Annotated in this window: 106 protein-coding genes (2 of these 106 running past the window's edge); 48 read left to right on the top strand and 58 right to left on the bottom strand. The window is 68.5% G+C overall.

Going from position 1 to position 110,949, the window contains the following annotated elements; all coding sequences use genetic code 11:
• Positions 1-402, bottom strand: the 5' end (the start) of a protein-coding gene (locus FOC84_RS01280) for an ABCB family ABC transporter ATP-binding protein/permease (RefSeq protein WP_173142839.1). The gene continues 1,404 nt to the left of window position 1, outside the view; the window shows 402 of its 1,806 coding nt (coding positions 1-402); its start codon is at positions 400-402; its stop codon lies beyond the left edge, outside the window.
• Between the two features lie 336 nt (positions 403-738).
• On the opposite strand from FOC84_RS01280, the gene FOC84_RS01275 reads away from it, so the two are divergent.
• Positions 739-1,566, top strand: coding sequence for an aldo/keto reductase (locus tag FOC84_RS01275; protein ID WP_173142838.1), 828 nt, complete (start codon positions 739-741; stop codon positions 1,564-1,566).
• 34 nt (positions 1,567-1,600) lie between these two features.
• Here FOC84_RS01275 and FOC84_RS01270 read toward each other — a convergent pair whose 3' ends face one another.
• Together FOC84_RS01270 and FOC84_RS01265 are read right to left on the bottom strand one after the other, a co-directional pair.
• A complete protein-coding gene (locus tag FOC84_RS01270; protein ID WP_173142837.1) occupies positions 1,601-1,786 on the bottom strand; it encodes a hypothetical protein in 186 nt (61 codons plus the stop codon).
• Entirely contained in the window at positions 1,783-2,958 is a 1,176-nt protein-coding gene (locus FOC84_RS01265; protein ID WP_173142836.1) for a PepSY-associated TM helix domain-containing protein, read from the bottom strand. The genes FOC84_RS01270 and FOC84_RS01265 overlap by 4 nt, the downstream gene beginning before the upstream one ends.
• Positions 2,959-3,135: 177 nt before the next feature.
• On the opposite strand from FOC84_RS01265, the gene FOC84_RS01260 reads away from it, so the two are divergent.
• The gene (locus FOC84_RS01260; RefSeq protein WP_173142835.1) at positions 3,136-3,849 is read left to right on the top strand and encodes a metallophosphoesterase; all 714 of its coding nucleotides are present in this window, start codon (positions 3,136-3,138) and stop codon (positions 3,847-3,849) included.
• Between the two features lie 36 nt (positions 3,850-3,885).
• Here FOC84_RS01260 and FOC84_RS01255 read toward each other — a convergent pair whose 3' ends face one another.
• Both FOC84_RS01255 and FOC84_RS01250 read right to left on the bottom strand, forming a co-directional pair.
• A complete protein-coding gene (locus tag FOC84_RS01255; protein ID WP_173142834.1) occupies positions 3,886-6,477 on the bottom strand; it encodes a penicillin-binding protein 1A in 2,592 nt (863 codons plus the stop codon).
• 232 nt (positions 6,478-6,709) lie between these two features.
• Entirely contained in the window at positions 6,710-7,510 is an 801-nt protein-coding gene (locus tag FOC84_RS01250; RefSeq protein ID WP_173142833.1) for an AraC family transcriptional regulator, read from the bottom strand.
• Between the two features lie 183 nt (positions 7,511-7,693).
• On the opposite strand from FOC84_RS01250, the gene FOC84_RS01245 reads away from it, so the two are divergent.
• A complete protein-coding gene (locus FOC84_RS01245) occupies positions 7,694-8,938 on the top strand; it encodes an MFS transporter (protein WP_173142832.1) in 1,245 nt (414 codons plus the stop codon).
• A 61-nt stretch (positions 8,939-8,999) separates the two neighbouring features.
• On the opposite strand, the gene pgaD is transcribed toward FOC84_RS01245, so the two are convergent.
• From pgaD to pgaA, 4 genes are read right to left on the bottom strand one after another with little or no spacing between them, the layout of a single operon-like run.
• Entirely contained in the window at positions 9,000-9,446 is a 447-nt protein-coding gene (gene pgaD, locus FOC84_RS01240) for a poly-beta-1,6-N-acetyl-D-glucosamine biosynthesis protein PgaD (protein ID WP_173142831.1), read from the bottom strand.
• Complete coding sequence (gene pgaC / locus FOC84_RS01235; protein WP_173142830.1) at positions 9,443-10,783, bottom strand: poly-beta-1,6-N-acetyl-D-glucosamine synthase; 1,341 nt, start codon at positions 10,781-10,783, stop codon at positions 9,443-9,445. The genes pgaD and pgaC overlap by 4 nt, the downstream gene beginning before the upstream one ends.
• Entirely contained in the window at positions 10,780-12,813 is a 2,034-nt protein-coding gene (gene pgaB / locus FOC84_RS01230) for a poly-beta-1,6-N-acetyl-D-glucosamine N-deacetylase PgaB (RefSeq protein ID WP_173142829.1), read from the bottom strand. The genes pgaC and pgaB overlap by 4 nt, the downstream gene beginning before the upstream one ends.
• Positions 12,814-12,833: 20 nt before the next feature.
• A complete protein-coding gene (gene pgaA / locus FOC84_RS01225) occupies positions 12,834-15,305 on the bottom strand; it encodes a poly-beta-1,6 N-acetyl-D-glucosamine export porin PgaA (protein ID WP_173142828.1) in 2,472 nt (823 codons plus the stop codon).
• A 547-nt stretch (positions 15,306-15,852) separates the two neighbouring features.
• Between pgaA and FOC84_RS01220 the strand changes: the two genes are divergently transcribed.
• Positions 15,853-17,061 (top strand): GGDEF domain-containing protein, encoded by a 1,209-nt coding sequence (locus FOC84_RS01220; RefSeq protein WP_173142827.1) that lies wholly within the window; start codon positions 15,853-15,855, stop codon positions 17,059-17,061.
• Here the strand turns inward: FOC84_RS01220 and FOC84_RS01215 are convergent.
• From FOC84_RS01215 to FOC84_RS01205, 3 genes are all read right to left on the bottom strand, one after another.
• On the bottom strand, positions 17,051-18,967 hold the full coding sequence (locus tag FOC84_RS01215) for a S9 family peptidase (protein ID WP_173142826.1): 1,917 nt from the start codon (positions 18,965-18,967) through the stop codon (positions 17,051-17,053). The genes FOC84_RS01220 and FOC84_RS01215 overlap by 11 nt on opposite strands.
• A 123-nt stretch (positions 18,968-19,090) precedes the next feature.
• Positions 19,091-20,056 (bottom strand): Bug family tripartite tricarboxylate transporter substrate binding protein, encoded by a 966-nt coding sequence (locus FOC84_RS01210; protein ID WP_173142825.1) that lies wholly within the window; start codon positions 20,054-20,056, stop codon positions 19,091-19,093.
• Between the two features lie 28 nt (positions 20,057-20,084).
• Positions 20,085-22,157, bottom strand: coding sequence for a metallophosphoesterase (locus FOC84_RS01205; protein WP_173142824.1), 2,073 nt, complete (start codon positions 22,155-22,157; stop codon positions 20,085-20,087).
• Positions 22,158-22,266: 109 nt separating this feature from the next.
• Between FOC84_RS01205 and FOC84_RS01200 the strand changes: the two genes are divergently transcribed.
• Entirely contained in the window at positions 22,267-23,082 is an 816-nt protein-coding gene (locus FOC84_RS01200; RefSeq protein ID WP_173142823.1) for an IclR family transcriptional regulator, read from the top strand.
• Between the two features lie 67 nt (positions 23,083-23,149).
• A complete protein-coding gene (locus tag FOC84_RS01195) occupies positions 23,150-23,602 on the top strand; it encodes a BPTD_2524 family lipoprotein (protein WP_173142822.1) in 453 nt (150 codons plus the stop codon).
• A gap of 36 nt (positions 23,603-23,638) precedes the next feature.
• On the opposite strand, the gene FOC84_RS01190 is transcribed toward FOC84_RS01195, so the two are convergent.
• The gene (locus FOC84_RS01190; protein WP_173142821.1) at positions 23,639-24,061 is read right to left on the bottom strand and encodes a PaaI family thioesterase; all 423 of its coding nucleotides are present in this window, start codon (positions 24,059-24,061) and stop codon (positions 23,639-23,641) included.
• A 102-nt stretch (positions 24,062-24,163) separates the two neighbouring features.
• Here FOC84_RS01190 and dinB point away from each other — a divergent pair, with 102 nt between their 5' ends.
• Positions 24,164-25,243 carry a DNA polymerase IV gene (gene dinB, locus FOC84_RS01185; protein ID WP_088139760.1) on the top strand — a complete coding sequence of 360 codons (1,080 nt, stop codon included), beginning with the start codon at positions 24,164-24,166 and terminating at the stop codon, positions 25,241-25,243.
• 37 nt (positions 25,244-25,280) lie between these two features.
• Here the strand turns inward: dinB and FOC84_RS01180 are convergent, their stop codons facing one another.
• The 19 genes from FOC84_RS01180 to FOC84_RS01090 form a co-directional block, all read right to left on the bottom strand.
• A complete protein-coding gene (locus tag FOC84_RS01180; protein WP_173142820.1) occupies positions 25,281-25,742 on the bottom strand; it encodes a GatB/YqeY domain-containing protein in 462 nt (153 codons plus the stop codon).
• Between the two features lie 75 nt (positions 25,743-25,817).
• Positions 25,818-26,258 (bottom strand): excinuclease, encoded by a 441-nt coding sequence (locus tag FOC84_RS01175; RefSeq protein ID WP_173142819.1) that lies wholly within the window; start codon positions 26,256-26,258, stop codon positions 25,818-25,820.
• Between the two features lie 47 nt (positions 26,259-26,305).
• Positions 26,306-27,529, bottom strand: coding sequence for a beta-ketoacyl-ACP synthase (locus FOC84_RS01170; protein ID WP_173142818.1), 1,224 nt, complete (start codon positions 27,527-27,529; stop codon positions 26,306-26,308).
• Positions 27,529-28,260 carry a 3-oxoacyl-ACP reductase FabG gene (gene fabG / locus FOC84_RS01165; RefSeq protein ID WP_173142817.1) on the bottom strand — a complete coding sequence of 244 codons (732 nt, stop codon included), beginning with the start codon at positions 28,258-28,260 and terminating at the stop codon, positions 27,529-27,531. The genes FOC84_RS01170 and fabG overlap by 1 nt, the downstream gene beginning before the upstream one ends.
• Positions 28,257-28,712, bottom strand: a complete 456-nt coding sequence (locus FOC84_RS01160) for an ApeP family dehydratase (protein WP_173142816.1) — start codon at positions 28,710-28,712, stop codon at positions 28,257-28,259. The genes fabG and FOC84_RS01160 overlap by 4 nt, the downstream gene beginning before the upstream one ends.
• Positions 28,709-29,908, bottom strand: a complete 1,200-nt coding sequence (locus tag FOC84_RS01155; protein WP_173142815.1) for a beta-ketoacyl-ACP synthase — start codon at positions 29,906-29,908, stop codon at positions 28,709-28,711. The genes FOC84_RS01160 and FOC84_RS01155 overlap by 4 nt, the downstream gene beginning before the upstream one ends.
• Complete coding sequence (locus FOC84_RS01150; protein ID WP_173142814.1) at positions 29,905-30,462, bottom strand: hypothetical protein; 558 nt, start codon at positions 30,460-30,462, stop codon at positions 29,905-29,907. The genes FOC84_RS01155 and FOC84_RS01150 overlap by 4 nt, the downstream gene beginning before the upstream one ends.
• 8 nt (positions 30,463-30,470) lie before the next feature.
• Positions 30,471-31,721 (bottom strand): NAD(P)/FAD-dependent oxidoreductase, encoded by a 1,251-nt coding sequence (locus tag FOC84_RS01145; protein ID WP_173142813.1) that lies wholly within the window; start codon positions 31,719-31,721, stop codon positions 30,471-30,473.
• 14 nt (positions 31,722-31,735) lie between these two features.
• Positions 31,736-34,096 carry an MMPL family transporter gene (locus FOC84_RS01140; RefSeq protein WP_173142812.1) on the bottom strand — a complete coding sequence of 787 codons (2,361 nt, stop codon included), beginning with the start codon at positions 34,094-34,096 and terminating at the stop codon, positions 31,736-31,738.
• The gene (locus FOC84_RS01135; RefSeq protein ID WP_254241871.1) at positions 34,080-34,706 is read right to left on the bottom strand and encodes an outer membrane lipoprotein carrier protein LolA; all 627 of its coding nucleotides are present in this window, start codon (positions 34,704-34,706) and stop codon (positions 34,080-34,082) included. The genes FOC84_RS01140 and FOC84_RS01135 overlap by 17 nt, the downstream gene beginning before the upstream one ends.
• Positions 34,703-35,146 carry an acyl-CoA thioesterase gene (locus tag FOC84_RS01130; protein ID WP_173142811.1) on the bottom strand — a complete coding sequence of 148 codons (444 nt, stop codon included), beginning with the start codon at positions 35,144-35,146 and terminating at the stop codon, positions 34,703-34,705. Before FOC84_RS01130 ends, FOC84_RS01135 begins: the two co-directional genes overlap by 4 nt.
• A complete protein-coding gene (locus FOC84_RS01125) occupies positions 35,139-36,062 on the bottom strand; it encodes an LpxL/LpxP family acyltransferase (protein ID WP_173142810.1) in 924 nt (307 codons plus the stop codon). Before FOC84_RS01125 ends, FOC84_RS01130 begins: the two co-directional genes overlap by 8 nt.
• The gene (locus FOC84_RS01120) at positions 36,059-36,811 is read right to left on the bottom strand and encodes a glycosyltransferase family 2 protein (RefSeq protein ID WP_173142809.1); all 753 of its coding nucleotides are present in this window, start codon (positions 36,809-36,811) and stop codon (positions 36,059-36,061) included. The genes FOC84_RS01125 and FOC84_RS01120 overlap by 4 nt, the downstream gene beginning before the upstream one ends.
• On the bottom strand, positions 36,798-38,498 hold the full coding sequence (locus FOC84_RS01115) for an AMP-binding protein (RefSeq protein WP_173142808.1): 1,701 nt from the start codon (positions 38,496-38,498) through the stop codon (positions 36,798-36,800). Before FOC84_RS01115 ends, FOC84_RS01120 begins: the two co-directional genes overlap by 14 nt.
• 3 nt (positions 38,499-38,501) lie before the next feature.
• Positions 38,502-39,050: a hypothetical protein gene (locus FOC84_RS01110; RefSeq protein ID WP_173142807.1), complete on the bottom strand. Its 549-nt coding sequence runs from the start codon at positions 39,048-39,050 to the stop codon at positions 38,502-38,504.
• On the bottom strand, positions 39,047-39,301 hold the full coding sequence (locus FOC84_RS01105; protein WP_013392999.1) for an acyl carrier protein: 255 nt from the start codon (positions 39,299-39,301) through the stop codon (positions 39,047-39,049). Before FOC84_RS01105 ends, FOC84_RS01110 begins: the two co-directional genes overlap by 4 nt.
• 17 nt (positions 39,302-39,318) lie before the next feature.
• A complete protein-coding gene (locus FOC84_RS01100) occupies positions 39,319-39,579 on the bottom strand; it encodes a phosphopantetheine-binding protein (RefSeq protein WP_059380556.1) in 261 nt (86 codons plus the stop codon).
• Positions 39,580-39,621: 42 nt separating this feature from the next.
• Positions 39,622-40,422, bottom strand: coding sequence for a lysophospholipid acyltransferase family protein (locus FOC84_RS01095; RefSeq protein ID WP_254241869.1), 801 nt, complete (start codon positions 40,420-40,422; stop codon positions 39,622-39,624).
• The gene (locus FOC84_RS01090; RefSeq protein ID WP_173142805.1) at positions 40,419-41,144 is read right to left on the bottom strand and encodes a beta-ketoacyl synthase chain length factor; all 726 of its coding nucleotides are present in this window, start codon (positions 41,142-41,144) and stop codon (positions 40,419-40,421) included. Before FOC84_RS01090 ends, FOC84_RS01095 begins: the two co-directional genes overlap by 4 nt.
• Positions 41,145-41,325: 181 nt before the next feature.
• Here FOC84_RS01090 and FOC84_RS01085 point away from each other — a divergent pair, with 181 nt between their 5' ends.
• The 7 genes from FOC84_RS01085 to FOC84_RS01055 all read left to right on the top strand — a co-directional run bounded on the left by FOC84_RS01085 (position 41,326) and on the right by FOC84_RS01055 (position 48,026).
• Positions 41,326-41,916 carry a 4'-phosphopantetheinyl transferase family protein gene (locus tag FOC84_RS01085; RefSeq protein ID WP_254241868.1) on the top strand — a complete coding sequence of 197 codons (591 nt, stop codon included), beginning with the start codon at positions 41,326-41,328 and terminating at the stop codon, positions 41,914-41,916.
• Between the two features lie 88 nt (positions 41,917-42,004).
• On the top strand, positions 42,005-43,222 hold the full coding sequence (gene hmpA / locus FOC84_RS01080) for an NO-inducible flavohemoprotein (RefSeq protein WP_173142803.1): 1,218 nt from the start codon (positions 42,005-42,007) through the stop codon (positions 43,220-43,222).
• Between the two features lie 61 nt (positions 43,223-43,283).
• Positions 43,284-43,721, top strand: coding sequence for an Rrf2 family transcriptional regulator (locus FOC84_RS01075; protein ID WP_173142802.1), 438 nt, complete (start codon positions 43,284-43,286; stop codon positions 43,719-43,721).
• A gap of 108 nt (positions 43,722-43,829) precedes the next feature.
• A complete protein-coding gene (locus tag FOC84_RS01070; RefSeq protein ID WP_173142801.1) occupies positions 43,830-45,080 on the top strand; it encodes a D-amino acid dehydrogenase in 1,251 nt (416 codons plus the stop codon).
• Positions 45,081-45,235: 155 nt separating this feature from the next.
• Positions 45,236-46,138 carry a DMT family transporter gene (locus FOC84_RS01065; protein WP_173142800.1) on the top strand — a complete coding sequence of 301 codons (903 nt, stop codon included), beginning with the start codon at positions 45,236-45,238 and terminating at the stop codon, positions 46,136-46,138.
• A 73-nt stretch (positions 46,139-46,211) separates the two neighbouring features.
• Entirely contained in the window at positions 46,212-47,171 is a 960-nt protein-coding gene (locus tag FOC84_RS01060) for a proline dehydrogenase family protein (RefSeq protein WP_173142799.1), read from the top strand.
• Positions 47,172-47,192: 21 nt separating this feature from the next.
• Positions 47,193-48,026 (top strand): helix-turn-helix transcriptional regulator, encoded by an 834-nt coding sequence (locus tag FOC84_RS01055; RefSeq protein WP_173142798.1) that lies wholly within the window; start codon positions 47,193-47,195, stop codon positions 48,024-48,026.
• Here FOC84_RS01055 and FOC84_RS01050 read toward each other — a convergent pair.
• Positions 47,945-48,616 (bottom strand): flavodoxin family protein, encoded by a 672-nt coding sequence (locus FOC84_RS01050; RefSeq protein WP_173142797.1) that lies wholly within the window; start codon positions 48,614-48,616, stop codon positions 47,945-47,947. The two genes, FOC84_RS01055 and FOC84_RS01050, sit on opposite strands and share 82 nt — an antisense overlap.
• A 128-nt stretch (positions 48,617-48,744) precedes the next feature.
• Here FOC84_RS01050 and FOC84_RS01045 point away from each other — a divergent pair, with 128 nt between their 5' ends.
• From FOC84_RS01045 to FOC84_RS01015, 7 genes are all read left to right on the top strand, one after another.
• The gene (locus tag FOC84_RS01045; protein ID WP_173142796.1) at positions 48,745-49,635 is read left to right on the top strand and encodes a LysR substrate-binding domain-containing protein; all 891 of its coding nucleotides are present in this window, start codon (positions 48,745-48,747) and stop codon (positions 49,633-49,635) included.
• Positions 49,632-50,651 (top strand): AraC family transcriptional regulator, encoded by a 1,020-nt coding sequence (locus FOC84_RS01040; RefSeq protein ID WP_173142795.1) that lies wholly within the window; start codon positions 49,632-49,634, stop codon positions 50,649-50,651. Before FOC84_RS01045 ends, FOC84_RS01040 begins: the two co-directional genes overlap by 4 nt.
• Before the next feature lie 146 nt (positions 50,652-50,797).
• On the top strand, positions 50,798-51,766 hold the full coding sequence (locus FOC84_RS01035) for a Bug family tripartite tricarboxylate transporter substrate binding protein (protein ID WP_173142794.1): 969 nt from the start codon (positions 50,798-50,800) through the stop codon (positions 51,764-51,766).
• A 150-nt stretch (positions 51,767-51,916) separates the two neighbouring features.
• Positions 51,917-52,972, top strand: a complete 1,056-nt coding sequence (locus FOC84_RS01030) for a 3-keto-5-aminohexanoate cleavage protein (RefSeq protein ID WP_173142793.1) — start codon at positions 51,917-51,919, stop codon at positions 52,970-52,972.
• 101 nt (positions 52,973-53,073) lie between these two features.
• A complete protein-coding gene (locus FOC84_RS01025) occupies positions 53,074-54,066 on the top strand; it encodes a Bug family tripartite tricarboxylate transporter substrate binding protein (RefSeq protein ID WP_173142792.1) in 993 nt (330 codons plus the stop codon).
• A gap of 6 nt (positions 54,067-54,072) precedes the next feature.
• On the top strand, positions 54,073-54,531 hold the full coding sequence (locus tag FOC84_RS01020) for a hypothetical protein (RefSeq protein ID WP_173142791.1): 459 nt from the start codon (positions 54,073-54,075) through the stop codon (positions 54,529-54,531).
• Entirely contained in the window at positions 54,528-54,893 is a 366-nt protein-coding gene (locus FOC84_RS01015; protein ID WP_173142790.1) for a hypothetical protein, read from the top strand. The genes FOC84_RS01020 and FOC84_RS01015 overlap by 4 nt, the downstream gene beginning before the upstream one ends.
• Positions 54,894-54,905: 12 nt before the next feature.
• Here the strand turns inward: FOC84_RS01015 and FOC84_RS01010 are convergent, their stop codons facing one another.
• A complete protein-coding gene (locus tag FOC84_RS01010; RefSeq protein ID WP_173142789.1) occupies positions 54,906-56,150 on the bottom strand; it encodes an MFS transporter in 1,245 nt (414 codons plus the stop codon).
• Positions 56,151-56,263: 113 nt separating this feature from the next.
• Between FOC84_RS01010 and FOC84_RS01005 the strand changes: the two genes are divergently transcribed.
• From FOC84_RS01005 to FOC84_RS00990, 4 genes are all read left to right on the top strand, one after another.
• The gene (locus FOC84_RS01005; protein ID WP_173142788.1) at positions 56,264-57,214 is read left to right on the top strand and encodes a LysR substrate-binding domain-containing protein; all 951 of its coding nucleotides are present in this window, start codon (positions 56,264-56,266) and stop codon (positions 57,212-57,214) included.
• Complete coding sequence (locus FOC84_RS01000) at positions 57,211-58,116, top strand: LysR family transcriptional regulator (RefSeq protein WP_173142787.1); 906 nt, start codon at positions 57,211-57,213, stop codon at positions 58,114-58,116. Before FOC84_RS01005 ends, FOC84_RS01000 begins: the two co-directional genes overlap by 4 nt.
• A gap of 104 nt (positions 58,117-58,220) precedes the next feature.
• On the top strand, positions 58,221-58,859 hold the full coding sequence (locus FOC84_RS00995) for a glutathione S-transferase family protein (protein ID WP_173142786.1): 639 nt from the start codon (positions 58,221-58,223) through the stop codon (positions 58,857-58,859).
• Between the two features lie 27 nt (positions 58,860-58,886).
• Positions 58,887-59,861, top strand: a complete 975-nt coding sequence (locus FOC84_RS00990; RefSeq protein WP_173142785.1) for a pyridoxamine 5'-phosphate oxidase family protein — start codon at positions 58,887-58,889, stop codon at positions 59,859-59,861.
• Here FOC84_RS00990 and FOC84_RS00985 read toward each other — a convergent pair.
• Entirely contained in the window at positions 59,858-60,313 is a 456-nt protein-coding gene (locus FOC84_RS00985; RefSeq protein ID WP_173142784.1) for a winged helix-turn-helix transcriptional regulator, read from the bottom strand. The two genes, FOC84_RS00990 and FOC84_RS00985, sit on opposite strands and share 4 nt — an antisense overlap.
• Positions 60,314-60,442: 129 nt before the next feature.
• On the opposite strand from FOC84_RS00985, the gene FOC84_RS00980 reads away from it, so the two are divergent.
• Entirely contained in the window at positions 60,443-61,666 is a 1,224-nt protein-coding gene (locus tag FOC84_RS00980) for an MFS transporter (protein WP_173142783.1), read from the top strand.
• 987 nt (positions 61,667-62,653) lie between these two features.
• On the opposite strand, the gene FOC84_RS00975 is transcribed toward FOC84_RS00980, so the two are convergent.
• Together FOC84_RS00975 and FOC84_RS00970 are read right to left on the bottom strand one after the other, a co-directional pair.
• A complete protein-coding gene (locus tag FOC84_RS00975; protein WP_173142782.1) occupies positions 62,654-64,423 on the bottom strand; it encodes an acyl-CoA dehydrogenase in 1,770 nt (589 codons plus the stop codon).
• A gap of 37 nt (positions 64,424-64,460) precedes the next feature.
• Entirely contained in the window at positions 64,461-66,116 is a 1,656-nt protein-coding gene (locus FOC84_RS00970; protein WP_173142781.1) for an acyl-CoA synthetase, read from the bottom strand.
• 162 nt (positions 66,117-66,278) lie between these two features.
• Here FOC84_RS00970 and FOC84_RS00965 point away from each other — a divergent pair, with 162 nt between their 5' ends.
• Positions 66,279-66,989, top strand: a complete 711-nt coding sequence (locus tag FOC84_RS00965; RefSeq protein WP_173142780.1) for a Crp/Fnr family transcriptional regulator — start codon at positions 66,279-66,281, stop codon at positions 66,987-66,989.
• A gap of 10 nt (positions 66,990-66,999) precedes the next feature.
• Here FOC84_RS00965 and FOC84_RS00960 read toward each other — a convergent pair whose 3' ends face one another.
• Both FOC84_RS00960 and FOC84_RS00955 read right to left on the bottom strand, forming a co-directional pair.
• Complete coding sequence (locus FOC84_RS00960) at positions 67,000-67,704, bottom strand: aspartate/glutamate racemase family protein (protein ID WP_173142779.1); 705 nt, start codon at positions 67,702-67,704, stop codon at positions 67,000-67,002.
• The gene (locus FOC84_RS00955; protein WP_173142778.1) at positions 67,701-68,159 is read right to left on the bottom strand and encodes a MarR family winged helix-turn-helix transcriptional regulator; all 459 of its coding nucleotides are present in this window, start codon (positions 68,157-68,159) and stop codon (positions 67,701-67,703) included. The genes FOC84_RS00960 and FOC84_RS00955 overlap by 4 nt, the downstream gene beginning before the upstream one ends.
• Before the next feature lie 238 nt (positions 68,160-68,397).
• Between FOC84_RS00955 and FOC84_RS00950 the strand changes: the two genes are divergently transcribed.
• A complete protein-coding gene (locus tag FOC84_RS00950) occupies positions 68,398-70,683 on the top strand; it encodes a nitric-oxide reductase large subunit (protein ID WP_173149896.1) in 2,286 nt (761 codons plus the stop codon).
• Between the two features lie 127 nt (positions 70,684-70,810).
• Positions 70,811-71,686, top strand: a complete 876-nt coding sequence (locus FOC84_RS00945) for a formylglycine-generating enzyme family protein (RefSeq protein ID WP_254241867.1) — start codon at positions 70,811-70,813, stop codon at positions 71,684-71,686.
• Positions 71,687-71,702: 16 nt separating this feature from the next.
• Here FOC84_RS00945 and FOC84_RS00940 read toward each other — a convergent pair whose 3' ends face one another.
• Positions 71,703-72,530, bottom strand: a complete 828-nt coding sequence (locus FOC84_RS00940) for a Crp/Fnr family transcriptional regulator (RefSeq protein WP_173142777.1) — start codon at positions 72,528-72,530, stop codon at positions 71,703-71,705.
• A gap of 156 nt (positions 72,531-72,686) precedes the next feature.
• Here FOC84_RS00940 and nirK point away from each other — a divergent pair, with 156 nt between their 5' ends.
• From nirK to aceE, 3 genes are all read left to right on the top strand, one after another.
• The gene (nirK, locus tag FOC84_RS00935) at positions 72,687-73,769 is read left to right on the top strand and encodes a copper-containing nitrite reductase (protein WP_173142776.1); all 1,083 of its coding nucleotides are present in this window, start codon (positions 72,687-72,689) and stop codon (positions 73,767-73,769) included.
• Positions 73,770-73,851: 82 nt separating this feature from the next.
• On the top strand, positions 73,852-74,178 hold the full coding sequence (locus FOC84_RS00930) for a c-type cytochrome (RefSeq protein WP_173142775.1): 327 nt from the start codon (positions 73,852-73,854) through the stop codon (positions 74,176-74,178).
• A 160-nt stretch (positions 74,179-74,338) separates the two neighbouring features.
• Positions 74,339-77,002 (top strand): pyruvate dehydrogenase (acetyl-transferring), homodimeric type, encoded by a 2,664-nt coding sequence (gene aceE, locus FOC84_RS00925; RefSeq protein ID WP_173142774.1) that lies wholly within the window; start codon positions 74,339-74,341, stop codon positions 77,000-77,002.
• 7 nt (positions 77,003-77,009) lie between these two features.
• On the opposite strand, the gene FOC84_RS00920 is transcribed toward aceE, so the two are convergent.
• Complete coding sequence (locus FOC84_RS00920) at positions 77,010-77,633, bottom strand: LysE family translocator (protein ID WP_173142773.1); 624 nt, start codon at positions 77,631-77,633, stop codon at positions 77,010-77,012.
• A gap of 171 nt (positions 77,634-77,804) precedes the next feature.
• Between FOC84_RS00920 and gorA the strand changes: the two genes are divergently transcribed.
• Entirely contained in the window at positions 77,805-79,163 is a 1,359-nt protein-coding gene (gene gorA, locus FOC84_RS00915; protein ID WP_173142772.1) for a glutathione-disulfide reductase, read from the top strand.
• A gap of 12 nt (positions 79,164-79,175) precedes the next feature.
• Here gorA and FOC84_RS00910 read toward each other — a convergent pair whose 3' ends face one another.
• Positions 79,176-79,991, bottom strand: a complete 816-nt coding sequence (locus tag FOC84_RS00910; RefSeq protein ID WP_173142771.1) for a DUF72 domain-containing protein — start codon at positions 79,989-79,991, stop codon at positions 79,176-79,178.
• A gap of 151 nt (positions 79,992-80,142) precedes the next feature.
• On the opposite strand from FOC84_RS00910, the gene FOC84_RS00905 reads away from it, so the two are divergent.
• Entirely contained in the window at positions 80,143-80,775 is a 633-nt protein-coding gene (locus FOC84_RS00905; RefSeq protein ID WP_173142770.1) for a LysE family translocator, read from the top strand.
• Entirely contained in the window at positions 80,775-81,071 is a 297-nt protein-coding gene (locus FOC84_RS00900; RefSeq protein WP_173142769.1) for a hypothetical protein, read from the top strand. The genes FOC84_RS00905 and FOC84_RS00900 overlap by 1 nt, the downstream gene beginning before the upstream one ends.
• A 768-nt stretch (positions 81,072-81,839) precedes the next feature.
• Here the strand turns inward: FOC84_RS00900 and FOC84_RS00895 are convergent.
• Positions 81,840-83,309, bottom strand: a complete 1,470-nt coding sequence (locus FOC84_RS00895) for a PLP-dependent aminotransferase family protein (RefSeq protein ID WP_173142768.1) — start codon at positions 83,307-83,309, stop codon at positions 81,840-81,842.
• Between the two features lie 123 nt (positions 83,310-83,432).
• On the opposite strand from FOC84_RS00895, the gene FOC84_RS00890 reads away from it, so the two are divergent.
• Complete coding sequence (locus FOC84_RS00890) at positions 83,433-84,161, top strand: GNAT family N-acetyltransferase (RefSeq protein WP_173142767.1); 729 nt, start codon at positions 83,433-83,435, stop codon at positions 84,159-84,161.
• On the top strand, positions 84,152-85,051 hold the full coding sequence (locus FOC84_RS00885; protein ID WP_173142766.1) for a DMT family transporter: 900 nt from the start codon (positions 84,152-84,154) through the stop codon (positions 85,049-85,051). Before FOC84_RS00890 ends, FOC84_RS00885 begins: the two co-directional genes overlap by 10 nt.
• Positions 85,052-85,062: 11 nt before the next feature.
• Here the strand turns inward: FOC84_RS00885 and FOC84_RS00880 are convergent, their stop codons facing one another.
• The 4 genes from FOC84_RS00880 to FOC84_RS00865 form a co-directional block, all read right to left on the bottom strand.
• Entirely contained in the window at positions 85,063-86,001 is a 939-nt protein-coding gene (locus tag FOC84_RS00880; RefSeq protein WP_173142765.1) for a DMT family transporter, read from the bottom strand.
• A complete protein-coding gene (locus FOC84_RS00875; protein WP_173142764.1) occupies positions 85,998-86,333 on the bottom strand; it encodes a thioredoxin family protein in 336 nt (111 codons plus the stop codon). The genes FOC84_RS00880 and FOC84_RS00875 overlap by 4 nt, the downstream gene beginning before the upstream one ends.
• Positions 86,334-86,443: 110 nt before the next feature.
• Positions 86,444-87,721 carry a Zn-dependent hydrolase gene (locus FOC84_RS00870; RefSeq protein ID WP_173142763.1) on the bottom strand — a complete coding sequence of 426 codons (1,278 nt, stop codon included), beginning with the start codon at positions 87,719-87,721 and terminating at the stop codon, positions 86,444-86,446.
• A 102-nt stretch (positions 87,722-87,823) separates the two neighbouring features.
• Positions 87,824-88,618, bottom strand: coding sequence for an enoyl-CoA hydratase/isomerase family protein (locus tag FOC84_RS00865; protein WP_173142762.1), 795 nt, complete (start codon positions 88,616-88,618; stop codon positions 87,824-87,826).
• Between the two features lie 138 nt (positions 88,619-88,756).
• Here FOC84_RS00865 and FOC84_RS00860 point away from each other — a divergent pair, with 138 nt between their 5' ends.
• Positions 88,757-89,668 (top strand): SDR family oxidoreductase, encoded by a 912-nt coding sequence (locus FOC84_RS00860; protein ID WP_173142761.1) that lies wholly within the window; start codon positions 88,757-88,759, stop codon positions 89,666-89,668.
• On the opposite strand, the gene FOC84_RS00855 is transcribed toward FOC84_RS00860, so the two are convergent.
• On the bottom strand, positions 89,632-90,357 hold the full coding sequence (locus tag FOC84_RS00855; RefSeq protein WP_173142760.1) for a TetR/AcrR family transcriptional regulator: 726 nt from the start codon (positions 90,355-90,357) through the stop codon (positions 89,632-89,634). The genes FOC84_RS00860 and FOC84_RS00855 overlap by 37 nt on opposite strands.
• Before the next feature lie 123 nt (positions 90,358-90,480).
• Between FOC84_RS00855 and FOC84_RS00850 the strand changes: the two genes are divergently transcribed.
• The 3 genes from FOC84_RS00850 to FOC84_RS00840 all read left to right on the top strand — a co-directional run bounded on the left by FOC84_RS00850 (position 90,481) and on the right by FOC84_RS00840 (position 94,818).
• Positions 90,481-92,103: an acyl-CoA synthetase gene (locus FOC84_RS00850; protein ID WP_173142759.1), complete on the top strand. Its 1,623-nt coding sequence runs from the start codon at positions 90,481-90,483 to the stop codon at positions 92,101-92,103.
• Positions 92,104-92,248: 145 nt separating this feature from the next.
• Positions 92,249-94,105: a phosphoenolpyruvate carboxykinase (GTP) gene (locus FOC84_RS00845; protein WP_173142758.1), complete on the top strand. Its 1,857-nt coding sequence runs from the start codon at positions 92,249-92,251 to the stop codon at positions 94,103-94,105.
• An 83-nt stretch (positions 94,106-94,188) separates the two neighbouring features.
• Positions 94,189-94,818 (top strand): class I SAM-dependent methyltransferase, encoded by a 630-nt coding sequence (locus FOC84_RS00840; protein WP_173142757.1) that lies wholly within the window; start codon positions 94,189-94,191, stop codon positions 94,816-94,818.
• Positions 94,819-94,821: 3 nt separating this feature from the next.
• Here the strand turns inward: FOC84_RS00840 and FOC84_RS00835 are convergent, their stop codons facing one another.
• From FOC84_RS00835 to FOC84_RS00805, 7 genes are all read right to left on the bottom strand, one after another.
• Entirely contained in the window at positions 94,822-95,340 is a 519-nt protein-coding gene (locus FOC84_RS00835) for an ureidoglycolate lyase (protein ID WP_254241865.1), read from the bottom strand.
• Complete coding sequence (locus FOC84_RS00830; protein ID WP_173142756.1) at positions 95,319-96,053, bottom strand: ABC transporter ATP-binding protein; 735 nt, start codon at positions 96,051-96,053, stop codon at positions 95,319-95,321. Before FOC84_RS00830 ends, FOC84_RS00835 begins: the two co-directional genes overlap by 22 nt.
• Positions 96,046-96,783 (bottom strand): ABC transporter ATP-binding protein, encoded by a 738-nt coding sequence (locus FOC84_RS00825; protein WP_173142755.1) that lies wholly within the window; start codon positions 96,781-96,783, stop codon positions 96,046-96,048. Before FOC84_RS00825 ends, FOC84_RS00830 begins: the two co-directional genes overlap by 8 nt.
• The gene (locus FOC84_RS00820) at positions 96,783-97,763 is read right to left on the bottom strand and encodes a branched-chain amino acid ABC transporter permease (protein ID WP_173142754.1); all 981 of its coding nucleotides are present in this window, start codon (positions 97,761-97,763) and stop codon (positions 96,783-96,785) included. The genes FOC84_RS00825 and FOC84_RS00820 overlap by 1 nt, the downstream gene beginning before the upstream one ends.
• A 2-nt stretch (positions 97,764-97,765) precedes the next feature.
• Positions 97,766-98,656 carry a branched-chain amino acid ABC transporter permease gene (locus FOC84_RS00815; protein WP_054459153.1) on the bottom strand — a complete coding sequence of 297 codons (891 nt, stop codon included), beginning with the start codon at positions 98,654-98,656 and terminating at the stop codon, positions 97,766-97,768.
• 94 nt (positions 98,657-98,750) lie between these two features.
• Positions 98,751-99,959, bottom strand: coding sequence for an ABC transporter substrate-binding protein (locus tag FOC84_RS00810; RefSeq protein ID WP_173142753.1), 1,209 nt, complete (start codon positions 99,957-99,959; stop codon positions 98,751-98,753).
• Positions 99,960-100,127: 168 nt separating this feature from the next.
• Positions 100,128-101,699 carry an amidase gene (locus FOC84_RS00805; protein WP_173142752.1) on the bottom strand — a complete coding sequence of 524 codons (1,572 nt, stop codon included), beginning with the start codon at positions 101,697-101,699 and terminating at the stop codon, positions 100,128-100,130.
• 175 nt (positions 101,700-101,874) lie between these two features.
• On the opposite strand from FOC84_RS00805, the gene FOC84_RS00800 reads away from it, so the two are divergent.
• Entirely contained in the window at positions 101,875-102,564 is a 690-nt protein-coding gene (locus FOC84_RS00800) for a FadR/GntR family transcriptional regulator (protein WP_173142751.1), read from the top strand.
• 7 nt (positions 102,565-102,571) lie between these two features.
• On the opposite strand, the gene FOC84_RS00795 is transcribed toward FOC84_RS00800, so the two are convergent.
• The 3 genes from FOC84_RS00795 to FOC84_RS00785 are packed head-to-tail and all read right to left on the bottom strand — an operon-like array spanning position 102,572 to position 105,100.
• Positions 102,572-103,153, bottom strand: a complete 582-nt coding sequence (locus tag FOC84_RS00795) for an amino acid synthesis family protein (protein ID WP_173142750.1) — start codon at positions 103,151-103,153, stop codon at positions 102,572-102,574.
• 36 nt (positions 103,154-103,189) lie between these two features.
• The gene (locus tag FOC84_RS00790; protein WP_173142749.1) at positions 103,190-104,149 is read right to left on the bottom strand and encodes a Bug family tripartite tricarboxylate transporter substrate binding protein; all 960 of its coding nucleotides are present in this window, start codon (positions 104,147-104,149) and stop codon (positions 103,190-103,192) included.
• A gap of 42 nt (positions 104,150-104,191) precedes the next feature.
• Positions 104,192-105,100 (bottom strand): NAD(P)-dependent oxidoreductase, encoded by a 909-nt coding sequence (locus FOC84_RS00785; protein ID WP_173142748.1) that lies wholly within the window; start codon positions 105,098-105,100, stop codon positions 104,192-104,194.
• A gap of 125 nt (positions 105,101-105,225) precedes the next feature.
• On the opposite strand from FOC84_RS00785, the gene FOC84_RS00780 reads away from it, so the two are divergent.
• The 6 genes from FOC84_RS00780 to FOC84_RS00755 all read left to right on the top strand — a co-directional run.
• Positions 105,226-106,146: a LysR family transcriptional regulator gene (locus tag FOC84_RS00780; RefSeq protein ID WP_173142747.1), complete on the top strand. Its 921-nt coding sequence runs from the start codon at positions 105,226-105,228 to the stop codon at positions 106,144-106,146.
• Between the two features lie 179 nt (positions 106,147-106,325).
• Entirely contained in the window at positions 106,326-107,114 is a 789-nt protein-coding gene (locus tag FOC84_RS00775) for an SDR family oxidoreductase (protein WP_173142746.1), read from the top strand.
• Positions 107,115-107,136: 22 nt separating this feature from the next.
• Positions 107,137-108,378 (top strand): styrene monooxygenase/indole monooxygenase family protein, encoded by a 1,242-nt coding sequence (locus FOC84_RS00770; protein ID WP_173142745.1) that lies wholly within the window; start codon positions 107,137-107,139, stop codon positions 108,376-108,378.
• Positions 108,375-108,902: a flavin reductase family protein gene (locus FOC84_RS00765; protein ID WP_173142744.1), complete on the top strand. Its 528-nt coding sequence runs from the start codon at positions 108,375-108,377 to the stop codon at positions 108,900-108,902. The genes FOC84_RS00770 and FOC84_RS00765 overlap by 4 nt, the downstream gene beginning before the upstream one ends.
• Positions 108,903-108,928: 26 nt before the next feature.
• Positions 108,929-110,539: a phytoene desaturase family protein gene (locus tag FOC84_RS00760; RefSeq protein WP_173142743.1), complete on the top strand. Its 1,611-nt coding sequence runs from the start codon at positions 108,929-108,931 to the stop codon at positions 110,537-110,539.
• Positions 110,536-110,949 carry the 5' portion of a SphA family protein gene (locus FOC84_RS00755; RefSeq protein ID WP_173142742.1) on the top strand. 483 nt of this gene lie beyond the right edge of the window, so the window shows 414 of its 897 coding nt (coding positions 1-414); its start codon is at positions 110,536-110,538; its stop codon lies off the right edge, out of view. The genes FOC84_RS00760 and FOC84_RS00755 overlap by 4 nt, the downstream gene beginning before the upstream one ends.

Here is a 110,949-nt window from a genome sequence, read left to right as displayed (position 1 = left end):
GCCACCGGTCTGGCGCGTCAGGTGAAAGCGCAGCGACAGCGCATGCAGATGGCGAAAGACCTGCAGGCCGACTGCGCGGATCGCGTGCTGCCCGACCCGCGCGAAGATCGCATCGCGCAGCTCCGAGAACAGCAGGGAAAGCACCCGGGCCGTGCCATAGGCCAGGATCAGGCCCAGCGGCACGGTAACGGCGCCTGGGGCGCCCTGGCCCAGCTCGTCGATGGCGTGCTTGTACAGCAAGGGGACATAGACCGTGGCCACCTTGGCCGTGAGCAGGCACAGCAGGGCCGCGACCACCCGTGTTTTCAGGCCCGTCTCGCCGGGCGGCCAGAGATAGGGAAAGAGGGTGCGCAGGGTGGAAAAACCGCCGCGGCGCTCGGGCCGCGTGTCAGGAGCGTTCATGGTCTGGGGGGGATGCATGGGCCGGCGGGCCGTCGGAAGCGCATTATCGGCCACGGGCGGAATTTCTGCCGCTGGGCCGCGCCCAGGGGCGCAAACGCCTGCTTTACCGGGGGAGATTCAGGGAATTTGCGGGTCTGGGGGTATTATCGGCCTCACGACCCCTGGGATGTGTAGACCTCTCCCGGGGGTTTTCAATCCGGCATGGTGACTCGGGCGCAGCCTGGCGGGCCCGTTCTTTACTGTCTCAACCAAGGATGACGCCTGGCTGCCCCTTGGTTGCGCGACCCGGCGCATATTCGCCGCGCGGACGTCGCGTCGCAAGCTACGGAGGGTCTTATGGCGAAAGTACCGGCAATGAAATTGAACGACGGTGGCAAGATTCCCCGGCTGGGCCTGGGCGTCTGGCAGGTGCCGAACGATCAGGCGGCCGCAAGCGTGAAGGAGGCGCTGGCGGCGGGCTACCGCTCGGTGGACACTGCGGCCATCTATGGCAACGAGGCGGGCGTGGGCGAGGGCTTGCGCGCGGCGGGCGTGGCGCGCAAGGACCTGTACATCACGACCAAGCTCTGGAACGACAGGCACGGCTACGACGAGGCCCATAAGGCCATGGACGAGAGCCTTGAAAAGCTGGGCCTGGCTTACGTGGACCTGTACCTGATCCATTGGCCCGTGGCCGGCAGCACGAAGTTCGTGGACGCCTGGAAGGCCATGACCGAAATGAAGGAAGACGGCCGCGCGCGCTCGATCGGCGTGTCCAACTTTACCCAGGCCAACCTGGAACGGCTGCTCGACGCGTCCGGCGTGACGCCGGCGGTGAACCAGGTCGAGCTGCATCCCGGCTTCACCCAGCAGGCGCTGCGGGCCTTCCATGCCAAGCACGGCATCGCGACGGAGTCGTGGAGCCCCTTGGCCCAGGGCGGCGTGGCCAAGGACAAGGTCATCCTGGATTTGGCCAGGAAGCACGGCAAATCGCCCGCCCAGGTGACGCTGCGCTGGCACCTGCAGAACGATCTGATCGTGATTCCGAAGTCGGTGACGCCGGCCCGCATCCGCGAGAACATCGACGTCTTCGACTTCGAGCTGTCGGCGGCTGACATGGCCGCCATCGACGGCATCAAGGAAGGCGTGCGCCTGGGCCCGGACCCCGAGACCTTCGGCAAGTAATGCCGAGCGCCGGCACGGGGCCTGGCGCGCGCGCCTAACGCTGCAGCGGGAACACCCAGTAGCGCGCGATGACCGCCAGCAGGATGGCCAGGGCGATCCAGGACGCCCAGTGCCAGCCCCCCGTGCCCAGCAGCGCGGCCAGGAGGCCGAATACGCTGAGCACGCCCAGCAGGATCGGGACGCCCCAGACAAACATGAAACCTCGGGCCGTCTTGCTCATGCGGGAGTCCTTTTCGGGATGGCGGCGGCCTGGTGCTTGCGCACGAGTTCGGCGATGCGCGCCTCGGTGGCGCGGCGGCGGGCCAGCCAGAGATAGAGGCCGCTGACCAGCACGATGATGGTGATGACGTCCAGCAGCGCCCAGATGATCTTCAGCGGCAGGCCGCCGTAATCGCCGAAATGCAGCGGCCGCGACAGTTCCAGCGCGGTCAGGTACCAGGGCATCTTGGCCACGGTGGTCAGCTCGCCGGTCTTGCCGTCCACCAGCACGGGCGTGTTCAGCTTCGAGGTGAGCGGCGTGTCGCCGCGCATCCAGGTGATGTAGTGGTGGGGGCTGCCAAAGGCGTTGCCGGGGAAAGCGATGAAGGACACTTCGTTGCCGGGCAGGGCCTTCTTGGCCGTGTCGGCGGCGCCCTGGGCCGAGGCCAGCTCGGTGGGGACGTTCTGGCCCTTGTAGGGTTCCAGGATGCGCACCAGTTCGGTGGACTGCCACAGGCGGAACAGCGGGGTGGAGAGTTCGTTGATCACGCCGGTCAAGCCCACCACGAAGGCCCAGACCAGCGTCACGATGCCCAGCAGATTGTGCAGGTCCAGCCATTTGAGGCGGGTGGAGCGGGAGGCGCGCACCGTGCCGAAGTCCAGCTTCTTCATGAAGGGCCCGTAGAGCACCACGCCGGACACGATGGCCACACAGAACAGCAGTCCCATGAAGCCCAGGAACAGTTCGCCGGGCAGCCCCGCGAACAGGTCCACGTGCAGCGCCAGCATGATGCCCATGAAGGAAAACTTGTCCTGGGTGTAGAGCGGGCCGTCCAGCAGCACGTCGCCGGTGCGCGCGTCCATGCGCACGGCGTGGCCGGACACCTGGCCGTCGCCGGGTGTTTTCGCCATGCCCACATAGACCTGCGGCTCGTCCGGGTCGAGGAACAGATAGTCGACGACTTCGCCCGGATACATGGCGCGGGCGCTGTCGACCAGCTTGTCCAGGTTGGCGCGAGGGGTCGAGGCGGGCACGTCCGATAGCGGCTTGGCATCGTCGAGCCAGTGTTCGATTTCGTGGTGGAACACCAGCGGCAAACCGGTAAGACAGATGACGAGCAGGAAGATTGTGCAGACCAGGCTGGTCCATTTATGGACCAGATACCAGGTTTTGATGGTGGACGCGGCGGTCATGGGGAGGGCGGGGCCCTTGCAGGCGCGGGTTGGAGAGAACTGGATATTATCGCGAATAATATCGATTCTCGTAACCAAATTTTGACCACGGCGGGGCAAGGGTGGGCAGGCGGGGCGGCGCGAAAGCGGGTTAAAAAGAGGGGTCAAGCATCAACCCAGCGGTAGTCCCGGATCATCATGGAGCAGCGTTTTCTCAAAGTCCCGCGCAACGAGCTAGGCCGCGATTTCGCGGTGGGCGATCTGCATGGACATTTTTCCCGCCTGCAGGAAAGCCTGGACCAACTGGGCTTCGATCCGTCCCGGGACCGCCTGTTTTCCGTGGGAGACCTGGTGGACCGGGGCCCGGAAAGCGAGGCCGCGCTGGAGTGGCTGGCGCGGCCGTGGTTCTACGCGGTCCAGGGCAATCACGAGGATTACGCGATCCGCCACGTGCGCACGGGGCAGGTGGACGTGGACAACTGGCGCGGCTACGGCGGCGGCTGGTTCCTGGACCTGCCCACGGAGCGCCAGGAGGTATTCGCCCAGGCCTTCGCGCAATTGCCCATCGCCATCGAGGTCGAAACCCTGGATGGCGCGGTGGGGCTGCTGCATGCGGACTGTCCGGTGTTGTTCTGGCCGCGGCTGGAATCCGCCTTGCAGGACCGCTACCGGCGCACCAGCGCCGCCTGCCAGTGGTCGCGCGACCGCCTGCGGCAGATGGACCGCACCGGCATCCGCGGGGTGCGGGCGGTGGTGGCGGGGCACACGCCGGTCCCGGCGCCGCTGGTCCTGGGCAATGTCTACCACATCGACACCGAGGGCTGGAAATCGGGCTACTTCACCTTCCTGGACCTGGAGTCCCTGCGGGCCTGGCCGCGCGAGGCCGTGACCGAACTCGCGGAGCAGGAATAGCAGGCCTGGATTCCCGGCGGCTGGCGCCGGGCGCGGTCAAAGTGGCCGGGCGGCCACCGGTCCGGCGCCGCTGACGGCGCTGGCGCGGGCAGGCGTGTCGGCGTCCACGCGCGGCACGGGGATGGGCGGGATGACGGGCGCGTTGCCGGCCGGCGCGCCACCCGCGGGCGCCACGGGCACAGGCAGGGCCACCGGCGGCTGGGCAGGGCTGCCCTGGGGCATCGCGCCGCCGGGCGGCAGGGGCTTGACCGAGGTGTCCACGCCGTCCGTCGAACGGTTGTTGTTCAGGAAATCGGTCAGCGCGTCGCCCGAGGACAGGTCCAGCGAGGCCACGGCCTGGCCCGGCGGGAATTCCGAGAAATAGTATTCGCCGTTGTCCACGATCAGGCCGTCCGGCCGTGGCGCGGGCTTGGCTTCGGGCACGCCCTTCAATGCCGGCTGCATGTAGTCCAGCCAGGTCGTCAGGGCCAGGCCGCTGCCGAATTCGTTGGTGCCCAGCGACTTGGGCTGGTCAAAGCCCATCCAGACCGTGGTGGCCAGGCTGGGCGTGAAACCCGAGAACCAGACGTCCACGGCCTCGTTGGTGGTGCCGGTCTTGCCGCCGACATCGTTGCGCTTGAGCACCTGGTGCGCACGGGCGGCGGTGCCGCTGACCGTGACGCCGCGCAGGATGTCGTCCATCACCCAGGCGGTGCGGGGATCGATGGCGCGCGCCTGCTCGTCGCCGGCGACGACCGGCTGCGCCTGCATCAGCACGTTGCCCGAACGGTCGGTGACGCGGTCCACCAGATAGGGCGTGACGCGGTAGCCGCCGTTGGCGAACACGCTGTAGCCGTTGGCCACCTGCAGCGGCGTGGCGCCGCCCGCGCCCAGCGCCAGCGGCAGCACGGCCGGCCAGCGCGACTTGTCAAAGCCGAAGCGGGTCAGGTAGTCCTGGGCGTACTGCGGCGAGATGGCCTGCAGGATGCGGATCGACACCATGTTCTTGGAGCGCATGAGGCCCTGGCGCAGGGTCAGCATGGGCTCGTACTTGTTGCCGTCGTTCTTGGGCTGCCAGGCCTTGGAGCCGGTCTGCTCCGCGGTCAGCATGAAGGGCTGGTCGGAGATCTGCGTGGCAGGAGTCAGGCCGCGCTCCAGCGCCGCCGCGTAGACGAAGGGCTTGATGTTGGAGCCGGGCTGGCGCCAGGCCTGCGTCACGCGGTTGAAGCCGCCGCGGTTGTAGTCGAAGCCGCCGATCATGGCGCGGATGGCGCCATCCTGGGGCACCATCGAAACCAGGGCCGCCTGCAGGGTCGGCATGTTGATGATTTCCCAGCCGTCGCCGTTCTTGTGGATGTAGACCACGGAGCCGCGGCGCAGGCGCTGGCTGTCGCTGGCCTTGGGGTTGAGCGCGCGCGCCACGACCGCCAGCGCCTTCTTGTCGCTGATGGTGATGGTGTCGCGCCCGCTGCGCGCAAGCTTCACTTCCGTGGGGCTGGCGGCCAGCACCACGGCGGTCAGCAGGTCTTCGCTGTCCGGCGTTTTTTCCTGCACGCCATCCAGGATTTCATCCAGCGCGGCCGGATCCTGTTCGACGCCGTCGGGCAGATCGATCTGATCCTCCGGGCCGGGATAGACGGCGCGGCGGGTGTAGTCCATCACGCCGTCGCGTACGGCGCGGTAGGCGGCTTCCTGGTCCTTGGAATCGATGGTGGTGTAGACGTCGATGCCCTTGGTGTAGGTCTGTTCCTGGAACACGCCATACATCAGCTGGCGGGCCAGCTCGGCCGGGTAGTCGCCGTGGATGGCGAAGCCGCGCGCGCTGGCGCCGTCCGCGCCGCGGATGGTCAGGCGCTGCTTGAGCGCTTCGTCGGCCTGGTCGGGCGTGAGATAGCCCAGCGTCTTCATGCGGCCCAGCACATAGTGCTGGCGGATCTCGGCGCGCGGGAAATTGGTGATGGGGTTGAAGCGCGACGGCGCCTTGGGGATGCCGGCGAGCATGGCGGCCTCGGCCGGCGTGACGTCGGACAAGGGCTTGCCGAGGTAGGTGCGCGAGGCGGCGGCGAAGCCATAGGCGCGGTGGCCCAGGTAGATCTGGTTCATGTAGAGCTCGAGGATCTGGTCCTTGGAGAGCTCGGATTCGATCTTGAAGGTGAGCAGCAGCTCGTAGAACTTGCGCGAATAGGTCTTTTCCGACGACAGGTAGAAGTTGCGCGCGACCTGCATCGTGATGGTGCTGCCGCCCTGGCTCTTGGAGCCCTTGAGCACGTTGGTCAGCACCGCGCGCGCCACGCCCATCCAGTCGACGCCGCCGTGGCTGTAGAAGCGGTCGTCCTCGGCCGCCAGCACCGCCTGGCGCATCACGGGCGGGATTTCGTCAAAGCGCAGCACGTTGCGGTGTTCTTCGCCGTATTCGCCGATCAGCACCTTGTCCGCCGTATAGATGCGCAGCGGCACCCGCGGGCGGTAGTCCGTCATGGCGTGCAGGTCGGGCAGGCTGGGCCAGGCCAGGGCCAGCGCCAGGCCGAGCGCGATGCCGCCGCACACGGCGACGCCGCCGGCGGCTACGCCCGCCTTGACGAGAATGCGTTTCCAGGGGAGGCCCGGTTTGCCGCCCGGGGTGGCGGAGGATTGCTGGGGGGTGCTCATTGCAGGCGATTCTAGGGCAGAACGCTATAGACCGCCCACGGAGCAATAAGGTTTCGGTAACCAAACTTGCCCGGGGGGCGGAGGCAGCGCGGACGCCGGGGAAATACAGGGACAGGTTCTAGCATACGCCGGACGCGGCTTTGTCGCGGCGCGGCGGCGCGGGGGCGCCCTGAAATGTATTGCGGGCCGTGACAAACGGCAAGTCCGGTTGCAGGCGTCAGCGGTTGTTCAGTCAGCTGTTCTTCAGGTAGCCCTGTGGCGGCGCGCCCAGCGCGCGGTGGAACATGGCCGAGAAGGCGCTGGCGCTGCGGTAGCCCAGGTCGGAGGCGATGCGCGCGACCGGCACGCCCTGCGACAGCCGGCACACCGCTTCGGCCAGCCGGACCTGCTGCACCCACTGCCGGTAGTTCAGGCCCAGTTCGGCCTGGAACAGGCGGATCAGCGTGCGCGCGCTGGCGCCGACTTCGTCGCCCCAGTCCTCGATGCCGCGCTGCAGTCCGGGATTGTCCAAAATGGCCGCGCAAATGGTCTGCAGGCGGCGGTCGCGCGGCCAGGGGATCTGCAGCGGCGCGACGCGGGCGGCGGCCAGCTCGGAAAGCAGCAGGGCGGCGACCTGCCCGGCCCGGCCGTCCAGCGGATAGTCGATGGGCTCGGCGGTCAGCGCCAGGATCAGCTCGCGCAGCAGGCCGCTGACCTCGACCACCTGGCATTGCGGCCAGTAGCCGCGGGCGGTCTCGGCGTCGAGGTAGAGCGAGCGCATGGACACGGCGCCCACCATGTCCACGCCATGCGGCACGCCGGCAGGCACCCACAGCGCGCGCAGCGGCGGCAGGGCCCAGAAGCCGCTGGGCGTGGTGACGCGCATGACGCCTTCGACCGCGTAGACCAGTTGCGCGCGCGGGTGCGAGTGGGTGCCCGTGCGGGTGCCTGGCAGGAATTCCTTGGCCATGGCCGTCACGGCGCGCGGCCGGTGCTGGTAGTCCTGCGGATTGATGCTGCGGGCGGGGTCGGGCAAAAGGAGGCGGGCGGGCATGCGTGTCACTTCCGGCATAAGGATGAGAGCGGCGGCTCAAGCGTGATTTGCGGCGTTTGTCACCGCATTTTGTCACTTAACCGACGAAAATTGGCAGATCGGTTCCGGCCCGGATTCCTACACTGGCGACAGGTCCCGGTACGTATGCCGGGCAGGCTCCCACCTTATCCGCGTCCGCCACCCATGAATCCACCGCAGAATCCCGCCGCCGGCATCGCCGCCGCCAATCCGGCTCCGCCGCCCGCCGCCTCATCGGATCCGTCCACCGCCTTCAAGGTGCTGGGCGCGATCAGCGTGGCGCACCTGATGAACGACATGATCCAGTCGATCCTGTTGGCCATCTATCCCATGCTGAAGGATTCGTTCAGCCTGTCGTTCGCGCAGATCGGCCTGATCACGCTGGTCTACCAGCTCGCGGCCTCGCTGCTGCAGCCTTTCATCGGTTTCTACACGGACCGCCATCCCAAGCCGTACTCGCTGCCGGTCGGCATGGGCTTTACCCTGCTGGGGCTGCTGTTGCTGTCGGTGGCGCCGTCGTTCGGCTGGCTGCTGGTGGCCGCGGTGCTGGTGGGCACGGGCTCGTCGGTGTTCCACCCGGAGTCCTCGCGCGTGGCGCGCATGGCGTCCGGCGGACGCCATGGCCTGGCGCAGTCGCTGTTCCAGGTGGGCGGCAACGTGGGCTCGGCGCTGGGGCCGCTGCTGGCCGCGCTCTTCATCATTCCGCACGGCCAGCGCAGCGTGGCCTGGTTCTCGCTGGCTGCGCTGTTCGGCATCGTGGTGCTGACCGGCATCGGCCGCTGGTACAGCGCCAACCGCGTCCTGCTCAAGCCGCGCGCGCGGCGCGAGGGCGCGGGCAACGGGCTGTCGCGCAACCAGGTGCTGGGCGCGCTGGCGGTGCTGGGCGTGCTGGTGTTTTCCAAGTATTTCTACCTGGCCAGCCTGAACAGCTATTTCACCTTCTACCTGATCGACAAGTTCGCGCTGTCGGTGCGCGAGGCGCAGCTCTACCTGTTCCTGTTCCTGGCCGCGGTGGCGGTGGGCACGGTGGTGGGCGGGCCTGTCGGCGACCGCATCGGCCGCAAGATCGTGATCTGGGTGTCGATCCTGGGCGTGGCGCCGTTCACCCTGCTGCTGCCCTATGTGAACCTGTTCTGGACCGGCGTGCTGGTGGTGATCATCGGCATGGTGCTGGCCTCGGCGTTCTCGGCCATCGTGGTCTATGCGCAGGAGCTGGTGCCGGGCAAGGTGGGGATGATCGCCGGGCTGTTCTTCGGTTTTGCCTTCGGCATGGGCGGCGTGGGCGCCGCGGCGTTGGGCAAGCTGGCCGACGCCACCAGCATCGGCTACGTGTATCAGGTCTGCGCCTATCTGCCCTTGCTGGGCGTGGTGGCGATCCTGTTGCCGAATGTGGAGAAGGCGCGCCGCTGAAGGCGGGGCCGGGCCTGGCGCCGCAAAGCCATGCGGCTCGCGGCGCCAGGCCGGGAGGGCATCAACCGGCTCGCACCGCGCTCAGGTGAGGGCGGCCGATTTCAATGCCGGTGATGTCGCCGGCCGCGCCATGGTGGACGATGCAGGTGTGCGACGACCGGACCTGCATCAGCTGCGCCGGGCTGATCGCGAAGCTGGCCGCCACGCGGCGGTCGCCCACCGGCTTGATGGGCTTGCGGCGGTCGCGGCCGCCGAACTTGCGATGGTTGTAGACGGCCCAGGCCACCAGCACGCCGGCGTTGACCACCGCCAGCAGGGCATAACCCCACAGCGTGTGCACGGTGGGCAGGAACACCGGCCACAGCGAGACATCGGGGCCGCCCGCGGCGGCGCGCAGGATCGCCAGGATGCCGGCGCCGAACAGATAGACGAAGGCGAACCAGCCGATGGCGGTCAGGACCAGGTCGAACAGGTAACCTGCGCGGGAACGTTGCGTGGTGATGATCATGACGATGCGTCCGGTGATTTGATGCCCCGGTCCGGGCTGGTCCAGCGCGCGCGACGGGCCTGCTTGCGGAGCATGACTTTGGGGAAGCTGACCAGGGTGGTGAACAGGCTCACCATCCAGAAGGCCAGCGGATACCAGATGACCCAGTACAGCGAGCGGGCCAGGCCGGGCTCGTAGCGGCGGTCGATCAGGATGCTGACGACGAATTGCAGCAGGCAGACCACCGCCAGCATCATGCCGGTGAAGGCGGGGGGCATCAGGCTGGCGATCTGCATGTTGTTGGGCAGCGTGACCACCTGGCTGATGGCCCACAGCAGCACCGACACGCCGAAGGCGAAGGCCCAGGCGGTGGACAGGCAGAACTCGGCCATCAGCGGCCACAGCCGGCGATGGCGCCAGACCCAGATGGAGCGCAGGTTCTTCAGGAAGACCTCGGCGCCGCCCTGAGCCCAGCGCAGCCGCTGCTTCCACAGTCCGCGCAGGGTTTCGGGCATGAGGATCCAGCACAGGCCGCGCGGCTCGTAGAAGATCGACCAGTGGTCGCGCTGCAGCTTCCAGCTGATGTCGATGTCCTCGGTGATCATGTCCAGGCTCCAGTAGCCCACGCGGTCCAGCGCCGCGCGCCGGAAGGCGGCGACCACGCCGGAGACCGTGAACACCTGGCCGTAGACGCGCTGGGTGCGCTTGATCAGGCCGATGATGGAAGAGAACTCGCCCACTTGGATGCGCCCGATCATGGTGGAGCGGGTGCGGATGCGCGGGTTGCCGGTGACGGCGCCCACGCGCGGATTGTCGATCAGCGGCGCGACCAGGTAGGCGGCCGCGTCCGGATCCAGCATGGCGTCGCCGTCGATGCAGACCAGGTACTCGCTGCGCGCGGCCATGGCGCCCATGCGCAGCGCCATGGCCTTGCCCTGGTTTTGCGCCAGGTGCACCACGCGCAGCCGCGGATGGGCGGCGGCCATGCGGTCCAGCATGCCGGCGGTGCCGTCGCTGGAGCCGTCGTTGATGGCGATGACTTCGATGTGCGGATAGTTCTGGCCCAGCGCGGCCAGCAGCGTCTCCTCGCCGTTGTCGGCCTCGTTGTAGCAGGGCACCAGGATGGACACCAGCGGATTGCCGGCCAGGGCCGGCGGCTGGCTGTCCTTGCCCCATTTCCAGTGCCGCTCCCAATGCCACCAGAAATAGATGCCGCCGGCCATCCACATGCCGGACATGAACAGGGGGTAGAAGAACACGAAGCCCAGGAGCGCCTCGCCGGTCAGCATCAGGGTGAAGCCGAAGGGCGCGCCAAGCACCGCGCAGAGAATCAGCAGGGCAATCAGACGGTCTGTCATTTGATCGGATACCAGGCTTCGGAAATGGCGGGCCGGATGCCTTGCAGCCGGGGCTGGTCTTGCGAGAAATCGTCGGGGTAGTAGCCGAAGCTGCGCGAGCCGCGCAGCTGCAGCCGCTTCATCCAGCCGGCGAGCACGGCCGTGTCGACGGGCGTGGCCTCGGGGCGGCCGGGGCCGGTGCGCCAGTCGCGGGCCTGCAGTTCGAACACGGTCTTGTCCAGCGCCCCGGGGCGCTGCGCGACGGTGTCGACCAGCCGGTCCAGCCAGGCGTTTTCCTGGCCGTGGGGCACGTTTTCCATCAGCGGCATCGCCATCGGCGCGGTCCAGTCGTAGGCGCCGAGGAAGTCGTCCAGGTTCTGCGCGAACCAGGTCTCGCTGCCGGGGTTCAGGATGGGTTCGGCAAAGATGTTGCGGGCGGTCTTGATCTGCGGGCCGCGCACCGCGCGCACCCGCTGCGTGAGTTCGGTGGTGAAGTCCACCAGCGCGCGGCTCTTGTAGCGGGTCCAGCGTTGCAGGGTGTCGGGATCCGCGCGCAGTTCGGCGATGCTGCCCGGCAGGCCCGCGGCGCGATAGGCGGCCAGCGCGCCGGGGCTGGCGTCTTCGAAGTCCGACAGCAGCGCGTCGTCATGGAACAGGACGCCGTCGAAGATCGCGTAGCGGGACAGGTCTTCGTACAGGTCGCCGATGCGCGCGCGCACGGTGGCGTCGAACGGTGACAGGCGGCGGTACTGGTCGGGATCCGGCTCAGGCTGCGCCTGGCCTTCCTGCCAGCGCGTGACACGGGGCAGGGCAGGATCCAGGTCGAACGACAGTACCGGCATCCAGGCATAGACCATCACGTTGGCGCGGTTGTGCAACTGCCAGGCGACGCGGTTGAACAGGTCGGCGCGCATCGGCAGCCAGCGGTTGGGGAAGTAGACCGACTTCACCAAGCCGTCGCCCACGGGGTCCGAGTAAGCCTGCAGGAATACCGTGTTGATCTGCATGTCCAGGATGCGCTGCACCAGCTCGCCCAGATTGCGGTCGGTCTGCGCCGGGTCCGGGTCGTAGACATAGTCCAGGTCCACGTGCGCCACGCGCATGAAGGGCTGGGTTTCCATGCCGACCACGCTGTTGGCGAAGGGCTTGAGTGTCGGGTCGCTGGACAGCAGCAGGCGCGGCGTGGACATCAGGCGGCCGACGCGGCCAGGGCCGTCCTCCAGCGTCAGCGCCAGCTGATAACCATGCTCGGCGGTGATGCGCAGGGTGGAGCCGCCCTCAGCGCCGTAGGGCCAGACCCAGACGCGCGGCTTCTTGCCGGTGGCGCGGCGGATCTTCTCGGTGATGGCGGCGACGTCGCCACCCATGCGGGCCTCGAATTCCGCCTCGGTCTCGTAGCGGCGGGTCTGCGCGTCATAGGCGCGGATGGCGGCCGCCGGCTCGGTATTGCCCTGGGGATTGGCCAGCGCGCCGTAGTGCGAGGCATTGGTGTGCGCGGCGATTTCCACCAGTCCGGAGCGCGAGATCTCGCGGATCTCGTCCCAGTTCAGGAAGCGCTTGCGGTCCTCGGGGCTGCCGCCGAAGTCCACGCGCCGGTTGGCGGGCGTGTCCATCCAGACGCCGACCGGCGCCAGCAGCGCGGGCCATTGGTAGGCTTTGAGGATGGGCAGCACGCGGGTGTAGAAGCTGCGGTAGCCGTCGTCGAAGGACAGCAGCACGGCGCGCTCGGGCAGCGGCTTGCCGCCCTGGCGGGCGGTCAGGATCTGGTCCACGGTGACGGCCTGGTAGCCGTTGGCGCGCAGCCAGGCCAGCTGCTCGACCAGGCGGTCGGTGCGCACGCTGAGAAAGCCCTGGTCGGGGTCTTCGTCTTCCACGTCGTGGTAGGCCAGGGCCAGGAACTGGCCCTGGACCCAGGGCTGCTCGGCAGGCGCGACTGGGCGCTGGTCCGGCGGCGTATAGACGGGAATGTCCTTGGCGCAGGCGGTCAGCGCCAGGATCGCGAGCAGCAGCAGGCCGGCGAGAATCAGGCGGGTATGGGTTTTAAGCATCATGGCGTTACTCGGATCCGGGTTCAGAAGCGGTACGTCAGGTCGAACACGATGCGCAGTTCGCGCTCGCGTTCGCCGTCGTACGGGCGGCTGGTGCCGGTGATCATGGCGCCCATGTCCAGGACGTCGTTGGCGCGAAAGCGCTGGCCGTAGCCCAGCGCAATCACGCCGCCGGTGCCATAGCCTTGCTGGGTGTACGTGCCCGCGCCCAGCGTGCCGATCTGTTCCCAGGCGGTTTCGTAGCGGCGATACAGGGTGTGGGTCAGGCGCACGCCGGGCAGCAGCATCAGGTCCGAGCGCGGATTGAAGTAGGGCACGTTGCTGTCGTGGCTGTTGCGCTGGGTGGACGCCTCGAATTCCAGGTCCGCCAGCAGGTGCGGCGCGGTGTAGACGCGCTCGCGCCCGGCCAGGCCCAGCGCCCAGCGGTTGTTGCCGTCGCTGAAATGCGAGGGCGACAGCGCCAGCGTCCACTCGCGGCGCTCGTCGGCGCGCCAGCGCACGAAGGCCGACAGGCTGTTGGACGAAACGTCGCTGGTCAGCGCGCGCAGCGGCGTTTCGCGCGACATGATTTCGCCCGAGCCGCCCACCTGCCAGTGGTCGTCCACGTCGTAGGCGACCGACAGGCGGGCGCCGGGCTTCACGCCATAGCCATAGTCGTGGGTGGAGACTTCGCCTTCGATGGTGAGATCGCGGCCGCGCCATTCCACGCCGGTGCGCAGCCAGCGGTAGTTGCCGCGGCCTTCCTCGAAGTCGCCGGAGGCGTAGCCGCCGCCGCCGAAGACCCGCCAGTTGTAGTCCAGCGGCGAGGAATAGAGCACGGCGTCGATGCCGAAATCGCCGCTGCCGGTGACCGGGCTGTCCGAGGCCAGCCCGCGGTAGCCGTTGATGCGCAGTTCGGCCTTGTTGTGCACTTCCCATTCGCGGGCCAGGCGGCGGCTGGTCAGATTTTCGGGCGAGCGGGCCATGGTGTCCTGCGACAGCGCTTCGGCCTGGCGCCATTCCTGCAGGTCCAGGGCGGTGAAGCCCTGGCCGTTCTCCACACCCAGGCTGCGCGGGGCCAGCGTCTCCGCCATCTTCAATTCGACCTCGGAGGCGCGGGGGAGCGAACGGGCGCGGTGGACGGTGGCCAGGTCGCTGCGCAGGCCGGAGTTGTTCGGCGCGTTCTCGACCATCTCTTCGAGGCGCTGCCGGGCGGCGACGGTGTCGTTGGCCTGCAGGCGGGCCGATGCCAGGGTTTGTCGGCTTTCCAGGTTCAGGTCGTTGGGCATGCGGGTGGCCTGGCCCTTGTAGTACAGCCAGGGGGCGTAGCCCGATTCGACTCCGTCGGTGACCGCGCCGGTCTCGCTGAACTGTTCGCCCTCGGCCAGCGAGTAGTACAGGCCGGTCTCGGTCGCCAAGCGCTGCTCGGCAGCGTCGCCGCGCAGGGCGTCATCGGCCGCGACCTGGCGATAGAGGTCGCGGGCGCGCTCCGGCTGGCGCACGTACAAGTAGGCCGAGGCCACGTCATTCAAGGCGTAGCGCGGCACCGTGACGCCCTCGGCCAGCAGGGCTTCGTATTCGCGGACCAGCTCGGCCATGCGCACGCGCACGTGCAAGGCGTGCAAGCGGTCGATGCGGGCGCGCAGCGCGTCGGCGCGGGCGTCTTCCTGCTGCTGCCAGGCGGGGATCAGTTCGTCGTAACGGGCCAATGCCTTGTCGGCCAACACGAAACGCTCGGCCTCCGACCGCGTGGGCATGGCCGCCAGCCGCACCTGTTGGGCCAGCGCGTCGGCCTCGAAGCCGCGCATCTGGCCGGCGTCGAACAGGTCCTGGTGGCGGCGCGCAAGCTCCAGCGCCACGTCAGCCATGCGCGCGCGCTGCAGCGCCCAGATGTACTCGCGCAATACGTAAGAGGTGTCGGGCGCGGCGGCCAGGGCCAGGTCGGCCTGGTGCAGCGCTTCGTAGGGCTCGCCCTGGCGGGCGTGGACGTAGCTCAGGGCAAGGCGGGCGTCGACATCGCGGGGATGCCGCTTGAGCCAGCGCGCCGCGGCTTCGCGCGCCTCGGGGTAGCGGCCGGCGTCGGCCAGGGTCATGATCTCGCCGGCGCGAAAGGCCGATTGTCCTGGATGGCGGCGCGCTCCGGCCTGGTACGCGGCCAGCGCCTCGGGCCAGCGCTGCAGGTCGCGGTAGGCGCGCGCCACGGCGAGCTGGATGTCGGCGGGCAGCGCCGCGCCTTGCGGCAACTGCTCGTAGGCGGTGACGGCTTCGGCAGGCTTGCCGGCCCAGCCCGCGATGATGATGTGGTCGTAGATGGCGCGGTTGCCGCCGGCCGGCCCTTGCTGGCGCAGCATGGCCAGCGCGGGTTCGTAGTTGCCGGCGCGTGCTTGCGCGATCAAGGCGTCATAGTCATTACCGGGGCCGGCCAACGCCATGGCGGGAGCTAGGATGGCGCAAGCCGCCAGCAGGCTCAGTCTCGGTCCAACGGCACCCTGGGGTGTCGATCCTCTGTTTTGCATCTGTCTTACTTCCGCAGTTGCGACTCGGGCGTTCCTGTTCCGGCCGCCCAGGGGCATGCCTTTTTTCGGCGCGAGCCGAGGCGACGCCTGGCGCAAAGGCGCCGGCGGCACGGGAAGGAACGTTGGGTTAGGACTGCGCGGCGCCCGCTGCGGGGACCTTCGCACTCGCGCAATGGGAGTGCATGGCTAGTACGCGCCACGCCCGTAGGGCGTGATTGCGGCGCTCTTCGCGGCACCGTCAATGGTCCGAATTATAAGTGTGTTAACTGTCAGTCAACTGTCAATTAGTGCAAAGGGTTGTGGCGCAAGGCGCGCCGTGGCGTATTCTTCGTCGCTTGTCGCGCAATCGTCTTGGCGCGGGCGGTAAAGGTTCAGGGCGAAACGGCGTGCGGCGACGGACGGGCGCCAGGTAGTGCCTTTCTGTCGCGGCACGGGTAACAAAAAGCGTCAGGGGTGGAGGGATGTAACGCCTCCAGACGCATGAACCCAGTGCAACAGCAATGACGAGTGACGGCGAACGCCCGCGGGGCGCGAGCCGGCAAACACCATGACGACTTCTCTTTTCTTTTTGATGTGGGGCCTGGCCACGGCTCTGGCATTGCCATTGCTGGCGTCGCTGCGCGCCCGCGACGTGGGCGGCGTCGGTGCGTTCACGGCGGGAAACGCGCTGGCCGTGCTGTCGCTGCTGGCCTATGCGGCCTCGCAGTTCTTGCCGCCCGGCGTCTATGTGATGGTGTCGAACGCCGCCTGGGTCTGCGCGGTCAGCCTGGTCTACGTCGGCGTGCGGCAGTTCTTCGGCCTGCGCCCGCTGGTGCGGCGCACGGCAGTCCTGGGCGCGCTCTGCATTGTCGCGTTCGCGCTGATGCTGTACGGGATCGACGCGCTGCGGGGACGTATGCTGCTGTTTTCGGTGTACACGTTCACGGCCATGATGGCGACGGGCCTGGTGTTTTTTCGCCAGCGCAGGCGGTTGCAGACGCGCGGCGTGATGCTGTATCTGATGCTGGCGAGCTTCGGCCTGGCGGCCTTGCATGCCTTGCGCGTGCTGGTCTACACCATCGGCGGGCAAGAGCCTTCGTCGCTGCTCGATCCGACCCCATGGGGCCTGTTCTTCATCGTCTGCGGGACCGTGACCGTGCCTGGACTGTTCCTGGCGCTGCTGTTGTTGATCCAGACCAGCCTGTCCGAGCAGATGCAGGCCGCGCTGACCTTCGACGGCCTGACGGGCGCCTATTCGCGCCGCAGCATCATGGACGACCTGGAGCGCGAACTGCAGCGCTGCAAGCGCGCCGGCGGCAAGCTGGCGGTGCTGGTGCTGGACATCGACCACTTCAAGTCCATCAACGACCGCTACGGCCATGCCGCGGGCGACGCGGCGCTGCGGCATTTCTCGCAGGTCGTGCAGCGCGCGGTGCGCGCCAGCGACCGCTTCGGCCGGCTGGGCGGCGAGGAATTCGTGCTGTTGATGTATGACTGTGATCCGGCCCGCGCGCTGGTGCAGGCCCAGCGCGTGTGCGACGCCTTGCGCGACACGCCTTTCCACCTGCAAGGGCGGGAGGTGCGCATGACCACCAGCGGCGGCCTGGCTTCGTATCAGTCGGGAGACGGCGCGGACGGCATCCTGGCGCGCGCCGACGATGCGCTGTACCGCGCCAAGGCGCTTGGCCGCGACCGCGTGGAGATGGCCTGGATCGGCCGCCCTGCGGGCCGCGCGCAGGAGCGCGGCCCGGCGGTGCAGGAGGAGGCTAGGGCTTGAGGTGTTCCGTCAGGAACTTCTCCATGGCTTCGTAGAACTCGAACTTGTTCTCGTCGTTGTGAAAGCCGTGGCCTTCATTGTCCTTGACCATGTACTCGACCTCGACGCCGCGGGCGCGCAGCGCCTGGACCATCTGGTCGCTCTCGTCCTTGTTCACGCGCGGATCCTTGGCGCCCTGGGCCACGAACAGCGGCGTCGTGATCTTGTCCGCGTGCAGCGCGGGCGAGGTGGCGGCCAGGCGTTCGCGGTCGCGTTCGGGGTCGCCCACCATGTCCTGCATCTTGTCCAGCATGGGCTTCCAGTACGGCGGAATGGACTTCATGAACGTGAACAGGTTGGACACCCCCACGTAGTCCACCGCGGCGGCGTAGAGGTCGGGCGTGAACGCCACGCCGGCCAGCGTGGCGTAGCCGCCGTAGCTGGCGCCGTAGATGCCGATGCGCTTGGGATCGGCGATGCCCTGCTTGATCAGCCATTGCACGCCGTCGGTGATGTCGTCCTGCATCTTCAGGCCCCATTGGCCGAAGCTGGCTTCCCAGAAGGCGCGGCCATAACCGGTCGATCCGCGGAAGTTCATCTGCAGCACGCAGAAGCCGCGGTTGGCCAGGAACTGCACTTCGGGGTTGTAGCCCCAGCTGTCGCGCGCCCACGGGCCGCCGTGGGGATTCACGATGCAAGGCAGGTTCTTCGGATCGCGGCCGGCGGGCAGCGTCAGGTAGCCGTGGACCGTCAGTCCGTCGCGGGTCTGGTAGCTGATGGGCTGCACGCGCGACATGTCCGCTTCGGGAATGGCGGGGTTGATGTCGGCCAGCTTGCTCAGCGTGTCGGCGGCGGCGTCGTAGATGTAGCGCGAGCCGGGCGTGCGGTCGTTGTAGGCGGCGACGATGAACTTGTCTTCGTCGCGGTTGGAGCCCTGGATGGCGAAGTCGTAGCCCTCGAGCTTGGCCGACAGCTTCTTGAAGAGGGTCTCGCTCTGCGCGTCGAAGAACTTGTACTGCGGCTTGTCGGTCTGGTAGGCGGCCACCGTCAGCACGCGGCGCTTGCGCGAGTAGCCGGCGGAATCCAGGTCGACCGTGTCAGGCGTGAAGATCTCTTCCTCGGCCTCGGGCTTGGCGGGGTCGATAACCACCAGCGACAGCTTGTCGCGGCCCCGGTTGGACAGGGCGTAGAACTTCTTGTCGTCGAAGGTGAAGAACGCCGGGCTTACGCTGGTGCGGTAGTCGGTGGTGATGAGCGGACGGAACTCGGACGATTCATTGTCGCGGTAGAGCAGGGTGGTGTTCAGGCCGTCGCTGGCGACGGCGGCGCGCACCTTGCCGGCGTGGTCGGTCTGCCAGCCGACGATGTTGCCCGGATTCTGCGCCACCAGCACCGCGGCGCCCGTGTGCACGTTGACGCGGTAGACGTCGAAGACTTCAGGGTTGCGCTGGTTGTGGCTGATGAGGACGTGGTTGGGATCGTCTTCCAGATCGTCTTCGATGCCGGCGCGCACGCCTTCATAAGGCGTCAGGTCGGTGATCTTGCCGGTCTTGGCGTTGACCGCCAGCACGTGGAAGTTCTCGTCGCCGCCGAAATCCTTCTGGTAGAGCACGACGTCGGCGCCTTTCCAGAAAAAGTTGCTGATGTCGCGCGCGGTTTCGCTGGTCAGCTGGCGCGGGTCCCCCACGGGCGTGCTGCCTTGCAGCGGCTGCACGTAGATGTTCATGCGGGCGGGGTTGCCGTCCACGCTGGTGGGCTGCATGAAGCCCAGCGTGCGGCCGTCGTCGGCCAGGCGGAAGAAGCCCCGCTCGGGGTTGCGGAAGAAATCCTTGAGGGGATAGGCGCGCGGCGGTTGCGCGGCGCTGGCGCCCAGCGATACGCCGATGATGCTGGCGGCCAGGACGGTGCGCTTGAGGAATGAGAACAAGGGGGACCTCCGAAGTTGCCGCGGCGGGCGCGCTGCGCCGGCCGCCGGGTGGTCCGCCGATAATGCCATAGCGGCGCGGGCGGTGTCGAACCGCCTGCGCGCGCGCAGGCCGTGCGCAAAGCCTTACTGCGGCTCCAGTCCGGTCGCCTTGACGATGGCGCCGTACTTGGCCATTTCGGCGCCGATGAAGGTTTTGAACTCCTGCGGCGGCTTGTAGGCAATGGCCAGGCCCTGGCCTTGCAGTTTCTCCTTTACGTCGGCGGCTTGCAGCGCCTGCGCCGTGTCCTTGGAAATGCGCTCCACCAGGGCGGTCGGCATGCCGGCGGGGCCGAACAGGCCGAACCAGTTGGAGAGGTCGAAGTCGTCCAGGCCCACTTCCTTGGCGGTCGGCGTCGAGGGCAGCACGCTCTGGCGCTGGGGGCCGGCGATGAACAGCGGGTGCAGCTTGCCGGCGCCGATCTGGCCGATGATGGCCGGCGCGGTGGCGAAGAAGATGTCGATCTGGCCGCCCACCAGATCGGCCACGGCCAGGGCCGTGCCGCGATAGGGCACGTGGGTCAGGTTCATGCCGGAACGCACCCGCAGCAGCTCGCCCGCCAGATGCTGCTGGCCGCCCATGCCGGGCGAACCGTACACCAGCGGCGCCTTTGCGCCCTGGCGCTGGAGGTCGCCGTAGGTGGTGGCGGGCAGCTTGGGGCCGCTGACCAGCACCAGCGGCGCATCGGCCACCAGGGCGATGGGCTGCAGGTCCTTCAAGGGGTCGTAGCGCATCTGCTTGTAGACCAGCTTGTTGATCGACACCTCGGGCGTGTAGGCCAGCAGCAGGGTGTAGCCGTCGGGCGTGGCGCGCGCGACCTGTTCGGCGCCTATCATGCCGCTGGCGCCGGACTTGTTTTCCACGATGACTTGCTGGCCCCAGCTCGTGCTCAGCTTCGCCGCCAGGATGCGGGCGATCACGTCGGTGGCGCCGCCGGGGGTGTAGGCGACGATCAGGCGCACCGGCTTGTCGGGATAGGGCTGCGCCTGGGCGGCCGGCGCAAGGCAGGCCACGGCCAGCATGCCCGCGAGTTTGATTGCGTGTCGAAACATGGGATGGCTCCTGTGCGGAAGTATGGATTCAGCCGCGCTGGATCAGCAGCAGCGCCTGGTCGGGCAGATGGCGGCGTGAGTAGCCGGCCCAATCGTCCTGGGCTTGCAGCACGCGCTGGGCGGTCAGGTCGACGACGCGCTTGAACGCGCCGGCCTCGACCTGGCGTTTGAGGACCTGGCCGGATCCATAGGCCAGTTCGTAGGCCTGTCCGCCGGACTGGTAGCGGCACAAGCGCATGCCGGCCTCGCCGTCGATCCGTTCGACCCTCCCGCCGTCCGCGGCCTGGTCCGCGAAAACCGCGTTCAGCGCGGCCAGCGCCAGTCCGGCGGGCCGCGGATCGTAGCGGCGGTCGATCAGGCCGTTGCGCGGAAAGTAGCCGCGGTCCACGTCCATGAAAGTGTCGAAGGAATAGCTCACCGCGTCCGTGGTCCGGGCCGCCAGGAAGGCTTCCGCCACCAGGGCGGCGATGGCGGTGTCGTCGGTGTTCGCCGCCGCCAGCCGGTCGGCCAGCTTGACGCCCACGTTGATGGACGCGCCCCAGTCGCGCGCCTGCCCGGCCAGTTGCTGATGCGTGGCGATCAGGTCGGCGCCCCAGTCCAGGCGCACGGTGAAACCGTCCAGGTTCTTCCGCGCGAAGTGCGGCAGGAGAGCGGATTGCGAGGCTTCCAGTTCGGACGCGCGCAGGCCGGTGTTGACGAAATGGCTGTAGTGCTTGCCGTCGAAGTGGGCGTCGTCCGCGCCCGTCCGGATCTTGCAATAGATGAGGCGGGCATCGGTGTGTTCGCGCAGGCGCTGCAAGGCCGCGCCCGCATCTTCCAGCGCCTGGGCGTTCAGGTTGATCTCGATGGCGGCGATGGCCACGCCGTGCTCGCGCGCCTGTTGCAGCAGCCTGGCGTCAGGCAGGCCCAGCGAGGTCAGCACGAAGCGGTGGCCGACGTCGGACATGAGGCGCGCGCGGCGCAGGGTCTTGTCGTCGCGCAGATCCTGCACCGGGATCTTGAGCGTGCGCAGCCCCATTTCCCACATGGCCATCAGCGGGTAGTCGTTGCGCGCCAGTTTGCGGCCGAACTCCTGGACCCCGCCGGTGCAGGGGATCTCGACGATCTCGGCCCAGGGGTGCCGCATCTCGACCGCGATGCCGTCGCAGGCGGCGGTCTTGGTGTGGACGGTGGGCAGCGTGCGCGCCGCCGCCCGGCCTGGCTCGGCCTCGCCGCGCATGGCGCCGTGCGTGCGGATCAGCTTGGCCACATGGCCGTGCTCGTGCACGTCGACGATGAAGTAGCCGAATTTTTCGACGTCGCCGCGGCCGAATTCGTCCGCCGGCGGCACCCGGTAGAACTCGGAAAAATCATGCCGCAGGAAGGCGGTCGACGGCAGCATGTAGATCTCCGCGCCGCCGATGACGTCGTACCAGAAATTGTGGACGTGGCCAGCGAAAACGCCCTCCACGCGCGGATCGGCCAGGCGCGACAGCAGCCAGCCGCGGCCGGGTTCGTCGATGTTGTCGTAGGAGCCGCGTTCGTCCGCATCGTGCAGATAGGGCGGGTAATGCAGCGACACGAATACGCGGCCGCTGGCGCTGGCCAATTGTTCGTCGATCCAGGCGCGCTGCGCGGCGTCGGCTTCCAATCCGGAATTGAACAGCAGCGAATTCAGGAACAGGAAACGGACGTTGCCATGGTCCACCGCGTAATAGTCCGGGCCGAACACCTGGCGGTACTTGTCCAGGTAGTCGTCACAGACGATGTCCGCCGGCATCCAGTCGATGCGCTTGTCGCCGACGTCGTGGTTGCCGGGCACCAGGTGCAGCGGCATGTCGATCTGGCCAGCGATGGCCTTGAAGCGGCCGGCGGCCACCTCGAACGAAGGCATGCTGGGCACTGGGTGGACGATGTCGCCCAGGTGGATGGTGAAGGCGGGCGCGGGATCGAGGGTGGCGATGTCGGCGAACACGTGCCGCGCCCGGGCATTGGCGCGGGCGTTGGTGGCAAACGGCGATGCGCAGGTGTCCTCGGATTCATTGACGTGGGTGTCGGCCACGACGGCAAAGCTGAACAGGCGGGCGCCCAGCGGCTGGCGGGAAAAGTGGGAATTCGTCATCGACTGCCCTTTTCAATTTCAATAAATGGAATTCAAGTGTGTATAGTGAACTGAATGTTTGTATTTCGGCAGGCGATATACTGTCAATGCTCCGGAACCCTAGGCCGCCATGCATTCCAAAACGCCGCTCAACTACGAACTCGAATCCCGCGCTTCGCTGGAAGCGCATCCGCGATTTGCCTCCACGCTCTCCAACGGCTTGGACGTGCTGAAGTGCTTTTCCGCGGCCGAGCCGCAGCTGGGCAACAAGGAAATCGCCGAAATGCTTGGGCTGACACGCCCGACGGTCTCCAGGCTGACGTTCACGCTGGTGGGCCTGGGCTATCTGCGGCGCGACGAACGCACCGGCAAGTACTCGCTGGGTCCGGCGGTGCTGACGCTGGGCTATCCCTTGCTGGTGCACCTGACGCTGCGGCAGCTGGCGGCGCACGACATGATCGAACTGGCGCGCTATGCCAAGGGGCCGGTGTCCATGGCCATCCGCGACCGCCTGCAGGTGGTCTACGTGGAAACGGTGCACGACGGCGCGTCGAACGCCTCGCGCCCGGATATCGGTTCGGCCCGCCCCTTGCTGCGCACCGCCACCGGGCGGGCGCTGCTGTATGCGCAGACGCCGGACGAGCGCGAACTGATCTGCGGCCGGCTGGCCGAGGAGTTCCCGGAGGACTGGGAACGCTTCGGTCCATCGCTGCAACCCGCGTTCGACGCCATCGACGAGCACGGCTTTTGCGTGGTCAGCAAGGACTGGCGGGCCGAGCTGTGCGGCATCGCCACGCCGATGCGCTATCGCTCCAATGACCTGCCGCTGGCCTTCAACGTGACGATTCCGGCCGACAACCTGGACGAAAAGCACGTGTACGAGACCCTGGGCCCGCGCCTGCGGACCCTGGTGAAGAACCTGGAATACCGCATCGGGATCATGTGAACGGGACGGCGCTTATCGCGCGCGGCGGATATGCGGGATAATCGCGGGCACAGATCTGGAGATACACATGCATTGGAAACTGGTCGCGGCTTCGGCGCTGGCCCTGGGCCTGGCAGGCTGCTCGATGGGCATCTCGCCCGGCACGTCGCCGCACAGCGAATTCAAGGCCCCAGTGGCCTTCAAGGACGCCTACGACGCGGCGATCCGGCAGGCCAATGCCTGCCTGCGCAGCACCGACAACGCCTACCGCGTGGTGGACACCCTGAACGAAAGCGCGCAGTCCGGCGTGGTGCAGGTGCTGGCGCCCTATAGCGACAACGAGATGACGCGGGTCGAGTTGAAGGCGGCCGGCCCCAAGACCACCGATGTGCGCATCGCGGTGTGGGGCAAGGGCACCTGGGACGCGGCCGCCATGCGCGCGATGCAGGACGCCGTCTATTACAGCCTGGTGTCGTGCAGCAGCTATATGCCGCTGGATCCGCGTCCGCCGGTCAAGCCCTCGCGCGACCTGCCCAACTGAGGCGCAGGCGCCGGCGGCTTGCCGCCGCAGGCGCGCTCAGTCGCTGCCCGGGCGGCGGCGGATGATCTTGAACGTCGCGGTGGCGCGCGCCACCAGCTCGCCGTCGGCGCGCCGGACCTCGCCTTCGCAGAAAGCGATCGAGGCCCCTTTGCGCAGGCAGCGCGCCTCGATCACCAGGTCGCCCGTGCCGGGCGACAGGAACGAGGTGTTCATGTCGATGGTGGCCATGCCTTCCTTGCCGTCGGCCGAACCGCGGGCGGCGGCGCTGAGCGTGAAGTCCAGCACGCTCATCAGCGTGCCGCCATGCACGTCGCCGCGGCTGTTGGCCAGATCGGCGCGCCAGGGCAGCGAGGCGCGGGCATAGGCCGGCGCGATGCTCTCGGGCACCAGGCCGATGAAATGCATGAAGGGAATGGTCAGGCCGAAGTAGTCGGTTTGGGGCGTTGAGGCTGCAGTCATGGACCGTTGCGGGCAAGAATGGAAAGTGGGTTGTCGCCGGTCATAATATAGGTTTTGCCACGGGGTTTCAGGCGATGAACGGCTCATGGGGGCATCACCACCATGATTGAAATACGGAAGATCGTGCATGTGGACATGGATGCGTTCTACGCGTCCGTGGAACAGCGCGACAATCCGGAATTGCGCGGCAAGCCCGTGGTCGTGGCCTGGACCGGACCGCGCTCGGTGGTGTGCGCCGCGTCCTATGAAGCGCGGCGGTTCGGCATCCATTCAGCCATGTCCGCGGCTCGGGCGGAGCGGCTGTGTCCGCACGCAATCTATGTGCCGCCCGATTTCAACCGCTATCGCGAGGTCTCGCGCCAGGTCAGGCAGATATTCGCCCGCCATACCGACATGATCGAGCCCCTGTCGCTGGACGAGGCCTATCTCGACGTCACGGTCAACAAGCTGGGCCTGCCCTCGGCCACCGAGGTCGCGCAGGTCATCCGGCAACAGATCCGCGAGGAAACCGGACTGACGGCCTCGGCCGGCGTCGCGCCCAACAAATTCCTGGCCAAGATCGCGTCCGACTGGAACAAGCCCGACGGCCTGTTCGTGGTCCGGCCGGCCAAGGTGCTGGCCTTCCTGGAACCCTTGCCGGTGCGCAAGGTGCCGGGGGTGGGCAAGGTGACGCAGGCGCGCCTGGAGCAGCTGGGCATCCATACCGTGGGCGACCTGGCCACGCATGGCGCCCAGGAACTGGAGCATTACTTTGGCCGTTATGGCCGGCGCCTGTATGAACTGGCGCGCGGCATCGACGAGCGCGAGGTGCAGACCGACCAGCCCTTGCAGCAGGTATCGTCGGAAACCACCTTCTCGCAGGACATCCGCCTGGACGCGGTGGGCGAGGCCATCGACCGCATGGCCGAACGCGTATGGGACCAGGCGCTCAAAAAAGGCGCCTTGGGCCGCACCGTGGTGCTCAAGCTGAAGACGGACCGTTTCCGCATCCTCACGCGCAGCCAGACCAGCCTGAATCCGCCCGGATCGGCGGCGGAGCTGGCCGCTGTCGCCAGGCTGCTGTGCGAACGCGTGGACCTGCCGCCGGAAACGCTGTACCGGCTGGCGGGGGTGGGGATGAGCAATTTCGCCGACCCGCAGGAGCAGTCGCGCCAGCCCGATCTGTTCGGGGGCGCGTTCTGATCCGAGCGGGGCGGCTGGCAGCCAGGCCCGGCAGGGCTCAGGCCAGGCGGGACTTCACTTGCTGGGACAGCGCCGTCATGTCGGCGCGGCCGGCCAGGGCCTGTTTCAGCAGCGCCATGACCTTGCCCATGGCGGGCGCGCCGGTCACGCCTTGCGCGGCCACTTCCGCCAGCGCGGCGTCGATGGCGGCCGAGACTTCCTCGGGCGTCGCGGCTTGCGGCAGGAACTCCTGCAGCACGAGCAGTTCGGCCTTTTCCTGTTCGGCGGTTTCGGTGCGGCCGGCCTGTTCGAACGCGGCGATGGACTCGCGGCGCTGCTTGACCTGCTTTTCGATGATGGCCGTGATCTCGGCGTCGTTCAGGTCGCGGCGTTCGTCCACTTCCTTCTGCTTGACGGCCGCCAGCAGGAAGCGCAGCGTGGTCAGGCGTTCGGCGGCCTTGGCGCGCATCGCGTCCTTGACGGAATCGGAGAGGCGGGTCTTGAGCGTAGCAGTGCTCATGGGTAAACCTTTGTGGTGTGCGACAAACAAGCAGTTTAAACCGGCGGCGGGCGTTTCCCGCGGCCGTGCCGCGCCTTACTTCACCTTGGCCAGGTCGCCGCGCAAGGCGACGCCGGCCACCATGGCGCCGGCATGGCATTCGTAGTCGGTCTTGCTGCTGAATTCGTTCTTGCGGTAGTAGCTGATGATATTGGTTACCGCGTTCGCGCCGGCCTTCTTGGCCGCTTCGTGCAACGCGATGATGGCGGATTGGGCCACCCACAGGCAGGCGTCTTCATCTTTCTTGGCGAAGGCGTTGGTCTTGCGGTTGGTGACGACGCCGGATTCCAGCACCGTGCCCTTGGGGCCGGTGCCGGCCAGGTAGAACTTGACGCTGCCGTCGATCTTGCCGGCGGCCTGGGCGGCTTCGACCGCGGCCTGCATGGGCAGATGGACGGTACGATCCGCCGCCAGGGCTTGCGCCGAGCAGGCGAGCGACAAGGCCAGGGCGGCCGACAGCTTGCAAGAGACGTTCATGACAGGCATTCCATTCGTGACAGGGGAAAACACGGGTGTTGCGGACTTCAGCGCCAGCGGCGGAAGATCAACGAGGTGTTGATGCCGCCGAAGGCGAAGTTGTTGTTCATGACGTACTCGTTGCTCATGCTGCGGCCCTCGGTGAGGTAGTCGAGTTCGCCGCAGCGCGGGTCGACGTTGCGCAGGTTGAGCGTGGGCGCGTACCAGTCGCGGTTGAGCATCTCGATGCTGAACCACGACTCCAGCACGCCGCAGGCGCCCAGGGTGTGGCCCAGATAGCTCTTCTGCGAGCTGATGGGCATGCGGTTGCCGAACAGGCCGTGCGTGGCCTGCGTTTCGGCGATGTCGCCCTGTTCCGTGGCGGTGCCGTGACCATTGACGTAGCCGATGGCTTGCGGCGGCAGGTGGGCGTCGGCCAGCGCCATTTCCATGGCGATGCGCATGGTGCTGGCTTCGGGGCGCGTGATGTGGGTGCCGTCCGAATTGCTGCCGAAGCCGACGATTTCCGCGTGGATGCGCGCGCCGCGCGCCAGCGCGTGGTCCAGCGATTCCAGCACCAGCATGCCGCCGCCTTCGCCGATCACCAGGCCGTCGCGGTCGCGGTCATAGGGGCGGGGCGTAAGTTCGGGTGTGTCGTTCTTCTGGCTGGTCGCGTAGAGCGCGTCGAACACCAGGGCTTCGCTGGCGCACAGTTCTTCCGCGCCGCCGGCCAGCATCAGGTCCTGGCGGCCGTAGCGGATGGCCTCGTAGGCATAGCCTATGCCCTGGCTGCCCGAGGTGCAGGCGCTGGACGTTGGGATGATGCGGCCCTTCAGTTCGAAGAAGATGCCGACGTTGGCCGCGGTGGTGTGGGGCATCATGCGGACGTAGGAGTTGGCGTTCAGGTCGTCCGTCACGCCATTGAGCAGCATGTTGCCGAAGGCGCGGATTTCCGCCGTGCTGCCCACCGACGAGCCGCAGGCCACACCCATGCGGCCGTCGGCGATGCGGGGATCGCCCAGCAGCGCCGCGTCATCCAGCGCCAGCTCCGCCGCCCGCACCGCTAGCTGGGAAACCCGCCCCATGCTGCGCAGCTGCTTGCGGGTCCAGTGCGCGGGCGTGCGGAAGTCCTCGATGGGGCCGGCCAGGCGGGTGTTCAATTCGGCGTAGCGCGACCAGTCGGGCATGACGCGGATCGCGCTGCGGCCCGCCTGGAAGGCTTGCTGCACGCTGGCCCAGTCGTTGCCGAGCGCGCTGATGCCGGCCATGCCGGTGATGACGACGCGTTTCATCAGCACAGTCCTCCGTTGACGGCGATGACCTGGCGCGTGATGTAGGCGGCGCCGGGAGACATCAGGAATACGACGGCGGCGGCCACTTCCTCGGGGCGTCCCATGCGTTGCGCGGGCACGGCCTTCAGGATTTCCTCGACCGGCACGTGTTCGTCGATCATGTCGGTGTCGATCAGCCCGGGCGCCACGCAGTTGACGGTGATCTGGCGCTTGGCCAGTTCCACGGCCAGGGCCTTGGCCGCGCCGATGAGGCCGGCCTTGGAGGCGCTGTAGTTCACCTGGCCGCGGTTGCCCACCAGGCCGGACACGGACGCCATGCAGACCACGCGGCCAGCGGCGCGGCGGCGGATCATGGGCATGGCGAGCGGGCTGAGCACGTTGTAGAAGCCGTCCAGGTTGGTGCGCAGCACTTGGTCCCAGTCGTCGCCGGTCAGGGCGGGAAATGCGCCGTCGCGGGTCAGGCCGGCGTTCAGGACCACGCCGTAATAGGCGCCGTGCGCGTCGATGTCGGCCTGCAGGGCAGCGGCGCATTGCTGGCGGTCCGCCACGTCGAATTGCAGCACGCGCGCCTGGCGTCCGCGCGCCTGGACTTCGGCCTGCACGGCTTGCGCCTGGTCGCGTTGCTGGCGGCAGTGCAGCACCAGGTCGTGGCCGGCGTCGGCCAGGGCCAGCGCGATGGCGCGGCCGATGCCGCGGCTCGAGCCGGTTACGAGGATGGGGGCAGCGCTCATTCGGGTGATTCTTCCTGGATAAAAGCGGCTGGGTCCTTGGGCTGGTAGACGTTCAGCCTGGCCTCGGCCAGCAGGCGCGAGTCGTCGCGCAGTTCGCATTCGAAGACGCTCATGCCGCTGGCGTCGACCAGCCCGCGGCGCGCGTGTATGGTCAGTTGGGCGCCGGCGGGCAGCGCGTCGGCATGGCATTCATAGCGCCGCGTGCCGAGCAGAAAGCCTAGTTTGACGGGTTCGCCCGCCAGGCGCGCCTGGCAGCCGGCCCAGGCGCCCACGGCCTGCGCCATCAGCTCCATGCCGAGCCACGGCGGCAGCGAGCCGTCGGGCAGCGAGTAGGGGCCGGGCTTGACCACGGCGCGCGCGGTCAGGCCGTCGGCGTCGTGGCTGCGGACCTCGTCGATCAGGATCATGTCGCCGGCGTGAGGCAGCAGGCTGGAGACGGGCCAGGACGTCATGCTTGCGCTCCCAGGATCAGGCTGGCGTTGTTGCCGCCGAACGCGAAGGAATTGCTCATGGCCAGGCGCGGCCGGCCTTGCGGGTAGCGGTGCCGTGCGGTGCTGAAATCCAGCGCCGGCAGCGCCGGATCGGCCTGGCCGTCCCAGACGTGGGGCATCAGCCGTCCTTCGGCATTGCCGGCCGACAGCGTGGCCCAGGCCAGCGCCGCTTCCAGCGCGCCGGCCGCGCCCAGCGCGTGTCCGGTGAGCGCCTTGGTCGAGGCGCAGGGCACGCCCTGCGGAAAGACGGCGTGCATGGCCTGGCTTTCCATGGCGTCGTTGTGCGTGGTGCCGGTGCCATGCAGATTGACCCAGCCTATGCTGGCCGCATCGACGCCGGCGGATTGCAGGGCGGCCTGCATGGCTGCCCGCGCGCCGGCGCCGCTGGGTTCGGGCGCGGACATATGCCAGGCGTCGGAACTGGCGCCGCCGCCCAACAGCGCCACGGACCGCTCATCGGCCGGTTCGCGCTCCATCAGGAACAGGACGCCGGCTTCGCCGATATTGATGCCGCGGCGGTTGGCCGAGAACGGCAGGCACAGCGTGTCGTCTATGGCTTCCAGCGTGGCGAAGCCGTTGATGGTCAGGCGGCACAAGGTGTCCGCACCGCCGCAGACCACCGCGTCGCACAGGCCCGCGGCCAGCAGGCGGCGCGCGGACAGCAGGGCGCGGGCGCTGGAGGTGCAGGCGGTGGACAGCGTATAGGCGGGCCCGGTGGCGCCCAGCCAATCCGCGAAAAATGCGGCGGGAGACGACAAGGCCTGGCGGCGGTAGTCGTAGTTGTCCGGCCATGCGCCCTGCGCCGCCTGTTGGCGGAAGGCGGGCGCGTTGTCGTTGACGCCGGAGGTGCTGGTGCCCAGCACCACGGCGACGCGGCCGGCGCCGTGGCGGGCCACGGCGGCGCGCAATCGCGGCTCGATCTGCAACGCGGCGGCCAGCAGCAATTGATTGTTGCGGCTGCGGTGATGGGCGGGCAGCGTTGCGGGGAAGGGCGGCAGTGCGCCGGCATGGCCGCCTAGCGTCAGGGTGCGGCCGCGGACCCAGTCCGATTGCGGGCGCATGCCAGAGGTGTCGCCCGCGAATGCGGCGCGGGCCACGGCGTCGATGCCGGCGCCCAGCGCGCACACCACGCCGGGCGTAGCCAACCAGGTGTTCATGGCTGCTCCTTCAAGGGCGAGATCCGCCAGGTGATGTTATCGGCGGTGGTGATGACGAATGTGCCGGCTTGCGCGGCCTGCGGCCAGCGCACGCTCCAGCGCGGGCGGCCTCGGTCCAGCAGTTCGCGTTCCGCCGCGCCGTCGTCCCTGCGGCTGGCGCGCCAGTTGCCGGCGCCATAGGCCGCGTCCAGCTCCGCATCGGGCGTCCACGCGAAGATCAGGGCGGCGAACAGATCGCGCGCCTGGGCATTGGGCCGCAGGAAGCCGTCGTTGCGCCATTGCCCATGCTCCAGCATCTGCCGCGCCTGCGGCACGCCCATGGGATCGAACAGCGACCAGCGCAAGGCGGCGCCTTCGCGCTGCACCACCAGCAGCGTGTCCAGGGCGGGCTGGCCGGCGGCGGATTGCACCACATGCAGCTGCCGCGGCAGCGAAAAGTCCGCGTCGCGCGCCGGCACGGGCGGCGCGCCCGCGCAGCCCGCCAACAGGGCGAGCGCCACGGCCGCGCCCAGGGCGCGCACGGCGGACAGGAAGGAGGTGCGGACGGCGGCCATGGTCGGGATCAGGCGGGCAGCGGCTGCGCTTGGGCGCCGCGGCAAAGCTCGCTCAGCATGCGCAGGCGGCGCTGCGGGTTGGCGACGAACGGGTTGCTCTGGTCCCAGGCGTAGCCCGCCAGGATGGAACTGATCATGCGGCGGATCTCGGGCTGTGCGTTCTCGTGGAAGACCACGTCCTGGAACTCGCCGCTGTACCAGCCCTGGACATAGGCGCGGAAGGTCTCGACGCCCACCATCAGCGGGTCGGCGAATTCGGCCTGCCAGTCGACCTGCGCACCAGTCAGTTGGCGGTGCAGCGCATCGGCCGCCAGCTTGGACGAGCGCAGGGCGATGGTGACGCCGGAGGAAAACACCGGGTCGAGGAATTCCGCCGCGTTGCCCAGCAGCGCGTAGCCGGGGCCGTGCAGCCGCCGCACGCTGGCCGAATAACCGCCGATGGTATTGGCGGGCGTGTCCCAGACCGCGTTCTTCAGCACGCGCTTGAGGTTGGGGGCGGCGTCGGCCATTTCGCGCAGCGTGGCCATCAGGTCCTGGCCGGGGCCGCCGAAGAGGTCCTCGCCGCCGACCACGCCGAACGAGCAGCGGCCGTTGGAGAAGGGGATCAGCCAGTACCAGATGCCGCGTTCTTGCGGGTGCACGCTGATCAGGATCTTCTCGCGGTCAAAGCCGGGGTCGTCGATGCGGTCCTCGATATGGGTGAAGATGGCCTTGCGCGGCGGCATCGACGACGGGCGCTCCAGGTCCAGCAGGCGCGCCAGCACGCGGCCGTAGCCGCTGGCGTCGAGCACGAACCGGCTCTGCACCTGGTAGGCCGCGCCATCGGCGCCGCGCACCTCCAGCAAGGGGCCGTCGCCGCTGTCGAAATCGGCCGCCGTCACTTCCTGCAGGTAGCGCACTTCCACGCCCTGGCGGGCGGCATCGTCCGCCAGGACTTTGTCGAACTGGGCGCGCTGCACCTGGAACGTGGTGCCGGGACCGGCGGTGAACTTGTCGCGGAAATCGAAGTGGGTATAGCGCTCGCCGCAGGCGAAGGCGGCGCCGTTCTTCACCTGGAAGCCGGCGGCTTGCACCGCCGGCAGCATGCCTGCCTCTTCCACGAACTCCAGGCAATGGGCGAGCAGGCTTTCGCCTATGGAAAAGCGCGGAAACTGCTGGCGTTCCAGCATCAGGACGTCATGTCCTTGCCGCTTCAACAGGGCGGCGGCGACCGCGCCTGCCGGACCCGCTCCTATGACTACAATTTCGCGATGTTCCATGCCGGAATGTCCTTTTAGTTATTGAAAGCAGGATGCGGCTCGGCGTCGCGCGGCGGATTGATCCATGGCGCCCACAGCAGCGAGAAGGCCACGCCCAGCGCTACCGCCAGCCCGAAATTGGCGATGGCGGGCGTCTGGCTGACGGCGAGCAGGCCGAAGGACAGCAGCGTGGTGGCGGCGCCCAGCAGGATGCCGACCAGGCTGGCGGCCGCGCCCGCGACCCGTTCGTACATGAAGATGGCGTAGTCCACGCCTATCGCCGACACCAGCAGCAGGCCGAACAGGCTGAACAGGGTGAGCGGCTGGCCCAGGTAGCCCAGCGCGGCCAGGCTGCAGGCGGTGGCCGCCAGCGGCACGGCCAGGATGCGCCAGGCGGCGGCGCGTCCCAGGGTCAGCAGCAGCAACACGGCCGCGACCACATAGGACAGGAGCTTGAGTTCGGCGGCTTCGATCCGGGTCGCCGCGAACATGCGGTTCAGTTCGCCGCTGCGGTCCACCAGCGTCACGTCCGGCGCGGCCTGGGCGATGGCCTCCAGCGCGGACGCATCGCGCAGGCCCAGCAGGGTGACCATGCCGGCGGCCTGGCCGTCGCGCGCGCCCAGCCACAGCGGCCGCCAGCGTTCGGCCTGCGGGCCTTGCAGCGCGTCCTCGATGGTCAGCGGCGGCAACGCGGCCATGGATTGCAGTTCCTGGCGCAAGGCCACATAGGGGATGCCGATATCGGTGAGCGGCTTCCAGGCGTCGGGCTGCGCGGCCAGGCCGGCCAGCGTCGAGCCCAGCGCCTTCTGGTCGGCGGCCGGGGAGACCAGCTGGCTCAAGGCGTTGTAGGCGGCGAGATCGCCGCGCGCGACCAGCGCGTCCAGCGCCTGCGCCACCCGTGCCTGCCTGCGCAGCAGTTCGTCGGCGTCGGGCGCGCGCACCAGGAAGAACTGGCTGGTCGGCATGAAACCCGTGATTTCGCCGATCTGCCGGGCCTGCTGCAGCAAGGGCGCGGGCAGGCTCAACCATTGCCGCAGATCGTCCTGGATGCTCAGCCGGCCGATGCCGCCGGCGGTGGCGGCGATCAGGGCCAGGGCGCCCAGCCAGAGCGCGGCGCGGCGTGCAGCCAGGCGCTGGCGCGCGCGCAGCGCGGCTTCGGCAAAGCGCAGCAGCGGTTGCCAGGGGCGGGGCCGCCAGCCATCCATCCAGGCCGGCAACTGGCACACGGTGCAGGCATAGGCGCCCAGCAGGCCGGCGGCCGAGAACACCGCGGTCTGCGTCAGCGCGGGGAACGGGGTGAACGCCAGCGCGATGTAGCCGACCAGGCTGGCGGCGAGGCTGATGGTCAGCCCCGGCAGGACGCGCCGCAATGCGGGCCAGGCCTGCCAGTCGGCCATGCCATAGCTCTTGCCCAGCCAGTGCATGGGGAAATCCACCGCCACCCCGATCAGGCTGGCGCCGATCACCAGGGTCAGGACGTGGATGGAGCCGAACACGGCCACGCAAGCCACCGCGCCGGTCAGCAGCCCGACGGCGACCGGCACGAAGGCCAGCAGCGCGCGCACGCGCCGCAGCGCCAACAGCAGGACCAGCACGATGCCGATGGTGGCGCCGGTGCCGATCCAGCTGCTTTCGGCAACCGCCTGTGCCCGGCCGGCCGCCGCGTACAAGGGACCGCCGGCCACCAGCAGCTCGGCGCCGGCCGCGCCCAGGGCCGCGCGGTCCTGTTCGAGTTGCGCGGCGATGTGCTGGGGAGCGGCGGCATCGAACGCATCGCCGCGGGTTTCGGCGCGCACCAGCACCCAGCGCCTGCCGGCGTGTTCCGCCTGCAGGGTGCCCGTGCCCATGTCGTACTGCACCGCGCCGCCCGGGCGCAGCGCCTGTTCGGCGCGGCGCGTCAGGCCCAGCCAGTCCTGGTCCGCAGGTACCAGGCCCGAAGACGAAAATGGATCCGACAATTCGCGCGCGCGGCGCTGGGCGTAGGCGGCGGGGTCGGTCTCGAGCTGGCGCCGGTCCGCCGCGGGCAGCATGGACAGGCGGCCGGCCAGCAGTTGCGCGCGCAGCGCGGGCACGTCGACCTGCAGTTCCACCTGCACGGAAGAAAACAAGCCGCTGTCCCTCCAGCGCTGCGCGAGCAGGCGCGCGGGCGCCGCGGCGTCCGCGCCGGCGTTCGCGTCTTGGGCGGCGACCAGCGCGATGAGTTGGCGCGACAGGGGTTCCTGGATGCGGGCCTCGGCCAATTGGCGCGTGGCGTCGGCGCCGGCCTGCGGCACCAGCTCCATCAGGTTGGCCGACACCGGCCAGCCGTGGCGGCTTTGCCAGGCGCCGGCGCAGAGGATCAGCAGCAGCCCCAGCTTGAACAGCCGCGGCAGCCAGCGCTCAATCGGCGAACGCACGTTGCTCCTCGGCGGTCAGGGCCTGGGCGGCCTGCGCATCCGTCATCTGCAGCACGCTGCGGTCGCCCTGCGTCTCGCGCAGTTCGATGCGGTCCACCAGCTTGCCGCCGTTGATCTGGATGTTGTCGAAGATCTGACGCAACAGGACCGAGCGCGGCGTCAGCAGCAACTGCCAGGCATCGGCCTGGCCGGTCAGCGTCAGGTCGAAGTTCTCGCGCAGTCCGGCGGTGTCGCCTGCCAGCACGGACAGGAACAGGCGGTTCTCGCGGCCGGCGCCGGTGTGCTGCGGCAGGGCCTGCCATTTGCCGGCTTCGTCGCGCCGGAAGATGCCGCGGGCGTCGATGCGCAGGTCCTGCGCGATCGGCGTGCGCAACAGCCACAGCAGGCCCTTGCCCGCCGCCAGCGTGAAATCGCCACGGCTGGTCAGCGGTTGTGGCAGCGAACGCAGAAATTTCTGCTGCACGAAGTGGCCGCGCACGACCGGCGTGGCGCTCAGTTGCGCCTGCAACTCGGCCAGGTCGAAGGCGCGGGCGGCCAGGGGCAGCAGCGCCAGGGCCAGCAGGGCGCACAGGCGGCGCATGAGAACCAGGCGGGCGAAGCGGCGCGTCATGCGGGCGTCTCCATCGATTGCAGCTTGCCGCGCACGGCATCGACCAGCGCGGCAGGCGAGGTCAGTTGCATTTCGCGCGTCTGCATGCAGACTGCCACCTGTTCGGACGTGGCCCGCGTCAGGCGCTGGCCGCTGGCGGCGTCCAGGATCAGGTAGTTGATCTTCAGCCGGTGCTCCCATTCCACCAGTTCGGCGCGCACGGTCAGGCGCTGGCCGAATTGCGCGGGCTGCGCATAGCGCAGGTGCAGGTCTATCACCGGCCAGGCGTAGCCGCTGGCGCGCATGGCGTCGTAGTTGTGTCCCAGCAGGTCCAGCAGTTCGCAGCGGGCCTGTTCCAGGTACTTGACGTAGTGGCCATGCCAGACGACGTTGAGTGGATCCACGTCGAAGAAGGGCACGCGGATTTCGATTTCAGCGCCGATGACGCCCCGTTTACGCATCGTCTTTCCAGAAAGGGTAGAAGTTGAACCATTGCAGCGGCGCCAGGCGGCAGTGCGCGGCAAGGCGGTCGGCGTAGCGCTGGGCCAGCTCGGCGATCCGCGCCTGGCGCGTGGCGCGCGTCCATTCGATGCCGTCGGACAGGCGTTCCATCGCGACGCGGTAGCGCGCGCCGTGGCGCGTGCAGAACAGCAGGTTGACGGGGCAGCGCAGCAGGCCGGCCAGCAGCCAGGGGCCTTGCGGCAGCAGCGCGCTGGCGCCCAGGAAGTCCACGGGCGTGCAACGGTCGCCCTGCAGCGGCACGCGGTCGCCGGCGATCGCCAGCCATTCGCCGCGGTCCAGGCGCTGCGCCAGATCCAGCATGGCGGGCGTGTCCAGCTCGCTGACCTGGATCATGCGCAGCCCGCCGCCGGCCGCATGCAGCAGGCGGCTGAAATGGGCCGCGTGCTTGTCGTGCACCAGCACATTGAGTTTCAAGGTGCCGCTTTGTTCGGCCAGCGCGCGGCAGACCTCGATATTGCCCAGATGCGAGCCGACCAGGATCTGGCCGCGGTTCCTGCCCATTTGCGCGTGCAGGCCGTCGGGATCGGCGATGTCCAGATTGGCCATCGTGATCTTGCCTTGCCAGACGTCCAGCTTGTCCAGGATGGCGTTGGCGAACGCAAGGTACTGGCGGTAGACCGGCATGCGGCGCGGCAGCGGTTCGGCCAGTGGGCCGGATTGCGTCAGCCGCCGCTGGTAGGCCGCGATCGAACGCCGCGCGCGGCCGCCGGAGATGTAGAAATACAGCACGACCAGCCAGACCACGGGCGCGACGAGACGGCGGCCCAAGGTGCGCGCCGCCCACGCCGTCAGACGCATCAGCAGGGCGCTGCCGCGCTCGGGCTGGCCGGCCCAATGCTGGTCGGCGGCGCTCATGGACGCTGACCTCCGGCAAGCCGCCGCCACAGCAGCAAGGGCGAGCGCGCCAGCATGCCGAAGAACAGGCGCGCGTGCATGCGGCTGATCAGCAGGTTGTCGCGCAAGCCTTTGAAGTGGGAGATGCCGCCTTCCGGATAGGCCACGCGCGTCGGCAGCCACGCCATCGCGACGCCGCGCCAATGCAGGCGCACCAGGACGGCGATGTCGAAGTCCATGCGCCGGCCCACGCGCGCGCCGTCGATCACGGGCAGCGCCTCGGCCAGCGGGTAGACGCGGAAACCGCACATGGCGTCGGGGATGTCGAGCGAAAGCGTGTTGATCCAGACCCACACGCGCGTCAGCCAGCGGCCATAGAGACGGCTGCGCGGTACGTCGTCGCCATAAAGAGGCGCGCCGCAGATGAGGGCGTGGGGCTGGGCGCGGGAGGCCGCCGCGAAGGCGGCCGCGTCCGCCAGCGCGTGCTGGCCGTCGGCGTCGACCTGCAAGGCGTGGGTATAGCCCAGCGCGGCCGCCGCGCGCAGTCCGTCCTGCACCGCCGCGCCCTTGCCGCCATTGGCCGCGCGCCGCAGCAGATGCGTATGCGGCTGCCCTGCCAGCGCATCCAGCGCGGCGGCGCAGGACGGCTCGGAGCCGTCGTCCACCAACACGCAGGGCAGGCCTTGCGCCGCAAGCTGCGCGTGCACCGCCGCGACCGTGGCGCCGTGGTTGTACACGGGAATGAGCGCGCAGAGTTTATGCGGGGCCATGGCCGCCTGCCTGCAGAATGCGGCCGGACGAGCAGGGCGCGTCGTTGACCGTGTAGGCGAAGTACAGCTTCTGCTTGGCGGCGTCCCATTTCAGCGCCAGCACGGCCACGTCGCCCGGACGCAGCAGCCGCTGGAATTTCAGGGCTTCCATGCCGGCGAAACGCAGTGGGGGATGGAGGTCGCGTTGCGCCAGCGACATGGCCCAGCCGATCTGGGCCACCCCAGGCACTACCGGGGCGGCAGGGAAATGGCCGCTGAAATGGGCCAGGTCGTAGGGAATTTCCAGTGTGTAGCGGCGTTCGTGCTCCGACGGGCGCGGCAGCTCCATCGCCTCGGGCGCGAGCTTCCGGGGGCCCGCGGCGGCTTCGAACAAACTGCGCGGCAGCTTGCCCTGGGCGTTGGCGGGCAGCTGCGCAAAGAAGCGCCAGGTGCGCGGAATGGCCAGCGATTCGAAGCCGGCGTCCAGATGCGCGCGCAAGGCGTCCACTAGCGCCTTGCGGCCCTGGTTGCGCAAGGCATGCAGGCCGCCGGCCGACAGGGCGACTAGCGCGGCAAGGCGCGTGGCGCCGGCCAGAGCGCCCAGGCGCGCTTCGGCGACGTAGGAATGGCGCACCAGCGTCTGTTCCAGCATGGGCAGGGAAACGCGCTTTTCCTCGATCTTCACGATGCGGTCGAGGCGCCCTAGCAGCCGGAAACCGCCATTCGCAAGCTCTGCGCCGTCGGCGGTCTGCGCCTCGGCGGCGCTGACCCAGGGCGATTGCACGCGCAGCGCGCCTTCGGCGTTCAGTTCGACGGCCACGCCGGGCAGCGGCTGCCAGGGGCTGCCGCCTTCGCGCCAGGCGACGGCGCCGGTTTCGGAGCTGCCGTAGATCTCGCTGGGGCGCAGGCCCAGATGTCGTGCGATATGGTCGGATGCCTCGGCAGGCAGTTCACCGCCAGAAGAATGGATGCGGGTCAGCCGGCCGCGCAGCTGGTTCCAATCCAGCCGCTGCCCCAGGCGGCGCAGCAGCGCGGGGCTGGCGATCCAGGTGCAGGCGGGATGGCGCAGGCTGGCCTGCTGCAGTTCTTCCGGATATAGGCGCTGCGGCCGGTCCAGTTGGCGCCCCGCGCACAGCGGCCACAGCACCCGGAAGGGCAGGCCGTACATGTGCTGCGCCGACACGCTGCCCAGCACCGGCCCGCGCGCGTCCGGCCATTGCTGCTGCAGCGCGCGGACTTCCTGCATCAATTGCCGCCAATGCTTGGCGATGTGCTTGGGCGTGCCGCTGGATCCCGAGGTGCAGAGCACCAGCGTCAGCGCGGGATCCAGCTCGGCGGGCGCCAGTGGCGCGTGGCCTTGCAGGTCGGCCAGCCGGCATAGCCGCTGCGCCGGCAGCGGCAGTTCCGTGTCGCTCAACCAGGCATCCACCGTGGCGTCGAGCGTGGCGCAGGTCTGCGCCTGGGCGTCGCCCGGCAGCACCGCGACGACGCCGGCGCGCCAGCAGGCGAACAGCGCGACGGCCATCTGGGCGGCGTCTTCGAACCAGAGCGCGACGCGCCGCATCGTTCGCGCCTGCAAGGCACCGGCGGCTAGCAGGCTGGCGTGCGCAAACGCCTCGCGCGTCAGGGGCGGCTCATCGGCGACCAGGGCGCCGGCCAGATCGGGCGGGGCAGGCAGCAGCAGCTGCGCGAGATCGGTCCAGGCCATGCTTTACGCCGCCTTGGCGGCGGCGGGGCGCAGCAGCCATTCGCCCGCCAGCAGCAGGCCCATCAGCACATAGCTCACCGCGCCGTTGTAGGCGGTCCACCAGCTCCAGGACCCCCAGGCCGCCAGCGCCGCGGCCACGCTGCCGTTCAGGGCGAAGAAGGCGCACCACACGCGGGTGACGTTGCGGGTGTAGCGCACGCCTTCCGGCGGCAGATCGGGATGGCGCAGCCGGGCCAGTTGTTCGATCACAGGGCGGCCGCGCTTCAGGCTGGCGCCGAAGATCGCCAACATCATGCCGTTGACCAGCACCGGATACCAGCGCAACCAGTCTTGCGAATTCGAGATGGCGAGGATCAGGCAGAACGCCACCGCCACGGCGGGCAGCAGGCGCGCGCCGGGCCGGGCGGCATCCGCGGTCAGGCCGCGGGCCAGCCACAGCAGGGCCAGCGGCAGCGCCAGCCATGCGGCGCTCACCCGTCCCAGCGCCGCGTGGACGGCGAAGGGATAGGCGATGCCGGCCACGGCCAGGGCTGCCGCCACGCCGCGTCTCATGCGGCGGGATCCTGTTTCTGGCACATGGCTTGCACCACGTCCTCGACCGTGCGCACGGTGCGGAAGTCGTTGGCGTCGAGCTTGCGGCCGGTCTGGCGGCGCACGTGGTCGATGAGGTCGATGGCGTCGATGCTGTCGATCTCCAGATCCGTGTACAGGTTCGCTTCGGGCGTGATGCGTTCAGGTTCGATCTCGAACAGTTCGACCAGCGCGCCGCGCAGCGTATTGAAGATTTCGTCGCGGGTATGCATCCTGGACTCCGTATCCATTAGGCGCGGCGTTGCGCGCCGACAAACTCGGCCAGCTTGGCGATGCTGGCGAAATGCTCGCGCATGTTGCGCGTCTCGGGATCGATGGTGATGCCGTAGCGCTTTTGCAGCGCGAGCCCCAGTTCCAGGGCGTCCACCGAGTCCAGGCCCAGTCCGTCGCCGAACAGGTGAGCGTCGCTGTCGATATCGTCGGGCGCGATGTCTTCCAGGCCCAGCGATTCGATGACGAGGGTCTTGAGTTCAAATTCCAGTTGGTTCATCCGGTCAGGACTCCACTTCCACCGCTTTGGACGGCTGTTGATTCATGATGGCGCCGGCGGGCGGGTGCGCGCCAGCTCGGCATCGAAATAGGCGTGCAGGTAATCGTTCATCCTGCGTCCGGCGATCGGCAGCGGGTGAGCGCTGCTCCAGGTGGCGGGATCGATGTCCTCGCCCACGCGGATCACGTAGCGCATGCGGCAGGGGGGGATCCGGTACCAGGGTTCGCCCTTGGTCAGGCTGCGCGGATTCATGCTGATGACCACGGGCGTCACCACGCGCGCGCCGCGCAGCGCGATGGCGCAGGCGCCGCGATGGAAGCGCGGCATGGCGTCGCGCGGCGTGCGCGTGCCTTCCGGAAAGACGATCAGGGTTTCGCCCGCGCGCAGCACGTCGGCGGCGCGGTCGAACATGTCGAAGCTCTCGTCGTTGGTGATGTATCCGGCATTGGCCACCGGGCCGCGCGTGAACGGATTGGTCGCCAGGCCGTGCTTGACGATGCAGTTGGCGTTCTTGACGTGGCCCACCAGGAACACCACGTCCAGCAGCGAAGGATGGTTGGCCAGGATCATCTGTCCGGGCTTGCCGAGGCGGTCGGCGCCCTTGAACTCCACGGTCAGGATGCCGGTGCGGACCATGAAGCGGATGAACAGGCGGAAAGTGCCGTTCAGCGCGCCGCGCGCGCGGCGCTGGCGGTCTGCCTTGTCGCCGGGCAGCAGGCGCTGCGGCGGGAACACCAGCACGCGCAGCAGCACGCCGCCCAGCCCGAACAGGGTGAAGGCCATGCCGGTGGCGAACAGGCGCCAGAGCCAGAAGTCCTGCCGGCGAGGCGTGGCGCTGGTCATGTCGTGCGTGTCCAGGTCCATAGTCGGGAGCGGTTGGCGTGGCGCCAGTGGGGGGTGCGCAGCAGAAGATGGCGCAACAGGTTCAGGGGGTTGGGCCAGGCCCGCGCGGCGTCGGCGGCGTCCGGCGCTTGCGGCGCCAGCGTCAGCGTCCAGTCCGCGCCGGGGCGCAGGTGCAAGGCGAGCGCATAGGAGTAAGGCGCGTCATCCACCCAGGAGGCGTAAGGCGCGGGCGGACGTTCCTCGGCCAGCACCACCAATACGTCCGCGTGGCCTGCATCGAACAGCATGGAGGCTTCGATGAGGGCATGTTCCAGGCCGTCATCCTCGGCCGACAAGGCCACGGACTCGGTGGTTTCGCGGCGTATGATCGACCACTGTGCGGCGATGGCGTTGTGCACCGACAGGCCGAAAGCGGTGGGCGATAGCGGCTCGTCCGCTGCAAGTGCCTGCAACAGGCCAAAGTTGCGGGTGGTTTCGCCGTGGTGCGAGGCGAACACCAGCGGCATGGCGGGACGCCCCTCGGCCAACGGCCACGCGCACTCGAACACCCCGCGAGCCAGTGGGCTCAAGCGGCGGCGTTGCAAGGGAGGCAGGAAGTCCAGGCGGGGCGGATTCTGATTTCCGATCGGGCAGAACGGATGTTCGGCCCATTCCAACCAGTCGCTCGGGCCATTGATTCCTTGCGCCCAACCCTGCCATTGCGCGATCGAAAACGTCAACATAGCGCGCGATTCTACTATGGCGGTGTCAGGTCATTTTGATTTAAAACGTTACATAATACACAATATTTCCCGCATTTCTAACACTTTAGCTTGCGATTTGTTACATTTTCCCATGGGCGTTCAGGAACTTTTAATCTGGTGGGCTGACCAAGGCGCGGCTAAGGGCTACCGGAACCAGGACTTGTCGGCCGAGGATGCGCTGCGCGCCCCGGCGCTGCGCAGTTCGAAGGCGCAGGTCGATTGGCGGGTCAGCAGGACCCTGCTGCAAGACGTCAGGCAGGCCGTACCGCTCGCAGCCATGTCGCTCAGCCACAGCGGCGGCCACGCGGTCTGCGCTTCCGCCCCGCAGGGGTGGGAGGTCGGCGCCGACCTGGAACGCATCCGGCCGCGTGACGTCTTGCGTCTGGCTGAGTGGGTCTGCACGCCGGCCGAGCAAGAAGCGCTGGCCGGCCTGGAAGGCGCGGCGCAACAGGAGCGCTTCTATCTCTTGTGGACCCTGAAAGAAGCCTTCATCAAGGCGGCTGGATTGGATTTTCCGGCGGACATGGCGTCCGTGGGCCTGGCATTCGACGGCAAGGCGCAATGGCGCCTGCGAGCGCCGCCGGGTCACTGGCGCGCCTGTTCCTGGCGCCTGGGCGAGGACTGGATCGCGTCGGTAGCGTGGCGCGCGCCAGCGGGCGGCGTAGTGCGTCCCCAATGGCGGGGCGGGGCCGCTTGCGTGTTACCGACACTTGCCATCCTGGGCGATTGGGCAACAACTGGGCAGGATTGAATCGCGTCGCGTTTTTCAGCCGGCATTTAAAGATGTATTATAAATGCATGTTTAATGGCGATCCCGATCGCGCCTCAAGGAGCAGTTGATGTTGAGTCCCCAAATCCGCGCCCTGGTCAAGGGCACGGCCCCCGTTCTCAAGACGCACGGCGTCGCGCTGACCAAGCATTTCTATGCCCGCATGTTCAGGCACAACCCCGAGCTCAAGCATGTCTTCAATCAGGGCCACCAGGCGGGCGGCGAGCAGCAGCAGGCGCTGGCCGGCGCGGTCGCGGCCTATGCCGAGCACATCGACGATCCCTCGGTGCTGATGCCCGTGGTGACGCGCATCGTGCACAAGCACGTCAGCCTGGGCATCCGGCCCGAGCATTACCAGATCGTGGGCAAGCATCTGCTGGCGTCCATCAGCGAAGTGCTGGGCGAGGCGGCCACGGAAGAACTGCTGGCCGCCTGGGCCGCGGCCTATGGCCAACTGGCCGATCTGCTGATCGCTGAAGAGGCGCGCCTGTACGCGGAGTCGGCCGCCAAGCCGGGCGGCTGGACCGGCTGGCGCGCATTCCGCGTGGTGGGCAAGCAGCGCGAAAGCGCCGAGATCACGTCCTTCTACCTGGCGCCGGCCGATGGCGGCGAGGTGCCGGCCTACCGTCCCGGCCAATACGTATCGGTGCGCGTGTTCGTGCCCGAGCTGGGCCTGATGCAGCCGCGCCAGTACAGCCTGTCCGACGCGCCGGGGCAGGACCGCCTGCGCATCTCGGTCAAGCGCGAAGCGGCCGGCGCCGATACGCCGGCCGGCCGCGTTTCCAACGCCCTGCATGACCGCCTGGAAGAAGGCGGGGTGCTGGACGTGGCGCCGCCCCAGGGCGACTTCCATCTGCGCGAGGACGGCAATGCGCCGGTGGTGCTGCTGAGCGGCGGCGTGGGCCTGACGCCCATGGTCTCCATCCTGAACCATCTGGTGGGGCTGAACGACGAGCGCCAGATCCGCTTCGTGCACGGCTGCCGCAACAACTCCGTCCACGCCATGCGCGACCACGTCAACGGCATCGCCGCCGAACGCGCCAATGTGCGCAAGGCGGTGTTCTACGAGGAGGTCGGCCATGGCGACCAGCCGGGTCGCGACTACGACTACGCCGGCCGGGTGGATCTGAACGCCATCCGCGACGACGTCATCGTGCCCGGCGCGGACTACTACCTGTGTGGCCCGGCGGGCTTCATGCGCGCGCAGCGCGAGGCCTTGACCGGTCTGGGCGTGCCCGCCGACCGCATTCATGCCGAAGCCTTCGGCAGCGGCGGCGCGCCCGCCTGAGCGGTGTATCCTGGCGGCCTGAACGCTCGGGCCGCCAGTGCCCATTCCTTTCCTCCCTGCCATGCAACTGACCCGATTCACCGATTTCGGCCTGCGCGTCCTGATGTACCTGACGCAATGCCGTGACCGGTCCGCCGCAGTCACCATTCCGGAGATCGCCGACCGCTTCAGCGTGTCGCGCAACCATCTGGTGAAGGTGGTGCACTTCATGGCGCAGCAGGGGTGGGTCAGCACCTCGCGCGGCAAGGGCGGCGGGCTGCGGCTGGCGCAGTCGGCCGACCGCTACCGGCTGGGCGACCTGATCCGGCAGCTGGAGCAGCAGGGGCCGCTGATCGACTGCCGCGAACCGCCCTGTGCGCTGGACGGCGCATGCCGGCTGTCCGGCGTGCTGGCGCAGACCTTGCAGTCCTTCTACGAGGCGCTCAACGGCTACACCCTGGCCGACCTGGTGCGCGATCCCACGGCCGCCGCCATCATCAAGCTGCACCGCGCCGCCTGAGGCGGGGCATGATGTTTTGTTATGGACCCTGCGGAGTTTGGCATTTGCCGGACGGGCGGGGCGCGTCCCAGAATAGCGTGGTGTCCCTGTCTTTCTGGATCTAAAAGTATGCGGGTTTGCGTAATCGGCGCTGGCGTCGTGGGCGTCACGTCGGCCTATTTCCTGGCGCGCCAGGGCCATGACGTGGTGCTGGTGGACAGCCAGGCGCGTCCGGCCGAGGTGTCCAGCTACGCCAATGGCGGCCAGCTCAGTTATAGCTACGTGGCGCCTTTGGCCGGCCCCGGCGTGCTGCCCAGCGTGCCGGGTTGGCTGCTGCGCGAGGATTCCCCGCTGCGTTTCCGGCCCAGGCTGGATCCCCACCAATGGCGCTGGTGCCTGCAGTTCGCGCTGGCGTGCCGGGCCTCGGTGGCCAAGGCTTCCACGGCCCAGCTGGCCAGCCTGTCCTATCTCAGCCGGGACGTCATGCACTCCCTGCTGGAGCAGGAAGACCTGGATTTCGGCCATTTGAAGAACGGCAAGCTCATCGCCTACCGCAGCGCCGCCTTGCTGGACAAGGCGCGCGAACTGGTGGCGTACCAGGCCGGCCACGGCGCCGAGCAGCAGGTGCTGGACGCCGCGCAGACCCTGGCGCTGGAACCGGCGCTGGCCGGCATGGGCGGCAGCCTGGCGGGCGCCATCTATACCCCCAGCGAAGAGGCGGGCGACTGCCGCCAGTTCACCGAGGCGCTGTTCGACCGCCTGCAGACCATGGCCAATGTGCAATGCGCCATGTCCAATCCGGTATCCGGCCTGCAGCGCGAAGGGCGCCGCATCGTGGCCGTTAACACGCGCGACGGCGACATCGGCGCCGACGCCATCGTGCTGGCCACCGGCATCGGCACGCGCGCGCTGCTCAAGCCGCTGGGCCATGACGTGCCGCTATATCCCCTGAAGGGCTACAGCCTGAGCGTGGCGCTGGCCGAGGACGACGACGCGGTGGCGCCGCGCATCAGCGTCACGGACTACGAACGGCGCATCGTCTACGCCCGCGTGGGCGGCGTGCTGCGGATCGCGGCCATGGTCGACATCGGCAGCGCCGACGCCGGCATCGACACGGCGCGCATCGGGCTGCTCAAGCGCCAGGTGCACGAGGCCTTTCCGGCGCTGGACCTGCGCCAGGCCATACCGTGGGCGGGCCTGCGTCCGGCCACCCCCACCAGCAAGCCGCTGATCGGACGCAGCCATGCCGCCGATAACCTGTGGCTCAACATCGGGCAGGGTGCGCTGGGCTTCACCCTGGCCTGCGGCAGCGCCGCGCTGTTGACGGCCCAGATGGGCGGGCTGGAGCTGCCGCTGGACCCCGCGCCGTTCCGCCCCTGATACGGATGATGTCCATTTTGCGATAGCAGCTGCCTTTCCATCGGCAGACGGGCTGGATCGCGCTCAATAGGATAGCGATACTCCACCGCTTGCGCAGCCCCGAGGGGCGCCGCAGGCGGCCGGAGACCATCCCTCATCCTCCGAGCGCAACCACCATGTCCTACCTGTTCCCATTGTTCGCCATCCTGTTCTGGGCGGGCAACGTCATCGTGTCCAAGATGGCCGCCAGCGCCATCTCTCCCACCGCCATCACCTTCTACCGGCTGGTGCTGGCCCTGTTCCTGATGGGCCTGTTCACGGCCGGCCCGGCCTGGCGCAACCGCAAGACCATCCTGCGCCATTGGCCCAAGCTGGCGCTGTACGGCGCCCTGTCCGCGGCGCTGTTCCAGGCGCTGTCCTACCGCGCGGCCGAAACCACCACCGCCACCAACATGGCCATCCTGACCGCGCTGATCCCCTTGCTGAGCATGCTGCTCAGCGTCGTGATCCTGCGCGATCCCCTGACGCTGGGCATGGCGGCCGGCGGCGCGCTGTCGTTCCTGGGGCTGCTGTACCTGGTGGGCCAGGGCGACATGCTGAGCGTGTTCCAGCACGGCATCCATGTCGGCGATGGCCTGATGCTGCTGGCCGCCTTGTCCTATGCGCTGTACGGGGTGCTGCTGCGCCATTGGAAGGTGCCGCTGCCGGCCTGGCAGTCGACCTTCGTGCAATCGATCTTCGCGCTGCTCTACATGCTGCCGCTGTACCTGCGCGTGCCGGCGGCGCAGGCCGCGCTGGACATGAACACGGTGCCGCTGATCCTGTACGCGGGCATCTTCTCGTCGGTGCTGCTGTCCTTCCTGTGGATCGAAGGCGTGCAGCGCCTGGGGCCCAACCGCTGCAGCATCTTCATCAACCTGCTGCCGCTGTTCACCGCGCTGGCCGCCTTCGTCATGCTGCGCGAGCAACTGCACCTGTACCACCTGCTGGGCGGCGCGGTGACGCTGGCCGGCGTGCTGCTGGCGCAGACGGTGCAGCGTCCGCTGTTCGGCCGCGCCCGCGGGCTGGCGCTGGACTAGGCGCTTTTCACTGGCGTTCAAGACGCGCGCCCGCCGTCCCGGCACAGTGGCTCTCTTTGCCGGGAGAGAGCCCATGAGCATGTTCCAGAGAACCGCCATCGCGCTGGCGCGCAGCCCGGGCCTGGGGCGGGCGATGCGGGCCGTGGCGGCGCGCACGTCGCTGGCGGCCCGTTTCGTCGGCGGCGCCGACGTCGATGCCGCGGTCCGCACGGCCGCCAGGCTGCGCGAGGCGCATGGGATCCGCGCCTCGCTTTTCTACCTGGGCGAGTACGTGGACGATGCCGACGCCATCGAGCACAACGTGGCCCAGGCGGTCGGCGCCTGCCGGGCGCTGGACCATGCCGGGCTGGACGTGCACGTGTCGGTCGATCCCACCGCCATCGGCTATATGCGCGACGACGCGCTGGGCCAGGACAATGCCCGGCGCATCGGCCTGGCGGCGCGCCGGACGGTCGGCCTGGGGCGCGACTGGATGGTGCTGGACATGGAGGATTCCTCCCTCTGCGACCGCACCTGCGCCTTGCACCGCGAACTGCTGCAAGCCGGCATACCGGCAGGCCTGACCCTGCAGGCGCGGCGGCGCCGCACGCCGCTGGACCTGGTCTGGGCGATCCGCCAGCGCACCTCGCTGCGGCTGGTCAAGGGCGCGTTTCCGGAGCGTGCCCTGGACCACGCGGGCCGCGCGCGCATCGACCAGGCCTATCTGGACGCCGCCGCCATCATGCTGTCGCGCGAGGCGCTGGAGTCCGGCTTCCAGCCCGTCTTCGGCACCCATGACGACCGCTTGGCCGGCGCCATCCTGGAGCTGGCGCGGGAACGCGGCTGGCCGCCCGAAGCCTTCGAATTCGAGATGCTCTACGGCGTGCGTCCAGACTGGCAGCTCGCGTTGCGCCGTTTGGGCTATAACGTCAGGGTTTATCTGCCCTTCGGCGGCGACTGGTGGCCCTACGCCGTGCGCCGCGTGGGCGAGAATCCCCGCAACGCATGGCTGCTGGCCCGTACGCTGACCTCGGACCAGAGCTACTTCGGCTAGGCGCTCCACGCACACGTATCCATGGCGGTTTCCCAACACATCTGGCATTGCGGCGCCGGCTTGCCTGGCGACGTGCTGATCGCGGACCTGCGCGCCTACAGCTATGCGCCGCATTTCCACGACGCCTGGTCCATCGGCGCCATCGCGCGGGGCCGCTGCGCCTTCACCGTGCATGGCGAACCGCAGGCCGCGGGCGAGGGCGACCTGGTGGTGATCGCGCCCGGCCAGGTCCATACCGGCGGCACCTCGGATGCGCCGCTGGGGTACCGCATGGCCTACATCGATCCGGCATGGTTCAGGAACCACGAGCTCGCGCTGTACGCTGGCGGCGCCGCGCTGCCCGGTCCGGTCATCCGCGATGCGGGGCTATGCCAGACATGGCTGGACGCGCTCACGCCCGATCCCATCGCCGACCCCGCGCGCCGCGCGCGCATCTCTGCCGCCCTGTTCGCTTTGCTGGCGGCGCATGCGCAGGTCCGCCCCGCGGCGGCCGACGACGAGTCCGATGTCTGCGCGCTGCTGCGCGCACGCATGGCATCGGACCCGGCCTGCGCGCCGGACTTGGAGGCCCTGGCGGCGGCGCAGGACCGCCATCGCACCACGCTGGTCAAGCAGTTCGCCCGGCGCTATGGCCTGCCGCCGCTGGCCTGGCTGCGCAACTGGCGGGTGGCGCGGGCCCGGGTGCTGCTGCGCGACGGCCTGGCGCTGGCGGATGCCGCGCACGCGGTGGGCTTCGCCGACCAAGCCCATCTGACCCGCGTGTTCAAGCAGGTCTACGGCAGCACGCCCGGCGTGCTGCGCAGGGCAGGGGCGGATTCCCAGACATTGCGCGCGCGCGGCGTTTCCACTCGGTAGTCCGAGTACTTGCGGGCAAAGAACGTGGCGCCCAGGTCGGCCGCCGCTTGCAGCGGCTGGCGCGGGTCCGCCGCGATCTCGCCGCGCAGGTTGCCGGCGCCGTGCACGTAGCCGACGAAATCCGAATGGGTATAGCGCGCGTATTCCTGGATCTGGTGCACGATGCCCAGCGCCGCGCCGGGATAGGTTTCCTCGGATGCCACCGCCAGGCCCAGGCGCTTGCCGGTCATGCGCTGCTTGACCCGCTCCGGTTCGGGGCCTTGGCCGGCATAGTGGCTGAACGAACGGTCGAAGAACGCCTTGGTCTGCGCCGACATGCCGTACCAGTAGATCGGCGTGCAGATGAGCACGCCGTCGGCCGGCAGGAAGTGTTCCAGGAACAGCTCGGAATAGCGGTCGCCGGGCGGTGACGCGCGCCGCAGGTCCGGCAGGAAGGACTGGATGTAGTCGTCCAGGAACAGCAGCGTGGCCTGGATGCCCGCCGCTTCGGCTCCGTGCAGCGCGGCCGCGCCCAGGGCCGCGCTGTTGCCGTCGCGCCGCGGGCTGCCGACCAGGATCAGCAGGCGCTTGGTGGGATGATCTAAATTCATGTTTGATTCCTTGTTCGGGCATGGATGCTTCCATGCGTCAGGGAAAATTTAGTATTCAGGCATGAAAGGCGACAAATGATGAATCCTTGGGTAGGATGAATTAATTTCATTCATAAGGCCGGAATTCCATGTTTGCCACGCTCCCGGTGACGGCGCTGCGCAGCTTCGAGGCGGCCGCCAGGCTGCTCAGCTTCAAGCTGGCCGCGGCTGAACTCGCCGTCACGGCCACGGCCGTGTCCCATCAGGTCAAGGCGCTGGAACGCCATGTGGGCTACGCGCTCTTCGAACGCGTGCCGCGCGGCGTGCGCCTGACCGAGAAGGGCGCGCGCCTTTTTGCTGCCGTGCATGGCGCCTTGCTCGACGTGGCGCAGACCCTGGATGCCTTGCGCGCCGCGCCGGCCTCGGGGGCGCTGACCGTCTCCACCACGCATTCGTTCGCGGCCTTGTGGCTGGTGCCGCGGCTGGGGCGCTTCCACGCGGCGTTTCCGCAATACCAGCTGAACCTGAACACCAGTCCGGAGCCAGTGGACCTGCTGCGCGACGCCAGCATGGACCTGGCCATCCGCTATAGCCGCGAGCGCTGGCCGGGATTGCACGCCGCCTGCTCGCTGCAGGAGTGGTTCGGCGTCTATGGCGCGCCCGCGCTGGCCGCCCGGCCTGGCAGGCGTGCGCCGTCGCTGGTGACCGTGCGCTGGCGCGATTCGCAGCTGTACGATCGGAGCTGGCAGGACTGGTGCGAGGCGGCTGGCCTGCCGTCCTGGCGCAAGCCGGCGGCGGTGCACGCCTACGAGGAAGAGCACTACGCCCTGCAGGCCGCCATCGCGGGCCAGGGGCTGGTGCTGGCCAGCTCCGTCATGGTGTCGGACAGCGTGGCGGCGGGCACCCTGGTGCCATACCGGCCGGACGTGAGGGTGGCGGGGGCGGCCTACACCGCGCTGTGCGCGCCGGGCCGCGAACGCCATCCGCCGCTCAGGGCTTTCCTGGGCTGGCTGCGCCAGGAATTCGAGGCCCGTACATGAGACAGCTTTCCCACCTGATGCGCAGCGGCAGCTTGAACGGCTACGTCGAGCTGGTCGAGTCGCTGGGCCGGGATCCCCATGCCTTCATGCGCAGCGTGGGGCTGGAGGCCAGGTTCCTGGAAGATCCGGAGATGCTGATCCCGCGCGATGCGGCGCGCGAGTTGCTGGAAATTACGGCCCGCGCCACGCGCACCGAAGACCTTGCGCTGCGCCTGGCGGCGCGGCGCAAGCTGTCGGCGCTGGGGCCCATCAGCCTGGTGCTGCGGGAAGAACCCACGCCCCGGCAGGCCCTGGATACGCTCTGCCGCTACCTGAAACTGGTGAACGCCTCGCTCATCATCCGCGTTGAAGACGCGGGCGGCGTGGTGATCATCCGCGACGACCTGTTGCCCACTCCCGGATTGCAGATGCGGCAGTCGGTGGAACTGGCGGTGGGGACCATGTTCTGCATCTTGAGCGAGCTGATCGGCCAGCAGTGGCAGCCGCTGGAGGTCTGCTTCACGCACCGCCCGCCCAAGGACGTGGCCGCGCATCGCGCCTTCTTCAGACGCGGCGTCAAGTTCAATCAGGAATTCAACGGCCTGGTCTGCGCGGCCGCCGACCTGGCCAAGCCGCGGGAGCAGGGCGACCCGATGGCGGCCGGCCTGGCCCGCAAGTACCTGGAAGCGGCGATGACCGGCCGCGGCGAAAGCGCACAGGACATCTGCCGCCGGATCATTCTGGCGCTGTTGCCTGGCGGCGCCTGCTCGGCGCCAGAGGTGGCGCGCTTTCTCCACGTCGACCGCCGCACGCTGCATCGCCGCCTCGAAGCGGAAGGTCTGACATTCAGCCGCGTGCTGGACGAGGTGCGCTCGGACCTGGTCAAGCACCATTTGCGCGAGAGCGACCTGCCGCTGGGCGAGGTGGCGGAATTGCTCGGCTTCTCCGGGCCCAGCAGCTTCAGCCATTGGTTCCATGGCCAGTTCGGATGCAGCGCTTCTCGGTGGAGCAAGCAGGCTGCTATGGAAGCGTCGTAGGCGCTGTCCCAAATTAGCAAATTTGTGTCCCAAAAAAGCAAGTTAATACATGCGGTGCGGCGGATACTTGCAGCCATAGATCAGACATAGCGCTTTCCATGAACGGAAACCGGCGCCTCAGTCCGACAATGAGCTAGGAGACAAACATGAAACTGCAGCAATTCGCGCGCACGGCCCTGGCGCTGGCTGGATGTTCGCTGGCCTTCAGCGTCTGGGCTTCGGGCGACAAACCCTTGCGGGTCATCGTCCCGGGGCCGGCGGGCGGCACCGTGGACATCGCCGCCCGGGTGATCGGGCAGCAGGTCTCGGCGGACACCGGCCGGCCGGTCATCATCGAGAACCGGCCCGGCGCGACCGGATCGATCGGACTCAGCGCCATGCTGAAGGCCGACCCGGACGGCAATACGATTGCGTTGGGGCCGAGCAATATGCTGGTCGAAGCGCCGCAGGTGATGAAGGTGCCTTACGACCCGCTCAAGGACATCGTGACCATCGCCCGGGTCGCGTACACCAGCTACGCGCTGGTCAGCGCCGCGGACTACCCAGCCAAGGATTTCCAGAGCCTGGTCGCGCATTTGAAGGAACGCAAGGGCAAGTCGTCCTTCGCCAGTTACGGCACCGGCACGGTGTCGCAGTATTCGGGCCTGATCTTCAGCAGCCAGGCCGGGCTGGACATGCAGCACGTGGCCTATACGGGCTCGCCGCAGGCGCTTCAGGATGTCATAGGCGGCCAGGTCGACATCATGTTCGACGGCATGGTGACGTCCTTGCCCCTGATCAAGAGCGGCCGGCTGCGCCCCTACGCGGTCGCCGGGAAACACCGGTACAGGGATCTGCCCGACGTGCCGACGATGACCGAACTCGGCTATGCGGAGATCCAGTTCCAGGGCCAGGTGTGCTTCTACGGTTCAAGCAAGCTGCCGCCCGATGTCCTGGCCAAGCTCCAGGCGGTCATCGGCAAGGCGGCGGCCGTGCCGGCGGTGCAGCAGAAATTGTCGGACGTGGGGTTGGAGCCCGACGTGAATACCGACACCGCCGCGCTGCTGGCCGAAAACAGGCAGACCTCGCGGCGCAACGCCGCCATCGTCAAGAAGTTCGACATCCGGGCCAACTGACCCGCCTCTCTTTGCTTTCAGCGCGGCGCTCTTTGGGGGCGGCCGGTTTGCGCCGGCACGCCCGTGGACAACGCGCGCCAGTATTTCCGCGCTTGCCTCATGCCGCGCGGCCCACGCAGTTTTCACCTACCCAGTCGGAGCACCCTTGCCATGAACTTTCTAGACGGCCACCTGTATCCCGAAAACCAGCAGCCCCTGATCATCACCGCCGCGCCCTATGCGCCGGGCTGGATACCCTCGGACTTTCCGGAAGATATCCCGGTATCCATGGAGGATCAGATCCAGAAGGCGGTGGATTGCTACGAAGCCGGCGCGACCGTGCTGCACCTACATGTGCGGGAGGCCGACGGCAAGGGCAGCAAGCGCCTGTCCAAGTTCAACGAACTGATCGCCGGGGTGCGCGAGGCGGTGCCCGAGATGATCATCCAGGTGGGCGGCTCCATCAGCTTCGCGCCGGAGGAAGGGCAGGCCGCCAAATGGCTGAGCGACGACACCCGCCACATGCTGGCCGAACTTACGCCCACGCCCGACCAGGTGACGGTCACCGTCAACACCTCGCAGATGAACGTCACCGAGCACGCCGGCGAGGATGACTTCCGCGGCGTGTCGCGCGGCTTTCCCCACCTGTATTCCACCTACAAGGACATGGTGGTGCCCGCGAATCCCAGCTGGGTCGAGGAGCACATCCGGCGCCTGACGGCAGCCGGCATCCAGAGCGAGTTCCAGTGCTACAACATCAACAGCTTCGAAACCATAGAGCGGATGATCCGCCGTGGCGTCTACAAGGGGCCGCTGGTGATGAACTGGGTGGCCATCAGCGGCGGCATGGACCAGGCCAACATCTATAACCTGGCCAACTTCCTGCGCGCCGCGCCGGACGGCTCGGTGATCACGGTGGAGAGTTCGGTGCTGAACGTGCTGCCGGTGAACATGATAGGCATCGCCCTGGGCCTGCACGTGCGCTGCGGCATCGAAGACGTGCTCTGGAACCAGTCCCGCACCGGCAAGATGAGCTCGGTCGAACAGATCAAGCAGCTGGTGCGCATTTCCGGCGAGTTCGGCCGTCCGATCGCGACGGCGCAGCAGGCGCGCGAGATCATGAAGATCGGGGTTTTCTACGAAACGGCGGACGAGACCCTACAGGCCAATGGCTTCGCGCCCAACCGCAACGGCGGCAACCAGGGCTTCCTGCGCAAGCCGGTTTGATGTCTCTCCGGGGCGGCCGCCAGCCCGGGTTCTCCGGGAAGCGGCGTCCGGCCCGGCCTTGACGCCGCCTGCGAGCCATGCGGCATCGATCCAGGAATGAAATGATGACGATCTCATTGACCCGTAGGGAACTCTTGCTGGGCGCGGCCGCGTCGCTGGCGAGCCGTCTGGCGTTTGCGCAGGGCGGCGGTGATTGGCCGGTCCGGCCCGTCAAGGTGATCGTGCCGGGCGGCGCGGGCGGCGTGCTGGACACGCTGGCCCGGCAGCTCTATGCCCGGCTCAACGAAACGCTGGGCCAGCCATTCGTCATAGAAAACCGTCCCGGCGCGAACGGCTTGATCGGTTCGTCGGCAGTCAAGAATGCCGCGCCCGACGGCTACACGATCTTGCATAGCACGGCGTCGTCCATGGTGATGGCCGAGGCGCTGAATCCCGCTCTCCCGATCAGAACCCTGCGCGACCTGGAACCCGTGGCGCTGTCCTCGGTGGGCGGCGTGCTGCTCGTGGTGCATGCCTCGGTGCCGGCGCGGACGCTGCCCGAACTGGTCGACCTGCTGCGCCGCGAGCCCGACAAGTACTCGTCCTATGGCAGCTGGGGGATAGGCTCCAATGGGCATCTGACGATGGAGTGGATCAAGCAACGGGCAGGACTGAGCATCAACCATGTGCCCTACAAGACCACGCCTGCCTTGCTCACGAACATCGTGTCCGGCGAGGTTCCCGTGGGCTGGGTCGACGTGGTGTCTCCCTTGGGCTTCATCGAGCAGGGCAAGCTGCGCGGCATCGCGTTGACAGGCACTGTGCGCAGCCCCAGGCTGCCGGACGTCAAGGTGTTGTCGGAACAGGGCTATCCCTTTACCGCCGCCGGCTGGCAAGGCGTATTCGCGCCCAAGAACACGCCGCAGGACGTGCTGGAGCGCCTGCATGCGGCCATCAATCACGAACTTGGGCAGCCAGCGTTCCTGGAGGCGCTGCGCCAGGCGAATGTGCCTCCCTCCGCCGCCGTCAGCCGCCAGGCGTTCGCACAAACCATCACGCAAGACCTGGCCGCCTGGCGCAAGGTGGTGGTGGACGGCAACATCAAGCCCGAGTGATAAGCCATGCAAATCTCCTCCCACGCGGACAAGATAAGCCGCTTGTTGTCGCTGCGCGACCGGCTCGACCCTTTGCAGGATTTTGAGCTCTGGTATTGGACCTGTCTTACCGCGGGGACCAATATCTGGAACGCTACGCTGCATGCCACGGGACTGACCAGCGAGGACCGCGCCTTTTCCACCATCCCTGGCGTGCACGTCGTGCCTCAGGCCGGTGGCGGCTGGCGCAGGGAGCTGCGCGGTCCCGGCGATGTGAGCCACGTGGGCTGGCCCGCCATTCCCGGCGACATGCCTGAGCCTGTCCAGCGCCTGGAAGCCGCCTTGCACGCGTTGGAGGCGCATCGCGATCCTTGCCTGCGCGGAGATCGCCAGCCGACCCAGGCCATCGTCGATGATTGCGACCATGCCATGTCGCAAGCCATCGCCGTCTACCTCGCGTTGGTCCGCCCGGAGGCGCGCCCATGAGCCCGGAACATCACCGCGACAAGGCGCAGCGCATCGAAGCCACGCTGGCCAAGCTGACCGACGAGGACTGGGAAATCCGGATCGAGGCGGCCATGCTGGCGGGCACGCATTGGGTCAACTTTGTCCTGCACAGGGTCGGCGCAAGCGCGATCGCGGAAGACATGGTGCATGCGTCCATGTGCATGGTCAGCGTGTTGCGCAAATACAGGCTGGCCGAGCCCGAGCTGATCGACGCACTTGAGGAAATCGAGGAGCTTCGTCCCTTGCATGTGCGGGGCGACATGGACGGCGGGATTCAAGCCGCGGACCGGGCGCTCGACTTGTTGGGCGCGATAGGCAAGCGGGCGCGAGCGCTTGCCTGATCCGCTGCCGCGCTAGTCTCCTGTTGCAGGGCGGCGCGGCAGCAGCGGCAGGGCGGCCAGCATGCATAGTCCTGCCAGCCCCCAGGCCATGGGCCAGGAGGTGGCCGCGACCAGGTGCGGCATCACCGCCGGGGTGAGAAACAGTCCCAGGTAGCAGCAGCTATTGGCCATGCCCAGCGCAGTGCCCGCGCGCCCTGCGCCGGCGAGCGTGGCCAGTTCGGTATAGGCCACGCCATGCCAGGCCGAGACGCAGATGCCGGCCGCCGCCATCAGGATGGCCAGCGCGAGCATCGCGTCGCTGGCCGCCCATGCGGTGGCGCCTAGCGCCGCGAACAGCACGAAGCTCAACCCGATGCAGAAACGCAGGTAGGCGCCGCGGTTGCCGCGGCGGTCGGTCCACCTGCCGCTTGCGACGCGCGCGATCATGGCGCCCAACTGCACCGCCACCAGCACAGCCGTCGTGGCGCCGACGCCGGCGCCGCTGAAATCATGCAGGAACACCGTGGCGAAGGTCAGGACGGCGAATTGCGGGCAGCACAGCAGGCCGATGGCTAGCGCGGTGCGCCAGACCCGCGCATCGCGCAGCGGACCGGCCGCCGAGCGAGCCCGGGTTGCGGCGGCGGGCAGGCCGGGTTCGCGCAGCCAGCAGGCGGCCAGCAGCGCCGCCGCGGCGCACAGCAGGGCCAAGGCGCCGAACACCGCGCCAAAGCCTGCGCGGGCCGCCAGCCAGGGCAGCGCCAGCGCGCCCAGTCCACCGCCCAGCGGCACGGCGGTCTGGCGGATGCTCATCGCCAGGCCGCGTTCGCCTTCGTCGAACCAGGACATCACCGCGCGGCCGCTGGCGCCATTGACGCTGCCTCCCAGGATGCCCACCAGGACCAGCCCCATCGCCAGCATCACCAGCCCGGGCACGCCCTCCGCGGCGGGCGCCGCGTAGGCACTCATCCAGGCCAGCGCCGCGGCCGTGGCGCCCAGGCCGGCCAGCAGGACCGGGCGGTCGCCCCAGCGGTCGGCCAGCATGCCCCAGGGGAGCTCGAACAAGGCGACCCCCAGGCCCAGCAGACCCAGCGCCAGGCCCAATTGGCCGTTATCCAGCTGGTAGTCCGTGCGCATGAATACCGCGGTGGCGGGCAGGCCCGCCGCGGCGGCGGAAAAGGCGACATTCGCGGCAACGCCCGCGGCCAGTACCTTCCAGCGATGGCCAGGGCGGTCGAGGACGGGGGAAAGGATCTGCGCGGGGGATGGGGACAGGGACATGCGGGGCCTCCTGGGGGCCGGAACGGGATTGACGCAGGCCAGTGTGCACTTCTAATATCTTCCCGAAAATCAGTATTTTTTTAATTAATAGTTTTGAAAAACGGGACTATTGCATGAAGCCTGCCACATTCGATCTGGAGGTGCTGCGCAGTTTCGTCGCGGGGGTGGACCTGGGCAGCTACGGCCGCGCGGCTGACCGGCTCGGCCGTTCCACTTCCGCCGTCAGCGCCCAGCTGAAAAAGCTCGAAGAGCAGGCGGGCGTGCCGCTGCTGCGCAAGGCGGGGCGGGGCCTGACCCTTACCGATGCCGGCGAGACCATGCTGGCCTATGCACGGCGCCTGCTCGACTTGAACGACCAGGCATCGCGGGCGGTGCGCGGTGCGGAATTGCAGGGCAGGGTGCGCTTGGGCCTGCAAGAGGATTTTGGCGAGATGCTGCTGCCTCGGGTGCTGGGCCAGTTTGCGCGCACGCATCCCAAGGTGAAGATCGAGGCGCGCGTGGCCCGCAATGCCGACTTGCTGGACCGCATCGCGGTGGGCCAGCTGGACATCGCGCTCGCCTGGGATCACGGCGCGCGCCTGCCGCACGCGCGGCGCCTGGCGGAGCTGGCCATGTGCTGGATCGGACCAGCCGATCCGGTGCCCGCGCGGGACGCGGACGGCGTGTTGCCGCTGGCGGCGTTCGAAGCGCCTTGCCTGTTCCGCAGCGGCGCGACCGAAGCCCTGGACCGCGCCGGTATTGCCTGGTCGCCGGCTTTCACCAGTCCCAGCCTCGCGGGCCTGTGGGCGGCGGTGTCGGCGGGATTGGGCTTGGCGGTGCGCACCCCCCTGGGGCTGCCGGCCACGGTGCGCGCGATGGCCCCGGGCGAGCAGAGTCTGCCAGGTTTGCCCGCGATTTCCCTGTCGCTCTACCGCGGCAGCGCCGAACTGGATCCGGCGGCGGCTGCGCTGGAGGAGATCCTGCGGCATTGCATCGATGACAGCCTCGCGGCCTTGAAAGCGGCGCCTGGCGGGCAAGCGGCGGACAGGCGTGCGGGCACGATAGTCGGAGGCAGCGAAGCATGAATCGATTCCATGAAATGAGCGTGTTCCTGGCGGTGGCCGAGGCGCAGAGTTTCGCCGCGGCGGCGCGCCGGCTGGAAATGTCGGCGCCCACCGTCACGCGCAGCGTTTCGGCGCTGGAGCGGCGGCTGGGCGCCTTGCTGCTGGTGCGCACCACGCGCAGCCTGCGTCTGACCGAGGCCGGCCAGCGCTACGCCGACGACTGCCGCCGCATCCTCGACGAAGTCGAGCAGGCCGACGATGCCGTGGCCGGCGCGATGGCCGCGCCGCGCGGCGCGCTCAGCATCACCGCGCCGGCGTTCTTCGGCGAACTGCACGTGATGCCGGCCGTGCTGGGCTATCTGCGCGCGCACCGTGAAGTCTCGGTGCGCACGCTGCTGGTGGACCGCGTGGTGAACCTGCTGGACGAGCGCGTGGATGTGGCGGTGCGCATCGGCGCCTTGCCGGATTCCACGCTGACGGCGGTGCCGGTGGGGCAGGTGCGCCGCGTGGTCTGTGCCGCGCCCGCCTTCCTGCGCGAACATGGCGCGCCCCAGGATCTGGAGTCGCTGCCGCGCTTTTGCACGGTCACCGCCGCCATGGAGGGCCGCACGCCGCAATGGCGCTTCCAGCAGGACGGCCAGCCCAGGAGCCTGCGCGTCGATTCGCAGCTGACGGTCACGTCCTTCCAGGCCGCGGTGCTGGCGGCCTGCGAGGGCTGGGGGCTGACGCAGGTGGTGTCCTACCAAGTGGCGCGGCACCTGGCCAGCGGCGCTCTGGAGGTGGTGCTGCGCGACTTCGAGCTGCCGCCGCTGCCGGTGCACGTGGTGTATCCGGAAGGCCGCAAGAGTTCGGCCAAGGTGCGTAGCTTCGTCGAATTCTGCGTCGAGGCGCTGCGGCGCGATCTGGCGACGCTGCCGGCGTAGCGGCTTTCTTTCATCCGCTGCAAGAGTGTCTTGCGGGCGCTGGCCGTTCACGTGTGGCCGGCGCCGGCCCAAGATGGAGCCTGTATCCGACTTGGAGCCCACTCATGCAAACCGCCCAGAACCCCTCGCTGACGTTCTACAGTTTTCCTCTGTCCGGCCACGCCCACCGCGTCGCGCTGATGCTGTCCCTATTGAACGTGCCGCACCGGACGGTGGATGTGGACCTGCGCGGCGGGGAGCACAAACGCCCGCCATTTCTGGCGCTGAACGCTTTTGGCCAGGTGCCTGTCATCGACGACAACGGCGTGGTGGTCGCTGATTCGACCGCCATCCTGGTCTACCTGGCCAAGCGCTACGGCGGCCAGGCCTGGCTGCCCGAGGATCCCGCCGGGGCCGCCGCGGTGCAGCGCTGGCTGTCGGTGGCATCCGGCCCGCTGGTGCAGGGTCCGAACGCGGCGCGTCTGGTGACGCTGTTCGGCGCGCCTTACGACGTGGATGCCACGCTGGCCCGCGCCCACGCCTTGCTCAAGGTCATGGACGGCGAGCTGGCTGGGCGCGATTTCCTGGCGGGTGCCGCGCCCACCATCGCGGACGTGGCCTGCTATGCCTATGTGGCGCACGCGCCCGAAGGCAATGTGTCGCTGGACGCCTATCCGCACGTGCGTGCCTGGCTGGGCCGCATCGAAAACCTGCCGCGCTTCGTGGCCATGCCCCGGTCGCCCGTGGGCCTGCAGGCCGCCTGAGGGCGCGCACCGCGCAAGGAGCACGCCATGCCCACCGCAGAACCCGCCACCCTCCCGCCGTCGCCCTGGCACGCGGGCGAACGCCTGCTGCAACAGCACGTGGGCATTGCCGAGCGCATGGCGGTGACCGGACCCAAAGTCATCCGTGACTACATGCCGGACCAGCACCGCATTTTTTTCCAGCAATTGCCCTTTTTGGTCGCGGGCGCGGTGGATGGGCAGGGCGATCCCTGGGCCGGCGTGCTGGAAGGCCAGCCCGGCTTCGTGTCCTCGCCCGACCCGCGCACCCTGCGCGTGTCCGCCGTGCCGGACGCCGACGATCCGCTGCTGGCCGGCCTGGGGCCGGAACGGCAGGTGGGCCTGCTGGGCATCGAGCTGCACACGCGCCGGCGCAACCGCGCCAACGGCCGCATCGCGGCCTGGGATGGCAAGCGCTTCGAGGTGGCGGTGACGCAGTCGTTCGGCAATTGCCCGCAATACATCCAGGCGCGGGAATTCCAGTTCTCGCGTTCGCCTTCGCTGCGCTTTCCGGGCACGCCGCAAGAGCGCGGCGGACTGGACGAGGCGGCGCGGGCGCTGATCGCCCGGTCCGACACGTTCTTCGTGGCGACCTACGCGGAGGAGGGCGGCCGCCAGGTCGACGTCTCGCACCGCGGCGGCAAGCCGGGCTTCGTGCGGGTGGACGGCGACGTGCTGACCATTCCTGACTTTTCCGGCAACCGCTTCTTCAACACCCTGGGCAACATGGCGCTCAACCCGCGCGCCGGGCTGCTGTTCATCGACTTCGAGCGCGGCGACGTGCTGCAGCTGACGGGCGCCGCCGAAGTCATCCTGGACAGTCCGGAGATCGCGCAGTTCGAGGGCGCGGAGCGGCTGTGGCGGGTGCACGCGCGGCGCGTGGTCCGCCGGCCCGGCGCGCTGGCCCTGCGCTGGCGCTTCGATTCGTACTCGCCCACCGCGCTGGCGACCGGGCAGTGGCCGCCCGGGCCGGCGGCCGCCTAGCCCGCCAGGGCGGTCTTCTGCACCACGGCGTCGTCCGGCCCCAGCAGGCGGCCGTCCTGTGCGCGGATTTCCAGCTTGCGCACGGGCTGGCCGCGCTTGCGGTCGATCAGCGTCGAATGGGGCTCGGCGGGGCCGTAATAGTGGTCTTCGCCCCATTGGCGCAAACCGACGATGACCGGGAACAGCGCCCGGCCTTTGTCCGTCAGCACGTATTCCTGGTAGGCGCTGCCGTCCGAAGCGGGCGCGACGTCCAGGATGCCGTGCGCGACCAGCGTGCGCAGCCGGTCGCTGAGGATGTTCTTGGCCACGCCCAGGCTTTTCTGCAATTCGCCGAAACGCCGCACGCCGTCGAAGGCGTCGCGCACGATCAAGAGCGACCACCAGTCGCCGATCGCGTCCAGGGAGCGCGCCACCGGGCAGGCGGCGCCTTCGAGACTAGTGCGTTTGACCATGTCGGATCCTTGCTGAGGGGAGTGACGTTAAGGGGGCGGCAACGGCAGATTTATGGAAATTTCGGTTGCATTATAAAACCTTGAAAACTACTATTCTGGTTTTATAACGAAACCAGAGTGGAGCAAGACATGCCAGCCCGACCTGAACCCGCCGATCCCGTATCCCCAGGCCCGATGCCGCGATCCCTGGTGATGTTGCTGGCAGTGGCCTGCGCCTTGAGCGTGGCCAATGTGTATTACGCCCAGCCCCTGCTCGATGCCATCGGCCGCGAGTTCGGCATCGCCGAAGGCGCGGTCGGCATCGTGGTCACGGCCACGCAATTGGGCTGCGCGCTGGCGCTCTTGTTGGTGGTGCCGCTGGGCGACCTGCTGGACCGCCGGCGCCTGATGCTGGGGCAGCTGGGGCTGCTGGTGCTGTCCTTGGGGGCCGTGGCGCTGGCGGCCGGCACGCCCTGGCTGTTGATGGGCATGGTGGCGCTGGGCCTGTTGGGTACGGCGATGACGCAGGGCCTGCTGGCCTTGTCCGCGGCGTTGGCCGCGCCGGGCGAGCGCGGCCGCGTGGTCGGCGCCGCGCAGGGCGGGGTGGTGATCGGCCTGTTGCTGGCGCGCACTTTGGCCGGGGCCGTGGCGGACCTGTGGGGCTGGCGCGCGGTCTACGTGGTGTCGGCGGCGTTGGCCGCCGTGCTGGCCGTGGTGCTGGCGCGGCGTCTGCCGCAGCGCCGGCTGCCCGCGGTGGACCTGGGCTACTGGGCCTTGCTGCGCTCGCTTTACGGCCTGCTGGCCACCGAGCGCGTGTTGCGCGTGCGCGGCATGATCGCGCTGCTGATGTTCGCCGCCTTCAGCGCCTTCTGGACCGCGCTGGTGCTGCCCCTGAGCGCGCCGCCGCATTCGCTGACGCACAGCGCGGTGGGCGCGTTCGGGCTGGTGGGCGTGGCGGGCGTGCTGATGGCGGCGCGCGCCGGCCGCCTGGCCGACAGCGGGCAGGGCGAGCGGACCACGGCCGTGGGCCTGGCGCTGCTATGCCTGGCCTGGGTGCCCATCGCCTTCCTGGAGCAAAGCCTGTGGCTGCTGGCCCTGGGCGTGCTGATCCTGGACATCGCCCTACAAGCGCTGCACGTGACCAACCAGACCATGATCTTCAGCGTGAATCCGCAGGCGCATAGCAGGCTGGTCGGGGGCTACATGATGTTCTATGCCGTGGGGAGCGGGTTGGGGTCTATCGCGTCGACTGCGGTTTATGCGCAGGCCGGCTGGCTGGGGGTGTGCTGGTTGGGGGCGGGTATCAGTGTTGTGGCGCTGGCGTTCTGGGCGGTGACGTTGCCGCGTGGTGAGCGTTTGGTCGTTGGTTCTTAGGATGCTCGTCGTGGGGTTCTTCAGACGCCTGTCGCGTCGTGGGCTCGCGATGCGCGGGGCTGCGATTGCGGTCCGGAGCCTTCGCTCCGGACTTCCCCTTCGTCATCTTCGTCCTCGCCTTCGGCGACTCCTTCAGATTCCCTCGGGCTTATCGACGCCCCGCGCATCGCGAGCCCACGACGCGACAGGCTCGACTGGTTGAATCTTCACGGGCGCTGGGGCGAGCGGTGTGCTTGGCGTTCTGGCCACGGTCGGTGGGGTGGTGGCGTGTCTTGCGGGGCCCGCCCCAGGCCGGCCGCGCGGGCGGCCTCTTGGGGCTTACGCGGTGTCTTGCGTCGCGCGATGGCGCTGCGCGCTGGTGGTGGGGCGTTCTCTTGGTGACGCGTACGGCAAGTGAGAGCCGGGTAATTTGGTGGGGCGCTGCGTTCGGGGTAATGGCGAAGCGCACGGGTCGGCCAGCAAACGTCATTTCAACGCGGGTGCCGGATGGGTGGCGCGCGTCCAGGTCCGCATGCGCAAGCGGCTATTCGCCGCGCGCCACCCATCACCGCCCATTCCCCCACGAGCTGGGGATCAATAGCAAATCAGTCACCGCATTCGCGCAAGCGAACACAATAGAAATTCTAGAAATCACGTATGTCATTCTCGGCCGCCCGCGCGGCCGAGAATGACGGGCAACACAAGCATCGTCCCTGACCACGGCTCCAGCAGCGCCCCAAGCCAAGATTCAAGTAGCTCGTCGGCGCGGGCGCCTGAGTGGTGGGCAACCTCGATGCGCCCGAGGGAATCTGAAGGGAAGGCCGAAGGCCTGGACGAAGATGACGACGGGGCAGTCCGGAGCGAAGGCTCCGGACCGCAATCGTGGGCGCCCGCCACTCAGGCGCCCGCGCCGACGAGCGGCCTACGAAGCACTGGAACGCCACCCCGAAAGCCGCAAGACCTCAGACGATCCTTGTATCAAGCCCGCCCAACACCGACCAGCGGCAGTTACGGCTGCACCGCATACTCCCCAGACCCCATGACCACCGCCGCCATCCCTGGCGCCTGGCTCAGCCTATGCAACGCGTAGCACTGCGCGGTGGCGATCTTGGCGTCATGGAAAGCCGGGTCTTCCTCGCGCAGGTCCAGGCTGGCCAGCAGCGCGCGCGCCATCTGCCAGCCGGCAAACGTGGTGCCCGCCAGCAGCAGATACGGCACGGCGGCGGCGAACACCGCGTTGGGGCGGCTGGCGGCGTTGGCAAGCACGAAGTCGATGGCGTCGGCCAGCGCCGCGCGGGCCTGGCGCAGCGGCGTCAGCAGCAGGCGGGCGGCGGGCTCGCTGCGGGCCTCCAGCGCCGCTTCGGTCTTGCCGACTTCCGCCAGCAGGGCGCGGGCGACGGCGCCGCCGTCGCGCAGGGTCTTGCGGCCCACCAGATCGTTGGCCTGGATCGCCGTGGTGCCTTCGTAGATCGTGAGGATGCGCGCGTCGCGGTAGTACTGCGCCGCGCCGGTTTCCTCGATGAAGCCCATGCCCCCGTGCACCTGCACGCCCAGGCTGGCCACGTCGATCGACATCTCGGTGCACCAGCCCTTGACGATGGGCACCAGGTATTCCTGCACCGCCAGGTGGCGCTTGCGGGCCTCGGCGTCGGGGCTGGCGTGCGCCAGGTCGGCGTGGCCCGCGGTGTAGTAGGCCAGGGCGCGGCCGGCCTCGGTCAGGGCGCGCATGGTGCCCAGCATGCGGCGCACGTCGGGGTGCTGGATGATGGGCACCGCGTCCTTGGACGAACCGTCCACCGGGCGGCTCTGTACGCGCTCGGCGGCATAGGCCAGCGCGTGCTGGTAGGCGCGGTCGGCGACGGCCACGCCTTGCACGCCGACCGCGTAGCGGGCGGCATTCATCATGATGAACATGGCGTCCAGGCCGCGGTTTTCCTGGCCCACCAGATAGCCCAGCGCGCCGCCCGCGTCGCCGAACTGCAGCGTGCAGGTGGGGCTGGCCTTGATGCCCAGCTTGTGTTCGATCGACACGCAATGGACGTCGTTGCGCGCGCCCAGCGTGCCGTCCTGGTTGACCAGGAACTTCGGCACCAGGAACAGCGAAATGCCTTTGACGCCTTCCGGCGCGTCGGGCAGGCGCGCCAGCACCAGGTGCAGGATGTTCTCGGCCAGATCGTGCTCGCCGTAGGTGATGAAGATCTTGGTGCCGGAGATGCGGTAGGTGCCGTCACCCGCGGGCTGCGCGCGCGAGCGGACCATGGCCAGGTCCGAGCCCGCCTGCGGCTCGGTCAGGTTCATGGTGCCGGTCCAGCGTCCGGAAATCATGGGCTCGATGAAGCGCTGCTTCAGTTCGGGCGAACCGGCCGTCAGCAGCGCCTCGATCGCGCCATTGGTCAGCAGCGGACACAGCGCGAACGACAGGTTGGCGGCGTTCAGCATTTCGGAGCAGGGCGAGCCGATCAGGCCGGGCAGGCCCTGGCCGCCGTATTCCACCGGATGCGTCATGCCCTGCCAGCCGGCCTCGGCGTACAGGTCGAACGCTTGCTTGAAGCCCGGCGAGGTGGTGACGGCGCCGTCGCGCCAGGAACTGGGCTCGCGGTCGGCGGCGTGGTTCAGCGGGGCCAGCACGTCGCCGGCGTAGCGCGCGGATTCCTCCAGCACGGCCTGGGTGGTGTCGGGCGTGGCTTCCTCGAAACCGGGCAGCGCGCCGACTTGCGGCAGGCCGGCAAGGTGGTTCAGCACGAACAGCATGTCTTTGACGGGGGCTTGGTACGTCATGGCGTCGGAGCTCCTGGATGGGATGGGGACGAGGGATTCAGCCGGCCTTGCCGGGGCCGGCCACGTCGATGGCCTTGGTTGCGCCGACGGCGGCGCGCAGTTCGAATTTCTGGATCTTGCCGGTGGAAGTCTTGGGCAGTTCGCCGAAGCGCACCGCGCGCGGCACCTTGAAGCCGGGCAGCAGCAGCTTGCAGTGCGCGATGATCTCTTCGGCGGTGGCGCTGCAGCCGGGCTTGAGCTCGACGAAGGCGCAGGGGGTTTCGCCCCACTTGGGATCGGGCATGGCCACCACGGCTACCGCCGCCACCGCGGGGTGGCGGTAGAGCGCATCTTCCACTTCGATGCTGGAGATGTTCTCGCCGCCGGAAATGATGATGTCCTTGCTGCGGTCCTTGATGCGGACATAGCCGTCGGCCGTCATCACGCCCAGGTCGCCGGTATGGAACCAGCCGCCGGCAAAGGCCTGCTCGGTGGCGCGCTCGTTCTTCAGGTAGCCCTTCATGCAGATGTTGCCGCGGAACATGACCTCGCCCACGGTCTGCTCGTCGGCCGGCACCTCTTCCATGGTCTCGGGATTGCGCACGGACACGCCCGCCTGCAGGTGGTAGCGCACGCCCTGGCGCGCATTGCGCAGCGCGCGCTCTTCCTCGTCCAGCGCGTCCCAGGCTTCTTGGCGGGCGCACACGGCCGCGGGTCCGTAGACCTCGGTCAGGCCGTACACATGGGTCAGCTCGAAGCCGATGTCGCGCATCTTGGCGATGACGGCCGGCGCGGGCGCGGCGCCCGCCACCATGGTGCGCACGGTGTGGCCGATGCCGGCGCGCATCTCGGCCGGCGCATTGGCCAGCGCGCTCTGCACGATGGGCGCGCCGCAATAGTGGGTGACGCCTTCGGCGCGGATCAGGTCGAACACGGTCTGCGGGTCGAACTTGCGCAGGCACACGTTGACCCCGGCGCGCGCGGCCACCGTCCAGGCGAAGCACCAGCCGTTGCAGTGGAACAGCGGCAAGGTCCACAGATAGACCGGATGCTTGGGCATGTCCCATTCGAGGATGTTGCTGATGGCGTTCAGGTAGGCGCCGCGGTAGTGGTAGACCACGCCCTTGGGATCGCCGGTGGTGCCGGACGTGTAGTTCAGCGCGATGGCGTCCCATTCGTCGGCCGGCGGCTTCCAGTCGTAGCGGGCGGGGGCGCCGGCCAGGAAGGCTTCGTAATCGATCGCGCCGGGCAGCTCCGCCGGGGCGCTTTCCAGGTCGTGCACCGAGATGAGCTTCAGATGCGGGAATTCGGCCCGGGCGCGTTGGGCGACTTCGGCATACTCCGTGTCCACGATCAGCGCCTGCGCTTCGCCGTGGCCCAGCATGAACAGCACGCTGGGCGTGTCCAGGCGGGTGTTCAGGGTGTTGAGCACGGCGCCCAGCATGGGCACGCCGAAGTGGGCTTCGACCATGGCGGGAATGTTGGGCAGCATCACGGCCACGGTGTCGCCGCGCTTGATGCCGGCCTGCGCCAGCGCGCCGGCCAGGCGCTGGGCGCGTTCGTAGGTCTGGGCCCAGTTGCGCCGCACCTTGCCGTGGACGATGGCCAGGCGCTGGCCATAGACCTGCGCGGCGCGGGCGATGAAGTCCACCGGGGTCAGGGCTTCGTAGTTGGCGTCGCGGCGCTCGAGGCCGCGATCGTTCATACCGCTCATGCTTGTCTCCAGTTGGGACGCGCCGGCGTCCCTTATCCGTGTGCGGGGAGTTTGATCCCCGTCGCTTGCCCTAGCATATGCGTGGCTGGAAAATGCTGTCTGTCACCTGCATGACAGACGTCCGGCCGGCCCGGCTTTCCCCAGTTTTACACAGTTATTCCCATGACCGACGTTTCAAACATTGTTTCCGCCGCGGAACTGGCCGGCCTGTTCGGAGCCTGTGCCTGGTTTGCCGCGCTGGAGGCCCGCCACCAGGACCTGGTGCTGGCGACTTCACGCGCCGAGCGGGTGCCCAACGGCGCCTGGATTGCGCGGCGCAACGCGCCCTCGGACTATTGGCTGGGCGTGCATTCGGGTCTCTTGAAGCTGGCCATCTACAACGAGTCCGGCCGCAGCTGCACGTTTTCGGGCGTGCCGCCGGGAGGCTGGTTCGGCGAGGGCAGCGTCATCAAGCGCGAACTGCGCAAGTACGACGTGGTGGCGATCCAGCCGTCGCTGGTGTTGCAGGTGCCCACGGCCACTTTCCACGCGCTGCTGTCGGCCAGCCTGCCTTTTTCGCATTTCGTCATCGGCCAGTTGAACAACCGCATGGGCGAGTTCATCGCTTCCATCCAGAACCACCGATTGCTGGACGCGGACGCGCGCGTGGCGCAGTCGCTGGCGCAGCTGTTCAATCCGCAGCTGTATCCGTCCACCGATCTGACGCTGGCGATCTCGCAGGAAGAACTAGGCTATCTGACGGGCCTGTCGCGCCAGCGGGTCAATCAGGCCCTGCAGACGCTGGCGGACCAGGGCATCCTGGCCCTGGCCTACAACCAGATCAAGGTGCTGGACCTGGACCACCTGCGCCAGTACGGCCTGGACCAGATCTGAGGGCGCCGGATCAGGCGCCGCGCAGAGAGCGGTTGAGCGCCGCCCGCGCCAGGATACGCGTGGAATCCAGCGTGGGCAGGACGGAATTGCCGTCGTTCAGCACCAGCGGCAATTCGGTGCAGCCCAGCACCACGGCGTCACAGCCGGCGTCCCGCAGGCGTTCGATCACGCCTTGCAGCCGGGCCACGGATTCGGGCTTGAACACGCCATACACCAGCTCGTCCATGATGACGCGGGCCAGCGTATCGCGGTCTTGTTCCGCCGGCCGCAGCCATTGCAGCCCGCGTTCGTCCAACTGGTCCGGATAGACGCTGCTGTCCACCAGCCAGCGCGTGCCCAGGATGCCGATGCGGCGAAAGCCGCGCGCCTGGGCTTCGGCCGCGACCTCCCCGGCGATATGCAGCCAGGGCAGGGGCGAATGCGGCAGCACATGGCCCAGCGCCTGATGGATGGTGTTGTCTGGGCAGATCAGGAAATCCGCGCCCGCGCGCGCCAGCTTGCCCGCCGAGGACAGCATCAGCGCGCCCACGCCGGCCAGGTCGGCGCGGTCCAGGCAGGCGACGTAGTCCGCCAGCGAATGCGTGTGCAGCGAAATCTCGGGGTGGGCGTGCGGACCCAGGCGCTCGGCGCCTTCCGCGCACAGCGTGCGGTAGCAAAGCGCGGCGCCTTCCGCCGAGCAGGCGACGATGCCGATGTGCAGCGGGGTGTTGCTCATTCAGCGGACTCCTTGCTGGATGCGCGCACGTGGCGCGCGATGTCCAGGAAGCTCGCCGCCATGGATTCCTGCTGCGCCGGCGGCAGCCGCGACAGGAACAGCTCGTCGACGGCGGGGCCGTAGACCTTCCACATTTCGCGGCGCAGGGCGCGTCCCTTGGGCGTGAGGCGGGCGTAGGTGGCGCGGCGGTCCTCGTCCGAACGGAACCGTTCGACCAGGCCTTCGGCCTCGATGCGGTCCATCAGGCGCGTCAGGTTGTAGCGCGCGATCACCATGCGTTCGGCGATCTCGAACATCCTGGCCGTGCCGCCAGGCGCGCGCTCCAGCGCCCACAACGCGTCATACCAGGCCAGCGGCGGCAGGCCGGCGGCCGACAGGCGCTTTTCGATGTCTTCCACCACCAGCGCATGCGCGGTCAGGAAGAGGCTCCATGCGTCGGGCTTGCCCGTGGCCATGCGATCGGTTCCTTGGAAAGAGGGGGAATGCAGCGGGGATTGTAAGAGGCTGGCGCCCGGCGCAGCGTCGGCATTTCGTGGTCCAAATCACCCTATATCGGTGATTTGTACCCTTCTTGCGGGCGGTCAAAAAGACCGCGCCCGTTGCAAGTTGATGATTTGAATGGATTTTTTCCTGGCACGGATTTCGCATATGGGTACGTACCCCAAAACCGCAACACTGGAGGGCGTTCCCATCATGGGTCCGTATCGGAAATTATGGTTCACATTGATCGCCGTATTGGCGGTCACGTTCGCTTTGCTGGGTTTCTACGGCGGCGAGGTCTATCGCCAGGCGCCGCCGATTCCCGGGCAGGTCGTGACAACCGACGGCAAGCCGCTGTTCGGCCGCGACGACATCCTGGATGGCCAGACGGCCTGGCAGTCGGTCGGCGGCATGCAGCTGGGATCGGTCTGGGGGCACGGCGCCTACCAGGCGCCGGACTGGACGGCCGACTGGCTGCACCGTGAACTGACGGCCTGGCTGGATCTGGCCGCGCGCGAGAAGCATGGGCAGGACTACGCGCAGCTGGACGCGGGCGCCCAGGCCGCGCTGCGCGCGGAACTGAAGGCCGAGTACCGCGCCAACCGCAGCGATGCCGCCACCGACACGCTGGCGGTGAGCCCGCGGCGCGCCCGCGCCATGGCGCAGACCGCGGCCTACTACGACCAGCTGTTCTCCGACGCGCCCGCGCTGCACCGCAGCCGCGAGAACTTCGCGATGAAGGAAAACACGCTGCCCGACGCCGCGCGCCGCACCCAGCTCACGCATTTCTTCTTCTGGACGGCGTGGGCCGCGGCCACCGAGCGCGAAGGCAAGAACGTCACCTACACCAACAACTGGCCGCATGAACCGCTGATCGACAACGTGCCCAGCGCCGAGAACGTCATGTGGTCCATCCTCAGCGTGGTGGTGCTGCTGGCGGGCATAGGCTTCCTGGTCTGGGCCTGGGCCTTCTTGCGCGGCAAGGAGGAGGAGGAGCCGCAGGCGCCGGCCAAGGATCCGCTGACCACGTTTCCGCTGACGCCCTCGCAGCGCGCCCTGGGCAAGTACCTGTTCCTGGTCGTGGCGCTGTTCGGCTTCCAGGTGCTGCTGGGCGGCTTTACCGCGCACTACACCGTCGAAGGGCAGAAGTTCTACGGCGTCGACCTGTCGCAGTGGTTCCCGTATTCGCTGGTGCGCACCTGGCATATCCAGAGCGCGCTGTTCTGGATCGCCACGGGCTTTCTGGCCGCCGGCCTGTTCCTGGCGCCGCTGATCAACGGCGGGCGCGATCCCAAGTTCCAGAAAGTCGGGGTCGACATCCTGTTCTGGGCGCTGGTGCTGGTGGTGGTCGGATCGTTCACCGGCAATTATCTGGCGATCGCGCAGATCATGCCGCCGGACCTGAACTTCTGGCTGGGCCACCAGGGCTATGAATACGTGGACCTGGGCCGCCTGTGGCAGATCGGCAAGTTCGCGGGCATCTGCTTCTGGCTGGTGCTGATGCTGCGCGGCATCGTGCCCGCGCTGCGCACGCCGGGCGGGGACAAGAACCTGCTGGCGCTGTTGACCGCTTCGGTGGCCGCCATCGGCCTGTTCTACGGCGCCGGTTTCTTCTACGGCGAGCGCACCCACCTGACGGTAATGGAGTACTGGCGCTGGTGGATCGTGCACCTGTGGGTGGAGGGCTTCTTCGAAGTCTTCGCGACCACGGCGCTGGCCTTCATCTTTTCGACCCTGGGCCTGGTGTCGCGCCGCATGGCCACCACCGCCAGCCTGGCCTCGGCCTCGCTCTTCATGCTGGGCGGCATACCCGGCACCTTCCATCACCTGTACTTCGCCGGCACCACCACGCCCGTGATGGCCATCGGCGCCAGCTTTTCGGCGCTGGAAGTGGTGCCGCTCATCGTGCTGGGACACGAGGCCTGGGAGAACTGGCGCCTGAAGACCCGCGCGCCGTGGATGGAAAATCTGAAGTGGCCGCTGATGTGCTTCGTGGCCGTGGCCTTCTGGAACATGCTGGGCGCGGGCGTCTTCGGCTTCATGATCAACCCGCCCGTTTCGCTGTACTACATCCAGGGCCTGAACACCACGCCGGTCCATGCGCACGCGGCCCTGTTCGGCGTGTATGGCTTCCTGGCGCTGGGCTTCACCCTGCTGGTGCTGCGCTACATCCGTCCGCAGTACGCGCTGAGCCCCGGCCTGATGAAGCTGGCGTTTTGGGGCATGAACCTGGGCCTGGCGCTGATGATCTTCACCAGCCTGCTGCCGGTGGGGTTGATCCAGTTCCACGCCAGCGTCAGCGAAGGCATGTGGTACGCCCGCAGCGAAGCCTTCATGCAGCAGGAGCTGCTGAAGAACCTGCGCTGGGGCCGCACCTTCGGCGACGTGGTGTTCCTGCTGGGCGCGCTGGCCATCGTGATGCAGGTGATCCTGGGTCTCTTGAGCGGCAAGCCCGCGCAGGCCGAGCCGCGCCTGCAGGCCAAGGCGGCGCGCGGCTAGCGGCCAGCGGCCAGCGGCCAGCGGCCCGTCCCGCGCAGGCGTGCAAACGCTTGCACGCGGCAGGACGCCAGGCAAGCGCCGGCCTCTTTGCTTCAGCGCAAAGAGGCCGGCCGCCGCAGCCGGTCCAATGGAATCCAGCCCGCGCCCGACCGGTGCGGGCATTCCGGAGCACCGCCGCATGCGCATCCTGCCGACCGTCATCGTTTCATTGCTGTTGACCGCTTGCGGGCCCCAGGAAGGGGCCCGCTTTGCATTGCCGGAAATCACGCGCCTGCCGCCCGGCCAGGTGAGCTACGTGCCGCCGGGCGAAGCGCTGCGCAACGGCTATCCCGCCACGCCGGCGCCCCGCATCGCGCGCTACCCCGAAGGCCTGGCCATCATGACGCGGCAGGTCAGCCAGGCCGAGTACGCGGCCTGCGTGCAGGCGGGCGGATGCAAGGCGCCGGACCCCGCGCAGCGCGGGGCGGTTGCGCCAGACCAGCCCGCGGTGGGCATCAGCTGGACCGATGCGTCGGCCTATGCCGCATGGCTGTCCGCGCGCACCGGGCAGCGCTTGCGCCTGCCCAGCTACGCGGAGTGGGTTTATGCGGCGGGCGAAGCCTATCGCGAGGACGCCTTGCCGGCGCTGCCGGACGGCGCCGATCCCGCGCAGCGCTGGCTGGCCGAGTACGAGCAGCAGAGCCGCCGTGGCGCGCAGGGCGATGACACGGTGCGGACCTTCGGGGCCTATGGCCGCAACCGCGCCGGTCTGATGGACATGGCGGGCAGCGTGTGGGATTGGACCGACGATTGCCATGCGCGGCACGTGCTGGACGCGCTACGCGAAGGTGCCGCCGCCAACGGCGCCGACGCGCAGGAAAGCCGCAACTGCGGCATACGCGTCGCCGCCGGCAGGCACATTGCTTATCTGCCCGACTTCATCCGCGATCCGAAGGGCGGGGCATGTTCGGTAGGCGTGCCGCCGGCGAATCTGGGGCTGCGGCTGGTGCTGGACCCCGGCTAGGGCGCGCCGCCAGCTGTCATGCGCTGGCCTCCATGGGCTCCTGCGAGGCGGGGGCGTCGTCCGCGGCCGGCGATCCGTGGCTACAGGACAGGCAGGCCGAGCAGTCCATGGCGGGTCCGGCATGTTCGCCCAGGCGGGCCAGCGCGGCGGGCGAGCGCAGCACCACGCGCTTGCGGCCGGCCGAGACGATGCCGCGCTGCTTCCAGTCGCTGAGCAGCCGGCTGACCGTGTGCAAGGTGGTGCCGGTCATCTCGGCGATGTCCTGGCGGGTGATGGGAAAGCCTATGCCTATGCCGTCCTGCATGGGTCGGCCGGATTGCTGCACCAGCCTCAGGATGGCGCGCGCGACGCGTTGTTCGACTTCGTCGGTGGACAGCTCCTGGATGCGGACATGGGCGTCCTGCAGGCGTTGCCCCATGGTCTGCAGCGCGGCCGCGGCCAGTTGGGGATGGCTGGCGGTGAAGCGTTCCCAGGCCGTGGCCGGCCACGCCAGGCAGACGCTTTCCTGCACGGCCTGGACCGTGGCGGGATAGCAGGGCTGCCGCATGGCGCAAGCCAGCCCGAACATGTCGCCCGGATTCACATAGCGCACCACGACCTGTTCGCCTTCCGGCGTCAGCTGCGCCACCTTCAGGCAACCGTGCAGCAGCACGAAGAAGTGCGCGGCCGCGGCGCCCTGGCGATAGGCCAGCGCGCCGGCCTCCAGGCGGCAAGGCGTCGCGCCGCGCAGCGCGATGTCCAGCTGCGCATCGGACAAGGGCCTGAACAGATCCAGATTGCGGAGCAGGGCGTGGCACAGCGGCGACGACGCCGCAGTCCGCTCGGAAGCGTGAGGAGGGTCCATGCCCTGATGGTGACATCACGGCCCCGGCGCGGCAATGCGCGCCGGCTCGCAGCTTGGTCCGAAGTTTGCGCTACAGCAAAGAACGCAAAGGATGCCCGGCCTTCAATGGAACTGCCGACAGACTCGGCTTGGCAGAAACCGGAACAGGAGTTTCACATGAACGCTTTGCGCCCCACCTTGCTTGCCATGGCATTGATCGCAGCGATGGCGGGCGGCCCCGTAGCCGCCCAGAACGCCGATCAGCTGGAACGCGCCAAGGTCGCGCTGGTCGCCCCGCCCATGGTCCATCCGCATGAACAGGTGGCCCGTTCGGGTCCCAAGGTGATCGAATTCACGATGACCATCGAGGAAAAGAAGATGGTCATCGACGACAAGGGCACGACCTTGCAGGCGATGACGTTCGACGGGTCCATGCCCGGTCCGACCCTGGTGGTGCATGAAGGCGATTATGTCGAGCTGACCCTGGTCAATCCGGCCACCAACGCCATGCCGCACAACGTGGATTTCCACGCGGCCACCGGCGCGCTGGGCGGAGCCAAGCTCACCAACGTGAATCCGGGCGAACAGGCCACGCTGCGCTTCAAGGCGGATCGCAGCGGCACCTTCGTCTATCACTGTGCGCCTGAAGGCATGGTGCCCTGGCATGTGGTGGCGGGCATGAGCGGCACGCTGATGGTGTTGCCGCGCGACGGCCTGAAGGATCCTCAGGGCAAGCCGCTGCGCTACGACCGCGCCTACACGATAGGCGAGTTCGACCTGTACATCCCCAAGGACGCCAACGGTAAATACAAGGACTACGCGACCTTGGCGGAAAGCTATGGCGACACGGTGGAAGTCATGCGCACGCTGACGCCGTCGCACATCGTCTTCAACGGCAAGGTCGGGGCCCTGACGGGCGCGAACGCGCTCACGGCCAAGGTGGGCGAGACGGTGCTGCTGATCCACTCGCAGGCCAACCGCGACACCCGTCCGCATCTGATCGGCGGCCATGGCGACTGGGTCTGGGAGACCGGCAAGTTCGCCAACCCGCCGCAGAAGGACCTGGAGACCTGGTTCATCCGCGGCGGCTCGGCGGGCGCGGCGCTCTACACCTTCAAGCAGCCCGGCGTATACGCCTACTTGAACCACAACCTGATCGAGGCCTTCGAGCTGGGCGCGGCCGGGCATATCAAGGTTGAGGGCAAATGGAATGACGACCTGATGAAGCAGATCAAGGCGCCGGGTCCGATCCCGCGTTGAGCGCGGCGGCAGGGCGCGCTCGGCGCGCCTTGCCCGTCTCCGTCCGCTACGCCCTCACGCCTTTCCCTTCTGGAGCCTTGCCATGTCCTCGCTTTATCGAATTGCGTTCGCCGCCGCGCTGGCCAGCTTGCCCGTCCCGCAAGCGGGCGCGGAGACCCTGGCCGCCATCAACCCGGCCGGCGAAAAACTCTACAAGTCCGCCTGTGTCGTGTGCCACGCCAGCGGCGTCGCCAATGCGCCCAGGCTGGGCGACAAGCAGGCCTGGTCGCCCTTCATCGCGCAAGGCACGGATGCGTTGCTGGCCACCGTGCTCAAGGGCAAGGGCGCGATGCCGCCGCGCGGCGGCTCGGCCGCGGACGAGTCCACCTTGAGGGCCGCGGTGGAATTCATGATGGCCGCGTCCCGCTAGCGCCGAGGTCCGGGGTCATGCTCCGAAAATAGTTGCACTTGCAATTATTAAAATTCCTCCATACGATTGCAATTGCATATGATGCAATTGCAATTCACGATGCGAAATGACGGCGGCCGTCCCCCCGGGATGCCGTCTTCGCGCCCACCAGGAGGACGCCATGGATACCCCGATAGAACCGACCGACGCCGATCCGCAGGAAACCCAGGAATGGCTGGAGGCCATGCAGGCCGTGCTGACCCACGAGGGCCGGCCGCGCATGCACTACTTGCTGGACCAACTGATAGGCCAGGACCGCGCCGGCCACGGCGGCTACGCCGCCCCGAACGCCACGCCTTACGTGAACACCATCCGGCCGGCGGAGCAGGGGCTGTTTCCGGGCGACATGGGCATCGAGCTGCGGCTGGACGCCTATCTGCGCTGGAACGCCATGGCCATGGTGCTGCGCGCGGGCAAGACCTCGGGCGTGGGCGGACACATCGCGACCTACGCCTCGGCCACGACGCTCTACGAAACAGGCTTCCGCCATTTCTTCCGCGCGGCTTCCCCGCAATTCCTGGGCGACATGCTGTACATCCAGGGCCACTCCGCGCCGGGCATCTACGCGCGCGCCTACTTGGAAGGCCGCATCTCCGAGGACGAACTCGACCGCTTCCGGCGCGAGACGGCCGGCGGCGGGCTGGCGTCCTATCCGCATCCGCGCACCATGCCCGGGTTCTGGCAGTTCCCGACAGTGTCGATGGGGCTGGGGCCGCTGATGGCCGCCTATCAGGCGCGTTACATGCGCTACCTGGAAGACCGCGAGCTGATCCCCGCGCAGGGCCGCAAGGTGTGGGGTTTCCTGGGCGACGGCGAACAGGACCAGCCCGAGACGCTGGCGGCGGTGGCGATGGCCGGGCGCGAAAAACTCGACAACCTGATCTTCGTGGTGAACTGCAACCTGCAACGCCTGGACGGCCCGGTGCGGGGCAACGCCAAAATCATCCAGGAGCTGGAAAGCGTGTACCGCGGCGCCGGCTGGAACGTCATCAAAGTGATCTGGGGAGCCGGCTGGGACGCGCTGCTGGCGCAAGACCATGACGGCCGACTGCGCCGGCGCATGATGCAGTGCGTGGATGGCGAGTACCAGGTGTTCAAGGCGCGCGGCGGCGCCTATGTGCGCGAACACTTCTTCGGCGCCGATCCCGTACTGCTGGAGCGCGTGGCGCACCTGAGCGACGAAGAGATCGGCGCGCTGAACCGCGGCGGACACGATCCGGCCAAGGTCTACACGGCCTACGCCACGGCGTTGGCCCATCGCGGCCAGCCCACTGTCATCCTGGCCAAGACCGTCAAGGGCTATGGCATGGGCGCGGCGGGCGAGGCGGCAAACACCAACCACCAGCAGAAGAAGATGGCGGATCCGGCCGTGCGCGCGTTCCGCGACCGCTTCGCCATTCCGGTGCCCGACGATCAGCTTGAACAGATTCCCTACATCAAGCCCGCGCCCGGCAGCGCCGAGCAAACCTATTTCGACGCCGCCATCGCGCGCGCCGGCGGCCACCTGCCGCGCCGGCCGGCAGGGCCCGGGCCGCTGGCCACGCCGCCGCTGGAGGCTTACGCCGCGCACCTGAAGGGCAGCGACGGACGCGAGTTCTCGACCACCATGGCCTTCGTGCGGGTGCTGGCGCAATTGCTGAAGGACCCGGCCATCGGCCAGCGCGTGGTGCCCATCGTGCCCGACGAGTCGCGCACCTTCGGCATGGACGGCATGTTCCGGCAGGTGGGCATCTATTCGCACGTGGGGCAGCTGTACACGCCGCAGGACGCCGATCAGTTGAGCGTCTACCGTGAAGACCGCCGCGGCCAGATCCTGCAGGAAGGCATCAACGAGTCGGGCGCGATGGCGTCGTGGATCGCGGCGGCCACCGCGCACAGTACGCACGGCGTGGTCACCATTCCGTTCTATATCTTCTATTCCATGTTCGGCTTCCAGCGCGTGGGCGACCTGGCCTGGGCGGCCGGCGACATCCGCGCGCGCGGCTTCCTGCTGGGCGCGACCTCCGGGCGCACCACGCTGGAGGGCGAGGGCCTGCAGCACGACGACGGCCACAGCCACGTGCTGGCCTCGGTCATCCCCTCATGCGTGGCCTACGACCCGGCCTACGCCTACGAAATCGCGGTGATCGTGCAGGACGGCATGCGCCGCATGTACCAGGAGGAAGAGGACGTCTTCTACTACCTCACGCTGATCAACGAGAAGACCGCGCATCCGCCCATGCCGGCGGGCGCCGTAGCGGGCATCCTGCGCGGCATGTACCGCTTGCGCGACGGCGGCGACGGCGCGCTGCGGGTGCAGTTGCTGGGCAGCGGCGCCATCCTGGGCGAAGCGCTGGCGGCGGCCGAGCTGCTGCGGCAGGACTTCGGCGTGGCGGCCGACGTCTGGAGCGTGACCAGCTATTCGGAACTGGGCCGCGACGGCCAGGAGGCTGAACGCTGGAGCCGCCTGCATCCGCTGGAGGACAGGCGCCGCGGCTACGCGGAAACGGTCCTGGCGGACAGCGAGGGGCCGGTGGTGGCCGCCACCGACTACATGAAGACGGTGGCCGAACAGATACGTCCGTTCATGCAGGACCGCCGCTATGTCACGCTGGGCACCGACGGCTTCGGCCGGTCCGATACGCGGGCGGCGCTGCGGGCCTACTTCGGGGTGGACCGGCACCATATCGCGCTGGCGGCCCTGAAGGCGCTGGCGGACGACGGGCTGATGCCGCACGAATGCGCGGCCGAAGCCATCGCCCGCTACGGCATCGACCCGCAGGCGGTGTCCGCAGCCTTGCCCTAGGGGCAGGCTAGACGCGCCGCGCCAGCAAAGCCCAGATCCCGGCGGCGGACAGCAGGGCGCCGCCGCCCAGATTGAAGCCGCGCTGGGCGCGGGGCGAAGCCAGCAGGCGGCGGGCGGACCCGGCGAAAATGGCATAGGCCGTGGCGTTGATGCCGGCGCAGGCGACGAAGGTCGCCGACAGGATCCAGAGCTGGCGCGTCACGTCGACGGCCGGATCGATGAACTGCGGCAGGAAGGCCACGAAGAAGATGATGCCCTTGGGGTTCAGCGCCGTCACCAGATAGGTATTGGCGAACAGCTTCCAGCGCGAACCCGAGGCGGTGGCGGTGGGCAGGGTCGCGGGCGAGACGCCGGCGCGCAGCAGCTTGAAACCCAGGTACAACAGGTACAGGCCGCCCACGATCTTGACCACCGTGAACCAGAACGCCGACGCCGCCAACAGGGCGCCCAGGCCCAGCAGCGACAGCAGCAGGGCGGTGGAATCGCCCAGCGCCACCGCCAGCACCAGCGGCAGGCGGGCGCGCCGGCCTTGCGCGATGGAGTAGCTGATGACCGTGAGTATCGTGGGGCCGGGCAGCATCACGAGCAGGGCGGACGCGCCCAGGAAAGCCAGCCAGGTTTCAAGCGACATGGGATCTGCTCCAGGGATAGGGCGGCGCGCGGCGGCCAGCCTGCCGGAAACTGTATAGCAATCGCGGCTGCCTGCAAACCGCGTCCGGCCGGGCGGCGACGCCGGGTGGTGTTAAATACGGTTTTCCCGGACAGTGAACGCGGGCCCGCAAGGGCGCGCGAAGGAAACATCATGGCATTCGATTTTGATCTGTTTGTGATCGGCGCGGGCTCCGGCGGCGTGCGCGCGGCGCGTTTCGCGGCGGGCTTCGGCGCGCGCGTGGCGGTGGCGGAAAGCCGCTACCTGGGCGGCACCTGCGTCAACGTGGGCTGCGTGCCCAAGAAACTGCTGGTCTATGGCGCGCATTACAGCGAGGACTTCGAGCAGGCCCAGGGTTTCGGCTGGACCGCCGGGCAGCCCTCGTTTGACTGGCCGACCCTGATCGCGAACAAGAACCGCGAGATCGAGCGCCTTAACGGCATTTACCGCAATTTGCTGGTCAATAGCGGTGTGACCCTGCTGGAAGGCCACGCCCGCATCGTGGATCCCCACCAGGTCGAGATCAACGGCAAGACCTATAGCACCGCCAATATCCTGGTGGCGACCGGCGGCTGGCCCCAGGTGCCGGACATTCCGGGCAAGGAGCACGCCACCACCTCGAACGAGGCGTTTTTCCTCGAGGAACTGCCGCGCCGCGTGCTGGTGGTGGGCGGCGGCTACATCGCGGTCGAATTCGCCTCCATTTTCAATGGCATGGGCGCCAAGACCACGCAGGTCTACCGCGGCCCGCTGTTCCTGCGCGGCTTCGACCAGGGCGTGCGCGAGCATCTGCGCGACGAGCTGACGAAGAAGGGCATAGACCTGCGCTTCAACTCGGAAGTGACCCGGATCGACAAGCAGGCGGACGGCACGCTGGCCGCCACGCTGAAGGACGGCTCCGTGATCGAGGCCGACTGCGTGTTCTACGCCACCGGCCGTCGGCCCATGCTGGACAACCTGGGGTTGGAGAATACGGCGGTCAAGCTGGGCAAGGGCGGCTTCATCGAAGTGGACGACGAGTACCGCACGGCCGAGCCGTCCATTCTGGCCATCGGCGACGTGATCGGCCGGGTGCCGCTGACGCCGGTCGCGCTGGCCGAAGGCATGGCGGTGGCGCGGCGCCTGTTCCGGCCCGAGGAATACCGCAAGGTCGACTACCAGCTGATCCCGACCGCGGTGTTCAGCCTGCCCAACATCGGCACGGTCGGCATGACCACCGAAGAGGCGCGCGCCGCCGGCCACGAGGTCAAGCTGTTCGAAAGCCGCTTCCGGCCCATGAAGCTGACGCTGACCGAGTCGCAGGAAAAGACGCTGATGAAGCTGATCGTGGACGCCAAGACCGACCGCGTGCTGGGCGTGCACATGGTCGGCCCGGACGCGGGCGAGATCGTGCAGGGCATCGCCATCGCGCTGAAGGCCGGCGCGACCAAGCAGGTGTTCGACGAAACCATCGGCATCCATCCCACGGCCGCCGAAGAGTTCGTGACGCTGCGCACGCCGGTCGCGCAGTAAGGGCGGGGCGCGCTACAGCCGTTCGATCATGGCGCGCGCCGCCATCGGCGCGCGTTCCTTGGCGCCATTGATGAAGAAGGCGTACACGTCCCCCGGCCGCGCCTTTTTGGCGGGGGCGCCGACCAGCGGCAGGTCCGCCGGGCCGGTTCCGCCCGCCCAGCCGCGCAGGCGCTCCGCCCAGGCGTCCAGCGCCTTGGGCGCGTAGCCCGCCTTGTAGGCCGTGCTGGCGCGCATCAGCCGCGCATAGACGAAACCGGCCGTGCGGTCGGCGATGGAGGGGTAGTCCTCGCTGTCCGTATAGACGGTGGCGGCGCCGAGGCGCCGCGCCAGTTCCAGGTATTCCTCGCAGGCGAAGCTGGCATGGCGCACGTCCAGCACATGGCGCAGCGGCAAGCCGTCCACCTTGTCCGGCAGCAGCGCGAGGAAGGCGCCGAAGTCGTCCGCGTCGAACACCTTGGTCGGCGCGAACTGCCAGACGATGGGCCCCAGCTTCGGACCCAGTTCGGCGATGCCGCTGTGCACGAAGCGGTGGATCGAGTCCTGGGCGCCCGCCAGTTCGCGGCGGTTGGTCGCGTAGCGCGAGGCTTTCAGCGAGAACACGAAACCCTCGGGCGTTTCATCGCGCCATTTGGCGAAGGTGGCCGGCTTCTGGGTGCTGTAGTAGGTGCCGTTGATTTCGATGGCGGTGAGCTGGCGGCTGGCATATTCCAGTTCGCGCGCGTGCGGCAGCTTGTCGGGATAGAAGGCGCCGCGCCAGGGGGCGTAGGTCCAGCCGCCGATACCGATGCGGATGGCGCCGTCTTTCGGATGAGGATGCGCTTGCGGCATGTCCGGCCCTCCAGGCGTGGGAACCGGACAACTGTATCGCCGGCGCCACTGGTCCGCAAACCCCGGCCGGAAGTTCGCTGTTCCGATACAGTTTTGCGCTAAGGTGTGGATTCACGTTTCCACTTTCCGCGCGGCTTCGCGCCGGCCCATCATGCCCGACCTTACCCATCTGATGACGTTCGCCCTGGTTGCCCTGGGCATGGTGCTCACGCCCGGGCCCAACATGATCTACCTGGTCTCCCGATCCATCTCCCAAGGCGCGCAGGCGGGCCTGATTTCGCTGGGCGGCGTGGCGGTCGGCTTCATCTTCTACGTGCTCTGCGCGGCCTTCGGCATCACGGCGCTGCTGATGGCGGTGCCTTACGCCTATGACGCGCTGCGCATCGGCGGCGCGCTGTATCTGTTGTACATGGCCTGGCAGGCGCTGCGTCCGGGCGGGCGTTCGCCGTTCCAGGTGCGCGAGCTGCCCAAGAGCAGCCCGCGCACGCTGTTCACGATGGGGCTGGTGACCAATCTGCTCAATCCCAAGATTGCGATCATGTATGTCTCGCTGCTGCCGCAATTCATCCAGCCCGAGCGCGGCAGCGTGTTCACGCAATCGCTGGCGCTGGGCATGACGCAGGTGGCGATCAGCCTGACGGTCAACGCGCTGATCGCGATCATGGCCGGCTCCATCGCCGGGTTCCTGGCGGGCCGTCCCTTGTGGATGGTGGTGCAGCGCTGGCTGATGGGCACGGTGCTGGCCGCGCTGGCGGTGCGCATGCTGATGGATAACCGTCGCTGATGCAGGCCGAGGACGGTTTCTTCGCTTCGCTGGGCGGCATGCTGGGCGAGGCGTTGCGCGGCGTCGTTGCCGGCTTGAAGTGGCTGCTGGGCGGAATCGGCGGCGCGCTGGGCGACTTCTATGCGGGGCTGTCGGGCGCGATGGGGATGAGTCCGACGGTGTTCAATCTGGTGGTGTTGGCGATTGGGTTGATGTTGCTTTGGGCGGCGGTCAAGGCGTTGTTGAGGCGGAGTTTGTTGGGGGTTTTGGTTTGGGGGTTTTTGGCGGTGTTGGTGTTGGGTGGGTTGATTAATTGATGGTTTTTTTTGTGTCGCGTTTTGCGGGTGTTTTTCTTCTTTAGGCGCCAGCCGCGCCGTGGGCCTGGGGCGAGCGGGGCAACGATTGCGGCCCGGAGCCTTCGCTCCGGGCTTCCCCGTCGTCATCCTCGCCTTCGGCGACTCCTTCGGATTCCCTCGGGCTTATCGACGCCCCGCTCGCCCCAGGCCCACGGCGCGGCTGGCTCCGGCGGTTGAAACTTCACGGGTGCTGGGGCGGGTGGTGTGCTTGGCGTGCTTGCCATCGGTGGGGTGGGGCGAAAGGTCTTGCGGGGCCCGCTCCCGGCCGGCCGCGCGGGCGGCCTCTGGGAGCTTACGCGGTGTCTTGCGGGGGGTGATGGCGCTGCGCGCTGTTTGTCACCGGTTCCTTAAAAGAGTCGGTGCATGGGCAGACGATTCGCCGTATTCGCGTAGCGAGCACTATAGGAATTTTATAAATCGCGTATGTATTGGTCGGCCGCCCGGGCGGCCGACTAATACGGGCAGCTCACGAGTCGCCCCTGACCACGGCTCCAGCAGCGCAACAAGCCAAGACAGCGGCAGCCCAGCGGCGCGGGCGGCGAGGCGGCTCGCAACCTCGATGCGCCCGAGGGAATCCGAAGGCAGCCGCCGCAGGCGGCAACGAGGATGACGACGGGGCAGTCCGGAGCGTAGGCTCCGGACCGCAATCGTGGGCGCGAGCCGCCTCGCCGCCCGCGCCGCTGGGCGACCTACGAAGTGCTGCGGTAGCGGCCAGTGCCGATGCCCGACCTACGAAGCCTGCCGCGCCGCCAACACCACCTTCCTCAACCTCTGCACCAACGCCGGAAACCGCTCGGCCCCCGTATTCCCATACCCGATTACCAGTCCGTTATCTTCCGGCCGCGGCGCCACCGCGAACGACGACAGCGCGCCTGGATTCATGCCAATCTTGCGCGCCTGCTCCACGATCTCCCGGTCGGGGTACGCCTCAGGCAGCCGCACCGTCAGATGCAGCCCGGAGTGTCCGCCCAGGACTTCGTGTTCGATCCCCAGGTGCGCCGCCAGCGCCTCGCGCAATGCTCCCTGGCGTTCGCGGTACAGGCGCCGCATGCGGCCCAGGTGGCGCGAGAACTGGCCGTTTTCCATGAAGGCGGCCATGGTCAGCTGCTCCAGCCGGTGGCCGCCGCGCAGCATCTCGATGATGGATGGCATCGCCTGCGCGGCGATGGCTTCGGGCAGCACCACGAAACCCAGGCGCAGCGCGGGGAACATGGTTTTGCTGAACGTGCCCACGTAGAGCACCGGCGCGTCCTCGACCAAGCCCTGCATCGCCGCTATCGGTTCGCCCTGGTGGCGGAATTCGCTGTCGTAGTCGTCCTCGATGATCCAGGCGCCGGCCTGGCGGGCGCGTTCGATCAGGCCCAGGCGGCGCGGCAGGGACAGCACCGCGCCGGTCGGGTACTGGTGCGACGGCGTGGTCTGGATCAGGCGGGGCGGGCGTTCCTGCCAGGCGCCTTCGGGGATCACGATGCCGTCCGCGTCCACGCGCATGGCCACCACGTCCAGGTCGCCGCCGTGGAAGGCGGACTTGGCGCCGCGGTAGCCGGGGTCTTCCAGCCAGGCGGTGTCGCCCGGGTTGGTCAGGAGCTGCACGCAGAGCGCCAGCGCGCCCTGGGCGCCCTCGGTGATGACGATGCGCGAAGCGTCGCAACGCACGCCGCGCGACACGCGCAGGTATTGGGCGATGGCTTCGCGCAGGGCGGGCTCGCCCACGGGATGGCCGTAGCCCAGGGCGGTGGCCGGGGCGGCTTGCAGCGCGCGGTCCTGCGCGCGGCGCCAGGCGTTGATGGGAAACTGCGTCAGCGCCGGGGTGCCGGGCGTCATGGGCAGCGAGCCGTCGTGGGCGTAGCGCGTGGACACGATGCGCGTCAGCCGCTTGGCCGTGAGGGACGGCTGGTCCGCGGGCGGGGTCGCGCGCTTGGCGGCGATGGCGGCGGCGGCCGACAGCGGCGCCACCCGTGTGCCCTGGCGGTCGGCGATCACGTAGCCCTCGGCCGTGAGCTGCTCGTAGGCGATCAGCACCGTGTTGCGCGAGATGGCCAGTTCCTCGGACAAGACGCGCGACGAGGGCAGCTTGCCGCCCGCGGGCAGTTGGCCGGCCAGGATGGCCTGCTTGAGGCGCTGGATCAGTTGGCGCTGGCGCGGCAGCGCGCCGGGGCCGCGCGTGAGCGGGCTGGACAGCAGGGCGGTGGTGTTCATCTTGGCCCTATTAAAATTCTGGATCGTGGTGCTTTTTATGATGCCACGATTCCGATATCGTGAGGGCATGCGTACTGCGTCCGTCCCTTCGGGCGGCGCGCCAACCTGAAGAGGTCCCGTAGCATGCAACCCCGCGTCAACGCTTACCAGCAACCCATCGGCCCGGACATGACGGGCTGGACCGCGCGTCCGCGTCCGCCCCTGACGCCCATCGTCGGCCGCTATTGCCGGCTGGAGCCGCTGTCGGCCGAGCGCCACGCCGAGGATCTGTACCACGCGTTCAGCCAGGCGCCGGACGACAGCGATTGGACCTATATGTCGGTGGGGCCTTTCGCGGACCTGGCGGCCTATCGCGCGTTCGCGGAAAAGGCGCAGGCCGGCGACGACCCCTTGCACCACGCCATCATCGACCTGGAAACGGGCCGCGCCATCGGCACGCTGGCGCTGATGCGCATCGACCCGGCCAACGGCGCGATCGAGGTCGGCTTCGTGTCGTTCTCGCGCCAGCTCAAGCGCACCCGCATCGCCACCGAGGCCCAGTTTCTGCTGATGCGCCGCGCCTTCGACGAATTGGGCTACCGCCGCTACGAATGGAAGTGCGACAGCCTGAACGCGCCGTCGCGCGCGGCCGCCGCCCGCCTGGGCTTCGAGTTCGAAGGCATCTTCCGCCAGGCCACGGTGTACAAGGGCCGCAGCCGCGACACGGCCTGGTTCGCCATGGTCGACGGCGACTGGCCGGCGCTGCGCGCCGCCTATGAACGCTGGCTGAGCCCGGACAACTTCGACGCGCAGGGCCGGCAGCGGCAGGGCCTGTCCGAACTGACGGCAGAGGCGCGCGCCGCGTGCGCCTGATTCCGGTTGCGCTGGCCTTGTTCTGGGGCCTGAACTGGCCGGCGGTGAAGATCATCCTGTCGATCTTCCCGCCGTTCACGCTGCGCCTGCTCGGTCTGGGCAGCGGCGCGCTGCTGCTATTGCTGCTGGCGCGCGCCAAGCGGGTGGCCTTGCTGCCGCCGCGCGAGTCGTGGCGCGGCATCATCGTGGGCGGCCTGCTCGCCGTCGCGGCCTTCAACCTGTTGGTGGCCTGGGCGCAGCTCAGCACCAGCACCTCGCGCGCGGCGGTGCTGACCTTCACCATGCCCATGATGTCGGCCTTGCTGGCCTGGGCGGTGCTGGGCGAACGCCTGGACCGGCGCCGGGCGCTGGCGCTGCTGCTGGGCGCGGCCGGGGTTGCCATCCTGGCCTGGCCGGTGCTGCGCGCGGTCTTCGGCGAACACGACGCGGCCGCGGCCAAGGGCCTGATCTTTCCACTGGTCGCGGCTTTCGGCTGGGCCGCCGGCACGGTCTACCTGAAGGGCTGGCCGGTGGCCGGCGACCGCATCGTCGTCACGGCCTGGCAGTTGGCGGTGGGCGCGGCCTGCGCCCTGGTCGGCATGCTGATCGCGGGCGAATCATTCCCCACGCAGGGCTGGAACGGCCGCGTGGTGGCGGCGCTATCGTTCCACATCATCCTGGGCACCGCCGTCGCTTACTGGCTCTGGTTCGTGCTGAGCGAGCGCGTCAGCGCCACGGTGGCCGCGCTGACCACGTTGATGGTGCCGGTGGTGGGAGTGCTGGGCGCGATGGCGCTGGTGGGCGACCGGCCCGCCGCCATGGACTGGTGGGGATTCGCCCTGGTGTTGGGCGGCGCCGCGCTGATCGTGCTGAACCTGGGCGCGGCGCCCGTGCCGCGACCCAGGCCATAAGGGCGGGCGGCTCAGCGGGCGTGCCGCAGCTTCTCACGCAGCAGTTCGGCGCCGCTCACCAGGGAGATGCCGGCCAGCACCAGCAGGGCGCCCAGCACGAAGCCGCCATCCAGCGGTTCATCCAGGATGAGCACGCCGAAGCTCACGCCGAACAGCGGCGTCATGAACGACAGGATGGACAGGCGCGACGCCAGGTAGCGGCGCAGCAGCCAGAACCATGCCAGGTAGCTGGACAGGGCGACGACCACGGATTGGAAGGCGACGCTGAGCACCGCCGATGGCGTGTAGCGAAAGCCCGCGTTGCCGGTGGCCGCAGCGTATGCCAGCAGGGTGATGGCGGCGACCGCCATCTGGTAGAGCAGCGTCTTGGCAGGCGCGGCTTCCGACAGCGAGGTCTTGCGGATCGCCACGGTGGTGGCGCCCCAGAACAGGCCGGCCAGCAGCCCCATCGCGTCGCCCAGCAGCATGTTCGGGGCGGCGGCGGAACCTTCGGCTTGGCCCTTGCCCAGGAAGGCCACGGCGATGCCGCAGAAGGCGATGGCCACGCCCAGCCACTGCAAGGGTTTCAGGCGTTCCTCGGGCAGCAGCCAGTGCAGCCCCAGCGCGGCGAAGATGGGCGCGGTGTAGAGGAACACCGACATGTGCGAGGCCGTGGTGTAGACCAGGCCTTGTGCGACGAACAGGAACTCCCCGGCGAACAGCAGGCCCACGATCAGGCCAGGCAGCGCCGTGCCGTCAGTGAGGGCGCGCAGGCCTTCGCGCCGCCACACGGCCACGGCCAGCACCAGCGCCGCGAACGCCGAGCGCAGCCCGATCTGCATGATGGGCGACACGTCCGCGGCCACCAGTTTGATGGCGATCTGCTGGAAGCCCCAGCAGACGCACAACAGCAGCATGGCGCCGGTCGCCAGCCCGTCCAGCGGCCGGCGCAAGGGCTGGACGGCGCTCACGGCAGTTCGGCGGGGTAGCTGTCCAGGGCCAGGCCGATCTGCTGGCGCAGATCCCATTCCGCCAGGGTCGACTGGACCGGGCCGAAGAAAGCGCCGTCGCGGGTCACGAACATGGCGGGCAGGTGGAAGACCTCATAGCGTTCGACCAGGCCGCGGTTGTCGCCGGCATCGACCCAGCACACGCGTTCCACCGGCAGTTCCAGCTGCGGCAGCTGTTCGCGCGCGATGCGGCAGGTGCCGCAGGTGCGGCTGTGGAAGACCAGCAGCGATAGGCCGGACGCATCCAGCAGGTAGCGGTCGGCGGTGCTGTCGTTGAGTTCTATCTGTTCCATGGAGGGGGCAGGCTGCGCAGGGGCGCCGGTCGCGGCGCGAGGCGCCCATTATGGCAGCGCGGCGCCCGCGGGCGGGAGATACCCGCGGGCCCGGCAGGGATGCCCCGGCCTCAGGCGGCGCGCAGCTTGCGGTCCAGTTCCAGCACGGATTGGTAAAGCACGCGGGTGCCGTCGAGCAGCTGCGCGGGCTCGATCCATTCTTCCGGACAGTGGCTGCGGCCGTTCAGGCAGGGGATGAAGATCATGCCGATGGGGCCGGTGGGCGCCATGTAGACCGCGTCGTGGCCCGCGCCGCTGGGCAGGCGCATGGAGGCGTAGCCCAGCTGATCGGCGGCGGCCTGCACCGCGTCCATCACCAGCGGCGTGCAGTCGGTGGGCCGGGCGCGGCTCAGCTGCGTGAAGCTTGCCGAGAGGCGCAGCGCCGTCAGGTCCGCTGCCACGCCAGCCATCAGGGTCTCGGGGAAGGCGTCCAGCACGGCGTCGCTGTCGCTGCGCATTTCCAGCGTCAGTTCGACGCGGCCGGGCACCGCGTTGGCGGCGTTCGGCGTCATGGACAGGCGGCCCACGGTGGCGACCACGTAATGCGGATTGCCGCTGGCCGCGCTGGCCTGGCGGTTGGCCGCGTCGATGATGCGGGCCGCGCCCACCAGGGCGTCGCGGCGGATGTCCATGGGCGTGGTGCCGGCATGGTCGGGCTGGCCTTGCACCGTGATCAGCACGCGGCGGATGCCAACGATGTTGGTGACCACGCCGATGGGCAGGCCGCGGCTTTCCAGCACCGGGCCCTGTTCGATATGCAGCTCGACGAACGCCGCGGTGCCGCCGGGGCCGCGCAGCGGCGCGCCCAGCGCCGACGGGTCGCCGCCGATGCGGGCGATGCCGGCCGCCAAGGTCTCGCCGTCAGCGTTGCGGGCCTGCAGCATGTCGGGCGTCAGTTGGCCGCAGAGGGCGCGGCTGCCGACGCAGGAAATGCCGTAGTCGCTGGGTTCCTCGGACAGGAAGTCGATGACCTCGAAGGGGTGGTCCAGTTGCACGCCGTGCTCGCGCAGGGTGTGGGCGACTTCGATGCCGGCCAGCACGCCGATGATGCCGTCGAAGCGGCCCCCGGCCATGACGGTGTCGCAGTGCGAGCCGATGGCGATGGGCTTGCGCGCGGGATCGCGCCCGGCCAGCGTGCCTATCAGGTTGCCGCCGGCATCCAGGCGGGTCGTCAGGCCCGCGGCCTCGAATTCGCCGCGCAGCCAGGCGCGGGCCTCATCGAATAGCGGCGAGAATGCGCGGCGGGTCCAGGGGACGTCGGGCAGGGTGTATCGGGAAAGGGTTTCGACGCGGGCCCAGAGGCGCTCGGCGTTCAGGGGAGGAAATATGGGGGGCGTGGCTTGCGGCATGGTGCTTCCTGGAGATCCGCCAGCGATTATGGCACGCTGTATTGCAGGTGCTGCGGCGCGGCGCCGCCCGTCCGCAGTCGCAGGCCGCAGTCCGAGCCGCAGCTACGAGGCCTGTCGCCACGCAGGTTCGCGCTTTTCCAGGAAAGCGCTGACGCCTTCGCGGGCTTCCTCCGTGCTGCGCACGGCCGCGATGCGTTCCACCGTGTCGGCGATGAGCGCGGCGTCGATCTCCTGGCCGGCGAAGTCGCGCACCAGCCGCTTGCTGGCCTGCACCGCTGCGGGGCCGTTGTCGGCCAGCGCGTGGCAGATGGCTTCGGCTGCCGCGCGCAAGCGGTCCAGCGGCACAACTTCGTGTACCAGGCCCATGCGGAATGCGGCCGCGGCATCGAAGCGTTCGGCGGTCAGGAAGTACCGGTTGGCCGCGCGTTCGCCCATGGCGCGGATCACATAGGGGCTGATGGTGGCGGGTAGTAGCCCCAGCCGCGTCTCCGACAGGCAGAAGTGGGCGCTGTCCGCGGCGATGGCGATGTCGCAGGCCGACATCAGGCCCATGCCGCCGGCATAGGCGTCGCCGTTGACGCAGGCCACCACAGGCTTGGGGCAGGACCAGACCGCATGCAGCATGCGGGCCAGCTTGGCCGCGTCGGCGCGGTTTTCGGCGTCGGTCAGCGTGGCCATCTTGCGCATCCAGTTCAGGTCGCCGCCCGCGCAGAAGGCCTTGCCCGCGCCGGTCAGCAGCAGCACGCGCACGGCGGGATCGTCCACCGCCGCCTGCACGGCGCTGGTCAAGGCGGCGATCAGCGTGTCGTCGAACGCGTTGCGCATCTCGGGGCGGTTCAGCGTCAGGCGGGCGATCGGGCCGTCGTGGGCGACGTCCAGCGGGGCGGGCGTGGTCATTGCAGGTCTCCAGTTTTCTTGATTCGGGCTCAATAAATGCAACGGGACTGTCTGAAGATTCTAGGTTGAAATCTCCGGTCATGCGATCCAAACTTCATAAATATTGAGTTATCCTCAAAAAAAGAAAAGGAGCGAGACATGAACCTACCCGCGGGCGGCACGGCTGCCGGCCAACGCTACGCGTCGGTTTTCCGGCCCGGCCTCTACCAAGGCAAGACCATCGTCGTGACGGGCGGCGGCAGCGGCCTGGGCCGCTGCACCGCGCACGAGCTGGCGTCGCTGGGCGCGGGCCTGGCGCTGGTGGGACGCAAGCCGGACAAGCTGCAGGCGGCGCAGGACGAAATCTCCCGGATCTATCCGGAGGCCGCCGGCCGCATCAGCGTGCACGCCTGCGATATCCGCGACGAGGCCGGCGTGCGCGGCGCGGTGGCCGACGCGCTGGCGCGGCACGGCGCCATCGACGGCCTGTTCAATTGCGCGGGCGGGCAATTCCCGGCGCCGCTGGACCGCATCAGCTACAACGGCTGGAACGCGGTGGTGCAGAACAACCTGCACGGCACCTTCCTGATGTCGCGCGAGGTCTATACCCAGCACATGCGCCAGCACGGCGGGGCCATCGTCAACATGCTGGCCGACATCTGGGGCGGCATGCCGGGCATGGGACACTCGGGCGCGGCCCGCGCCGGCGTTTGGAACCTGACCGAAACGGCGGCCTGCGAATGGGCCCACGCCGGCGTGCGAGTCAATGCGGTGGCGCCGGGCTGGATCGCTTCCAGCGGCATGGACAGCTACGACGAGGCCTACCGCGCCGTGTTGCGCGAACTGCGCACCAAGGTGCCGCTGCAGCGCTTCGGCACCGAGGCCGAGCTGGCGGCGGCGGTGGTGTTCCTGCTGTCGCCGGCGGCGGCCTTCATCAACGGCAGCGTCATCCGGGTGGATGGCGGCGTGCCCAACGCCCGCCATTCCTGGAGCCTGGCGCCCGCCGAGCGGGGCGAGGCCTACAACGGCTTTCCTCAGTACGAGCCGCCGTCCTTGTTTTCCGACGATTGAAGCCGATGCAGGGCATCCCGCACTTCGCCGAGGAACTGCGCCAGCGCCAGGGCGTCCTGCCCGGGCGGCTGCAGCGCCTGCCACAGAAATCCGACCAGCTGGTCGGCGGTGGCGGCCACGTTCACGCGCGCGCCGCGCAGGATGGCGTCCCACAGCACGTGCTCCATCGGCCCGTAGACCGCCGAGCGCAAGAGGCGCAGCGGCATGTCGCGGCGGATGTCGCCGTCGGCCTGGCCCTGGGCCAGGATGCCCATCAGCGGCGCGGTGTAGCGGCGTTGCAGTTCCGCGTAGACCTCGCCGAAATCATCGTTGCGCGCGCGCCCTTCGGACAGGATGAAGGCGCACAGCCCGGTGCCTTCGGCCAGCAGGTGGCGCAGGTGCGCATGCACCAGGTAATGCAGCCGGGCCCGCGCGCCATGCACGTGGGGCAGGCTGTCCTCGACCTTGGCGATGATCTCGTCGTACCAGTCGCTGATCACCCGCACGCACAGTTCGCGCTTGCCGCCGAAATAGGTGAACACCGTGGCTTCGGACACGCCCAGGCGCTGCGCGATCTCGGTGGTGGTGGCGGCCTGGAAGCCGGCTTCGGAAAAGACCTGGCGGGCGACGCGCAGGATGTCGCGGATACGCTGTTCGGATTTGGCGCTGGCCGGCGGTCGGCGCATTGGGACGGTGGCGGCTTTTTCCATGCGGCGGGCTGTGAGCTGCGGGTGGGCGGGGCTTATTATTGAGCCAGGGTCAAGTTTGAGGCAAGACGTTACATCGCCGGCGCCTGGCGCCGGCGCGTTCGACAACAACATCAGAGACAAACCATGCTGTCCAGAGCCGATTCCTATACGCAGCTTGCGTCCCAGTTCCAATGGCAGGTGCCGGCGGCCTACAACATCGGCGTCGACGCCTGCGACAAGTGGGCCGACGGCAGCGGCCGGCTGGCGCTGATCTACGAGAAGAGCGACGGTGCGCAGTCGCGTTACACCTTCGATCAGATCAAGGCGCTGTCCAACCGCCTGGCGCACAGCCTGGAGCGCCACGGCGTCAAGCGCGGCGACCGCGTCGCCGTCTACCTGCCGCAGGCACCCGAGACGGCGGTGACTCATATCGCGGTCTACAAGATGGGCGCGGTGGCGGTGCCGCTGTTCACGCTGTTCGGCGTCGACGCGATCCAGTACCGCCTGGCCAACAGCGGCGCGGCCGCGCTGGTGACCGACGCCGAAGGCTGCCGCAAGCTGCGCGAGATCCGCGCCAGCCTGCCGGACCTGAAGGTGGTCTATTGCATCGACCCGGACTGCCCGGACGATGCCGTGCCGTTCCATGCCGCGCTGGCGGCGGAATCCGAGGACTACACGCCGGTGGCGACGGCGGCCGATGACCCGGCCGTCATCATCTACACCTCGGGCACCACCGGCAAGCCCAAGGGTGCGCTGCATGCGCACCGGGTGCTGCTGGGCCACCTGCCGGGCGTGGAGATGTCGCACGAGTTCTTCCCGGAAAACGCCGCGCTGATGTGGACGCCGGCCGATTGGGCCTGGATCGGCGGCCTGCTGGACGTGCTGCTGCCGTCCTGGCACCACGGCGTGCCGGTGCTGGCGCGCCGCTTCGAGAAATTCGACGGCGCCAGCGCCTTCGAACTGATGGCGCGCCACGGCGTGACGCACACCTTCCTGCCGCCCACCGCGCTGAAGATGATGCGCGGCACCGAGCTGCCGGCCGGGGCCGGCGCGCTGGCGCTGCGCTCGGTCGCCAGCGGCGGCGAGTCGCTGGGGGCGGAACTCATAGACTGGGGCCGGCGCGTGCTGGGCGTGACCATCAACGAGTTCTACGGCCAGACCGAATGCAACATGCTGGTGTCGTCCTGCTCGTCCCTGTTCGACCCCTGCGTCGGCGCCATCGGCCGCGCGGCGCCTGGCCACCGCGTTGCTATTGTGGATGACAGTGGCGTCGAAGTGGCGGATGGACAGGAGGGCAATATCGGCGTACTGCGCCCGGACCCCGTCATGTTCCTGGGCTACTGGAACAACCCCGAGGCCACCGCCGAAAAGTTCGCGGGCGACTATCTGCTGACCGGCGACCAGGGCGTGCGCGACGCCCAGGGTTTCATCCGCTTCGTCGGCCGCAACGACGACGTCATCACCAGCGCCGGCTACCGCATTGGCCCCGGACCCATCGAGGATTGCCTGATCGGCCATCCCGCCGTGCGCATGGCGGCGGTGGTGGGCGTGCCCGACGCCCAGCGCACCGAGATCGTGATGGCCTATGTGGTGCTGAATGAAGGCTTCGAGGGTAGCGACGCGTTGGTGAAGGAGCTGCAGGCCCACGTGCGCAAGCGCCTGGCGGCGCACGAATATCCGCGCGCGATCCGCTTTGTAACCAGTTTGCCGACCACCGCCACCGGCAAGATCATCCGGCGTGAGCTGCGCGACGGCCGCTACGCTTGACCCGTCTCAACCGGTGACAATGTCGTCCAAGAGGATGGGTTGACGGCCAACCCGCCGCTGCAAGTATGATGGCGCAAATTGCTACGGCCCCATGCTAATTGGGGCCGTATCACCATTAGCCTTACTAGTATGGAGATGAACCCCGATGAATAAGCCTTTGGATGGGGGATTGGCAGCCTTGAATGTGCCTGCCTACGTGAAGCACCGCGGACTGATCGACTGGGTCGCCAGCTTCGCCGCGCTGGCCAAGCCCGACCAGATCGTGTGGTGCGACGGTTCCCAGGAAGAATATGACCGCCTGTGCGAACAAATGGTCCAAGCGGGCACCATGCGCAGGCTGAACCCCGCCAAGCGGCCTAATTCCTTCCTGGCGTGCTCGGATCCTTCCGACGTCGCCCGCGTGGAAGACCGCACCTTCATTTGTTCCGACCGCGCCGAGGACGCCGGCCCGACCAACAACTGGGCCGAGCCCGCCGCCATGCGCGAGACGCTCAACGGCCTGTTCGATGGCGCCATGCGTGGCCGCACGCTGTATGTGGTGCCGTTCTCGATGGGCCCGCTGGGTTCGGACATCGCCCACATCGGCGTGGAGCTGTCCGACAGCCCCTACGTGGCCGTGAACATGCGCATCATGACGCGCATGGGCAAGCAGGTCTATGACGTGCTGGGCGCCGACGGCGACTTCGTCCCCTGTGTGCATTCGGTGGGCAAGCCGCTGGCCGAGGGCGAGGCCGACGTGGCCTGGCCGTGCAACCCGACCAAGTACATCGTCCATTTCCCCAAGACCCGCGAAATCTGGAGCTTCGGCTCGGGCTACGGCGGCAACGCGCTGCTGGGCAAGAAGTGCTTCGCGCTGCGCATCGCGTCCACCATGGGCCGCGATCAGGGCTGGCTGGCCGAGCACATGCTGATCCTGGGCGTGACCTCGCCCAAGGGCCGCAAGTACCACGTGGCCGCGGCGTTCCCCTCGGCCTGCGGCAAGACCAACTTCGCCATGCTGATCCCGCCGCAAGGTATGGACGGCTGGAAGGTCACCACCATTGGCGACGACATTGCCTGGATCAAGCCGGGCAAGGACGGCCGCCTGCACGCCATCAACCCGGAAGCCGGCTACTTCGGCGTGGCCCCGGGCACCAGCGAGCAGACCAATTTCAACGCCATGGCCACGCTCAAGGCCAACGTCATCTTCACCAACGTGGCGCTCACCGATGACGGCGACGTCTGGTGGGAAGGCATGACGGACACGCCGCCGGCGCACCTGATCGACTGGCAGGGCCAGGACTGGACGCCCGCCATCGCGCGCGAAACCGGCCGCAAGGCCGCGCACCCGAACGCACGCTTCACCGCGCCGGCCGCGCAATGCCCGTCCATCGACCCCGAATGGGAAAACCCCGAAGGCGTGGTCATCGACGCCTTCATCTTCGGCGGCCGCCGCTCCACCACCGTGCCGCTGGTCACCGAAGCCCGCAACTGGGTCGAAGGCGTCTACATGGCCGCCACCATGGGCTCGGAAACCACCGCCGCCGCTGCCGGCCAGCAGGGCGTGGTGCGCCGCGATCCCTTCGCCATGCTGCCGTTCTGCGGCTACAACATGAGCGACTACTTCAGCCACTGGCTGAAGCTGGGCAAGCAGCTGGAAGCCGCCGGCGCCACCTTGCCGCGTATCTACTGCGTCAACTGGTTCCGCAAGGGTCCGGACGGCAAGTTCGTCTGGCCCGGCTTCGGCGACAACATGCGCGTGCTGCGCTGGATGCTGGGCCGCATCGACGGCCAGTCCAAGGGCGTGGACCAGGTGTTCGGCATTTCGCCGAGCTACCAGGACATCGACTGGACCGGCCTGGAGTTCAGCCCGGACAAGTTCGAGCAGGTCATGTCGGTGGACGCCGCCGCCTGGCGCGACGAACTGGCGCTGCATGACGAGCTGTTCGCTCAGTTGGCGCAGGGCCTGCCCGAGGATCTGCCGGCCGCCAAGGCCAAGATCGAAGGGCGGCTGGCGGCCTGAGTCCGGCCATGCGTCGTGAGGGTGTCTGGCACTGGCCTACGCCAGATGCCTGACACTCCATGGGAAGCTGGCACAATCACCCCATGAAACTCGACGCTGAAGACCTCGCCAAGATCAGTTCCCTGACCGTCGCGCATTATCAAGAGAACGCGGAATCGTTCGAGGCCGGCACCCGGGACCACGACGTCAGCCAGAACATTGCGGCGCTCCTGCGCCACATCGAAGGCGATCCTCCCTACGACATCCTGGATTTCGGCTGCGGCCCCGGCCGCGACCTGAAAACGTTCGCGGCCCTGGGCCATCGCGCGGTCGGCCTGGACGGCACGCCGCGCTTCGTCGAGATGGCGCGGCAGGCCACTGGCTGCGAGGTCTGGCAGCAGGATTTCCTGCGCCTGGCGTTGCCGCCAGAGCGCTTCGACGGCATCTTTGCCAACGCCGCCTTGTTCCATGTGCCCGGCCAGGAACTGCCGCAGGTGCTGCGCGCCTTGCACGGCGCGCTCAAGCCGCGCGGCGTGCTGTTCAGCTCCAACCCGCGCGGCGGCAACCAGGAAGGCTGGAACCGCGGCCGCTACGGCGCCTACCATGACCTGGAAGGCTGGAGCGCCCTGATGACGGCGGCGGGCTTCGACGAGCTTGAACACTACTACCGGCCGCAGGGCCTGCCGCGCGAGCAGCAGCCCTGGCTGGCCAGCGTCTGGCGGCGGACGGGTTAAGGCTCAGGCGGCCTGGACGGTCCAGGGCGCGTCCGGCAGGCCGATCACTTCGCAATCCACCGTGGGACCTGCGCGTTCCAGCACAGCGAATTCGCCGTCTGCCAGCGCCATCAGCGGGTGGTGCCAGACATCCCTGTGCAGCGTGATGCCCACGCCCGCGTCCGCCATGAAGGCGCGCAGCGTGGCCAGGTCCGGCGCGTCCGCGCCCAGCGCGACCAGCACCACATAAGGCGTGCCCGCCAGCGGCAGGAAGGTCTGGCTGCCCAGCCTGTGGCGTTCCAGCATGCGCGCGGCAAAGGGCAGGGCGATCGCCTGCGCGCGGAATACCGACAGCGACGGCCGGCCGGCCGCTTCCAGCAGATCGGGTTCGCCCATTTCCACCCGCAGCGAGGTGCCGGCGTTGATGGAACGGCCGGCGCGGCCGGCGCTGCTGACGACCTCGCCATAGGGCGCGAAGGCCGCGGCCGTCAGGGGCTGGGCGATCAGGGTCCGGGCCGCCATCAGAAATTGATTCCCAGCCATTCGCGCACCTGCTCGTGCAGGTCGCCGGCGAAATCCTCGGGCGAGCCGGAGGCGGTGATCTCGCCCAGGCTCAACACGTAGATATGGTTGGACATGGCCACGACCCGGCGCACGTTGTGGTCCACCAGCAGGATGCCCATGCCGGCATCGGCGAAGGCGCGGATCCATTGGAATACTTCAGCCGCCACGCGCGGCGCCAGCCCGATGCTGGGCTCGTCGATCAGGCAGACCTGCGGCTGCACCATATAGGCCTTGGCGAATTCCAGCGACTTCTGCTGGCCGCCGGACAAGTTGCCGGCCTGGTCCTTGAGCTTTTCCTTCAGCACCGGAAAGCGCTCCAGCGTGTCCGCGAAGCGCGGCTCCAGTACGTTGCCGTAGCGCTTGCGCCGGCCCTCCAGCGGCAGGCGCAGGTTCTCCTCCACCGTCAGGTAGGGGAACAGGCTGGACTCCTGCGGGATGTACCAGAGGCCGTCGTCGATCATGCGGTGCGGCGGCTGGCCCGAGATGTCGCGGCCGGCGCGCGTGACGCGGCCGGACTTGGGCCGCAGGAAGCCGCAGATGGCTTTCATCAACGTGGACTTGCCCGCGCCGTTCAAGCCGATCAGGCCGCTGATGCGGCCGGCCTGCACCGTGAGCGAGACGTTGCGCAGCACGTCGATGTCGCCCATGTAGCCCGCGGTCACGCCTTCCATGGCGAGCAGCGTGTCAGGCATGGTCCTGCTCCTCTTGTCCCTGTTCGCCCAGATAGGCTTCGATCACCGCGGGTTCGCGCAGCACCTGTTGCGTGGGGCCGTCGGCCAGCACGCGGCCGGCGTTCATGCAGACCGAGCGCGGACACAGGTCCACCACCACCGGCATGTCGTGGCTGACCAGGATGAAGGTCTGGCCGCTCTGGTTGCGGCGGCGGATGAATTCCGACATGGTTTCCTTCATGACCGGATGCACCGCGGCGAAGGGCTCGTCCAGCAGCGCGATGCGCGGCGTCGCCATGAAGCAGGCGCCGAACTCCAGCAGCTTTTTCTGTCCGCCCGATAACTGGCCGGCATCCAGGTGCATGACGTGCACCAGCTTCAGCTCTTCCAGCAGTTCCAGCGCGCGGCGGCTGGCGGCCGCCTCGTGCAGGCCCATGGCCAGCCCGCACACGATCAGGTTGTCGTAGGCGCTGACGCGGTTGAAGACGCGGGTCATCTGGAACATGCGCAGCACGCCCAGCCGGGTCAGTTGGGTGGGGTTCAGGCCCATCACGCTGCGGCCGTCCAGCAGCACCTGGCCCGCGTCCGCCTCCAGGTGGCCGGACAGCACGTTGAGCAGGGTGGTCTTGCCGGAACCGTTGGGGCCGATCAGCCCCAGCAACTCACCGTCGGCGACGTCCATGCCTGCGCCGTTCACGGCCAGCAGGCCGCCGAAACGCTTCTGTATGCCGGAGATCTGCAACAGTGCCATCAGGCCCCCCTGGCGCTGGTGTTGGCGCCGCCGGAACGGCGCAGGAAGGCGCGGCGCGCCAGGCCCCACAGCCCTTCGCGGAAGAAGCGCGCGAAGATGATGACCAGCAGCGCGAACACGATCATCTGGATGTTGCCCACGTCGCGCAGCAGTTCCGACGCGACGTACACCAGCACCGCGCCCAGCAACGGCCCGACCAGCGTGCCCATGCCGCCGATCACCACCATGGCGATCACCATGCCAGTCTGCGTCACGATGCCGAGTTCCGGGCTGACCAACTGCGCGAAGGTGCCGTACAGGCCGCCGGCGAAGCCGCAGATGGCGCAGCTGACCAGGAAGGCCAGCGTCTTGTAGCGCACCACGTCTATGCCCCGGCTGGCCGCGCCGATCTCGTCGTCGCGGATGGCTTGAAGGAAGCGGCCGGGCCGCGCCCGCAGCAGCAGGAAGATCAGCAGCGTGACCGCCGCCAGCGCGGCCAGGAACAGATAGTAGTTGCCCACGCGGCTTTCCAGCAGCGCCGGCACGTGCAGGCCCTGGTCGCCCCGCGTGAAGTCGATGGAGTTGTAGATCACCAGGCGCACGATCTCGGCGAAGGACAGCGTGGTCAGCGCCAGGTAGGGCCCCGACAGCCGCAGCACGATGCGGCCCAGCGCCAGCCCGACCAGTCCGGGCACCACCGCGGACAGCGGCAGGCCCAGCCACAGCGGCACCTTCCAGTGATAGGCCAAGAGGCCCGTGGTATAGCCGCCCAGCATGGCGAAGGCGGCCGGCGCCAGCGAGAACTGGCCGGCGTAGCCCGCCAGCAGGTTCCAGCCGCAGGCCAGCATGGCGAAGTACATGCTGACGATCAGCACGCCCAGCCAGTAGGGCGAGGACACGCCCAGCGGCAGCAGCGCCAGCAGCGCCAGGAACGCCAGCGACAGCCGCATTTCCTGGCTCAGTTTGTTGCGCAACAGATTGGGATGGGCCAGCGGATCCATGTTCAGACCTCCCGCGCGCGTTCGCCGAACAGGCCCTTGGGCCGGAACAGCAGGATCAGGATCAAGAGCGCCAGGCCGAAGGTGTCGCGGTAGTCATAGGACAGGTAGACCGCGCCGAAGCTCTCCAGCACGCCCAGCGCCAGCGCCGCCACGATGCTGCCGGGGATCGAACCCATGCCGCCTATCACCACGATCACATAGGACTTGATGGCCGGAAACGCGCCCACGTCCGGCGCCGGATTGATGACCGGCGCCAGCAGCGCGCCAGCCAGTGCCGCCAGCACGCCGGAGGCCATGAAGATGATGCTGCTGGCGCGCGCCGTGTCGATGCCGGCGATGGAAGCGCCCAGCCGGTTCTGCGCCACCGCCTGCACCTGCCGGCCCCACAGCGAGCGCTTGATGAACAGCGCCAGCCCGATCAGCAGCACGATGGACAGGCCCGCCGTGATCAGCTTCTGGCCGCTCATCATGAAGGGGCCGACGGCCATGCGCGTCACGTCCGACAAGGCCGGGCCGCGCATGGGGTAGGGGCCCACCACCTTGTCGACCAGATTGATCAGCAGCAGCGACAGGCCGAAGGTGACCACCACCGCGTACTCGTCCTTCATCAGCCCCCAGGAGCCGTAGCCCGCGTACAGCGGGCGCATCAGCCAGCGCTCCGTGGCCCAGCCCAGCAGCGCGCCGGCGGCGGCCGCGACGGGCAGCGCCAGCCAGGGCGGCACGCCCAGCGCCAGCGACACCAGCGTGTAGGTGTAGGCGCCTATCATGTAGAACTCGCCATGGGCGAAGTTCACGACCTTCAGGATGCCGAAGATCATGGTCAGGCCGACCGCCATCAGCGCGTAGTACAGGCCGATGATCAGGCCGTTGACGAACAGGTCCAATGCCAGCACTCGATTCTCCCTGGCGCCGGGGGCCTGGCCCCGGCGTGCATCGCGGTCAGCTATCTTGGGGCAAGCAGAAGGCGCAGCGTGGCGGCACAGCCATTTATTTGGCGGGTTTCACCAGTTTGTCGACCTGCAGCGGCTGGCCGGTGGCCTGGATCAGCGTGGTCTTGCTCAGCGGCTGGTCGACTTCCGTCAGCTGATAGGTGACGTAGGGAATGTCGACCCACTGCTGGTAGGTGTAGCCCGGTTGCTGCGAGAACCCGAACTTGCCGCGCACGCCTTCGAACTGCATGCCTTGCAGCGCCTTGATGATGGCGGCGCTGTCGGTGGACTTGGCTTCCTCGATCGCGCGGGCAATCAGCAGCACCGAGTCCGCGGCCTGGAAGATCAGGCGGTTGGGTTCGGTCTTGGCCTGCTTCTGGTAGGTGGCGGCCACGTCCAGGCCGATCTGCGGCATGGGCATCTGCGGGTGGTACAGGCCGAAGGCCAGCATGTACTTGCCCGCCTCCTTCACGTTCTTCCAGAAGTCGGGATAGTCGGCGATGCCTGCGCCGTCGTAGAACCAGGTCTTGGCGCTGGGCGCCACGCCCTGTTCGTAGAGCTGGTTCATCAGGATGTAGGCGGCCGGCGGCAGCATGATGTTGACCACCAGCTCGGGCGGATTGGCGCGCAGCGGCAGCACGGCCGGGGTGAAGTCCTTGCCGGCGCGGTCCAGCGCGATGTATTTGTACTGGGTCTGCGGCGCGGTTTTCTTGAGGAATTCGCCCAGCAGCTTGGCCTGGCCGATGCCGTAGTCGGTGTTCTCGGCGAAGGCGACCACGCTCTTGACCTTCAGCGCGGCGATGGTGTCGGCCATGGCGCTGGAGACGCGGGTGTTGTAGTTGGCCGGATTGAAGACTTCCGGATAGCCCTTGGCGCGCACGTCGTCGGACCAGCAATTGGTATTGACGTAGGGCACCTTGTAGCGGTGCGCGACTTCGATCTCGGCCAGGCAGACCGAGCTCTGGTGGCCGCCCGTCACGGCCACGACCTTATCGCGCGAGATCAGTTTTTCGGCGGCCGCGCGGCCCTTTTCCGGAATGCCCTGATTGTCTTCGTAGATGATTTTCAGCGGCCGGCCCAGCACGCCGCCCTTGTCGTTGATCATCTTGGCGATGATCTCCACGCCATCCTTCACCTGCGTGCCTTGCACCACCGAGCCGGGCGGGGATTGCGCGATGCTCACGCCGATGACGACAGGATCGGCGCCGTGGGCGGCAGAGGCAAGTACGACCGCGGATACGGCTGCGGCTAAGCGAAGCAGTTTCATCGTGGTTTCCTTTTGGAAAGGATCAACGGCGATGCCGTCGCTCGCGCGGGCGAGGCGTCGGCGGGCGGGAACTCTGCTTGTTTGTAGTCTTGTAGTACCGGTCTGACCAGTTAGGGCTTACCAGCATGGAGGCCGGGACCGGCGCTGGCGCCGGCCTCGGAGGCGGCGTCAGGCCGCCAGCAGGTTTTCCACGCGCGCGGCCGTGTTCAGCACGCGCCAATCGGCGCCGCGTGCGCCCGCGATCTGCAAGCCCAGCGGCAGGCCGTTGCGGCCGCTGCCGCAGGGCAGCGTCAGCGCCGGCATGCCGGTCAGGTTGAAGGGCATGGTGAGGCCGGTGACGGCGGTGTGCAGCGGCACTTCGCGGCCCGCGATGGTGACCGCGCCCGCGCCGGAGCGCGGCGGCTCGATGCGCAGGGTGGGGGTGACCAGCACGTCCACCGACTGCATCGCCTGGTCGAACATCTGGGCCAGCGCGGCGCGGCCGCGTTGCGCCCGCGTGTACCAGGCGGCCGGGATGAACTGGCCGATCTCCAGGCGCACGCGCACGTCGTCGCCCAGGGTCTCGGGCTGATCGACCAGCCGGCGCCAATGGATGTCGGTGGCTTCGCTGCACAGGGTGGCGAATTGCAGCGCGGCGCTGTGCTCGACGCCGGGCAGGTCCAGCGGCACCAATATGGCGCCGTCGGCCTGCATCCGTGCCAGCGCCTGGTTGACCGCCTGCGCCACGTCCTCGGCCAGCGGGTCGTAGAAGTAATTGCGCGGCACGCCCACGCGCAGGCCGCTCAGCGCGCCCGCGCTGACGGTGCGTTCGGCCTGGCCCGACATGATGGAATAGGCCAGCGCGGCGTCGGCCACGCTGGCGGCGATGGGGCCCAGGTGGTCCAGGCTGGCGCCCAGCGCCTGCGCGCCGTCGCGCGATATGGCGTCGAAGGTGGGCTTGAAACCGACCACGCCGCAGCAGGCGGCGGGGATGCGGATGGAGCCCGCGGTGTCCGTGCCTATGGCCAGCCGGACGATGCCGGCGCCCACCGCCGCGGCCGAGCCGCCGCTGGAGCCGCCCGCGGTATAACCCGCCGCGCGGGGGTTGCCGACCCAGCCGTAATGGGGGTTCTCGCTGGTGATGCCGTAAGCCAGTTCGTGCAGGTTGGTGGTGCCCACCACCAGCGCGCCGGCCTCGCGCAGGCGCGCCACCGCCAGCGCGTCGCGCAGGGCGGGCGGCGGCTTCAGGCCGCCACTGCCGTTGGTCTGGGGAAAGCCCGCGACCTGCATCAGGTCCTTGACGGCGATCGGCACGCCCATCAACGGCATGGCCGCGCCTTCGCGCAGCTTGCGCGTGGCGGCGGCCGCCGCGCCGTCCAGCGCCGGGGTATCGGACAGGCTGATGAAGGCGTTGAGATCAGCCAGTTGGCGGGCCGCGGCCAGCGCGGCGCGGGCGGCATCGGCCGCGCGCGCCGGATCGTCGCGGCATTCGCGGGCGATGGCGGCGATGCCGCGCGCGTGGCGCGACACCGCGACGCCGCGGCCGGCCTGCGCGGCGGGCAGCCGTTCGGCGGGCGCGGCGGGCGGCGGCGCCAGGTAGCCCAGCTCGGCCTCCGGCGCCAGCGAGTCCAGCACGGTGAGTTCGGGCAGATTGACGCGCAGCCGGTCCAGCCAGGCCTGGCGGCGTTCGGAATAGGGGTAGTCAGCCAGTCGGGCCATGGCGTCGACGGCGCGGGCGTATCGATCGTAGAGGTCGGTCATGAGCGGCGCTATGTACAAGAAAGTGCGAGGGGCCCGCGGCTGTGCCGGGGCGCTTTGCAGTACGGCTTTATCCTAACCGGTCAGACCAGTTGAATGTCATAATGCCCAGGCAGTATATGGCTGTCAACGCCAAACCGGGGCGGCCGCCGCGCGCCCACGCCTTGAGAATTCCGCGATGAACACCGTCGAACACATAGCCCAGCAGTTGCAGGCCCGCATCCGCCAGCGCGATTGGGCCGAGGCCGGCAAGCTGCCGGGGCAGCGCCAGCTGGCCGAGGAACTGGGCGTGAGCCGCGCCTCGCTGCGCGAGGCCATCACCATGCTCGAAGGGCTGGGGCTGCTGCGCAGCGAAGCCGGCCGCGGCGTATTCATTGCCCGGCCCGGCGAAAAAGGCCTGGGCAGCGCTTACGGCCGCTGGCGCTTCCAGGGCCGCTACGCCTTGCGGGACGTCTACCTGGTGCGCAACCAGCTGGAGGAACTGGCCGCTGGCCTGGCCGCCGGCGTCGTGACCCAGGCGGGGCTTGCCCGCTTGCGCGCCACCATCACGCACATGGAACAGGCCGCCGACGCCGGCGACCTGGTGGCCATGTCGGAAGGCGACCGCGCCTTCCATGCCTGCCTGTACGAGATCGCCGGCAGTCCCATGCTGCTGGACCTGGCCGAGAACATCGCCGAAGTAGTGGACGGCAGCCGGCAGGTCGCGTTCGCCGATCCGGCGCGCGTGCGCGAGCCGATATACGAACACGCGGCCATCATCGACGCGCTGGCCACCGGGTCGGCCGAAGCCGCACGCCGCGCCATGCGCGCCCACATCTGCAACGTGGCCGACCGCGCGGGACTGTCGCTGACGATCCCCGGCGCCTGAGCCCCCCCTAGCGCTGTCCGTCGTGCACGGCCACCGCTTCCTTGGTCAGTCCGCCCAGCCGCGAATGCACCCGGCCGCCCGTGCCCATGACCAGGGCGAACAGGATCTCGTTGGCGCGCGGCGCATCCTGGATGCCGATCTCGATGCTGTTGAAATGGCTGCGCACATACGATGCATGGATGTAGTGCACCGGCACCATCATGCGGTAGCCGGCCACGGCCACGGCCTTGACGGCGGGCACCATGGCGCGGGGTTCGCCCAGCACGCTGCGCATGGCCCAGCCGCCGGCCTCATGCCAGACCGCGCCATGTTCCATTTCGCCGTCCAGCCCGACGATGGCGGCTTTGCTGTAGACCTCGATCTTGTCCTTGCCGCCCAGCGTCTCGACCAGTTCTGTCGCCAGCAGCGTGCCCAGGCTGCGCAGTTCGGCCATGAAGGGCATGAGGTCCGGCTCGTAGCGGCCGGCATAGGGATTGCGGATGACGGCGCAGGCGGCGGCAAGCGTAAGCGGCCGCTCGGGCGCAGGGCCGTTCTCGTGGTAAGTGGTCTCGACGATGAGGCAGCGTTTGCGGATATCGATCAGCGACATGCGGGGAATTCCTGGTAGCGGTTGAAAGAGCGCGTTCTATTGCGGCGGAATGCCGGTTTCCTTGACGATGGCCGCCCATTTGTCGATCTCGGCGCGCACGAAGCCGCCGAATTCGGCCGGGGTCTGTTGCTTGACGGTCAGGCCCTGGCGTTCATAGGTCTGCCTGAGTTCATCGTTGGCGAGGGCCTTGCCCAACGATTGCGACAGACGTTCGACCACGGGCGCGGGCAGGCCGGCCGGGCCCATCAGGCCGAACCACACGGTCAGGTCGAAGCCGGCGGCGCCGGTTTCATTGAGCGTGGGGATGTCCGGGGCCAGCGGAAAGCGTTCGGGGGTGCTGACCCCGTAGGTCTTGACCTTGCCGGCGCGCGCCTGTTGCAGGCCGTTGGCCAGGTCGGTGAAGGTAAGGTCGACGGTGCCGCCGATGACGTCGGTCAGCGCCTGCGGACCACCGCGATAGGGCACCGGCGTGACGTTGATCTTGCCCATGGCCGCCAGCTTGGCGCCGAACACCTGCGCGCTGCCCGAACCATAGGCATAGGTCAGCTTGCCCGGATGCTGGGCGCCATAGGCATACAGGTCGGAGACCTTGGTGCCGGGCATGCGCGGCGAACCCACCAGCAGGTAGGGGGTTTCGGCGACGGCGCCGATGGGTGAGAGGTCGGTGGCGGGGTTGTAGGGCAGATCCTTGAACAGGCTCACGCCGCTGGCCGCGGTGGACACGCCGACCACCACCAGGGTGTAGCCGTCGGGCTTGGCGCGGGCCACGTCGTGGGTGCCGATGATGCCGTTGGCGCCGGGCTTGTTCTCCACCACCACGGGTTGGCCCAGGTCATCGGCCATGGCGCGTCCCAGGCTGCGCGCCACCACGTCGGTGATGCTGCCCGGCGGGAATGGCACGACCATGCGGATGGGGTGGTCGGGATAGCCCGCGGCGCCAGCGGGCGCGAACGGCGCGCCCAGCGCCAGCGCTAGCGCGGCGGCGGATCGTTTCATGCTTGTCTCCTGTGGATGTCGTTGTTGTTGGCGTCCGGGGCTTCAGGTCGATGCCGGAGTTTCCTGGTGTTGCAGGTAGCGGTGGATCTCGGTGTTGTCCACGCCTGCGGGCATGTCCGCAAGCGCGCGCTGCCACAGCGCCGTGCACAGCGACAGCTGCGTGGCGGGAACGCCGGCCAGTGCTTGCAGCCCGTTCGCGGTGCGCAGGTCCTTGGCCATCAGCGCCAGGGCGAAGCCGCCGTTGTAGGTGCCGGGCACGATGAACTGGCGCAGCTTGGTTTCGGTGGCGACGTTGCGGCCGCTGGAGGCGTTGAGCACGTCGGTGAACACCTCCAGGTCCAGGTCCATGCGCTGGGCGATCAACAGCGCCTCGCTGGCCGCCAGCAGGCCGGCGGCGTAGACGTAGTTGTTCAGCGCCTTCATGGCGTGGGCGGAACCCACGGCGCCGGTGTGGATGAGCGAAGCGCCCATGCGCGAGAGCAGGGGGCGCACGCGCGCCAGGCCGTCGGCATCGGCGCCCACCATGATGGCCAAGGTGCCGGCGGCCGCCTTGGCTACCGCGCCCGACACCGGCGCGTCGATGAGCGTCACGCCGGCCGTGCGCAACAGCGGCGCCAGCCGCAGCGTTTCGGCCGGGTTGGACGAGCCCATGTCCAGCAGCACGGAACCCGGGCGCATCACGCCCGCCAGTCCATTCTCGCCTTCGATCACCGCGTTGGTGATGGCGCTGTCGGGCAACATGGTGACGACCACGTCGCAGGCGGCCAGCGCCTGCAGGCCGGCGGCCGGCTTGAGCGTCTGGTTCCAGGCGGGGTGGTGCGCCAGGCGTTCCAGGCGCGCGGGGTCGCGGTCATACGCCAGGATGTTGTAGCGCTCCTCGCCGCGGGCGAGGTTTTCCAGCATGGGCAGGCCCATCATGCCCAGGCCCACGAATCCAACGGTGAGTGTCATGCATTCCCTTTATCGAATCGTCCTGGAAAGCGCGCCAGGAGCCATCTGGGATGCTAATGAATGCGGGGTTGCAGCGCTTATGCTAAGTTGGCCAGGGGTTATAACAAACGATTATCGGATCACCCATGCGTTTCAAGCTCAGGCAGATGGAAGTATTCCGGGCGGTGATGCTGACCGGTTCCATGAACGGCGCGGCCAAGCTGCTGTTCGTGTCGCAGCCCGCGGTCAGCCGCCTCATTGCGCATACCGAGCAAAGCCTGGGCCTGCAATTGTTCGAACGCGACAAGGGCAAGCTCACGCCCACTGCCGAAGCGCAGCGCCTGTTCGAGGAGGTGGGGCCGCTGTTCGACGAAGCCCTGCGCATCGATGAACTGGCGCGCGACCTGGCCGAGCGGCCGGAGGGCGCATTGACCTTGTGTTCCAGCCCCAGCCTGGCCCTGAACTTCGTGCCGCCCGTGATCGCGCAGTACATGGAGCTGTACCCCAAGGTCAGGCTCAAGTTCCACACCACGTTGCTGTCCGACATGGCGCACGAGCTGCTGGGACGCAAGGCGGAACTGGCCGTATCGGTGCTGCCGATCGACCATCCTAACCTGGTGGTGGAGCCGCTGGCCACGGGCGAGATGGTCTGCATCCTGCCGCAGGGCCATCCGCTGGCCGCGCGGCGGGCGGTCAGCCTGGCCGAGCTGGCCGAGTGCCGGCTGATCCTCTACAACCGCAACATCCCGTTCGGGCAACTGGTGGCGGCGGCCTTGCAGCGCGCCAACGTCAGCTGGAATCCGGCCGTGGAAATCGTGCGCGCCGAACTGGCCTGCGCCCTGGTGCGGGTGGGGGCGGGCGTGGCCATCGTCGACGAGTTTTCGGTCGGGCAGCAGGGCTGGCCCGGCGTGGTGACGCGGCCGCTGCGCGAGTCCATCCCCTTGTCGCTGAGCCTGGTGCGTTCGCGCTTTGACCGTCCCAGCCGCCAGGTGCAGCGCTTCGTGCGCCTGATCAAGGAGCATGCGCGGACTTCGCGCAAGACGGGCCGCGCCCGGCCCGCCGCGTAGCCTGCATCCGCAGGGAACGGACAGGCGCCGCATTTTCCGGACACGCCAATTGGACCTGGCGCAAGCTTGCCTCGAATAAACGCAGTTTGCGGATAGCGTCGGCCGGATCCGGCTAACGCGGCCGCGGCGCGCGGCGCCAGTATTCGCCTCACTCAATCAGCCAACGGCGAGGTGATGCGATGAAGGGTCTGGACAACAAAGTGGCCATCGTGACCGGCGGCGCCACGCTGATCGGCGCGGGCGTGGTCGCCAGGCTGCGTGCCTATGGCGTGCGCGTGGCGCTGTTCGATATCGACGCGGCCGGCGGCGAACGCGTGGCCGCCGCCGATCCGGCCGGCACGCGCTTCTGGCCGGTGGACATCGCCGACGATGCGCAGCTGGCGCGCGGCGTGGCGGACGCAGCAGCGCATTTCGGCCGCATCGACTTCCTGGTCAACCTGGCCGCGACCTACCTGGACGACGGCGCCGCATCAGGCCGCGCCGACTGGTTGCGCGCGCTCGATGTGAACGTGGTCAGCGCCGTGATGGCCGCGCGCGCGGTCCATCCCCATCTGCTTGCCGCTGGCGGCGGGGCCATCGTCAATTTCACCAGCATCTCGTCGCGCGTCGCGCAGACCGGGCGCTGGCTCTATCCGGTGTCCAAGGCGGCGCTGCTGCAGGTCACCCGCAACATGGCGATGGACTATGCCGCCGACGGCATACGCGTCAACTCCGTGTCGCCGGGCTGGACCTGGTCGCGCGTGATGGACGAGCTGACGCAGGGCGACCGCGCCAAGACCGACCGGGTGGCCGCGGACTACCACCTGCTGGGCCGCGCCGGCGATCCGGCTGAAGTAGCCGAGGTGGTCGCCTTCCTGCTTTCAGACCATGCCAGCTTCGTCACCGGCGCCGACTACGCGGTGGACGGTGGCTATTCCGCCATGGGTCCCGAACAGGCCAAGCCCGCGATCCCGCGCCTGGCCGCCTAGTTACTTGAAGAGGAGAACAATCATGCGTCGAATCGCGATCGTGGGGGGAGGGCAGGCGGGCTTGCCCTTGGCGCTGGGTCTGCTGGACCAAGGCTATGAGGTGACCGTGGTCACCAACCGTGAACCGGACGATATCCGCCGCGGCAAAGTCATGTCCAGCCAGTGCATGTTCGATGCCTCGCTGCAGATCGAGCGCGGCCTGGGCCTGAACCAGTGGGAGGCCGAATGCCCGACCGTCGACGGTATCGGCCTGGCGATCCCGCATCCGGAGCGGCCCGGCCACAAGCTGATCGATTGGGTGGCGCGCCTGGACCAGCCCGCGCAGGCGGTGGACCAGCGCATCAAGATGCCGGCCTGGATGGAGCTGTTCGCCGCGCGCGGCGGCCGGCTGCTGATCCAGGACGGCGGCGTGGCCGAACTCGAGTTGCTGGCGGCCTCGCATGACCTGGTGCTGCTGGCCGCGGGCAAGGGCGAGGTGGTCAAGCTGTTCGAACGCGATGCGCTGCGCTCGCGCTTTGACCGGCCGCAGCGCGCGCTGGCGCTGACCTATGTGCACGGCATGCGCCCGGCGCCGGATCATTCGCGCGTCGCCTTCAACCTGATTCCGGGCGTGGGCGAGTACTTCGTGTTCCCTGCGCTGACCGTCAGCGGTCCCTGCGAGATCATGGTGTTCGAGGGCGTGCCTGGCGGTCCGATGGATTGCTGGCGCGACATCAAGTCACCGCAGGAGCACCTGGCGCAAAGCCTGCATATCCTGCACGCCTACCTGCCCTGGGAGGCCGAGCGCTGTGGCGCGGTGGAACTGACCGACGCCAACGGCATCCTGGCCGGCAGCTTCGCGCCCACGGTGCGCAAGCCGGTGCTGACCCTGCCGTCGGGCCGGCTGGTGTTCGGCTTGGGCGATGCGGTGGTGACCAACGACCCGATCACGGGGCAAGGCTCGAACAACGCCACCAAGGCCTGCGCCGTGTACCTGGACGCGATCCTGGCGCATGGCGACGCCACGTTCACGGCGGAATGGATGCAGCGCACCTTCGAGCGCTTCTGGGATTACGGCGGCGCGGTGGTGGAATGGACCAACTCCATGCTGCTGCCGCCGGCGCCGCACCTGCTCAAATTACTGCAGGCCGCGGACCACACGCCGGCGATCGCCAGCACCATCGCCAACGGCTTCAACCATCCACCGTCGCTGTTTCCGTGGTGGGGCGACGCCACCGCCTGCGAGGCCTTCATCGCGGCGCAGCCGGCGCGGGCGGCGGCATGAAGCCCGATTGCGCGGCGGGGCTGCCCTTGGATTGGGGCTGTACCGATCTGCATCCCAAGGTCCTGCGCGGCGTGCTCGGCAGCTATCCGACGGGCGTGGCCATCGTCGCCACGCGTTGTCCGGATGGCCGCCGGGTCGGGCTCACCATCAACTCCTTCGCCTCGCTGTCGCTGGACCCGCCGCTGGTGCTGTGGAGCCTGGTGAACCACTCGCCCAGCCTGGCGGCGTTCCGCGATTGCAGCCATTTCACCATCAGCGTGCTGGCCTGCGGCCAGGAAGCGCTGGCGCTGCGCTTTGCCAGTTCTTCTGTTCCGGACAAGTTCGAGGGAGCGCCGGTGCATGACGTGCCGGAAGGCGTGCCCGCCATCGCGGGGGCGGTGGCCACCCTGGTCTGCGCCAACGACCAGCAAAGCCCCGCGGGCGACCACCTGCTGCTGTTCGGCCGGGTGCTGCGCGTGGCCAGCGTGACGGCCACGCCGCTAGTGTTCCATGCCGGGCGCTTCACCGCGCTGACCGCCGCGTAGCGGCCTACTACTCATCGGAGCGCATCATGCCCCTGGATTCAGAGGCGCAGGTCATCATCGTCGGCAGCGGCATGAATTCGCTGGTCTGCGCCGCCTTGCTGGCGCAGCGCGGCAAGTCCGTGCTGGTGCTGGAACGCAACGACAGGCTGGGCGGCTGCATCCGCACCGAGGAACTGTTTCCCGGCTACCGCCACGACGTGCTGTCCTGTTGGTATCCGCTGTTCATGGGCAGCCCCGCCTACGCGGCGCTCAAGCCCGCGCTGCACGAAGCCGGATTGGAATTCATGCAGGGCGAGTACGCCACCGGATTGGTGCTGCCCGACGGCCGCGGCCTGGCCTTGAAGCAGGACGTGGCGGACAGCGCGCGGCGGCTGGACGCGTGGGCGCCCGGCGATGGCGCGGCCTTCGGCGCCATGGCGCAGCGCCTGTTCGGCGAGGACGCGGCGCTGACCTTCGGCCTGCTGGGCCAGAACCCCTACGGCGCGGGCATGCTCAAGCTGCTGTTCGGCGAATGGCGCAAGCGCGGCATGGACGGCCTGGCCGCCTTTGCCGCCGATTCGATGGAGAGCTTTCGCCGCTGGTCCGAACGCGCGCTGCGTTCGGACGCCGCGCGCGCCCTGATTGCGCCCTGGGTGCTGCACACCGGCCTGGGTCCGGACGACGCCTGTTCCGCGCTGATCGGCAAGCTGACCTTCGCCGCGGTGGTGGCCGGCGGCATGCCGGTGGTCAAGGGCGGCGGCAGCGGCGTGGTGGACGCGTTGGCCGCCGTCATCGAACGCCATGGCGGCCGCCTGCAGACCGGCGCGGAGGTCGAACGCATCATCACAAGCGGCCAGGGCAAGCGGCGCCGCGCGGTGGGCGTGCTGGCGGGAGGGCGCGAATATCGCGCGACGCAAGCCGTGGTCTGCAACGTGACGCCCGGCCAGTTGTACGGACAGTTGCTGCCCGATGCGCCGCCCGCCGTGCGCGAACGCGCCGCCAGCTATCGCTACGGCCGCGGCGGCATGCAGATCCATTTCGCGCTGAACGCGCCGCCGGACTGGCTGACGCCGGAACTGCGCCATGTGCCGCTGGTGCACCTGACCGAGAGCATGGAACAGGTCTGCGCCTCGGTGTCCGAGGCGAACAACGGCCTGCTGCCCGCGCGTCCCACGCTGGCCATCGGCCAGCCCGTGGCGGTGGATCCGACGCGCGCGCCGCCGGGCGGCTGGATCCTGTGGGTGCAGATGCAGGAACTGCCGGCGCGGATCAAGGGCGACGCCGCGGGCCAGATCGCCGCGCCCGCCGACGGCCGCTGGAACGAGGCCGTGCGCGAGGCGATGGCCGACCGGGTGCAGGCGCGCATGGAGCGCGTGATGCCGGGCCTGGCGCGCCGCATCGTCGGCCGGCGCGCCTATTCACCGGCGGACCTGGAGGGACTGAACTGCAATCTGGTGGGAGGCGATCCCTATTCCGGCGTGTGCTCGCCTGACCAGTTTTTCTGGCTGCGGCCCTTTGCCGGCGGCCAGGGCGCGCGCGGCCACCGCACGCCGCTGCGCAATCTCTTTCACATCGGCGCCGCCACCCATCCGGGCCCCGGCCTGGGCGGCGGCTCCGGCTATCTCGTCGCACAACAAATAGGCAGGAGGGGAACATGAACGGACACCTGAAACTCCGGCGGCTGGCCAGCGCCACGGCATTGGCGCTGGCCAGCGCGGGAGCCCAGGCCACCGAGGGCGGCGGCCTGGGCGTCTACCCGGACGGTCTGGAAAACTTCATGTCCGGCGCGCTGCCGCCGCCCGGCGTGCACCTGCTGGTCTATGCCGGGGGGGCGCGCTACGACACGCTGCGCGGCAACGACGGCCAGCGCGTGCCGGTGCCCGGCTTCAAGGTGGACGTCAACGTGCTGGCGCCGCGCCTGATCTGGGTCACGCAGCAGCAGGTCATGGGCGGACAACTGGCCTTCCACGCCATCGCGCCGCTGCTGGACGTGACCGCCAAGGCTGCCGGGCAGCGCAACCGCAGCACCGGCCTGGGCGACATGACGCTGGGCGTGGCGCTGGGCTAT

This window comes from Achromobacter pestifer (assembly GCF_013267355.1).
GTDB lineage: Bacteria > Pseudomonadota > Gammaproteobacteria > Burkholderiales > Burkholderiaceae_B > Achromobacter > Achromobacter pestifer_A.
The sequence above is the reverse complement of the archived record's forward strand: the minus strand, read 5'-3'. Positions and strand labels throughout refer to the sequence as shown.

Bases quoted from the DNA above. Each gene is read 5' to 3' on its own strand.
- FOC84_RS01075 (WP_173142802.1), top strand. From the start codon at position 43,284: ATGCAACTGACCCGATTCACCGATTTCGGCCTGCGCGTCCTGATGTAC.
- FOC84_RS01170 (WP_173142818.1), bottom strand. From the start codon at position 27,529: ATGAAACGCGTCGTCATCACCGGCATGGCCGGCATCAGCGCGCTCGGC.
- FOC84_RS00760 (WP_173142743.1), top strand. From the start codon at position 108,929: ATGCCCCTGGATTCAGAGGCGCAGGTCATCATCGTCGGCAGCGGCATG.
- FOC84_RS00780 (WP_173142747.1), top strand. From the start codon at position 105,226: ATGCGTTTCAAGCTCAGGCAGATGGAAGTATTCCGGGCGGTGATGCTG.
- pgaD (WP_173142831.1), bottom strand. From the start codon at position 9,446: ATGATCATCACCACGCAACGTTCCCGCGCAGGTTACCTGTTCGACCTG.
- FOC84_RS00805 (WP_173142752.1), bottom strand. From the start codon at position 101,699: ATGACCGACCTCTACGATCGATACGCCCGCGCCGTCGACGCCATGGCC.
- FOC84_RS00810 (WP_173142753.1), bottom strand. From the start codon at position 99,959: ATGAAACTGCTTCGCTTAGCCGCAGCCGTATCCGCGGTCGTACTTGCC.
- FOC84_RS01200 (WP_173142823.1), top strand. From the start codon at position 22,267: ATGCATTCCAAAACGCCGCTCAACTACGAACTCGAATCCCGCGCTTCG.
- FOC84_RS00875 (WP_173142764.1), bottom strand. From the start codon at position 86,333: ATGGAACAGATAGAACTCAACGACAGCACCGCCGACCGCTACCTGCTG.
- FOC84_RS00980 (WP_173142783.1), top strand. From the start codon at position 60,443: ATGCCAGCCCGACCTGAACCCGCCGATCCCGTATCCCCAGGCCCGATG.
- FOC84_RS01270 (WP_173142837.1), bottom strand. From the start codon at position 1,786: ATGAGCAAGACGGCCCGAGGTTTCATGTTTGTCTGGGGCGTCCCGATC.
- FOC84_RS01045 (WP_173142796.1), top strand. From the start codon at position 48,745: ATGTTTGCCACGCTCCCGGTGACGGCGCTGCGCAGCTTCGAGGCGGCC.
- FOC84_RS00785 (WP_173142748.1), bottom strand. From the start codon at position 105,100: ATGACACTCACCGTTGGATTCGTGGGCCTGGGCATGATGGGCCTGCCC.
- FOC84_RS01100 (WP_059380556.1), bottom strand. From the start codon at position 39,579: ATGAACCAACTGGAATTTGAACTCAAGACCCTCGTCATCGAATCGCTG.
- FOC84_RS00965 (WP_173142780.1), top strand. From the start codon at position 66,279: ATGACCGACGTTTCAAACATTGTTTCCGCCGCGGAACTGGCCGGCCTG.
- FOC84_RS01160 (WP_173142816.1), bottom strand. From the start codon at position 28,712: ATGACGTCCTGGCCCGTCTCCAGCCTGCTGCCTCACGCCGGCGACATG.
- FOC84_RS01120 (WP_173142809.1), bottom strand. From the start codon at position 36,811: ATGGCCCCGCATAAACTCTGCGCGCTCATTCCCGTGTACAACCACGGC.
- FOC84_RS01010 (WP_173142789.1), bottom strand. From the start codon at position 56,150: ATGTCCCTGTCCCCATCCCCCGCGCAGATCCTTTCCCCCGTCCTCGAC.
- FOC84_RS00970 (WP_173142781.1), bottom strand. From the start codon at position 66,116: ATGAGCGGTATGAACGATCGCGGCCTCGAGCGCCGCGACGCCAACTAC.
- FOC84_RS00995 (WP_173142786.1), top strand. From the start codon at position 58,221: ATGCAAACCGCCCAGAACCCCTCGCTGACGTTCTACAGTTTTCCTCTG.
- FOC84_RS01180 (WP_173142820.1), bottom strand. From the start codon at position 25,742: ATGAGCACTGCTACGCTCAAGACCCGCCTCTCCGATTCCGTCAAGGAC.
- FOC84_RS00855 (WP_173142760.1), bottom strand. From the start codon at position 90,357: ATGGAAAAAGCCGCCACCGTCCCAATGCGCCGACCGCCGGCCAGCGCC.
- pgaB (WP_173142829.1), bottom strand. From the start codon at position 12,813: ATGATGCTTAAAACCCATACCCGCCTGATTCTCGCCGGCCTGCTGCTG.
- FOC84_RS00770 (WP_173142745.1), top strand. From the start codon at position 107,137: ATGCGTCGAATCGCGATCGTGGGGGGAGGGCAGGCGGGCTTGCCCTTG.
- FOC84_RS01255 (WP_173142834.1), bottom strand. From the start codon at position 6,477: ATGAGCACCCCCCAGCAATCCTCCGCCACCCCGGGCGGCAAACCGGGC.
- FOC84_RS01020 (WP_173142791.1), top strand. From the start codon at position 54,073: ATGCAAATCTCCTCCCACGCGGACAAGATAAGCCGCTTGTTGTCGCTG.
- FOC84_RS00990 (WP_173142785.1), top strand. From the start codon at position 58,887: ATGCCCACCGCAGAACCCGCCACCCTCCCGCCGTCGCCCTGGCACGCG.
- FOC84_RS01065 (WP_173142800.1), top strand. From the start codon at position 45,236: ATGTCCTACCTGTTCCCATTGTTCGCCATCCTGTTCTGGGCGGGCAAC.
- FOC84_RS00765 (WP_173142744.1), top strand. From the start codon at position 108,375: ATGAAGCCCGATTGCGCGGCGGGGCTGCCCTTGGATTGGGGCTGTACC.
- FOC84_RS01050 (WP_173142797.1), bottom strand. From the start codon at position 48,616: ATGAATTTAGATCATCCCACCAAGCGCCTGCTGATCCTGGTCGGCAGC.
- FOC84_RS00850 (WP_173142759.1), top strand. From the start codon at position 90,481: ATGCTGTCCAGAGCCGATTCCTATACGCAGCTTGCGTCCCAGTTCCAA.
- FOC84_RS01070 (WP_173142801.1), top strand. From the start codon at position 43,830: ATGCGGGTTTGCGTAATCGGCGCTGGCGTCGTGGGCGTCACGTCGGCC.
- FOC84_RS01195 (WP_173142822.1), top strand. From the start codon at position 23,150: ATGCATTGGAAACTGGTCGCGGCTTCGGCGCTGGCCCTGGGCCTGGCA.
- FOC84_RS00910 (WP_173142771.1), bottom strand. From the start codon at position 79,991: ATGCCGCAAGCGCATCCTCATCCGAAAGACGGCGCCATCCGCATCGGT.
- FOC84_RS00840 (WP_173142757.1), top strand. From the start codon at position 94,189: ATGAAACTCGACGCTGAAGACCTCGCCAAGATCAGTTCCCTGACCGTC.
- FOC84_RS00865 (WP_173142762.1), bottom strand. From the start codon at position 88,618: ATGACCACGCCCGCCCCGCTGGACGTCGCCCACGACGGCCCGATCGCC.
- hmpA (WP_173142803.1), top strand. From the start codon at position 42,005: ATGTTGAGTCCCCAAATCCGCGCCCTGGTCAAGGGCACGGCCCCCGTT.
- FOC84_RS00895 (WP_173142768.1), bottom strand. From the start codon at position 83,309: ATGAACACCACCGCCCTGCTGTCCAGCCCGCTCACGCGCGGCCCCGGC.
- FOC84_RS01190 (WP_173142821.1), bottom strand. From the start codon at position 24,061: ATGACTGCAGCCTCAACGCCCCAAACCGACTACTTCGGCCTGACCATT.
- FOC84_RS01040 (WP_173142795.1), top strand. From the start codon at position 49,632: ATGAGACAGCTTTCCCACCTGATGCGCAGCGGCAGCTTGAACGGCTAC.
- FOC84_RS01245 (WP_173142832.1), top strand. From the start codon at position 7,694: ATGAATCCACCGCAGAATCCCGCCGCCGGCATCGCCGCCGCCAATCCG.
- FOC84_RS01265 (WP_173142836.1), bottom strand. From the start codon at position 2,958: ATGACCGCCGCGTCCACCATCAAAACCTGGTATCTGGTCCATAAATGG.
- FOC84_RS01110 (WP_173142807.1), bottom strand. From the start codon at position 39,050: ATGAGACGCGGCGTGGCGGCAGCCCTGGCCGTGGCCGGCATCGCCTAT.
- FOC84_RS00795 (WP_173142750.1), bottom strand. From the start codon at position 103,153: ATGTCGCTGATCGATATCCGCAAACGCTGCCTCATCGTCGAGACCACT.
- FOC84_RS00825 (WP_173142755.1), bottom strand. From the start codon at position 96,783: ATGGCACTGTTGCAGATCTCCGGCATACAGAAGCGTTTCGGCGGCCTG.
- FOC84_RS00830 (WP_173142756.1), bottom strand. From the start codon at position 96,053: ATGCCTGACACGCTGCTCGCCATGGAAGGCGTGACCGCGGGCTACATG.
- FOC84_RS01090 (WP_173142805.1), bottom strand. From the start codon at position 41,144: ATGTTGACGTTTTCGATCGCGCAATGGCAGGGTTGGGCGCAAGGAATC.
- FOC84_RS01095 (WP_254241869.1), bottom strand. From the start codon at position 40,422: ATGACCAGCGCCACGCCTCGCCGGCAGGACTTCTGGCTCTGGCGCCTG.
- FOC84_RS00960 (WP_173142779.1), bottom strand. From the start codon at position 67,704: ATGAGCAACACCCCGCTGCACATCGGCATCGTCGCCTGCTCGGCGGAA.
- FOC84_RS00835 (WP_254241865.1), bottom strand. From the start codon at position 95,340: ATGGCTGGGAATCAATTTCTGATGGCGGCCCGGACCCTGATCGCCCAG.
- gorA (WP_173142772.1), top strand. From the start codon at position 77,805: ATGGCATTCGATTTTGATCTGTTTGTGATCGGCGCGGGCTCCGGCGGC.
- FOC84_RS01275 (WP_173142838.1), top strand. From the start codon at position 739: ATGGCGAAAGTACCGGCAATGAAATTGAACGACGGTGGCAAGATTCCC.
- FOC84_RS01055 (WP_173142798.1), top strand. From the start codon at position 47,193: ATGGCGGTTTCCCAACACATCTGGCATTGCGGCGCCGGCTTGCCTGGC.
- aceE (WP_173142774.1), top strand. From the start codon at position 74,339: ATGGATACCCCGATAGAACCGACCGACGCCGATCCGCAGGAAACCCAG.
- FOC84_RS01125 (WP_173142810.1), bottom strand. From the start codon at position 36,062: ATGAGCGCCGCCGACCAGCATTGGGCCGGCCAGCCCGAGCGCGGCAGC.
- FOC84_RS01105 (WP_013392999.1), bottom strand. From the start codon at position 39,301: ATGCATACCCGCGACGAAATCTTCAATACGCTGCGCGGCGCGCTGGTC.
- FOC84_RS01250 (WP_173142833.1), bottom strand. From the start codon at position 7,510: ATGCCCGCCCGCCTCCTTTTGCCCGACCCCGCCCGCAGCATCAATCCG.
- FOC84_RS00845 (WP_173142758.1), top strand. From the start codon at position 92,249: ATGAATAAGCCTTTGGATGGGGGATTGGCAGCCTTGAATGTGCCTGCC.
- FOC84_RS01025 (WP_173142792.1), top strand. From the start codon at position 53,074: ATGATGACGATCTCATTGACCCGTAGGGAACTCTTGCTGGGCGCGGCC.
- FOC84_RS01145 (WP_173142813.1), bottom strand. From the start codon at position 31,721: ATGGAACATCGCGAAATTGTAGTCATAGGAGCGGGTCCGGCAGGCGCG.
- dinB (WP_088139760.1), top strand. From the start codon at position 24,164: ATGATTGAAATACGGAAGATCGTGCATGTGGACATGGATGCGTTCTAC.
- FOC84_RS01175 (WP_173142819.1), bottom strand. From the start codon at position 26,258: ATGAACGTCTCTTGCAAGCTGTCGGCCGCCCTGGCCTTGTCGCTCGCC.
- FOC84_RS01130 (WP_173142811.1), bottom strand. From the start codon at position 35,146: ATGCGTAAACGGGGCGTCATCGGCGCTGAAATCGAAATCCGCGTGCCC.
- FOC84_RS00940 (WP_173142777.1), bottom strand. From the start codon at position 72,530: ATGGACCCTCCTCACGCTTCCGAGCGGACTGCGGCGTCGTCGCCGCTG.
- FOC84_RS00905 (WP_173142770.1), top strand. From the start codon at position 80,143: ATGCCCGACCTTACCCATCTGATGACGTTCGCCCTGGTTGCCCTGGGC.
- FOC84_RS00920 (WP_173142773.1), bottom strand. From the start codon at position 77,633: ATGTCGCTTGAAACCTGGCTGGCTTTCCTGGGCGCGTCCGCCCTGCTC.
- FOC84_RS01060 (WP_173142799.1), top strand. From the start codon at position 46,212: ATGAGCATGTTCCAGAGAACCGCCATCGCGCTGGCGCGCAGCCCGGGC.
- nirK (WP_173142776.1), top strand. From the start codon at position 72,687: ATGAACGCTTTGCGCCCCACCTTGCTTGCCATGGCATTGATCGCAGCG.
- FOC84_RS00800 (WP_173142751.1), top strand. From the start codon at position 101,875: ATGAACACCGTCGAACACATAGCCCAGCAGTTGCAGGCCCGCATCCGC.
- pgaA (WP_173142828.1), bottom strand. From the start codon at position 15,305: ATGCAAAACAGAGGATCGACACCCCAGGGTGCCGTTGGACCGAGACTG.
- FOC84_RS01260 (WP_173142835.1), top strand. From the start codon at position 3,136: ATGGAGCAGCGTTTTCTCAAAGTCCCGCGCAACGAGCTAGGCCGCGAT.
- FOC84_RS01035 (WP_173142794.1), top strand. From the start codon at position 50,798: ATGAAACTGCAGCAATTCGCGCGCACGGCCCTGGCGCTGGCTGGATGT.
- FOC84_RS00930 (WP_173142775.1), top strand. From the start codon at position 73,852: ATGTCCTCGCTTTATCGAATTGCGTTCGCCGCCGCGCTGGCCAGCTTG.
- pgaC (WP_173142830.1), bottom strand. From the start codon at position 10,783: ATGACAGACCGTCTGATTGCCCTGCTGATTCTCTGCGCGGTGCTTGGC.
- FOC84_RS00975 (WP_173142782.1), bottom strand. From the start codon at position 64,423: ATGACGTACCAAGCCCCCGTCAAAGACATGCTGTTCGTGCTGAACCAC.
- FOC84_RS00985 (WP_173142784.1), bottom strand. From the start codon at position 60,313: ATGGTCAAACGCACTAGTCTCGAAGGCGCCGCCTGCCCGGTGGCGCGC.
- FOC84_RS01220 (WP_173142827.1), top strand. From the start codon at position 15,853: ATGACGACTTCTCTTTTCTTTTTGATGTGGGGCCTGGCCACGGCTCTG.
- FOC84_RS00790 (WP_173142749.1), bottom strand. From the start codon at position 104,149: ATGAAACGATCCGCCGCCGCGCTAGCGCTGGCGCTGGGCGCGCCGTTC.
- FOC84_RS00900 (WP_173142769.1), top strand. From the start codon at position 80,775: ATGCAGGCCGAGGACGGTTTCTTCGCTTCGCTGGGCGGCATGCTGGGC.
- FOC84_RS01155 (WP_173142815.1), bottom strand. From the start codon at position 29,908: ATGAACACCTGGTTGGCTACGCCCGGCGTGGTGTGCGCGCTGGGCGCC.
- FOC84_RS00890 (WP_173142767.1), top strand. From the start codon at position 83,433: ATGCAACCCCGCGTCAACGCTTACCAGCAACCCATCGGCCCGGACATG.
- FOC84_RS00775 (WP_173142746.1), top strand. From the start codon at position 106,326: ATGAAGGGTCTGGACAACAAAGTGGCCATCGTGACCGGCGGCGCCACG.
- FOC84_RS01000 (WP_173142787.1), top strand. From the start codon at position 57,211: ATGAATCGATTCCATGAAATGAGCGTGTTCCTGGCGGTGGCCGAGGCG.
- FOC84_RS01005 (WP_173142788.1), top strand. From the start codon at position 56,264: ATGAAGCCTGCCACATTCGATCTGGAGGTGCTGCGCAGTTTCGTCGCG.
- FOC84_RS01205 (WP_173142824.1), bottom strand. From the start codon at position 22,157: ATGACGAATTCCCACTTTTCCCGCCAGCCGCTGGGCGCCCGCCTGTTC.
- FOC84_RS00820 (WP_173142754.1), bottom strand. From the start codon at position 97,763: ATGGATCCGCTGGCCCATCCCAATCTGTTGCGCAACAAACTGAGCCAG.
- FOC84_RS01150 (WP_173142814.1), bottom strand. From the start codon at position 30,462: ATGGCCGCCGTCCGCACCTCCTTCCTGTCCGCCGTGCGCGCCCTGGGC.
- FOC84_RS00870 (WP_173142763.1), bottom strand. From the start codon at position 87,721: ATGCCGCAAGCCACGCCCCCCATATTTCCTCCCCTGAACGCCGAGCGC.
- FOC84_RS00950 (WP_173149896.1), top strand. From the start codon at position 68,398: ATGGGTCCGTATCGGAAATTATGGTTCACATTGATCGCCGTATTGGCG.
- FOC84_RS01210 (WP_173142825.1), bottom strand. From the start codon at position 20,056: ATGTTTCGACACGCAATCAAACTCGCGGGCATGCTGGCCGTGGCCTGC.
- fabG (WP_173142817.1), bottom strand. From the start codon at position 28,260: ATGAGCGCTGCCCCCATCCTCGTAACCGGCTCGAGCCGCGGCATCGGC.
- FOC84_RS01030 (WP_173142793.1), top strand. From the start codon at position 51,917: ATGAACTTTCTAGACGGCCACCTGTATCCCGAAAACCAGCAGCCCCTG.
- FOC84_RS01135 (WP_254241871.1), bottom strand. From the start codon at position 34,706: ATGACGCGCCGCTTCGCCCGCCTGGTTCTCATGCGCCGCCTGTGCGCC.
- FOC84_RS00945 (WP_254241867.1), top strand. From the start codon at position 70,811: ATGGAATCCAGCCCGCGCCCGACCGGTGCGGGCATTCCGGAGCACCGC.
- FOC84_RS00955 (WP_173142778.1), bottom strand. From the start codon at position 68,159: ATGGCCACGGGCAAGCCCGACGCATGGAGCCTCTTCCTGACCGCGCAT.
- FOC84_RS00860 (WP_173142761.1), top strand. From the start codon at position 88,757: ATGAACCTACCCGCGGGCGGCACGGCTGCCGGCCAACGCTACGCGTCG.
- FOC84_RS01015 (WP_173142790.1), top strand. From the start codon at position 54,528: ATGAGCCCGGAACATCACCGCGACAAGGCGCAGCGCATCGAAGCCACG.
- FOC84_RS01115 (WP_173142808.1), bottom strand. From the start codon at position 38,498: ATGGCCTGGACCGATCTCGCGCAGCTGCTGCTGCCTGCCCCGCCCGAT.